Annotated in this window: 104 protein-coding genes and 2 pseudogenes (1 of these 106 running past the window's edge); 51 read left to right on the forward strand and 55 right to left on the reverse strand. The window is 73.3% G+C overall.

Translation table 11 applies throughout. From position 1 onward, the window contains the following. The first annotated feature begins 185 nt into the window (after positions 1-185). Both J2X68_RS32155 and J2X68_RS32160 read left to right on the forward strand, forming a co-directional pair. The gene (locus tag J2X68_RS32155) at positions 186-1,145 is read left to right on the forward strand and encodes an intradiol ring-cleavage dioxygenase (protein ID WP_310436127.1); all 960 of its coding nucleotides are present in this window, start codon (positions 186-188) and stop codon (positions 1,143-1,145) included. A gap of 180 nt (positions 1,146-1,325) precedes the next feature. Then, the gene (locus J2X68_RS32160) at positions 1,326-1,886 is read left to right on the forward strand and encodes a hypothetical protein (protein ID WP_310436128.1); all 561 of its coding nucleotides are present in this window, start codon (positions 1,326-1,328) and stop codon (positions 1,884-1,886) included. Positions 1,887-2,096: 210 nt separating this feature from the next. On the opposite strand, the gene J2X68_RS32165 is transcribed toward J2X68_RS32160, so the two are convergent. The 4 genes from J2X68_RS32165 to J2X68_RS32180 all read right to left on the reverse strand — a co-directional run bounded on the left by J2X68_RS32165 (position 2,097) and on the right by J2X68_RS32180 (position 5,483). Further along, complete coding sequence (locus tag J2X68_RS32165) at positions 2,097-2,888, reverse strand: ABC transporter permease (protein ID WP_310436129.1); 792 nt, start codon at positions 2,886-2,888, stop codon at positions 2,097-2,099. Next, positions 2,885-3,886 (reverse strand): ATP-binding cassette domain-containing protein, encoded by a 1,002-nt coding sequence (locus J2X68_RS32170; protein ID WP_310436130.1) that lies wholly within the window; start codon positions 3,884-3,886, stop codon positions 2,885-2,887. The genes J2X68_RS32165 and J2X68_RS32170 overlap by 4 nt, the downstream gene beginning before the upstream one ends. A 60-nt stretch (positions 3,887-3,946) precedes the next feature. Then, positions 3,947-4,795 (reverse strand): DUF4097 family beta strand repeat-containing protein, encoded by an 849-nt coding sequence (locus tag J2X68_RS32175; protein WP_310436131.1) that lies wholly within the window; start codon positions 4,793-4,795, stop codon positions 3,947-3,949. Positions 4,796-4,967: 172 nt separating this feature from the next. Continuing rightward, positions 4,968-5,483, reverse strand: coding sequence for a toxin-antitoxin system HicB family antitoxin (locus J2X68_RS32180; RefSeq protein WP_310436132.1), 516 nt, complete (start codon positions 5,481-5,483; stop codon positions 4,968-4,970). A 495-nt stretch (positions 5,484-5,978) separates the two neighbouring features. On the opposite strand from J2X68_RS32180, the gene J2X68_RS32185 reads away from it, so the two are divergent. After that, on the forward strand, positions 5,979-7,013 hold the full coding sequence (locus J2X68_RS32185; protein ID WP_310436133.1) for a dioxygenase: 1,035 nt from the start codon (positions 5,979-5,981) through the stop codon (positions 7,011-7,013). A gap of 36 nt (positions 7,014-7,049) precedes the next feature. Here J2X68_RS32185 and J2X68_RS32190 read toward each other — a convergent pair whose 3' ends face one another. Both J2X68_RS32190 and J2X68_RS32195 read right to left on the reverse strand, forming a co-directional pair. Then, positions 7,050-7,727: a nucleotidyl transferase AbiEii/AbiGii toxin family protein gene (locus tag J2X68_RS32190; protein ID WP_310436222.1), complete on the reverse strand. Its 678-nt coding sequence runs from the start codon at positions 7,725-7,727 to the stop codon at positions 7,050-7,052. A gap of 226 nt (positions 7,728-7,953) precedes the next feature. Continuing rightward, positions 7,954-8,319, reverse strand: coding sequence for a PH domain-containing protein (locus J2X68_RS32195; RefSeq protein ID WP_310436134.1), 366 nt, complete (start codon positions 8,317-8,319; stop codon positions 7,954-7,956). Positions 8,320-8,550: 231 nt separating this feature from the next. On the opposite strand from J2X68_RS32195, the gene J2X68_RS32200 reads away from it, so the two are divergent. Beyond that, positions 8,551-9,894 (forward strand): polysaccharide lyase family 1 protein, encoded by a 1,344-nt coding sequence (locus J2X68_RS32200; protein WP_310436135.1) that lies wholly within the window; start codon positions 8,551-8,553, stop codon positions 9,892-9,894. Positions 9,895-10,086: 192 nt separating this feature from the next. On the opposite strand, the gene J2X68_RS32205 is transcribed toward J2X68_RS32200, so the two are convergent. The 3 genes from J2X68_RS32205 to J2X68_RS32215 all read right to left on the reverse strand — a co-directional run bounded on the left by J2X68_RS32205 (position 10,087) and on the right by J2X68_RS32215 (position 14,490). Beyond that, positions 10,087-10,578 carry a hypothetical protein gene (locus J2X68_RS32205; protein WP_310436136.1) on the reverse strand — a complete coding sequence of 164 codons (492 nt, stop codon included), beginning with the start codon at positions 10,576-10,578 and terminating at the stop codon, positions 10,087-10,089. A gap of 139 nt (positions 10,579-10,717) precedes the next feature. Next, positions 10,718-12,334, reverse strand: a complete 1,617-nt coding sequence (gene metG, locus J2X68_RS32210; RefSeq protein WP_310436137.1) for a methionine--tRNA ligase — start codon at positions 12,332-12,334, stop codon at positions 10,718-10,720. 83 nt (positions 12,335-12,417) lie between these two features. Beyond that, positions 12,418-14,490, reverse strand: a complete 2,073-nt coding sequence (locus J2X68_RS32215; RefSeq protein WP_310436138.1) for a VWA domain-containing protein — start codon at positions 14,488-14,490, stop codon at positions 12,418-12,420. Positions 14,491-14,756: 266 nt separating this feature from the next. On the opposite strand from J2X68_RS32215, the gene J2X68_RS32220 reads away from it, so the two are divergent. Continuing rightward, positions 14,757-16,868 (forward strand): PhoX family protein, encoded by a 2,112-nt coding sequence (locus J2X68_RS32220; protein ID WP_310436139.1) that lies wholly within the window; start codon positions 14,757-14,759, stop codon positions 16,866-16,868. A 9-nt stretch (positions 16,869-16,877) separates the two neighbouring features. Here J2X68_RS32220 and J2X68_RS32225 read toward each other — a convergent pair whose 3' ends face one another. Both J2X68_RS32225 and J2X68_RS32230 read right to left on the reverse strand, forming a co-directional pair. After that, the gene (locus J2X68_RS32225) at positions 16,878-18,839 is read right to left on the reverse strand and encodes an FUSC family protein (RefSeq protein WP_310436140.1); all 1,962 of its coding nucleotides are present in this window, start codon (positions 18,837-18,839) and stop codon (positions 16,878-16,880) included. 436 nt (positions 18,840-19,275) lie between these two features. Beyond that, entirely contained in the window at positions 19,276-20,058 is a 783-nt protein-coding gene (locus tag J2X68_RS32230; RefSeq protein WP_310436141.1) for an alpha/beta hydrolase, read from the reverse strand. Positions 20,059-20,159: 101 nt separating this feature from the next. Between J2X68_RS32230 and J2X68_RS32235 the strand changes: the two genes are divergently transcribed. After that, entirely contained in the window at positions 20,160-21,539 is a 1,380-nt protein-coding gene (locus J2X68_RS32235; RefSeq protein ID WP_310436142.1) for a PLP-dependent aminotransferase family protein, read from the forward strand. Here J2X68_RS32235 and J2X68_RS32240 read toward each other — a convergent pair. Further along, positions 21,436-22,344 carry a hypothetical protein gene (locus tag J2X68_RS32240; RefSeq protein ID WP_310436143.1) on the reverse strand — a complete coding sequence of 303 codons (909 nt, stop codon included), beginning with the start codon at positions 22,342-22,344 and terminating at the stop codon, positions 21,436-21,438. The genes J2X68_RS32235 and J2X68_RS32240 overlap by 104 nt on opposite strands. A 154-nt stretch (positions 22,345-22,498) precedes the next feature. Between J2X68_RS32240 and J2X68_RS32245 the strand changes: the two genes are divergently transcribed. Next, positions 22,499-23,035, forward strand: coding sequence for an SH3 domain-containing protein (locus J2X68_RS32245; protein ID WP_310436144.1), 537 nt, complete (start codon positions 22,499-22,501; stop codon positions 23,033-23,035). An 85-nt stretch (positions 23,036-23,120) separates the two neighbouring features. Here J2X68_RS32245 and J2X68_RS32250 read toward each other — a convergent pair whose 3' ends face one another. Further along, positions 23,121-23,567 carry a hypothetical protein gene (locus J2X68_RS32250; protein ID WP_310436145.1) on the reverse strand — a complete coding sequence of 149 codons (447 nt, stop codon included), beginning with the start codon at positions 23,565-23,567 and terminating at the stop codon, positions 23,121-23,123. A 145-nt stretch (positions 23,568-23,712) separates the two neighbouring features. On the opposite strand from J2X68_RS32250, the gene J2X68_RS32255 reads away from it, so the two are divergent. From J2X68_RS32255 to J2X68_RS32280, 6 genes are all read left to right on the forward strand, one after another. After that, complete coding sequence (locus J2X68_RS32255; RefSeq protein ID WP_310436146.1) at positions 23,713-25,080, forward strand: PP2C family protein-serine/threonine phosphatase; 1,368 nt, start codon at positions 23,713-23,715, stop codon at positions 25,078-25,080. Positions 25,081-25,158: 78 nt separating this feature from the next. Continuing rightward, positions 25,159-26,775 carry a hypothetical protein gene (locus J2X68_RS32260; protein ID WP_310436147.1) on the forward strand — a complete coding sequence of 539 codons (1,617 nt, stop codon included), beginning with the start codon at positions 25,159-25,161 and terminating at the stop codon, positions 26,773-26,775. A 574-nt stretch (positions 26,776-27,349) separates the two neighbouring features. Continuing rightward, positions 27,350-28,693, forward strand: a complete 1,344-nt coding sequence (locus tag J2X68_RS32265; protein WP_310436148.1) for a helix-turn-helix domain-containing protein — start codon at positions 27,350-27,352, stop codon at positions 28,691-28,693. Positions 28,694-28,883: 190 nt separating this feature from the next. Beyond that, positions 28,884-29,891, forward strand: coding sequence for a permease (locus tag J2X68_RS32270; protein WP_310436149.1), 1,008 nt, complete (start codon positions 28,884-28,886; stop codon positions 29,889-29,891). Continuing rightward, positions 29,888-30,694: a TIGR03943 family putative permease subunit gene (locus tag J2X68_RS32275; protein WP_310436150.1), complete on the forward strand. Its 807-nt coding sequence runs from the start codon at positions 29,888-29,890 to the stop codon at positions 30,692-30,694. The genes J2X68_RS32270 and J2X68_RS32275 overlap by 4 nt, the downstream gene beginning before the upstream one ends. Before the next feature lie 86 nt (positions 30,695-30,780). Next, on the forward strand, positions 30,781-31,509 hold the full coding sequence (locus J2X68_RS32280) for a GAF and ANTAR domain-containing protein (protein ID WP_310436151.1): 729 nt from the start codon (positions 30,781-30,783) through the stop codon (positions 31,507-31,509). Positions 31,510-31,619: 110 nt separating this feature from the next. Here the strand turns inward: J2X68_RS32280 and J2X68_RS32285 are convergent, their stop codons facing one another. Beyond that, on the reverse strand, positions 31,620-32,405 hold the full coding sequence (locus J2X68_RS32285; RefSeq protein WP_310436152.1) for a hypothetical protein: 786 nt from the start codon (positions 32,403-32,405) through the stop codon (positions 31,620-31,622). Positions 32,406-32,745: 340 nt separating this feature from the next. On the opposite strand from J2X68_RS32285, the gene thrS reads away from it, so the two are divergent. Together thrS and J2X68_RS32295 are read left to right on the forward strand one after the other, a co-directional pair. Beyond that, positions 32,746-34,152, forward strand: a complete 1,407-nt coding sequence (thrS, locus tag J2X68_RS32290; RefSeq protein ID WP_310436153.1) for a threonine--tRNA ligase — start codon at positions 32,746-32,748, stop codon at positions 34,150-34,152. 57 nt (positions 34,153-34,209) lie between these two features. Beyond that, positions 34,210-35,169, forward strand: a complete 960-nt coding sequence (locus J2X68_RS32295; RefSeq protein ID WP_310436154.1) for a nucleoside hydrolase — start codon at positions 34,210-34,212, stop codon at positions 35,167-35,169. Between the two features lie 235 nt (positions 35,170-35,404). On the opposite strand, the gene J2X68_RS32300 is transcribed toward J2X68_RS32295, so the two are convergent. After that, positions 35,405-36,373, reverse strand: a complete 969-nt coding sequence (locus J2X68_RS32300; protein WP_310436155.1) for an LAETG motif-containing sortase-dependent surface protein — start codon at positions 36,371-36,373, stop codon at positions 35,405-35,407. Between the two features lie 268 nt (positions 36,374-36,641). Between J2X68_RS32300 and J2X68_RS32305 the strand changes: the two genes are divergently transcribed. Then, positions 36,642-38,288, forward strand: coding sequence for a glycoside hydrolase family 13 protein (locus tag J2X68_RS32305; RefSeq protein WP_310436156.1), 1,647 nt, complete (start codon positions 36,642-36,644; stop codon positions 38,286-38,288). Between the two features lie 13 nt (positions 38,289-38,301). On the opposite strand, the gene J2X68_RS32310 is transcribed toward J2X68_RS32305, so the two are convergent. Then, complete coding sequence (locus J2X68_RS32310) at positions 38,302-39,021, reverse strand: DUF4142 domain-containing protein (RefSeq protein ID WP_310436223.1); 720 nt, start codon at positions 39,019-39,021, stop codon at positions 38,302-38,304. A 219-nt stretch (positions 39,022-39,240) separates the two neighbouring features. Here J2X68_RS32310 and J2X68_RS32315 point away from each other — a divergent pair, with 219 nt between their 5' ends. Both J2X68_RS32315 and J2X68_RS32320 read left to right on the forward strand, forming a co-directional pair. Continuing rightward, a complete protein-coding gene (locus J2X68_RS32315; protein WP_310436224.1) occupies positions 39,241-39,912 on the forward strand; it encodes an O-methyltransferase in 672 nt (223 codons plus the stop codon). 16 nt (positions 39,913-39,928) lie between these two features. Beyond that, positions 39,929-40,552: pseudogene (locus J2X68_RS32320) on the forward strand (MOSC domain-containing protein); the annotation flags it as partial. Between the two features lie 8 nt (positions 40,553-40,560). Here J2X68_RS32320 and J2X68_RS32325 read toward each other — a convergent pair. Together J2X68_RS32325 and J2X68_RS32330 are read right to left on the reverse strand one after the other, a co-directional pair. After that, entirely contained in the window at positions 40,561-42,207 is a 1,647-nt protein-coding gene (locus J2X68_RS32325) for a carboxylesterase family protein (protein WP_310436157.1), read from the reverse strand. 201 nt (positions 42,208-42,408) lie between these two features. Next, positions 42,409-43,224 (reverse strand): alpha/beta hydrolase, encoded by an 816-nt coding sequence (locus J2X68_RS32330; RefSeq protein ID WP_310436158.1) that lies wholly within the window; start codon positions 43,222-43,224, stop codon positions 42,409-42,411. A 71-nt stretch (positions 43,225-43,295) separates the two neighbouring features. Between J2X68_RS32330 and J2X68_RS32335 the strand changes: the two genes are divergently transcribed. Then, entirely contained in the window at positions 43,296-43,790 is a 495-nt protein-coding gene (locus tag J2X68_RS32335; protein WP_310436159.1) for a MarR family transcriptional regulator, read from the forward strand. 81 nt (positions 43,791-43,871) lie between these two features. Here J2X68_RS32335 and J2X68_RS32340 read toward each other — a convergent pair whose 3' ends face one another. From J2X68_RS32340 to J2X68_RS32350, 3 genes are read right to left on the reverse strand one after another with little or no spacing between them, the layout of a single operon-like run. Beyond that, positions 43,872-44,117 carry a hypothetical protein gene (locus J2X68_RS32340; protein ID WP_310436160.1) on the reverse strand — a complete coding sequence of 82 codons (246 nt, stop codon included), beginning with the start codon at positions 44,115-44,117 and terminating at the stop codon, positions 43,872-43,874. 9 nt (positions 44,118-44,126) lie between these two features. Further along, positions 44,127-44,354 carry a DUF397 domain-containing protein gene (locus J2X68_RS32345; RefSeq protein WP_310436161.1) on the reverse strand — a complete coding sequence of 76 codons (228 nt, stop codon included), beginning with the start codon at positions 44,352-44,354 and terminating at the stop codon, positions 44,127-44,129. An 8-nt stretch (positions 44,355-44,362) separates the two neighbouring features. Continuing rightward, a complete protein-coding gene (locus J2X68_RS32350; RefSeq protein WP_310436162.1) occupies positions 44,363-45,199 on the reverse strand; it encodes a helix-turn-helix transcriptional regulator in 837 nt (278 codons plus the stop codon). 198 nt (positions 45,200-45,397) lie between these two features. Here J2X68_RS32350 and J2X68_RS32355 point away from each other — a divergent pair, with 198 nt between their 5' ends. From J2X68_RS32355 to J2X68_RS32380, 6 genes are all read left to right on the forward strand, one after another. Next, positions 45,398-45,817, forward strand: coding sequence for an ATP-binding protein (locus J2X68_RS32355; protein ID WP_310436163.1), 420 nt, complete (start codon positions 45,398-45,400; stop codon positions 45,815-45,817). A 148-nt stretch (positions 45,818-45,965) separates the two neighbouring features. Continuing rightward, complete coding sequence (locus J2X68_RS32360; protein ID WP_399041372.1) at positions 45,966-46,217, forward strand: hypothetical protein; 252 nt, start codon at positions 45,966-45,968, stop codon at positions 46,215-46,217. 121 nt (positions 46,218-46,338) lie between these two features. Continuing rightward, the gene (locus J2X68_RS32365) at positions 46,339-47,043 is read left to right on the forward strand and encodes a DUF6445 family protein (protein ID WP_310436164.1); all 705 of its coding nucleotides are present in this window, start codon (positions 46,339-46,341) and stop codon (positions 47,041-47,043) included. 237 nt (positions 47,044-47,280) lie between these two features. Beyond that, the gene (locus J2X68_RS32370) at positions 47,281-48,750 is read left to right on the forward strand and encodes an APC family permease (protein ID WP_310436165.1); all 1,470 of its coding nucleotides are present in this window, start codon (positions 47,281-47,283) and stop codon (positions 48,748-48,750) included. Beyond that, a complete protein-coding gene (locus J2X68_RS32375) occupies positions 48,747-49,184 on the forward strand; it encodes a hypothetical protein (protein ID WP_310436166.1) in 438 nt (145 codons plus the stop codon). Before J2X68_RS32370 ends, J2X68_RS32375 begins: the two co-directional genes overlap by 4 nt. A 5-nt stretch (positions 49,185-49,189) precedes the next feature. Then, the gene (locus tag J2X68_RS32380) at positions 49,190-50,575 is read left to right on the forward strand and encodes a dipeptidase (protein WP_310436167.1); all 1,386 of its coding nucleotides are present in this window, start codon (positions 49,190-49,192) and stop codon (positions 50,573-50,575) included. Here the strand turns inward: J2X68_RS32380 and J2X68_RS32385 are convergent. Both J2X68_RS32385 and J2X68_RS32390 read right to left on the reverse strand, forming a co-directional pair. Beyond that, on the reverse strand, positions 50,572-51,408 hold the full coding sequence (locus J2X68_RS32385; RefSeq protein ID WP_310436168.1) for a hypothetical protein: 837 nt from the start codon (positions 51,406-51,408) through the stop codon (positions 50,572-50,574). The genes J2X68_RS32380 and J2X68_RS32385 overlap by 4 nt on opposite strands. A 110-nt stretch (positions 51,409-51,518) precedes the next feature. Beyond that, positions 51,519-52,061: an FxLYD domain-containing protein gene (locus tag J2X68_RS32390; protein WP_310436169.1), complete on the reverse strand. Its 543-nt coding sequence runs from the start codon at positions 52,059-52,061 to the stop codon at positions 51,519-51,521. 164 nt (positions 52,062-52,225) lie between these two features. Here J2X68_RS32390 and J2X68_RS32395 point away from each other — a divergent pair, with 164 nt between their 5' ends. Continuing rightward, a complete protein-coding gene (locus J2X68_RS32395; RefSeq protein WP_310436170.1) occupies positions 52,226-52,714 on the forward strand; it encodes a hypothetical protein in 489 nt (162 codons plus the stop codon). Positions 52,715-52,752: 38 nt separating this feature from the next. On the opposite strand, the gene J2X68_RS32400 is transcribed toward J2X68_RS32395, so the two are convergent. The 3 genes from J2X68_RS32400 to J2X68_RS32410 form a co-directional block, all read right to left on the reverse strand. After that, positions 52,753-53,592, reverse strand: a complete 840-nt coding sequence (locus J2X68_RS32400) for a M23 family metallopeptidase (RefSeq protein WP_310436171.1) — start codon at positions 53,590-53,592, stop codon at positions 52,753-52,755. A gap of 62 nt (positions 53,593-53,654) precedes the next feature. After that, positions 53,655-54,647: a glycosyl hydrolase gene (locus J2X68_RS32405; RefSeq protein ID WP_310436172.1), complete on the reverse strand. Its 993-nt coding sequence runs from the start codon at positions 54,645-54,647 to the stop codon at positions 53,655-53,657. Positions 54,648-54,736: 89 nt separating this feature from the next. After that, positions 54,737-55,180: a GNAT family N-acetyltransferase gene (locus J2X68_RS32410; RefSeq protein WP_310436173.1), complete on the reverse strand. Its 444-nt coding sequence runs from the start codon at positions 55,178-55,180 to the stop codon at positions 54,737-54,739. Between the two features lie 294 nt (positions 55,181-55,474). Between J2X68_RS32410 and J2X68_RS32415 the strand changes: the two genes are divergently transcribed. The 5 genes from J2X68_RS32415 to J2X68_RS32435 all read left to right on the forward strand — a co-directional run bounded on the left by J2X68_RS32415 (position 55,475) and on the right by J2X68_RS32435 (position 62,962). Next, a complete protein-coding gene (locus tag J2X68_RS32415; RefSeq protein WP_310436225.1) occupies positions 55,475-57,553 on the forward strand; it encodes a TerD family protein in 2,079 nt (692 codons plus the stop codon). Positions 57,554-57,808: 255 nt separating this feature from the next. After that, on the forward strand, positions 57,809-59,590 hold the full coding sequence (locus J2X68_RS32420) for a lysyl oxidase family protein (protein ID WP_310436174.1): 1,782 nt from the start codon (positions 57,809-57,811) through the stop codon (positions 59,588-59,590). Positions 59,591-59,975: 385 nt separating this feature from the next. Next, entirely contained in the window at positions 59,976-61,289 is a 1,314-nt protein-coding gene (locus tag J2X68_RS32425) for an LCP family protein (RefSeq protein ID WP_310436226.1), read from the forward strand. 351 nt (positions 61,290-61,640) lie between these two features. Next, positions 61,641-62,009, forward strand: a complete 369-nt coding sequence (locus J2X68_RS32430) for a DoxX family protein (RefSeq protein ID WP_310436175.1) — start codon at positions 61,641-61,643, stop codon at positions 62,007-62,009. 29 nt (positions 62,010-62,038) lie between these two features. Next, on the forward strand, positions 62,039-62,962 hold the full coding sequence (locus J2X68_RS32435) for an RNA polymerase sigma-70 factor (RefSeq protein ID WP_310436176.1): 924 nt from the start codon (positions 62,039-62,041) through the stop codon (positions 62,960-62,962). A 222-nt stretch (positions 62,963-63,184) separates the two neighbouring features. Here J2X68_RS32435 and J2X68_RS32440 read toward each other — a convergent pair whose 3' ends face one another. The 8 genes from J2X68_RS32440 to J2X68_RS32475 all read right to left on the reverse strand — a co-directional run bounded on the left by J2X68_RS32440 (position 63,185) and on the right by J2X68_RS32475 (position 72,547). After that, positions 63,185-64,954, reverse strand: coding sequence for an NADase-type glycan-binding domain-containing protein (locus J2X68_RS32440; RefSeq protein ID WP_310436177.1), 1,770 nt, complete (start codon positions 64,952-64,954; stop codon positions 63,185-63,187). Next, positions 64,951-65,508, reverse strand: a complete 558-nt coding sequence (locus tag J2X68_RS32445) for a phage tail protein (protein WP_310436178.1) — start codon at positions 65,506-65,508, stop codon at positions 64,951-64,953. Before J2X68_RS32445 ends, J2X68_RS32440 begins: the two co-directional genes overlap by 4 nt. Positions 65,509-65,539: 31 nt before the next feature. Further along, complete coding sequence (locus tag J2X68_RS32450) at positions 65,540-67,498, reverse strand: putative baseplate assembly protein (RefSeq protein WP_310436179.1); 1,959 nt, start codon at positions 67,496-67,498, stop codon at positions 65,540-65,542. Continuing rightward, a complete protein-coding gene (locus tag J2X68_RS32455; protein WP_020132881.1) occupies positions 67,498-67,941 on the reverse strand; it encodes a GPW/gp25 family protein in 444 nt (147 codons plus the stop codon). Before J2X68_RS32455 ends, J2X68_RS32450 begins: the two co-directional genes overlap by 1 nt. 49 nt (positions 67,942-67,990) lie before the next feature. Continuing rightward, positions 67,991-69,892, reverse strand: a complete 1,902-nt coding sequence (locus tag J2X68_RS32460) for a VgrG-related protein (protein WP_310436180.1) — start codon at positions 69,890-69,892, stop codon at positions 67,991-67,993. Next, on the reverse strand, positions 69,892-70,617 hold the full coding sequence (locus tag J2X68_RS32465; protein WP_310436181.1) for a LysM peptidoglycan-binding domain-containing protein: 726 nt from the start codon (positions 70,615-70,617) through the stop codon (positions 69,892-69,894). Before J2X68_RS32465 ends, J2X68_RS32460 begins: the two co-directional genes overlap by 1 nt. Before the next feature lie 49 nt (positions 70,618-70,666). Then, positions 70,667-71,092, reverse strand: coding sequence for a phage tail protein (locus J2X68_RS32470; protein ID WP_020132884.1), 426 nt, complete (start codon positions 71,090-71,092; stop codon positions 70,667-70,669). A gap of 69 nt (positions 71,093-71,161) precedes the next feature. Then, on the reverse strand, positions 71,162-72,547 hold the full coding sequence (locus J2X68_RS32475) for a hypothetical protein (protein WP_310436182.1): 1,386 nt from the start codon (positions 72,545-72,547) through the stop codon (positions 71,162-71,164). Positions 72,548-74,462: 1,915 nt separating this feature from the next. Between J2X68_RS32475 and J2X68_RS32480 the strand changes: the two genes are divergently transcribed. After that, the gene (locus tag J2X68_RS32480; RefSeq protein WP_310436183.1) at positions 74,463-75,179 is read left to right on the forward strand and encodes a hypothetical protein; all 717 of its coding nucleotides are present in this window, start codon (positions 74,463-74,465) and stop codon (positions 75,177-75,179) included. Here the strand turns inward: J2X68_RS32480 and J2X68_RS32485 are convergent. From J2X68_RS32485 to J2X68_RS32500, 4 genes are all read right to left on the reverse strand, one after another. Further along, the gene (locus J2X68_RS32485; protein ID WP_020132885.1) at positions 75,128-75,286 is read right to left on the reverse strand and encodes a DUF6760 family protein; all 159 of its coding nucleotides are present in this window, start codon (positions 75,284-75,286) and stop codon (positions 75,128-75,130) included. The two genes, J2X68_RS32480 and J2X68_RS32485, sit on opposite strands and share 52 nt — an antisense overlap. Continuing rightward, complete coding sequence (locus J2X68_RS32490; protein ID WP_057606179.1) at positions 75,283-75,807, reverse strand: hypothetical protein; 525 nt, start codon at positions 75,805-75,807, stop codon at positions 75,283-75,285. The genes J2X68_RS32485 and J2X68_RS32490 overlap by 4 nt, the downstream gene beginning before the upstream one ends. Then, positions 75,807-76,250, reverse strand: a complete 444-nt coding sequence (locus J2X68_RS32495) for a phage tail protein (RefSeq protein ID WP_020132887.1) — start codon at positions 76,248-76,250, stop codon at positions 75,807-75,809. The genes J2X68_RS32490 and J2X68_RS32495 overlap by 1 nt, the downstream gene beginning before the upstream one ends. Before the next feature lie 61 nt (positions 76,251-76,311). Next, positions 76,312-77,904 (reverse strand): phage tail sheath subtilisin-like domain-containing protein, encoded by a 1,593-nt coding sequence (locus J2X68_RS32500; RefSeq protein WP_310436184.1) that lies wholly within the window; start codon positions 77,902-77,904, stop codon positions 76,312-76,314. A gap of 313 nt (positions 77,905-78,217) precedes the next feature. On the opposite strand from J2X68_RS32500, the gene J2X68_RS32505 reads away from it, so the two are divergent. Next, on the forward strand, positions 78,218-79,630 hold the full coding sequence (locus tag J2X68_RS32505; RefSeq protein ID WP_310436185.1) for a hydrolase: 1,413 nt from the start codon (positions 78,218-78,220) through the stop codon (positions 79,628-79,630). Between the two features lie 118 nt (positions 79,631-79,748). Next, a complete protein-coding gene (locus J2X68_RS32510; protein WP_310436186.1) occupies positions 79,749-81,128 on the forward strand; it encodes a ricin-type beta-trefoil lectin domain protein in 1,380 nt (459 codons plus the stop codon). Positions 81,129-81,153: 25 nt separating this feature from the next. On the opposite strand, the gene J2X68_RS32515 is transcribed toward J2X68_RS32510, so the two are convergent. The 3 genes from J2X68_RS32515 to J2X68_RS32525 all read right to left on the reverse strand — a co-directional run bounded on the left by J2X68_RS32515 (position 81,154) and on the right by J2X68_RS32525 (position 84,921). Next, the gene (locus J2X68_RS32515; protein ID WP_310436227.1) at positions 81,154-83,133 is read right to left on the reverse strand and encodes an ATP-binding protein; all 1,980 of its coding nucleotides are present in this window, start codon (positions 83,131-83,133) and stop codon (positions 81,154-81,156) included. A gap of 263 nt (positions 83,134-83,396) precedes the next feature. Then, positions 83,397-84,071, reverse strand: a complete 675-nt coding sequence (locus tag J2X68_RS32520; RefSeq protein WP_310436187.1) for a DUF4255 domain-containing protein — start codon at positions 84,069-84,071, stop codon at positions 83,397-83,399. Between the two features lie 139 nt (positions 84,072-84,210). Continuing rightward, on the reverse strand, positions 84,211-84,921 hold the full coding sequence (locus tag J2X68_RS32525; protein ID WP_399041382.1) for a LuxR C-terminal-related transcriptional regulator: 711 nt from the start codon (positions 84,919-84,921) through the stop codon (positions 84,211-84,213). Between the two features lie 297 nt (positions 84,922-85,218). Between J2X68_RS32525 and J2X68_RS32530 the strand changes: the two genes are divergently transcribed. From J2X68_RS32530 to J2X68_RS32545, 4 genes are all read left to right on the forward strand, one after another. Further along, on the forward strand, positions 85,219-88,242 hold the full coding sequence (locus J2X68_RS32530; RefSeq protein WP_310436188.1) for an AAA family ATPase: 3,024 nt from the start codon (positions 85,219-85,221) through the stop codon (positions 88,240-88,242). A gap of 52 nt (positions 88,243-88,294) precedes the next feature. Continuing rightward, positions 88,295-88,636, forward strand: coding sequence for a VOC family protein (locus J2X68_RS32535; RefSeq protein ID WP_310436189.1), 342 nt, complete (start codon positions 88,295-88,297; stop codon positions 88,634-88,636). 200 nt (positions 88,637-88,836) lie between these two features. Continuing rightward, positions 88,837-89,190 carry a hypothetical protein gene (locus J2X68_RS32540; protein ID WP_310436190.1) on the forward strand — a complete coding sequence of 118 codons (354 nt, stop codon included), beginning with the start codon at positions 88,837-88,839 and terminating at the stop codon, positions 89,188-89,190. Between the two features lie 95 nt (positions 89,191-89,285). Next, entirely contained in the window at positions 89,286-89,498 is a 213-nt protein-coding gene (locus J2X68_RS32545; protein ID WP_310436191.1) for a DUF4287 domain-containing protein, read from the forward strand. Positions 89,499-89,523: 25 nt separating this feature from the next. On the opposite strand, the gene J2X68_RS32550 is transcribed toward J2X68_RS32545, so the two are convergent. Together J2X68_RS32550 and J2X68_RS32555 are read right to left on the reverse strand one after the other, a co-directional pair. Next, positions 89,524-91,032, reverse strand: a complete 1,509-nt coding sequence (locus tag J2X68_RS32550; RefSeq protein ID WP_310436192.1) for a DEAD/DEAH box helicase — start codon at positions 91,030-91,032, stop codon at positions 89,524-89,526. A gap of 130 nt (positions 91,033-91,162) precedes the next feature. Beyond that, complete coding sequence (locus tag J2X68_RS32555; protein ID WP_020133270.1) at positions 91,163-91,366, reverse strand: cold-shock protein; 204 nt, start codon at positions 91,364-91,366, stop codon at positions 91,163-91,165. A gap of 348 nt (positions 91,367-91,714) precedes the next feature. Here J2X68_RS32555 and J2X68_RS32560 point away from each other — a divergent pair, with 348 nt between their 5' ends. Together J2X68_RS32560 and J2X68_RS32565 are read left to right on the forward strand one after the other, a co-directional pair. Next, a complete protein-coding gene (locus tag J2X68_RS32560; protein WP_310436193.1) occupies positions 91,715-92,029 on the forward strand; it encodes an SCO0607 family lipoprotein in 315 nt (104 codons plus the stop codon). Positions 92,030-92,051: 22 nt separating this feature from the next. Continuing rightward, the gene (locus tag J2X68_RS32565; protein ID WP_310436194.1) at positions 92,052-92,414 is read left to right on the forward strand and encodes a DUF952 domain-containing protein; all 363 of its coding nucleotides are present in this window, start codon (positions 92,052-92,054) and stop codon (positions 92,412-92,414) included. A 132-nt stretch (positions 92,415-92,546) separates the two neighbouring features. On the opposite strand, the gene J2X68_RS32570 is transcribed toward J2X68_RS32565, so the two are convergent. After that, positions 92,547-93,002 (reverse strand): tellurite resistance TerB family protein, encoded by a 456-nt coding sequence (locus J2X68_RS32570; RefSeq protein ID WP_057606168.1) that lies wholly within the window; start codon positions 93,000-93,002, stop codon positions 92,547-92,549. Between the two features lie 269 nt (positions 93,003-93,271). Further along, positions 93,272-93,556, reverse strand: a pseudogene (locus J2X68_RS32575) (ABC transporter ATP-binding protein); the annotation flags it as partial. A gap of 74 nt (positions 93,557-93,630) precedes the next feature. Between J2X68_RS32575 and J2X68_RS32580 the strand changes: the two are divergent. The 3 genes from J2X68_RS32580 (at position 93,631) to J2X68_RS32590 (ending at position 96,326) form a co-directional block, all read left to right on the forward strand. After that, positions 93,631-93,873 carry a hypothetical protein gene (locus J2X68_RS32580; RefSeq protein ID WP_310436195.1) on the forward strand — a complete coding sequence of 81 codons (243 nt, stop codon included), beginning with the start codon at positions 93,631-93,633 and terminating at the stop codon, positions 93,871-93,873. 48 nt (positions 93,874-93,921) lie between these two features. Next, positions 93,922-94,407 carry a hypothetical protein gene (locus tag J2X68_RS32585; protein WP_310436196.1) on the forward strand — a complete coding sequence of 162 codons (486 nt, stop codon included), beginning with the start codon at positions 93,922-93,924 and terminating at the stop codon, positions 94,405-94,407. Between the two features lie 335 nt (positions 94,408-94,742). Further along, positions 94,743-96,326, forward strand: coding sequence for a carbohydrate-binding protein (locus tag J2X68_RS32590; RefSeq protein WP_310436197.1), 1,584 nt, complete (start codon positions 94,743-94,745; stop codon positions 96,324-96,326). Positions 96,327-96,498: 172 nt separating this feature from the next. Here J2X68_RS32590 and J2X68_RS32595 read toward each other — a convergent pair whose 3' ends face one another. Then, on the reverse strand, positions 96,499-96,957 hold the full coding sequence (locus J2X68_RS32595; protein ID WP_310436198.1) for a TIGR03618 family F420-dependent PPOX class oxidoreductase: 459 nt from the start codon (positions 96,955-96,957) through the stop codon (positions 96,499-96,501). A 382-nt stretch (positions 96,958-97,339) separates the two neighbouring features. Here J2X68_RS32595 and J2X68_RS32600 point away from each other — a divergent pair, with 382 nt between their 5' ends. Further along, the gene (locus tag J2X68_RS32600; protein ID WP_310436199.1) at positions 97,340-97,477 is read left to right on the forward strand and encodes a hypothetical protein; all 138 of its coding nucleotides are present in this window, start codon (positions 97,340-97,342) and stop codon (positions 97,475-97,477) included. A gap of 78 nt (positions 97,478-97,555) precedes the next feature. On the opposite strand, the gene J2X68_RS32605 is transcribed toward J2X68_RS32600, so the two are convergent. After that, positions 97,556-98,215 (reverse strand): TetR/AcrR family transcriptional regulator, encoded by a 660-nt coding sequence (locus J2X68_RS32605; RefSeq protein WP_310436200.1) that lies wholly within the window; start codon positions 98,213-98,215, stop codon positions 97,556-97,558. 159 nt (positions 98,216-98,374) lie between these two features. On the opposite strand from J2X68_RS32605, the gene J2X68_RS32610 reads away from it, so the two are divergent. The 4 genes from J2X68_RS32610 to J2X68_RS32625 all read left to right on the forward strand — a co-directional run bounded on the left by J2X68_RS32610 (position 98,375) and on the right by J2X68_RS32625 (position 102,147). Beyond that, the gene (locus J2X68_RS32610) at positions 98,375-99,406 is read left to right on the forward strand and encodes a medium chain dehydrogenase/reductase family protein (RefSeq protein WP_310436201.1); all 1,032 of its coding nucleotides are present in this window, start codon (positions 98,375-98,377) and stop codon (positions 99,404-99,406) included. 209 nt (positions 99,407-99,615) lie between these two features. Further along, positions 99,616-100,275, forward strand: coding sequence for an SRPBCC family protein (locus J2X68_RS32615; RefSeq protein ID WP_310436202.1), 660 nt, complete (start codon positions 99,616-99,618; stop codon positions 100,273-100,275). A 118-nt stretch (positions 100,276-100,393) separates the two neighbouring features. Further along, positions 100,394-101,053, forward strand: coding sequence for a sigma-70 family RNA polymerase sigma factor (locus J2X68_RS32620; protein ID WP_310436203.1), 660 nt, complete (start codon positions 100,394-100,396; stop codon positions 101,051-101,053). Then, the gene (locus J2X68_RS32625) at positions 101,050-102,147 is read left to right on the forward strand and encodes a CU044_5270 family protein (protein WP_310436204.1); all 1,098 of its coding nucleotides are present in this window, start codon (positions 101,050-101,052) and stop codon (positions 102,145-102,147) included. Before J2X68_RS32620 ends, J2X68_RS32625 begins: the two co-directional genes overlap by 4 nt. A gap of 362 nt (positions 102,148-102,509) precedes the next feature. Here J2X68_RS32625 and J2X68_RS32630 read toward each other — a convergent pair whose 3' ends face one another. The 7 genes from J2X68_RS32630 to J2X68_RS32660 form a co-directional block, all read right to left on the reverse strand. Next, positions 102,510-102,848 (reverse strand): MerR family transcriptional regulator, encoded by a 339-nt coding sequence (locus J2X68_RS32630; RefSeq protein ID WP_310436205.1) that lies wholly within the window; start codon positions 102,846-102,848, stop codon positions 102,510-102,512. 451 nt (positions 102,849-103,299) lie between these two features. After that, complete coding sequence (locus tag J2X68_RS32635; RefSeq protein WP_310436206.1) at positions 103,300-103,611, reverse strand: SCO5918 family protein; 312 nt, start codon at positions 103,609-103,611, stop codon at positions 103,300-103,302. Positions 103,612-103,617: 6 nt separating this feature from the next. Further along, positions 103,618-103,830, reverse strand: a complete 213-nt coding sequence (locus J2X68_RS32640; protein WP_310436207.1) for a CBS domain-containing protein — start codon at positions 103,828-103,830, stop codon at positions 103,618-103,620. A 145-nt stretch (positions 103,831-103,975) separates the two neighbouring features. Further along, a complete protein-coding gene (locus J2X68_RS32645; RefSeq protein WP_310436208.1) occupies positions 103,976-105,484 on the reverse strand; it encodes a DEAD/DEAH box helicase in 1,509 nt (502 codons plus the stop codon). 218 nt (positions 105,485-105,702) lie between these two features. Next, positions 105,703-105,906 (reverse strand): cold-shock protein, encoded by a 204-nt coding sequence (locus J2X68_RS32650; protein ID WP_020133169.1) that lies wholly within the window; start codon positions 105,904-105,906, stop codon positions 105,703-105,705. Positions 105,907-106,211: 305 nt separating this feature from the next. Beyond that, positions 106,212-107,198 (reverse strand): polysaccharide deacetylase family protein, encoded by a 987-nt coding sequence (locus tag J2X68_RS32655; RefSeq protein ID WP_310436209.1) that lies wholly within the window; start codon positions 107,196-107,198, stop codon positions 106,212-106,214. 36 nt (positions 107,199-107,234) lie between these two features. Continuing rightward, positions 107,235-108,218: a glycoside hydrolase family 11 protein gene (locus J2X68_RS32660; protein ID WP_399041392.1), complete on the reverse strand. Its 984-nt coding sequence runs from the start codon at positions 108,216-108,218 to the stop codon at positions 107,235-107,237. 385 nt (positions 108,219-108,603) lie between these two features. Here J2X68_RS32660 and J2X68_RS32665 point away from each other — a divergent pair, with 385 nt between their 5' ends. The 3 genes from J2X68_RS32665 to J2X68_RS32675 all read left to right on the forward strand — a co-directional run bounded on the left by J2X68_RS32665 (position 108,604) and on the right by J2X68_RS32675 (position 111,702). Further along, on the forward strand, positions 108,604-109,911 hold the full coding sequence (locus J2X68_RS32665) for a histidine kinase (protein ID WP_310436210.1): 1,308 nt from the start codon (positions 108,604-108,606) through the stop codon (positions 109,909-109,911). After that, complete coding sequence (locus tag J2X68_RS32670) at positions 109,908-110,615, forward strand: response regulator transcription factor (protein ID WP_310436211.1); 708 nt, start codon at positions 109,908-109,910, stop codon at positions 110,613-110,615. Before J2X68_RS32665 ends, J2X68_RS32670 begins: the two co-directional genes overlap by 4 nt. Before the next feature lie 133 nt (positions 110,616-110,748). Next, positions 110,749-111,702: a type II CAAX endopeptidase family protein gene (locus J2X68_RS32675; RefSeq protein WP_310436212.1), complete on the forward strand. Its 954-nt coding sequence runs from the start codon at positions 110,749-110,751 to the stop codon at positions 111,700-111,702. A 102-nt stretch (positions 111,703-111,804) separates the two neighbouring features. On the opposite strand, the gene J2X68_RS32680 is transcribed toward J2X68_RS32675, so the two are convergent. Continuing rightward, positions 111,805-112,013, reverse strand: partial view of an ATP-binding cassette domain-containing protein gene (locus J2X68_RS32680; protein WP_310436213.1) — the final stretch only. 568 nt of this gene lie beyond the right edge of the window; only the last 209 of its 777 coding nucleotides appear in the window; its start codon lies beyond the right edge, outside the window — the gene reads right to left on this strand; it ends in the stop codon at positions 111,805-111,807.

Consider the following 112,013-nt stretch of genomic DNA (forward strand, 5'->3'; position numbering starts at 1 on the left):
CCGCCCCCGGGCGGCCCCCCCCCCCCCCCACACGCCGGGGGGGGCGCCGCACCCCGCCCCCCGCGGGCGCACCCCCGCTTTGGCCCCCCCACCCCCCGGGGGCCCCGCCCCACTTCCGGTTTCCCCGGTAACTGACAGCCCTTCCTTATGCTCCTGACAGGTTTCGCCCCTAGCGTCCCGGCCTCATGACGGAGCCTCAGAAATCACACAGCGAACAGGACTTATCGCGTCGTAAGGTCGTGGCCGTGGCCGCGGGCGGCATCGCCGCGGCGGGCCTGGGCGGCACCGCCTTCGCGGCGAGCGCCGCCGACGGGCGCGGCGGACCGGCGCGCGCCGACGCCGACGGGGAGGTCTGTTACCGCCTGACCTCGGAGACGGTCGAGGGCCCCTACTACATCGACGCCGACAAGATCCGCCGTGACGTCACGGAGGACCGGGCGGGCATCCCGCTCCTCCTCGGCCTGAAGGTGATCGACTCGGAGACGTGCAGACCGGTCCGGGACGCGGCCGTCGACATCTGGCACTGCGACGCGGCGGGCGTGTACTCGGGTTACGAGGACCAGGGCAACGGCGGCGGTGGCGGCGGTCCCGCCCCCACCGGCGAGCCCCCGACGGGAGCGCCCACCGGGGCGCCCCCGGGAGGCGGGCACGCGGAGCCCACGGACGACAGCCGGTACCTGCGGGGCACCTGGCGGACGGACCGGCACGGTCAGGTGACCTTCCGGACGGTCTTCCCGGGCTGGTACCGGGGCCGGTGCGTCCACATCCACGTCAAGGTGCATGTGGACGGCGAGTGGACGGACGCCGGTTACGAGGGCGGGCACACCTGCCACACCGGCCAGTTCTTCTTCGACGAGGAGTCCGTGCTCGCCTCGGCGGTGGTCGAGCCGTACGCGAGCAACACCGCCGAGCGCACCACCCTCACCGAGGACACGATCTACGACCAGAGCGGCGCCCAGGGCGGTCTGCTGAAGCTGCGCTACGACAAGCGGGACATCGCGCGGGGCGTCCACGGGTCGCTCACGGTCGGCGTGGACCCGGAGGCGACCGAGGACGGCCAGGGCTCGCCGCCGCAGCCGAGCACGTCGGCGTCGGCGTCCGGTTCCGGTTCGGCGACGGCTTCGCCCACGGCCTCCGACAGCTGACGGACTCCGCGAGGGCCACGCCCCCCGACCCGTATACCGGGAGGCGTGGCCCTCTTCGTGCGCGCCGCTCCTGGACACCTCACCGGAGCCGCACAGGGTGTCCGAGGGGGGAGCACAGCGGCACGTCGTCTCATGGGGTTACGCCGGCACGGGCCGACGAGGCGAGGGAGGAAGCCACCCATGGGATCCACGGGATTCGTGATCACGCTGTCGGTGCTGCTGATCGCCGGCGCGGTGGCCGGGGTGGCGGCCCGGCACCGCGCGGGTCGCACCCGGCGTCCGTCCGGTCGGCCGGGACGCCCGGGCCGGTTCGGCGGTCCCGGCAGGACCGGTCGGTCCGGTGCGGCGGGCCCCTCCGGACTGTCCGACCTGGATGCGGAGGTGGAGGCGAACCACTGGCTGATCCGGCTGGGCGGCGGCCTCGTGCCGCCGGACGTGCGGGCCTGGGCGGGTGCGGAGGAAGCGGCGGGCCGGGCGCTGACCGGCGCGGCGGAGTGCCATCGCGCGGCGCGGGACCGGCTGTCCGTGGCCCGTACGGTGCGGGAGTACGAGGAGGTCACGCGGGTGGCGAAGGAAGGGTTGGAGCATCTCCGGGCGGCGCGTGCGGCGCTGGGGCAGCCGGCTTCGGTCCCGCGTGCGGCCGTGCCGGGGCGACCGTCCGGGGCCGGGGGCGTGCCCGTCCTCCCCGGTGCGGTCCGCGTCCCTGCGGTCGGCGGCGCCTGCGCGGTCACCTCGCGCTGAGGGGCCTTCGCCGTGTCCCGCCGCGCCCTCCGCCGGCGGTGCCGCGCGTGAACGGCTGCGGGGCGGCGCACGCCGACGTGGTGTCGAGTGCGCCGCCCCGCGGCGGGACGAGCCGGGGAAGCGGGCCGGGTGAGCCGCCGACCGGTCCGGTCCTGCCGCCCTTCCGTCTTCCTGCCGCCCCTGCCTCTTGCCGTCCTGCTTCCTGCCGTCCTACTTCGCGTCGCGGTCGAACAGCGACCTGGACCAGAAGTAGCCGAGGACGGCGAGGCCGAGGCACCAGGCGACGGCCAGCCAGCCGTTGTGGCCGATCTCGCTGCCGAGCAGCAGTCCGCGCAGGGTCTCGATGGCCGGGGTGAAGGGCTGGTACTCGGCGATCGGCTGGAACCAGCCCGGCATGGAGTCGACGGGCACGAAGGCGCTGGAGATGAGCGGCAGGAAGATCAGCGGCATGGCGTTGTTGCCGGCCGCCTCGGCGTTCGGGCTGGACAGGCCCATGCCGACGGCGATCCAGGTGAGGGCGGTGGCGAAGAGCACGAGCAGTCCGAAGGCCGCGAGCCACTCCAGGGCCGTGGCGTCGGTGGACCGGAACCCGATGGCCACCCCGACGGCCCCGGCGAGGGCCACGCTCATCACGCACTGGATCACGCTGCCGGCGACGTGTCCGAAGAGCACCGAGCCGCGGTGGATCGCCATGGTCCGGAACCGGGCGATGATCCCCTCGTTCATGTCCATGGAGACGGAGACCGCGGTGCCGATCGTGGTGGAGCCGATGGTCATCAGCAGCAGCCCCGGCACGAGGTAGGCGATGTACGCGGACCGGTCCGCCCCGCCGTCCCCGATGCCGGCGCTCATCGCGTCGCCGAAGACGTAGACGAAGAGCAGCAGCAGCATCACCGGCGTCAGCAGCAGGTTCAGGGTCATCGACGGATAGCGCCGGGCGTGCAGGAGGTTGCGGCGCAGCATCGTGGACGAGTCGCGCACGGCGAGGGAGAGGGAACTCATCGGACGTTCTCCTTGGGCTGGGCGGGGAGGGTGGTGTCGCCGGTGAGGGCGAAGAAGACGTCGTCGAGGTCGGGGGTGTGCACGGTCAGTTCGTCGGCCTCGATGCCGGCGGTGTCCAGCCGGTCGAGGACCGAGCGCAGGTCGCGCTGGCTGCCGTCGCTGGGGATCTGCAGCGCGAGGGCCTCGTCGTCGTGGGCGGCGCCGGGCAGTGCGGAGGCGGCGCCGCGGTAGGCGGCCGGGTCGGTGAACCGGAGCCGGACGTGCCCGCCGGGGATGAGCCGCTTGAGTTCCTCGGCGCTGCCCTCGGCGGCGATCCTGCCGTCGTTCAGGACGGCGATACGGTCGGCGAGTTCGTCGGCCTCCTCCAGGTACTGGGTGGTGAGGAAGACGCTCACGCCGTCGGAGACCAGCTCGCGGATGATCTGCCACATGGTGTGCCGCGAGCGCGGGTCGAGACCGGTGGTCGGCTCGTCGAGGAAGATGATCCGCGGGCCGCCGACCAGCGTCATGGCGATGTCCAGGCGGCGTTTCATGCCGCCGGAGTAGGTGGAGGCGGGCTTCTTCGCGGCCTCGACCAGGTCGAAGCGCTCCAGCAGCCCGGCCACGACCCGGCGCCCCTCGGCCCGGGACAGGTGGTGCAGGTCGGCCATCAGCAGCAGGTTCTCCTCGCCGGTGATCAGCCCGTCCACGGCGGAGAACTGACCCGTGACACCGATCGCCGCACGCACCGCCTGCGGATCGCCGGCGAGATCGTGGCCCGCGACCTGGGCCTGTCCGCCGTCGGCGGTGAGGAGCGTGGACAGGATCTTGACGACGGTGGTCTTCCCGGCGCCGTTCGGCCCGAGCAGCGCGAACACGGACCCGGCCGGGATGCGCAGATCGATGCCGTCGAGGACGGTCTTGTCGCCGAAGGACTTGCGCAGGCCGAGGGCGGAGACGGCGATCGGCGACGGGTGACCGTGCCGCAGAGTGGGCGTGGGCATGACAGGAGAAGGCATGGGGCCCTCCGTTCGAAGGCTGGAGTGGGTGGGGGGCGGGGCAGGCCGGGAAGGCGGTGCTCAGGCCTTGGTGCGGCGGACGTGGATGTTGCCGAACCGGGTGCGGGCGCGGATCTTCACGGTGTCCTCGGTCTTCTCCGGGGACTCGGAGGCGGTGAGCGTGTTGCGTACCTGGCCGGAGTCGGAGCTGACGTCGAGCCAGGCGGCGGTGCCCTCGCGGATGCCGACCTCGATGGAGCCGTAGGAGGTCTCCAACTGGGCGGTGCCGCGGACCACTTCGCTCACCCTCAGGGTGCCGTGGGCGGTGGTGGCGGTGACCGAGTCCTCGGCGCGCGTGATGTCGATGTCACCGTTGGCGCCGCTGACGCGCAGTTCGCCGGTCACGGCGCCGACGGTCGTGCTGCCGTGCGAGTTCTTCAGCACGGCGGGGCCGTCGACGAAGCCGACGCGCATGCTGCCGGAGCTGGAGGTGATCTCGGCGGGGCCCTCGACGCGGTCCACCGTGATGGTGCCGTGCGACGCGGTCAGCTCCAGCGGGCCCGTGGTGTCGAGGCGCACGTCGCCGGCCGAGTTCTTCACGCGGACCTCGCCGAGCCGGCCCTCGCCGATCACCTCGGCCCAGGCGCCGGTCGTGTCGATGCGTGAGCCCGCGGGCAGGTCGACGGTGACGTCCACGGTGCCGGTGCGGCCGAGGCCGAACAGCGTGGGCTTGGGTGTCCTGATGGTCAGCACACCGCTCGCGTACGTGACCTCCGTCTGGGCCGCCGCCCGGGTGTCCAGGTCCTTCTCCGCGTCGCGGGGCCGCACCTCGACGACGGTGTCGGGGCGGTCGCTCGCGGTGAACTGGAGCGAACCGGCGTCCACGCGGGCGGTGACCGAGATCGGTTCGGGGGTCTCGAAAGAAGGCATGGCTGTCCCGTCCTCTTGGGTCTTCAGGGTGTCCCCGCTGGTGGGGGCATGGTCTGGGTGAGGTGGTGCGGGTGCGGGTGCGGTGCTGTGGTCCTGGGGTCCTGGGGTCCTGGGGTCCTGGGGTGCAGGGGTGCAGGGGTGCAGGGGTGCTGTGGAGCGGGTGGGAGCGGGGTCAGCGCACCCAGCCCGTGAAGCTCTGTCCGAGGGTCTGGGTCTTCTCCGTGGTGCGCGGCGGCCGGGTGCCGCCGTCGACCGCGGCCGACACGGCGCGCACGAGCCACGCGTTGACCGACAGACCCTCGCGGGCCGCGGCTTCCTCGGCGCGGGCCTTGAGGTGGGCCGGCAGGCGCAGGTTGACGCGGGCGGTGCCGCCCTCGTCGCCCTCGGCCGGGGCCTTGAAAGGTTCGGCCGGAGCGACCGGCTCCGTGAGGGCGCCGCTGTCGCCGGGCGGGAGGGACACCACGAAGTGGGGGTCGAGCCCGCGCAGCCGTACGTCGACCGAGCCGGGGGCGAGATCGCGGGTGATCTCGTCCGTGGCGGCGGAGAGCACGTGGAGCATGGTCAGCCTGGTCGCCGACTCCAGGGGGGCGGTGAGCCTCTCCGCCAGCTCGCGGGCTTCGTCACCGCCGGCTTCGGCGGCCACCGCGAGTTCGCGGCGGAGGGTGTCGACATACGGGGTGAGGTCCATGACGCCATCATGGCACCACGATGGCACCATGCGCAAGCCGCGAGGTGCCACTTGTGTGGTGTCGCCTTGATGCACTCCTCTGACCTGCGGAAATGGGGTGACATCACAGCGGACGGCCGTGGTGCCATGCGTGTTCTGGCGCAACGGATGGCGCCGAGTGGCGCCTAGTGGCACCGAGTGGCGCCGGATGGTGTCAGATGGCACCTCGTGGCACCTCGTGCGGGAGCGGCGCCGGGGATGCCGGGTGATGCCAGGTGGTCTGGCGGTGGTGGCGGCGGCGATGGCGGTGGGGGTGCGGCGGCGCCGCGGTGCGTCGCCGCACGGCTCGGCGCGCGCGTATGTGTCACCGGAGAGTGTGAGTAAGGTAAGGCTCACCGATCCCTCTATCACAAGCAGGCCGAATACAGACCCCTGTACCGGCGCATTTTGCCTGTCCGTGGAATTCCACAGGCCGTTCCCACGCCCCTGACAGCCCCGCCTCCTACCTTCGCGGCCATGACGGGAAACTCAGGAAACACAGACAACACAGCCGGTGCCGAGTTCGACGGGCAAGGTCCTCGGCACAAGCGTGATCTGACCCGCCGCAAGGTGGTCGTCGCCGGTGCGGGCGCGGCCGTCGCCGTCGGGGCGGGCGGCGCGCTCGCCGCCGGCGCCTTCGCCGGGGAGAAGAGCGGGAACAAGACGGCGGCCGCCGCCTCCGCGAGTGCCGGAGAGGTCTGCTACAAGCTCACCTCCGAGACCACCGAAGGCCCGTACTACATCGACGCGGACAAGATCCGCCAGGACATCACCGAGGACAAGGAGGGCATCCCGCTCACCCTCGCCCTCAAGGTGATCGACTCCGAGACCTGCAAGCCGATCGCGAACGCCGCCGTCGACGTCTGGCACTGCGACGCCCTCGGCATCTACTCCGGTTACGAGAGCCTGTCCACCGGTGGCGGCGGCGCGCCGACCGACGCGCCCTCCGGCACCCCGACCGGTACGCCGACCGACGTGCCGACCGGTACCCCGACCGGCGAGCCGCCGGCCGGTGGCGGCGGTGGCGGCGGGCACTCGGAGCCCACGGACGACGAGCGCTACCTGCGGGGCACCTGGAAGACCGACCGGCAGGGACGCGTCACCTTCAAGACGATCTTCCCGGGCTGGTACCGCGGCCGCACGGTCCACATCCACACCAAGGTGCACGTCAACGGCGAGTGGACCGACGCCGGTTACGAGGGTGGCAACACCTGCCACACCGGCCAGTTCTTCTTCGACGAGGAGTCCGTGCTCGCCTCGGCCGAGGTGGACCCCTACTCCACCAGCACCACCGAGCGCACCACGCTCACCGAGGACACGATCTACGACCAGAGCGGCACCCCGGGCGGCCTGCTCAAGCTGAAGTACAACAAGAAGAACATCGCCAAGGGCGTCGTGGCGTCGATCACGATGGGCGTCGAACCCGACGCCACCCACGAGGGCACCGACGACGCGGTCCAGCCGGGCGCGTCCGCGACGGCGTCGGCCGAGACGTCGGCTTCCGCCGGCTGACGCGGCAGGGGTGTCCCCGGCATCCGTGGCCTCCGGTCACTCGTCCGGTGACGCCCCCTCCTCCAGCAGCCGCTCCGCGATGTCCGTCGACCAGCTCTGCGCCCAGGCGCGCAGATCCGTGAGCTGGTCCTCGGTCAGGCCGTACGCCGTGAACGCGGAGTCCGGGTAGTGGTCCGTGCCCGTCAGCCGGGTCTGGAGGGTGGGCAGGTCGAAGTCGTCCCGGGCATGGCGGCGGGCCAGTTCCTCCAGTTCGGGATGGGTGAAGCGGGACGACGCCGCCCGCGCGTCGATCAGGTCGACGGCCAGACCGCGGTCGTAGAGCGCCCGGATCTTCGTGCCCACCGCGTCCGGAAGAGCGAGCGCCGGACCGTACGGGGTCGGGACGGGCGGGCTCCAGAAGGTCTCCTTGTGCAGGGCCAACCGGAGGACCGTGTCCGTGGTGGGGTCCGGCACGGCCAGGTGCGCGGACAGCGGGTCCGTGTCCCGGACCGTCACCCCGTGGCCGCGCCGGGAGCCGAGCGCCGCGCCCAGCTCCTCGGCCAGCCGGGGCATCGGCTGCGCGCTCTCGGTCGCCAAGTCCACGTTCGCGTGCGGCCGTTGGAGCAGCTCGTGCGCCTGGAGCGCGTAGCCGCCGGCCAGGGCCCAGGGGGCGCCGGAGGCGGCCGCGTCGAAGACCTCGGCGAGGAGCCGGAGGTGGGGTTCGAGAAGGTCCACCGGGTAGTCGTACCAGGTGCGGTGACCGTCGTGCGGGTCCGGCGGGCGCGGCGGCGCCACCGGCGACACGCGCTCCCGCCCTCCGCCGCCTCCGGCCCCGGACCACCCGACCCCTCCTGTGCCCGCCGGGCGGGACCGGGTGCTGCCGGGCGGGACCGGGCTCTGTCGGGCGGGGCCGGCCGAGAGCGCCGTGCCGACACGGCCGCGGGCTGCCGTCGGACGAGCGCTACTTCGCCACGTACTGCGTGAGGATCGCCTGCACCTCGTAGATGTCCACACCCTTGGTGAACGTCTTCTGGATCGGCACGGACGAGCCGGACACCCAGATCTTCAGCTCGGCGTCCAGGTCGAAGGTGCCGGCGGTCTCCACCGCGAAGTGCGTGATGCTGCGGTACGGAATGGAGTGGTACTCCGTCTTCTTGCCGGTGATCCCCTGCTTGTCGACGAGGATCAGCCGGCGGTCCGTGAACAGGATGGTGTCCCGGATCAGCAGGAAGGCGGCCTGGACCTGCTCGCCCTGGCCCAGCAGACGGGCGTATTCCTGCTGTGCCTGCGCCGGGTCGATCGGGTGCGCGTTGCCGAAGAGTGCCATACGGATTCCCCCAGTTGACGATGGCGTCGAGCCCTGTGCGGTGATCCCTCCCCGGAGGGAGGATTTCGTCCCCGATCCGCACCTTAAGGCGGTGGTGGGGCCATCGTGAAGGAGTTCGATCGAGTGGCGGAGGCGGCTCCGGGAAAAAAAAGATCTTTCGGCACGGCAACTCTTCGCGCCGCGGCGACCACTGACAGGACGTAAGCCCGCTCCTCCCCGTAAGGATCCCCCGTGGCAGCTCCCTCCCACCGCCGGTCCCTCCGCTCGCGCCGCGTCCTCGTCGTCTCCGCCGCCGCCGTGGCCGCGGCCGTCGGCGCCGGTGTCGTCGTGATGAACGCGAACGCCGGGACCGTCGACCTGTACCACCAGACGCTCACCGCGAAGGACGGCTGGGCCTCCTCCGGCACGGGCACCACCGGTGGTGCCGAGGCGGACGCCGCGCACACCTTCACCGTCTCCACCCGCGCCCAGCTGGTGAAGGCGCTGGGTTCCGCCTCCGACACCACGCCGCGGATCATCAAGGTCAAGGGCACGATCGACGCCAACACCGACGACGCGGGCAAGAAGCTGACCTGCGCCGACTACGCGTCGGGCACCGGCTACTCGCTCGCGGCGTACCTGAAGGCGTACGACCCCTCCTCCTACGGCACCTCGAAGCTGCCCTCCGGGACCCAGGAGAAGGCGCGCGCCGCCGCGCAGACCAAGCAGGCGAAGAACATCGTCTTCAAGGTCCCCGCCAACACCAGCGTCGTGGGCGTGCCGGGCACCGGCGCCGGGATCTCCGGCGGCATGCTCCAGATCCAGAACGTCGACAACGTCGTCGTGCGCAACCTGACCTTCGCCGCCACCGAGGACTGCTTCCCGCAGTGGGACCCGACCGACGGCGACGACGGCAACTGGAACTCCAACTACGACTCCGTCACCCTGCGCGGCGCGACCCACGTGTGGGCCGACCACAACACGTTCACCGACGCGCCCCACCTGGACAGCGCCAACCCGCAGTACTTCGGCCGCGAGTACCAGATCCACGACGGCGCCCTGGACATCACCAAGAGCTCGGACCTGGTGACCGTCTCGCGCAACCAGTTCACCAACCACGACAAGACGATGCTGATCGGCAGCAGCGACAGCGAGCCCGGCGGCAAGCTGCGGGTGTCGATCCACCACAACATCTGGAAGGGCATCGTCCAGCGCGCCCCGCTGGCCCGGGTCGGCCAGGTGCACATCTACAACAACTACTACGACGTCACGACCCTCAACGGCTACGCGACGCAGTACAGCATCAACAGCCGCGCCAAGGCCCAGGTCGTCGCCGAGAACAACTACTGGAAGGTCCCGACCGGCGGAAAGGTCGCCAAGCTCCTCAGCGGCGACGGAACCGGCGCGGTCAAGGGCTCGGGCAACCTCGTCAACGGCACCGTCACCGACCTCGTCGCCGCGTACAACGCCGCCTCGTCCAAGGACCTGAAGACCACGGTCAACTGGACTCCGGCCCTCACCTCGGGCCTCGAGACGTCGGCGAAGAACCTGCCCACGACCCTGGGAACGACCACGGGCGCGAGCGTCCTGAAGTAACACCCCCTGACACGCGAGGGCCGGGTGACCACGAGCCCCCGGCCCTCGCGTCCCCAGCGGTGCCGTGCGAGCCGCGTGACGTGGTGTCGCCGAGGCCGGACCGGACCCGCGTCGGCAGTCGTGTCGTCGCCGCCCCCACCCCGCTGACCGAGGGCCCGTACGGCGGACACGACCGGACGGGGCTGCACCGGCTCAGGTGTCGTACGTGCCGTCCCACGGCTCGGCGAAGGCCAGGCGGTCCGGGTACAGCTCCGCCCAGGTCTCGGTGGCGCCGTCCTCGTCCTTGTCCTCGCGGATCACCAGGCCGAACAGCACGCCCTCGTGGGTGAGCCGGAAGGGGCGGACCGCGATGTCCGTGTAGGAGCGGCGGGGCAGGCTGCGCAGCAGGGTGGCCAGGCGGACGCGGGCCCTGGTGAGGACCGAGTCGTCGCCGTGCGGGTCGCGCTGCTGCTCGGCCCAGGTGCCGGCACACCAGATGTCCGAGTCGCGGTAATTGCCGTCCGCGTCGAAGGTGTGCAGCACGGTGTAGAGGCGTTTGTGCTCTTCCCAGCCGTCGTCGAGACGGAACCCTTCGGGGAAGGCGTACGTGACCGACGCGAGGAACTGGCCGTCCGCGTACCGTCCGATGGACTCGGTGCGGTGCCTCGGCTCGTACGCGATCGGGATGACGTGGGGAACTGCCATGGCGGAAACCATACGGCTTGGCGGGAACATGCCCGAGCCGGGGGAACCTCTTCGACCGCTCGGCCGCCCCGTCCGGCCGGGTCCGGGAAACCGCTCGTTCCCGGACCCGTGACGGAGCCGCCGACGGGTGGCCGACGCGCTACGCGGTCGGCTTCTCCTCCAGGCGCGGGAAGAGGACCGCGCCCTTGGTGACCGTCGTGCCGGCCGGGAGGATGCCCCAGGTGCCGGCCTCCTGCACCCGCTGGTCGGCGAGGGCGCCCAGGACCGCCTCGGCGCCCAGCGAGTCCCACAGCTTCTGGGAGGTGTCCGGCATGACCGGGTTCAGCAGCACGGCGACGGCGCGCAGGGACTCCGCGGCGGTGTACAGGATGGTCGCCAGACGGGCCCGGCCCTCGGCCGAGTCGTCCTTGGCGACCTTCCACGGCTCCTGCTCCGTGATGTAGCCGTTGACCTGCTTGACGAAGTCGAAGACGGCCAGGATGCCGCCCTGGAAGTCCAGCTCCTCGCCGATCTTCCGGTCGGCCACCGCGACCGCGGTCGCCAGGCCCTCGTGCAGCGCCTTCTCGGCCTCGCTGTCGGCGCCGGCCGCGGGCAGGACGCCGCCGAAGTACTTGCCGACCATCGCGGCCACCCGGGAGGCGAGGTTGCCGTAGTCGTTCGCCAGCTCGCTCGTGTAGCGGGCGGAGAAGTCCTCCCACGAGAACGAGCCGTCCTGGCCGAAGGCGATGGCGCGCAGGAAGTACCAGCGGTACGCGTCCACGCCGAAGTGCGAGGTCAGGTCCTGCGGCTTGATGCCGGTCAGGTTCGACTTCGACATCTTCTCGCCGCCGACCATCAGCCAGCCGTTCGCGGCGATCTTCCCGGGCAGCGGGAGGCCCTGCGCCATCAGCATCGCGGGCCAGATCACCGCGTGGAAGCGGAGGATGTCCTTGCCGACCAGGTGGACGTCGGCCGGGAAGGTGGCCTCGAACTTCTCCTGGTTCTCGTTGTAACCGACCGCCGTGGCGTAGTTCAGCAGCGCGTCGACCCACACGTAGATCACGTGCTTCTGGTCCCACGGGATCGGGATGCCCCAGTCGAAGGTGGAGCGCGAGATGGAGAGGTCCTGGAGGCCCTGCCGGACGAAGTTCACGACCTCGTTGCGCGCGGACTCGGGCTGGATGAAGCCCGGGTTCTCCTCGTAGAGGGCGAGGAGCTTGTCGCCGTACGCGCTCAGCTTGAAGAAGTAGTTCTCCTCGCTGAGGATCTCCACCGGCTTCTTGTGGATCGGGCACAGCTTCTGACCTGCGAACTCACCCTCGCCGTCGAGCAGCTCGCCCGGGAGCTTGTACTCCTCGCAGCCGACGCAGTACGGGCCTTCGTAGCCGCCCTTGTAGATCTCGCCCTTGTCGAACAGGTCCTGCACGAACTCCTGGACGCGGTCGGTGTGCCGCTTCTGCGTGGTGCGGATGAAGTCGTCGTTCGCGATCTCCAGGTGCTCCCAGAGGGGGCGCCAGGCCTCGTCGACGAGCTTGTCGGCCCACTGCTGCGGGCTGACGCCGTTCGCCTCCGCGGTACGCATGATCTTCTGACCGTGCTCGTCCGTGCCGGTGAGGTACCACACCTTCTCGCCGCGCTGGCGGTGCCAGCGGGTGAGCACGTCGCCTGCGACGGTCGTATAGGCGTGGCCCAGGTGAGGAGCGTCGTTGACGTAGTAAATGGGGGTGGAGACGTAGAACGCCTTGCCACCCTGCTTCTCGGTTCCAGTGGCCGCCATGCCCGAAATCCTACTGGGCCCGCGAAGATCCACTCACATGCGTTTCGGGGGGTGGACGTGTCGCTCCACCCCCCGATCGGGGCCTACGGGCGCCAGCCGGCCAGTACGCCCTCGTAGAGCTCGGCGTCCGTCAGCTCGCGCGGGGCCGGGCCCGCGTGGAAGAAGGACGTGTTGGGGGTCTTCAGCTTGCGCAGGTAGTCGAAGGCCTTGTTGTCGTGCTCGCCGAACGCGACGAAGGAGAAGAAGACGCCGGGGTGGCTCTTCGCCGCCTCCGTGAGGGACTGGGTGGCCGGGGTCTTCGCGTCCGGGGCGCCGTCCGTCTGGAAGACCACCAGGGCGGGGGCGCCGGCGGCTTCCTTCTCGTGGTGGGCGAGGACGGCTTCGACGGCCGCGTGGTAGCTGGTGCGGCCCATGCGGCCGAGCCCTGCGTGCAGGTCGTCGATCTTGTTCTCGTGGTCGGCGAGGGTCAGCTCGCCGGTGCCGTCCAGTTCCGTGGAGAAGAAGACGACGTGGACCTTGGCCTCGGGGTCCAGGTGGGTGGCGAGGGCGAGGGTCTGCTCGGCGAGGGCCTGGGCGGAGCCGTCCTTGTAGTACGGGCGCATGCTCGCGGAGCGGTCCAGCACGAGGTAGAGCTTCCCGCGGGTGCCGGTGAGGCCGGCCGCCTCCAGGGCGGCGGCGGCCGCGTCGTGGGCGGTGGCGAGGCCGGCGGGGAGAGGCGTCGCGGACCCTGCGGGCTCTGCGGCCCCCGCGGGTGCCTCGGCCGTGGCCTTGTCCTCGTCCTCGGATGCGCCTTCCGCGGTCGCGGCCACGGCGGGCTCGGCGACGGCGACCGGCTCGGCCTCGGCCTCGGTCCCGGCCTCGGCTCCGCTTTCGGCCGAGTCGTTCCCACCCGCACCGTCCGTGCGGCTTTCGTCGTCGGCCGCGACTGGCCCCTGCGGGGCGTCCTCACCGCCGGCGGCCGCGGGCTCGGCCCCGGGAGCGGCCGCGGTGGCCGCGACCTGCTCGGGCTCCGCCTCCGGGGTCGTCTCGGCGGCCGTGTCCGCCGCGGACTCGTCCACGACGGGCTCCGCCACCGGCTCCGGGTCGGCCGCGGTCGGCTCCTCGGCGGGGGCACTGACCTCGGCGTCGGTCTCGGCTGCGGCCTCGGCGTCAGCCTCGGTCTCGTTCTCGGCCTCGGCGGTCGGTTCTTCCGCGACCGGCTCGGCCTCGGCCTGGGCGTCGGCCTCGTCCTTGGTTTCGGTGGTCGGTTCTTCCGCGACCGGCTCCGCCTCGGCCTCCGCGACCGGCTCCGCCTCGGCCTCCGCGACCGGCTCCGCCTCCGGCTCGGCCGTGGACTCCTCGGCCGTCTCGGTGGTCGGCGTGGGCTCCTCGGCCTCGGCCGTCGGCTCGTCCGCCTCGGCCTTCGCCGGTGCCTCGGCCTGCGGCTGCACCGATGTCTCGGTCTTCGCCTCGGCCTCGGCGGCCTCCGCCGTGGCCTCGGACACCTCGGCCTGGGCTCTCGTCGCGGTCTCGGCCTTCGCCGCGGCCTCGACCGGCTCCGCCTCGGCCGCAGTCTCCGCGGCGGGCTCCACCGGCTCACCCTCAGCCTCAGCCTCCGTCGCCCCGGCCTCCGCCTCGACCGGCTCCGCCTCGGCCGTCGTCTCGTCCGCGTCAGCCTTGGCGGGCGCCTCGGCAGCCGTCTCGGCCGCCTCGGTCTCCGTCCTCGCCTCAGCCTCGGCGGGGGCCTCGGCCTCGACCGGCTCGGCCTCGGCGAGCGTCTCAGGCTCGGCCTTCGGCTCTGCCTCCGCGAGCGGCTCGGCCCGCTCCGGGGGCGGTGCGGGGAGGTCCTCCGTCGACTGGGTCGGCTTGGGGACCGAGACGTTGTCGAAGGCCGCCGAGACGAGGTCGTGCTCGTCCTGGGATGCCGGGCGGGGTTCCGGGACCTGGGCCGTGGGGGTGGCCCTCGGGGTGGGTTCGGGGGAGGGGGAAGGGACCGTCGGTTCGGGCGCCGGGGTCGGCGCGGACGCCGACGTGGGGGCAGCCCCGGTCGACTCGTGGTCCCGCTCCTCGGAGGCGGTCTGTTCCTGCGAAGGAACCTGTTCCGCACCCTCTGCCTCGGCGGCCCGCTCTTTGCGTGACCGTCCGAACGCGTTCCGCAGGAGAGTGAGAATGCCCATGTGCGCAACCCTTCGCGTGAGTTGAAGCCCGTCAATCCCTGGCCAGGACGGACACGTAAGGTTAACGGCCGCGGATGGTGATCTTGGGCAGGGGTGAGTGTAAGGAATCCAGGTGTGTCAATACCGCCTCGGCACCCCCTCCGCGCAAGTCCAACACCCTTGTGGCTGCCCCGGATTCACTCTCCGTTCATCCCACGGCAGCGCCTCCGCACATACGTGCCCCTAACGTCACGAGCACACCAAGGGCACGCAAGGGGAGATTAAAGGTGCGCAAGCTTCTGCCGCTGATCGGAACGCCGTCCCAGTCCCATCCCGGCGGACGCTCCGCCATGACCTGCCGCTTCCGGTGCGGCGACGCCTGCTTCCACGAGGTGCCCAACACCAGCGACAACGCCTACGTCGGCGAGGTCATCGCGGGAGCGATCGGCCGCCGCGCGATGGTGCGCGCCGCCGCGGTCGTCACCGTCGCGGCCGCCGCCGGCGCCGCGGGGGTGGCCGGCGCACTGCCCGCCGCGGCCGCGCCCGGCGACATATCCGGAAACGGCTCCGGGAATTCCGGGGGCGGGAATTCCGCGAATTCCGGGAAACCGGGCGGCAAGGCCGCACGCGGGCTGCGCTACAGCTCCGTCGCTCCCAACACCGCCGACGCCGTCACCGTTCCGGACGGGTACGGACAGAACGTGGTCATCCGCTGGGGCGAGCCGATCCTGCGCGGCGCTCCCGCCTTCGATCCGGACAAGCAGACCGCCGCCGCCCAGGCCGGACAGTTCGGTTACAACAACGACTTCCTGGCGTTGCTGCCCATTCCGGGCGAGTGCGACCGGCAGCTGCTCGTCGCCAACCACGAGTACACCGACGAAGTGCTCATGTTCCGTGGCTACGATCCCGCCAACCCGACCCGGCAGCAGGTCGAGGTCGCCTGGGCGGCGCACGGGCTCGGCGTGGTCGTCGTGCAGGAGGACCGCAGGACCGGCAAGCTGACCGCGGTGCCCCGCCATCACCTCAACCGGCGCGTCACGGCCACCACCGAGTTCCGGCTCACCGGGCCCGCCGCCGGCTCCCACCTGCTGAAGACCACCGCCGACCCGACCGGCACGAAGGTGCTCGGCACGCTCAACAACTGCTCCGGCGGCACCACCCCGTGGGGCACCACGCTGCACGGCGAGGAGAACTTCAACCAGTACTTCGCCAACAGCGGCCGCGCCACCGACAAGCGGTACGGGATCGGGACCGGCGCGACCGAGCGCAAGTGGGAGCGGTTCGACAAGCGCTTCGACGTCGCCCAGGAGCCGAACGAGGTGCACCGCTTCGGGTACGTCGTCGAGCTCGACCCGTACGACCCGGCCTCCACGCCCCGCAAGCACACCGCCCTCGGCCGGTTCAAGCACGAGGCGGCGACCGTGCGGCTGACCGAGGACGGGCGGCCGGTCGTCTACTCCGGGGACGACGAGCGGTTCGACTACTTCTACAAGTTCGTCGGCAGCAAGCGTATGAAGAAGGGGTCGAGCCGGGCCGTCCGCGAGCACAACCTGTCGCTGCTCGACGAGGGCACGCTCTACGTCGCCAGGCTCACCGGCGACTCCCCCGCGATCGAGATCGACGGCACCGGCAAGCTGCCCGCCGACGGGGAGTTCGACGGGAGCGGCGAGTGGATCCCGCTCGCCACCGCCACCGCCCGGGGCTCCGTGTCCCACGTCGAGGGGATGAGCGCCGAGGAGGTCTTCGTCTTCACCCGTCTCGCCGGTGACAAGGTCGGCGCGACGAAGATGGACCGCCCCGAGGACATCCAGCCCTCGCCCGTCACGGGCAAGGTGTACGTCGCCCTCACCAACAACACCAACCGCGGTGTCGGCGCGAACGCCAAGGCCGACGAGGCCAACCCGCGCAACGCCAACAAGCACGGGCACATCCTGGAGCTGACCGAGCGGCTGGGCCGTCCCGAGAGCACCGCGTTCGCCTGGTCGCTGTTCCTCGTCGCCGGTGACCCCGACGACCCGGCGACCTACTTCGCGGGCTTCCCGAAGGACGACGTCAGCCCCATCTCCTGCCCGGACAACGTGGCCTTCGACCCCTACGGCAACCTGTGGATCTCCACCGACGGCAGCCAGCTCGGCTCGCACGACGGGCTGTTCGGCGTGGCGACGCGCGGGGCGCGGCGCGGTGAGCTGAAGCAGTTCCTGACGGTGCCGACGGGCGCGGAGACCTGCGGTCCGATCGTCCAGGAGCGGCGGGTGCTCGTCGCCGTGCAGCACCCGGGCGAGGTCGACGGCGCGACGGTGGAGACGCCGGCGAGCACCTGGCCGGACGGCGCCGGGAAGATCGTCCGCCCGGCGGTCGTGGCCGTGTGGCGCAAGGACGGCGGGGACATCGGCGTCTAGTCGCCTCGGCTAGCCGCGCCGGTCGTCCGCGTGCGGCGAGGCGATCGCCCTCGCCGCCGCGACCTCCTGGCGCAGCGGCTCCAGGACGCTGCCGGGCGGGCCGGTCAGGTCGGTGCGCACGGGGTACAGCACATCCGTGTCGCGCAGGCCGTCGGCCAGTTCCCGCAACTGGAGCGTGACATGACCGACCTCGCGCGACGACGGCGGTCCGGCTCCGTGTTTCACCCGGACCCGGGCCGCCGTCGTCGCGTCCACGATGCGTTCCACCGCGACGACCAGCGGCCACCAGGCCGCCGCCCGGCGTCCGGTGGGCGGGGGCTCGGTCAGGGCGCGCTGGAACTCCGTGCGGATGACGGACAGGTCGCGGTAGAGACGGCGGCGCATCCGGGCGCGTGCGGCGGGGTCGACGGCCGGGCCGAAGGCCGCGTCGACGTAGCGGGCCGTGTCGGCGACGGCGTCCGCCAGCCGGTCGCCGACCCTGGTGTGCCAGCTCTCCGGCCACAGCAGGTAGCCCGCCACGAGCGCGATGCCGCAGCCGATCAGCGAGTCCAGCAGGCGGGGGAGCAGCAGGGCCGTGCCCTGGTGGTTGAGGACGTCCGACAGCAGCAGGATCACCGGGGTGATCGCCGCGGTCTGGTAGCCGTACCCGCGGGGGGTCAGGGCCGGGATCAGCGAGGCGAGCAGCAGCATCGTCGGCACGTCCCAGTAGCCGCGCGGCACCTGGGACAGGACCGCCGCCGCGACCACCAGGCCGGCCACGGTGCCGAGGGCGCGCAGCAGCGCCCGTGAGAACACCGAGCCGAAGTCGGGCTTCATCACGAAGGTGATCGTCAGGGCCACCCAGTAGGAGCGCGGCACCGGGACGATGGAGACCAGCACCTGGGCGAGACCGATGCACAGGGCCAGCCGCAGGCCGTAGCGCCAGGACGCGGCGGAGAGGGCGACGTCGCGGGTGGCGCGGGCGGCACGGACCCGCAGGGCGGCCGGACGGCCGAGCCGGTCGTCGGCGCCGCGGGGATCGGGGTCGGGGGCGGCCACCACCTCGGCGGCGTGCCGCAGGGCGTGGTCGACGGCGCGGGCGGTCTCGGAGCCGGGCTCGGGCAGCCGGAGCCCTATCGGCCCGGTGAAGCCGGTCTCCACGGCCCGCGCGAGATGGAGTACGGCCTCGGGGACCTCCGGCGGGAGCGGGCGGCCGTCCAGATGGGCCGCGGGGGCCGCCTCCACCACCGGGGTGATGGCGTTCAGCTCGGCGACCAGCACGGTCAGGTCGGCGCTGCGGCCGTGCTGGCCGGTCCGGCGGGCGAGGACGAGGTCGTAGGACTGGTTGAGGGACTGGGTGACGGTGTGCCGGGCGTCCTCGTACGCCCCGGGGACCCGGCTGCCGCAGGCGGCCAGCAGATCGGCGACCGCGCGATAGGCGGCGGCGACCGCCGTGCGTTCCGGCACCCCGGAGCGCAGCGGCCAGGCCAGCAGGGCGAGGAGCAGCACGAGCAGCCCGCCGCCGGTCATCAGGAGCGGCGCGAGCCACCACTCCCCCGGCATCGACAGCCCGGCTCCCACCACGGAGTTGAGCAGGAGCAGCAGCCCGGACACGGACGCCACGGCCCCGATCGTCGAGATCATCCCGGAGACCAGTGCCACACCGGTGACGACGGCCACCGCGAGCCACCCGCGCCCGTACACGAGGGATCCCAGGGTGACGCCGACCGCCCCGAAGAGCTGCGGGATCGCGATGTTCATGATCCGCATGCGGTAGGCGTCGGCGGTGTCGCCGATGACACCGGACAGGGCGCCCATCGAGGCGAGCGCGCCGTACGCGGGGTGCCCCGCGGCGAGGCCGATCAGCAGCGGCAGCGTCATGGCGAGCGCGGCGCGGGCGACGGCGGGCCGGTTGACGGCGGACTGCTGGGAGCGGAGGTTCCGGACCAGCCAGTCGGGAGGGATGAGGCCGATGGGGAACTCGCGGGACATGCGCTCATTATGGGCACCCCGCCCCGGGCGCCCCGCCCCCGCACCCCACCCCGCACCCCACCCCGGCCGGTCGCCCCCGGCCGCCGCCCCCGGGCCGTCAGCGCTGGTGGAGACGTTCGACGTCAGCCCCGCAGCCGCGCGAGTACCGGCCCGTCCGGCTGCTCCGCCGTCCCGTACGGCGTGGCGCACCGGGCGATCAGCCCGAGCGCGACCGTCCCCAGAGCGTCCCGGCCGGCGGGCGGTTGAGCAGCGAGAGGGCGACGGCGGCCCCGGCGGGCACGGTCAGCCTCGGCAGGAAGGCGAGCAGCTGCGGTACGGGGGTACGGCGCCGGCGTCGGCGATCCGGCAGCCGACGACCACGCCCACCCCGGCCGGCAGCAGCCCGGCGCACCGGGCGCCGAGGAGTCGTCCGCGCTCGGCCTCGTCCCGGCGACGGCTACGCCCCGGTCCTCGCCAGGAACTCCGCGAGCACCCGGTTGAACTCGTCCGCCCGCTCCAGGTTGGGCAGGTGGGCCGCGCCCTCGACGATCCGCAGCTCGGAGTGCGGGAGCGCCGCGTGCATCGCCTCCGCGTCCGACACCGGGGTGTACTCGTCGTCCGCGCCGACCACGACCAGGGCGGGGACGGCGACGCGGGTCAGCAGGGGCCGGTAGTCGGGGCGTTCGGCCCGGCCCCGCAGTGCGGCGGCGGCGCCCTCGGGAGACGTCGACGTCATCATCCGGTGGACGTGGGCCTTCACCTCGGGGGCCGCGTACGGGGCGACCATCTTCTCCAGGACCTCGTCGGCGTAGCCCCGCATGCCCTCCGCGAGCAGGCGGTCGGCCATCTCGTTGCGTGCCCGCCTGCCGCCGGGGGGCTCCGGGGCCGGGAAGGTGTCGGCGAGGACCAGGCCGCGGACGCGGTCGGGGAACTGCCGGCAGAGGTCCATCGCGATCTGGCCGCCCATCGACAGCCCGGCCAGCACGAACGTGTCCACCTTCAGTTCGTCCAGGAGGGCCGCGATGTCCCCGGCGAAGTCGGCGAGCGGCGTGATGCCGGGGACCACCGGGGACGCGCCGTAGCCGCGCAGGTCGGGGGCGATCACGCGGCGGGTGGCGGAGAACGCCTCGATCTGCGGGGCCCACATGGTGCGGTCGAAGGGGTGGCCGTGGACGAGGACGAGGGGGAGCGCCGGGGGCGTATCCGTGCCTTTGTCCTCGTATGCGAGGAAGGGTGCCATGGGGCCGACAGTAGGGCGGGCCGACTTCTCGGTGCAATAAGATCTTTGCCCTCGGTGCAATCCGGATCGGGGCACGGACGACGGAAGGGTCCCGGGACCTCATGGCCGACTTCCGGCGCATCGCCGACCGCATCGCCGCGGACATCTCCGACGGGCGGCTCCGCCCCGGCCAACAGCTGCCCCCGCAACGGTGGTTCGCCCGACGGCACCGCATCGCGCCCTCGACGGCCGGACGGGTCTACGGCGAACTCGTGCGGCGCGGACTCGTGGTGGGCGAGGTGGGGCGGGGGACCTTCGTGCGGGCCGTGCCGGCCGTCGCCCAGGGACGGGCGCTCATCGAGAAGGCCACCTCGGCGCCCGTCAACCTCGAACTCAACTACCCCTCGGCGGAAGGCCAGTCGGAGCTCGTCGCGGCCTCCCTCGCGCCGCTGCTGCGGGCCGACGTGCTGACGGACGCCCTGCGTCCGGGGGCCGCCGACGGGACCGCGGCCGCCCGCGAGAGTGCCGCCCGGCTCCTCGCGCTGCCCGGCTGGCGGCCGGACCCCGCCCGGTTGCTGTTCACCGGCAACGCCCGGCAGGCCATCGCCGCCGCCCTCGCGTCCCTGGTCAGGCCGGGCGGCCGGGTCGGGGTGGAGGAACTCACCTATCCGCTGGTCAAGGAGATCGCCGGACGGCTGGGGCTGGTGCTCGTCCCGCTCGCGGGCGATGCGGAAGGGGTGCGGCCGGACGCCCTCGCCGCCGTCCACCGTGCCACTCCGCTCTCCGCCCTCTACCTCCAGCCGACGCTCCACAACCCGACGTCCTCGACCATGAGCGAGCGGCGGCGGCGCGAACTGGGCGCTCTCGTCGACGAGTGGGGGCTGCCGGTCGTCGAGGACCGCATCTGGTCCTTCCTGTGTCCGGACGCCGCCGCCTTCGCCGCGCACGCCCCCGGGCTCACGCACGTCGTCGACGGGCTGTCCAAGCGGGTCGCGCCGGGACTGACCGTCGGCTTCCTCGTCGTACCGGAGGGACGGACGGAGGCCGTGGGCGCGGCGGTGCGTTCCGGTGGGTGGAGCGCGGGCCGGTTCGCGCTGGAGGCGGCCGTGCGGTGGACGCGGGACGGGGTGGTGCGGCGGCTCGTCGAGGCGAAGCGGGCGGACGCCGCCCGCCGGCAGGCGATCCTCGCCGAGCACCTCACCGGGCGGCTCGCCGAACGCCTCGGCGCGGAGCGCGCGGCGAGCACGGTACGGACCGATCCGCGCGCCTGCTTCGCCTGGTGGGAGCTGCCCGCGCCCTGGCGGGCCGACACCTTCACGGCCGCCGCCGCCGCGCACGGCATCGCGGTGACCCCGGGGACCGCCTTCGCCGTCGACCCGCACCGCACCCCGGACGCGGTCAGGCTCGGACTCGCGTCGGCTCCGGAGGCGGAGCTGGCACGGGCGCTGCGCACACTCGCCGCCGTCGCAGCAGCCGGGCCGCCGGGGAGCGCCGGCGGATGAGCCAGGTCGCCGCCGCCACCGTCAGGCCCAGCGCGAGCAGCAGCCAGGAGGCCGTCCGCAGGGTCGCGGTGAGGGCGTCGTACACCGCGCCCGCGGCCGGGCGGTGGGACGCGTCGGGGAGGTCGGAGAGGGTCAGACGGCGGGCGATCGCGACGGCGAGACCCAGCAGCGCGCCGCCCAGGGCGATGCCGAGCGCGGTCGCCGTGACCGCCCGGCGGCGGGAGACCGCCACGGAGACACCGGCGATCGCGAACACGACGGCTGCCAGGGGCAGCCAGAATCCGGCGAGGTCGAGCACGTGATAGCCCTTCCGGAGAGCGGCCAGTCCGGCCGGCGGGAGGAGTGCGACACGGGTGTGCTCCACCGGCACACGGTCGGCGAACGGCATGTGGTCGGCGGTCAGTTGCCGCTTCAGCGGAGCGGTGACGGCCGCGATGTCCACGGTCACCGGGCGGGCGTCGCGATCGGCGCTCTCGTCGTTCAGCGCGCTCATCACGGCCGTGTGGGCCGCCTCGTTGCCCGCGTCCCAGGCCGTGCGGTAGGCGCGGGTGGCGGTGAAGGAGCGGACCGCGTCCCGCAGGAAGAGCGGGTTCATCCCCGCCTCGCGTGCCACTCCGTCACCCACCGTGTCCGCGACGGCGTTCCGTACGGCGGGGTCGGAGGCGAGCGGCGCCATCGTGGCGACGTAGCCGCGGGTGTCGGTGAGGCCGTACGCCGCCCAGGCCGCGACCGCGCCGAGCGGCACGAGCAGGCAGGAGAGCGCGACGAGGACGGCCGAGAGGGCGGTCCGCAGGCTACGGGACACCCCTCCAGGCAACGGGGTCCGGGCCGGGAACGCGAGCCCATGACGGCCGTCCGGGTGGCGTCCGGAGCCGTGCCGACGACGGCCTGGCGACGCCCTCCGGTGGAGGGTTCACCCGAACGGGTGTTTCCTGGTTCTGGGGAGAAGGAGGTCGATCATGCGCACCACTTTGGCCCTGCGGACTCTGGCCGCGGCCCTCCTCGCCGGTGGCACCCTCGCCGGCGCGGCACTGGGAACCACCGCGGCGGCAGCCCCTTCGACCAGCGGCGACGACGGGAACGGCTCGATCCGGGGCACCGTCGTCTCCCGCTCCGACCTGAGTGTGCGACAGGAACCCACCACCCGCTCGCCCGTCGTCGCGACGCTCGCGCCCGGCAGCCACGACCGTGTGCAGTGCAAGGTCAAGGGCCAGAGCGTCAACGGCGACCCGGACTGGTACTGGCTCTTCGGCGCCCAGGGCTGGGCGAGCGCCGTCTTCGTGGACACCGGCGGCGCACGGGTGCCCGACTGCGCCGACCCGTGCCCGCGCTGGAAGGACGGCGACTGGACCAACTGGGACGACCCGTTCACCAACAGCTCGTTCGGCGTCTCGGCCTCCGGGACGTTCAGCTTCTCCGGCTCCTGGAGCTTCAGTGCCACCGGCACCACAGGAACCTCGTCGGGTGACTGGGAGTGGGTCCCGGTCGGCCGGTGAGTGGAGGGATGAGGGAAGGCACGGGCCCCGGCGTACAACGCCGGGGCCCGTGTGCGTCCTGGGGCGGACGCTGTCGTCGGGCGGATCAGCGGATACGGTGTCCCGCCGCGTCCTCCTGCGTGTAGAAGCGGTAGAACAGCGTGATGAAGACGCCTGCCGAGACCGCGAGGGACATCCCCACGGAGCGCAGGATGCTCGCGCCCGTCTCGCTGTAGAGGAAGCCGAAGGCGCAGCCCGCGAACGCCGTCCACAGCAGGGCGTGCAGCTCGCGCCGCATGTGCGGGGCCAGGGCGTGGATGCCCATCCACAGGGCCGCGAACACGATCGCGCTCACGAAGCCGAGCAGGAGGTTCCAGCCGGTGATGGGGCCTCCGGAGCGGTTGTTGGCCGCGACCCAGTAGCCGTAGACGAGCCCCAGCGCCACGGGTGTCGTCCACTCCGCGGCCCGGTGGGCCCGTTCGCTCAGGACGTCGGGTGTCCGGGACCGTGCCGACGGTGTCCGTACACCTGACGCGGGTGCCGCATGAGCCATGAGAGCACTCCTCTCTCCTCGCCCCCCGCCTTCCAGGGCACACCTGGCCGGGGGCGGTGGCAAGTCGGGTGCGCGGGATTCCCGCGCCGGGTCCGTCCGCCGGTTCCCGGATGCGGGCGCCGCGCCGCCGTGCTTCGCTGACCTCATGGAGTCCGGCGGTCACGGCCTGCTCGACCGCTATCCGCGGGCCCGGCGACGGGACGTCCTCCAGCGGCATCAGCTGCTCCAGATCCGGGGCCGCAGCGTCACCTGGCTCGTGCCGCTGGTGGTGCTCGTCGCCATCACCTACGCCGACTTCAACACCACCGGCGAGTTCCGCATCGTCTCCTGGTGCGTGTTCGTCGCCGCCATCGCCGCCGCGCTGTGCGGGGTGTGGACGACGGCGCTCTTCGCGGCGCTCGCCCTGCTCACCTACGCCACCAGCGACGCCGCCTGGCCGTCCGAGTACCGGGAGGGCCCGGCCGACTTCGTGCTGGTGCTCGTCGGCGGCGCGCTGTCGGTGCTCGCCGCGGCGGTCCGGGTGCGCGGCGAGCGGCGGATGGTGCACATGATGCACATCGCCGAGACGACCCGCCGCACGGTGCTGCGCCCGCTGCCGCCGCGCTGGGGCGGCCTCGACCACGCGGCGGTCTACCTGGCCGCCGACGCGGAGGCCCGGGTGGGCGGCGATTTCTACGACATCCAGCCCGGCCCGCACGGCACCCGGGTCCTCCTCGGCGACGTGCAGGGCAAGGGGCTGGGCGCGGTGGAGGCGGCCGCCGCACTGCTGGGCACCTTCCGCGAGGCCGCGTACCACGAGGCGGATCTGGCGACGGTGGCCGGCCGGCTGGAGACCCGGATGCGACGGCACCGTGCGCACACCGCGGCGCTCGGCCGGGCGGACGGCGACCGGTTCGCCACGGCCCTGCTGATCGGTTTCCCCGGCCACGGAAATGGCGTGGGCGGGCCGGACGGGACGACCGGGAAGAGTGAGACGGACGGGGCGGACGGGTCCGACAGGTCGGAAGGGGCGGACGGGGCCGACAGGTCGGCCGCAGCGGAGCAGGGCGTGGTCGAGATCGTCGGGTTCGGGCACGAGCCGGCGCTCGCGGTCGGCGGGGCGGAGGGCGTACGGACCCTGCCGAACGGCGAGGGCCTCCCCCTCGGCCTCGGTGAGCTCGTCGCGCGGAACGCGGGACCCCCGCCCGTGCTGCGGGTGGCCGTGAGCCCCGGCGAGACGCTGCTGCTGGTCACCGACGGGGTGACCGAGGCGCGGGACGGCGCCGGTGAGTTCTATCCGCTGGCCGAGGAGATCGCGGCCGGCCTCGCCCGGGACCCGCGGACGGCCGAGCCGGGCCGGCTGGTGGCCTTCGTACGGGACGGCACGCTGCGGCACTGCCGCGGGCGTCTCGCCGACGACACGACGGTCTTCGCGGTGCGGCCCCTGACACCTGTGACGCCCGGGGCGCCTGTGCCGCCCCTGCCGCCGTGGCCGCCCGACGAAGGCCCCGTAGAGGGACGTTTGCAGGCCTGAGGCTCCCCTGTGCACCCGCAGCGGTTACGGTGCTGACGTACGTGATCGACAGGGGAGGGGACCATGCGGGAGGGGACCATGCCCGGAACCGTGCTGCTGCTCGCGGCCTCGCCCATGGGCAAGGGATGTCTGGTGGACGCGGCCTCCGTGCTCCCCGTCCTCGCCGCCGTACCGCCTCCCGTGCTGGCCGGCACCGACACCGCGAACGTCGTCGAACTGGCCGATCCGCTGGACCCGCAGGCCGTCCTCACCCGGCTGCGGGCCGCCGCGGTGGCCCCCGGGCCGCTCACCCTGTTCGTCGCCGGTCAGCTCCAGCTCGACCGCCGTCAACGGCTCCCCCACCTGGCGCTCGCCCGTACGACGCCCCCGACCGTGCGGTACACGGCGTTCCCGTGGCACTGGTTCCGGGAGGAGCTGCGGCTGCGGGCGCCCGGTTCCACGACCGTGGTGCTGGATCTGCGCGCGGACCCGGAGACCTGGGACTGGCTGCGGGCGAACACCCTGGACTGCGGGCCCGCGGTCACCGTCTACGGGCGGATCGCGCCGCCGCCGGGCCGCCGGGCCGTCGCCGTGCCGTCCTACATGCGGGCGGTCGCGACGATACTGCGCAGCGGAGGCCGTCCGGCGCTCGACCGGCTGCACCAGGCGGCGCTGGCCCGCATCGCCACCGACGGCGAGGTGGGCGACCTGGTGCTCACCCCGTGGCACACCCCCACCGCCCCGGCCACGCCGACCACCGCAGTCACCCCTTTCACCCCCGTCGAATCCCCCGCCCAGCCCGCCCCGCTCCCACCCGCGGCCCCCGGCCCCCTTGCGGCCCCCGGCCCCCTTGCGGTCCCTGGCGGGCCTGCGGTTCCCGGCGTGCTCGCCGTGGCCGGTGGGCCGGTGGTCTCGGGTGCCCGGCTCGCTTCGCTCGCCCCGGCCGGCTTCAGCGTGCCTGCCGGGTCCGGCGAAGCCGTCGGCTCGGGCGCCCCGCTCGCGTCGGTCGCTCGGGGGACTTCCGGCGTGCCGACCGGGTCGGGCGGGCCCGTGGCCTCGGGGGCGCTTCCCGCCCGGGCCGTGTCCGACGCTTCCGGTGTCTCAGCGGTCACCGGAGATCCCGGCATCTCGGCCCTGCCCGCGCCTCGCGGCGAATCCGCCGCCCCGGACGAGACCAGCGGCTCCGCTTCCCCCGACGTGACCGCCGCCCCCGCCGCGACCGCTTCCCCCGACGTGACCGCCGCTCCCGAAGCGACCGCCGCTCCCGCCACGCCCATGACTCCCGGCCTGCCCGCCGACCCCCATGCCGCCATCTCCACCGCCGTGCGGGCCGGGCGGCACGGTGATGCCGATGCTCTCGCGGCCCGCCTGGAGCAGGCGGCGGCCGTTTCGTGCGGGGTCGGGTCCGAGGAGGCGCTGCACTGGGGTGAGGTGCGGGCGGATCTGGCGATGTTCGCGGGGGACGCCGAGCGCAGTTGCCGGACCTGGATGGCGGTCGCCGTCGCTCGGCTGGAGGCCGGGCAGCCGGTCGACGCGCCCGCCGTGGAGGCGGCGGTCGACCGTGCGCACCACCAGTGGGGGCGGATCCCCGAGGTGCGGCGGGCTCGCGCCCTGGGCCCCGCGATCGCGCAGCTGCGCGGCCGGGTACCGGGCCGTCGCGAGGGCGCGCTGGACCATGTCCGGCAGCAGTTGCGGCAGCTCCAGACGCAGGGCTGAGCCGCCGGGAAGGAAGCGGCGCGGATCGCGACGCCGTTCCGGGGGCGGAGGTGCGGGCGAAAGCCCTGGGGCGGGTCCCCGGGGAGGGCGTCCGAGGCGGCTGCCCGGGGAGGCGTCCGAGGCAGACGCCTGAGGCAGACGCCCGAGAAGGAAGCCCTGGGCGGATGCCCGAGAAGGAAGCCCTCGGTGGATGCCCGAGAAGGAAGCCCTCGGTGGAAGTCCAGGGAGGGCGGAAGTCCGGGGAGGACGCGCCGCCGTACGTCCTAGCGGCCTTCCGCGGTCTCGTGCCGGGCCGCCGGGGAGGGGGAGGCCGGGCCCGCGTCGTCCGTCGCTCTGGCGGGACCCGCGTTGGCCGCGGTGATCAGGGCCGTCACGGCCAGGACCGCCGCGGCGACGGCCCTGACAAAGGGCGCGGAAGGTCGTGCGGATGTGCGTCCGGGCACGGCTACCTCGCAACGTCTGCGACTGCGAAACTCACGTCAGCCAGCTATTAAGCATGCTTAACTCGCCGTTTAACCTAGGGGCTGAGATAGTCCAACGGCAAGAGGCACAGGGGTAGTTGGGGGAGCCGGGCGTGGGAGAGCGGGACGAGCCGGAGGTCGTCGGTCGGCGAGTACAGCGGCTGCGGGTCGAACGGGGCCTGACACAGCGGCAGTTGGCCGAGCCGACGTACACCCCGGCCTATGTCTCGACGTTGGAGGCCGGCCGGGTGCGGCCCTCCGACGAGGCGCTCAAGCACATCGCCGAGCGGCTCGGCGTCGACTTCGAGGAGCTGGCGACCGGCCGGCCCGCCCGCCTCGTCACCGACCTGCGGCTGCGTCTCACCGAGGCTCAGCGGGCGCTGGCCACCGGGGCGGCCGAGGAGGCGGCCCTCCAGTACACCGCGCTGCTCGCGGAGGCGCAGGAGCACGGGCTGGCAGAGGAGCAGGCCACCGCGCTGCTCGGCCTCGGGGAGTGCGGGATCGACACGGGGGACCTGGACACGGCCCTGCGCTGCTTCGAGCGCGCCGAGGCCGCCCTCGCGCACGCACCGCTCCCCGCCCGCGTCCCCGCCCTGCGCGGCCGGGCCGTCGCCCACTACCTCACCGGTGAACTCCGCTACGCCGTCTACCTGCTCGAGTCGACCCTCGACGAGCTGAACCGGGGCGGTCTGCACGATCCCGACGCGCTGCTCCTGCTCTACGCCTCCGTCATCGGCCCGTACATGGACATGGGAGCCCAGGCCCGCGCCGCGCAGGCCGCCGAGTTCGCCCTCGCCCTCGCGCCCCAGGTCGGCGACCCCGCGCTGGTCGCCCGGATGCACCGGTCCGTCGCCCGCACCCTGCTCGCCGAGGGCCGCCTCGCGGAGGCGGACGCCTCGCTGGCCAAGGCGTCCGAGCTCTACCGTCAGCTCCAGCTCCGCACCGAGCTCGCCAACTGTCACTGGATGCGCGGCTACGTCTCCGCGCAGAACGGCGAACTGGAGCGGGCCGAGGACGAGTTGAAGCAGGCCCAGGCCATGCTCTCGGCGCAGCGCGCCGCCCTCTACAGCAGTCAGGTCGCCGTCGAGCTGGCCGACGTCCTGCACCGGCGGGGCAAGTCGGAGGAGGCCGCCGCGCTGCTGCACACCGTCCTCGGGGAGCTGTCGCCCGAGCGCGGCGCCGTGCATTCCGCGGGGGCGCACCGGCTGCTCGGGATCATCGCCGAGGACGCGCGGGACACGGAGGCGGCGGAGGAGCACTACGTGCGCGCGCTCAGCCTGCTGGAGCGGGCGGGGGCGGCGGGGGATCTCGCCGACCTGTGCCGGATGCTGGGGGATCTGCTGCGCCGTACGGGCCGGGTGGAGGCGGCGCTGGACGCGTACCGGACGGGGCTCGGGCACCGGACGGCGCCCGGGACCACGACGCTGGGGCCGGCCCCCGCGCAGCCGCCCCTGTAGGCGCGAGCCCTCGCCCGGGAAAGCCGTGGTCCCGGCCGTCGCCGGGGGAAAGCCGTGGTTCCGGCCGTCGCCCGGGCGAGCCGCCGTCACCGGTGGTCGCCGCCTTCGCCCGGGAGAGCCTCGGGCAGTCACAGCGTTCTCCTGGGAAAGCGGACGGTCGGGCACAGGCGTCGCCGTTAGTTTGCGGGGCGTGGAGAATCAACGGACTGTGGCCGACGGCCTGCGGGTCGTCGTGCGCGCGTCCGTGTACGCCGTGCTCGGCGGCGCCGCGCTCGCCGCCATCGCGACGGTCGTGTCCGTTCTCGGGCCGACGCTCGCGCTCGACCTCTACACCCCGCCGGTGGCCGCCTGGTGGACGGTGTTCACCGCCGTCGCCGTCCAGGGAGTGCCCTTCCTCCTGCTGGGCACGGTCGTCTCGGCGGCGATCGGCGCGTTCGTGCCGGACCGGGTGTTCCAACGGGTCCTGCCGCGCAACCCCGCGCTCGCCGTGCCGGTGGCCGGGCTCGCCGGGGTCGTGCTGCCCGGCTGCGAGTGCGCTTCCGTGCCGGTGGCGGGGAGCCTGATGCGGCGCGGGGTCGCCCCGGCGGCCGCCCTCGCCTTCCTGCTGTCCGCGCCCGCGATCAACCCGGTCGTGCTCGTCGCGACCTCCATCGCCTTCCCGGGCCGGCCGGAGATGGTCCTGGCCCGGCTGCTCGCCTCGCTCGGCACCGCCGTGGTGATGGGCTGGCTGTGGGTGCGGTTCGGGAAGGAGAAGTGGCTGCGGCTGCCGGGGCGCGGCGCCCCCTCGGCCCACACCACCGGCGTCCGCGCCTTCCTCACCGGCCTGCAGCACGACTTCCTGCACGCGGGCGGCTTCCTGGTGCTGGGCGCGGCGGCCGCGGCGACCTTCAACATCGCCGTCCCGCGCTCGGTCCTCGACGTCTTCACCGGGTCGCCCTGGCTCGCGGTGGCGCTGCTGGCGGTCCTGGCCGTCGTGCTGTGCGTGTGCAGCGAGGCCGACGCCTTCGTAGCCGCTTCCCTGAGCGCCTTCCCGTCCACCGCGCAGCTGGCCTTCATGGTGGTGGGCCCGATGGTGGACCTGAAACTGCTCGCCCTCCAGGCGGGCACCTTCGGCCGGTCCTTCGCCGTGCGGTTCGCGTCGGCGACCTGGGTGGTGGCCGTGGCCGCCGGCGTCCTCGTGGGGTGGTGGCTGCTGTGAGGCGGTACGGACCGGCGGCGCTGCTCCTCCTGACGGGTGGCGCGGTCCTGCGCATCACCCTCTTCGGCGACCTGTACCTGCGGTATGTGCAGGCGGGCCTGCGGCCGTACCTGATCGTGTCCGGGGTCGCCCTGGTGCTGCTGGGCGCCGTGACGGCGATCCTGCGCCACCGCCCGCACGGGGACGCCGACGACGGGCACGGGGACGACGAGGACACCCCTCACGACGGCGTCCCGCACGACGGCGTCCCGCACGAGGACGACGACGGCTTCACCGGTCACGAGGGGCATTCCCACGGTCCCGCCGGGCCCCGCGTCGCCTGGCTGCTCGCCCTCCCCGCCCTCGCCCTCCTCCTCTTCCCGCCCCCGGCCCTCGGCTCCTACAGCGCCGGCCGCGAGGCCGCCCAGCGGGCCGCGCAGGGCGTCGGGGCCTTCCCGGCGCTCCCGGCGGGGAACCCCGTCGAGCTGACGGTCGCCGAGTTCAGCTCGCGCGCGATCTACGACAGCGGACGCTCGCTGAAGGGCCGTACCGTCCGCCTGACCGGCTTCGTCACCCACGGCGACGACGGCGCCTGGTACGTCACCCGCCTCCTCGTGACCTGCTGCGCCGCCGACGCGACCACCGGCAAGGTCGAGATCCGGGACGCGGACGACGACGTCCTGCCCGCCGACACCTGGGTCACCGTCACCGGCACCTGGCGTCCGAAGGGAAAGCTGGGCTCCGACGCGGCCTGGCCGCCGGCCCTGGACGCCACCACGGTCACGCAGGTGGAACAGCCCGCGGATCCGTACGAGAAGGCGTAGCCGAGGCGGGTTCTGCCGTTGAGCGGGGGGTACCCGGCGTGCCACGAGAGGTGGGCCGAGCCCTTCGCCCGAGGTGATGGCAGGTGATGACCATGGGCCGCCGGGACCGGGAGCGGGTCGCCGAGGTCATCGCCGAGGAGATGCGGGGCGCCGGTCCGCGGGAGGTGCCGCAGCGGCTGTGCGACGCCGTGCTACGGCTGCTGCCGGTGAGCGGGGCGAGCGTGTCACTGCGCGGCGACGGCATTCCGGTGCCGCTGAGCGCGAGCGGCGAGCGGGCCGCCCATGTGATGGAGATGCAGGTCAGCCTGGGGGACGGGCCCTGCTTCGAGGCGGCCGACACCGGTGCGGTGGTCGCCGCCCCGGACCTGATGTCGATCCGGGACGCCTCCCGCTGGCCGGTGTTCGCCCAGCAGGTCGCGGCCCTCGGGGTGCGGTCGGTGTACGCGCTGCCGCTGGGCCACCCGGCGGTGTGCGTGGGCACCCTGGATCTCTACCGGGACGTGCCCGGCGAGCTCGCCGCCGAGGAGGTCCGCACGGCGCGGGTGGTGGCCGAGCTCGTGACGGACGCGCTGGTGGCGCTCCCGAGGGCCGGGTCGGACGACCCGGACGACGTCGGCCGCTGGCTCAGCCCGCTGGCCACCGATCACGACGACGTGTACCGGGCCGTCGGGATGGTGATGGCCCAGCTCGGCGTCGCCGCGGACGAGGCGCTGTCGCTGCTGCGCGGCCACGCCTTCGCGCGGAGCCGCACGGTGCTGGACCTGTCCCACGAGGTGGTCGCCCTGCGGACGCGCTTCGACGACCCGCTCCTGTGAACCGCCGGGCACCCGCACCGGGCAGGTGAGGAGCGGCACCGCAGGTGAGGAGCAGCACCACCCGTCCCCCTGCCCGGCGCTCCACCTCGTGCCCGGACCCGTACCGTCGCCTAGACCTGCACCTTCCCCTGCTGTCTGACGTCCGCCAGCCGCCGGACGCCGAGCTGGACGGCGGCCTGGGTCGCCGCGTTCGGCGCGTCGTTCAGGCCGCCGTTGGTGAGGGCGAAGGAGTCCTGGCCGACCCGGACGGCGGCGACGTCCAGGGTGAGGGCGGTCGGGTCGCCGCCGGGGTTGTCCTCGGCCGTCGCCCAGATCGTCAGGGTCACGCGCAGGCCCTGACGGACGTCGCCCACCTCCGGCAGCGGCAGCTCGGAGACCTGTGCGTCCAGCACGGTGTCGCCGGTCGCCTTGGCGGCGAACCGGGCGCACTTCTGCGGCAGCGTCTTCAGCCAGGTCAGTCTGGCGTCGACCTCCGCCGGACGGCCGCCGCTGAGCTGGTAGCGCAGCTGGGCGCCGGCGTCCGGGTCGTCGAGTCCGACGACCGCGCGGGCGGGGGCGCCGAGCAGCTCGTCGGCGTAGAGGGCGTCGAGGAGCTTCTGGCAGTCGGGGGTGGAGGTGGTCGCCTTGAGCATGCCGTCGCGCCAGGTGGCGGCGCCGCGGGTCGGGGTCCAGGGCGCGCCGAGATCGGTGTCGGTGATGAGGGCGGCGCGCGCCTGCGCCTCGGTGAGGACGGGCGAGGTGGTGGGCGCGGTGGGCTTGGCCGACGACCGCTCGACCGTCGGGGTGGCCGGGGCGGCGGTCGGCGGGTGCTCCAGACCGAGGGTGGCGCAGCCGCTGGTGAGGGTGGCGGCGGTGACGAGGAGGAGCGTGGAGGCGAGGACGGTGGGACGGGCCATCGGGGGGTGCCTCCAGGAGTGCGCGCGGATGCCTCCTCTCACGGCAACACCGGTGCCCCGGGCCGACCAGCGCGGCGGGCCGTACGGGTTAACGGCGTTGGTGCGGGCGGGTGGTGGGGCCGTGTCGCGGGCGGGGGCCCGCGCGGGAAAACGGATCGCGACGGGCGGGATCGCGTTGCTACGGTCGCCGGTATGCAGCGCGCCCAGCCGTCCCTCACGACGACGCCGGACCCCGTCCCGGCGCGCTGATCCACGGACTGGAAGTCCGAAGCCCCGGGGCGAGTGCCCCGGGGCTTCGCCGTGCCCCGGCCCTCGCCCCGCCCCGAGCGAGGGAGCCCCCGTGAACGACCCGATCCAGAACCAGAACCCGGCCCAGGCCCACCACCCTGCCCCCGCCCGGTCCCATACCCAGGACCCGGACCAGGACCAGGCCGATGCCCAGGCCCGGCACCGGGCCGATGCCGGGAGCCAGGACCAGGCCGATGCCCAGGCCCCGGTCCGAGAACGGGGCTCGGAGCAGGGGGACGGGCACGGCCGTGACCACCGGAGGCTGGGCCGCGAGCTCGGCCTCTTCGACACCGACCCCCTGATGGGCGCGGGCCTGCCGTACTGGCTGCCGGACGGCGCGATCGTGCGCCACACCCTGGAGGAGTACGTACGGCAGGCCGAGCGCGCCGCCGGCTACCGGCACGTGTACTCGCCGGTCCTCGGCAAGCGCGAGCTGTACGAGATCTCGGGTCACTGGGACCACTACAGCGAGGACATGTTCCCGCCGATGGAACTGGGGGCCGAGCAGGTCGTGCTGCGCCCCAGCCTGTGCCCCCACCACGCGCTCATCTACCGCTCCCGCTCCCGCAGCTACCGCGAACTACCGCTCCGCATCGCCGAGTTGGGAGGAATGTACCGTTCCGAGCCGTCCGGTGTGCTCGGTGGCCTGACCCGGGTACGGGCCATCCAGCTCAACGACGCCCATGTCTTCTGCACCCTGGAGCAGGCCGTCGAGGAGGCCGGGTCAGCCCTGGAACTCATCGGCCGGGCCTACGCGGACCTGGGGATCCGCCCGGCCCGGTACCGGCTCTCGCTGCCGGGCGAGGGCGGCAAGTACGTCGCCGACCCGGAGCTGTGGCGGCGTGCCACCGACCTGCTCCGGGAGGTCCTGCGGCAGGCGGACGTCGCCTACGAGGCCGTCGAGGGCGAGGCCGCCTTCTACGGTCCGAAGATCGACGTGCAGATCACCGACCGCGCGGGCCGCGAGGCGACCCTGTCCACCGTCCAGATCGACTTCCACCAGCCCGAACGCTTCGACCTGCACTACATCGGCGCCGACGGGGCGAAGCACCGGCCGGTGATGGTGCACCGCAGTGTCATCGGCAGCGTGGAGCGGGCCGTGGCGCATCTCCTCGAGGAACACGGCGGCGCGTTCCCCGTGTGGCTGGCGCCGGTCCAGCTGGTCGTGCTGCCGGTGGCGCAAGCGCAGGAGGAGCAGGCGGCGGAGCTGGTGCGGCGGGCGGTGGCGGCCGGGCTCCGCGCCGAACTCGCCGGGCCGGACCGGGGCAGCCTGGGGGCCCGGGTCCGGGCGGCGCGGCTGGTGCCGTACCAGGCGGTGATCGGGGAGCGGGAGGCGCGGGGCGACCTGGCCGCCGTCCGGCTGCGCGACGGCCGCCGCCCCGGGGCGCTGGCCGCCGGCGAACTGGTCCGCCTGATCGGGCAGCGGGTGGCGGCGCGCGGCACCGGGCTGTGGGTGTGATCGCCCCCGCATAGGGTCGGGGACGACGGCGAACGCGGTGCGGAAGGAGTCCCGAAGGTGACCGAGCAGCCCATCCCCGTGATCATCGACTGCGACACGGGTGTCGACGACGCCCTCGCCCTGCTGTTCGCCGTCCGCCATCCCGGCCTGGACGTGCGGGCGGTGACGTGCGTGGCCGGGAACACGGACGTGGACGGCGTGGTCCGCAACACGCTGACCGTGCTGGAGTACGCGGGCGCCGGGGACATCCCGGTCGCCCGGGGCGCCGAGCGGCCGCTGATCGAACCGGTCCGCACGGCGGGGCATGTGCACGGGCAGGACGGCATGGGCGACCTGGGTCTGCCCGCCCCGACCCGCAGGCCGGTCGACGTGGACGCGGTCACGCTGCTGCGCCGGGAGATCCTCGCCTCCCCGCGCCCGGTCACGCTCGTCCCCACCGCCCCGCTGACGAACATCGCCCTGCTGCTGCGCACCCACCCCGAGGTGACCCGCAACATCGAGCGGATCGTGTTCATGGGGGGCGCGGTGACGACCGGGAACGCCACGCCGGTCGCGGAGTTCAACGTGTGGCACGACCCGGAGGCGGCCGCGATCCTGCTCACGGCGGGCGTGCCGATGACCATGTACGGGCTGGACGTCTTCAAGCGGGTCCTGGTGCCGGCGGCGGACGTGGCGCGGCTGCGGGCGAGCACGGAGCCCCGGCTCCGGCTGGCCGGCGAGCTGCTCGCCCACCGCGACCCGGCCACCTCCGGGGACCCCACGCCCACCGGCGGCCTCGGCGACGCGGGCGCGGTCTGCGCGGTGGCCGATCCGGCGGGCCTGACCACGGAACTCCTCCCGGTGGAGGTCTCGCTGGCCCCCGGCCCGGCCCGCGGCCAGACGGTCGTCGACCGCCGCCCCCGCCCGGGTGAGTCCGAGATCCACGAGGGCGTACGCGAACAGACCCTCGTGGACGTGGGGTTGGACGTGGACGTGGAGCGCTACGTGAAGCTGTGGCTGACCGCGGTGGAAGGCTGACCCACCGGGTCCCAGGGCCCCCTCGCACTTCCCGGGCCCCGTCGCGCTTCCCGGCCCGTCGGACTCCCCGACCCCCCGATGGAGACGGACCGCGGGCCCGAGGACATCCCCCGGGCCCGCGTCACATCGACCGAATCAGCCGCTCAGCAGCTCAGCCACAGAGCCGCTCAGCCGAGCAGGCCGCTCAGCCGTGCAGCCCGCTCAGCCGGGCGCGCAGCTCGGTCGGCAAGCCGTCTCAGCCGCGCAGCGCCTTGCGGCGTCGCGTGGCGACGACCATCGCCGCGCCGCCCGCCAGCAGCGCGGCCGCGCCGCCCGCGATGAGCGGGGTGTTGCCGTCAGCGCCGGTCTCGGCGAGGTCACCGCCGCCGCCGTTCGGCGTCGGGGCCGGGGCGCTCGTCGACTCGGAGGCGGACGGCGTGGGCGTGCTCGACTCCGACTCCGGCGCGGACGGCGACGCGGACGTGCTCTCGGACGCCGACGCGGAAGGCTCCGACGGCTTCGACGGCTCCGACGGGGTGGAGGCGGACGGCGACGGCGACGATCCGCCGCCGGCCGGCGGGGACGACGGCGGCTGCTCGGTGACCGTGCAGTCCTTCGTGCCGCCGTTCCAGGCAGCGATCAGCTTGTCCTTGATGACCGGACGGTCCGGCCCCTTGGGCAGGTCCCCGTGGACGAAGCCGTCCTTCGCGTCGAGGTCGCCGTCGAACTTGACCGCGCCCCGGTAGAGGTCGATCTGCGCGAAGCAGCCCGCGTCGGGCACCGCGATGTCGAGGGTGTCGGTCTGGCCGGGCTTGACCGTCACGGTGTCGAAGTCGAGGAAGACCTGCTCGCCGGAGGTGCCGAAGCTGGAGCCGTGGGCGAGGTAGGAGGCGAGGGAGGCGGTGCACGTGGACGCGTCACCGGCCGCGCGGACCTTGACGTGGATCTTGCCGTCCTCGCTCGGCTTGAGGTTCTGGTCGTCGACCCGGACGGAGTCGAAGAAGTGCGCGCCGTCGAGGGAGAACTGGCAGCGGTCGGTGCCCGTCTCGGTGCCCGCGCCCGTCCCCGGCTGGTACTGGCCGCCGGACTTCCAGCCGTCGCCACCGGGCGTGCCGGTACCGGCGAAGGCGACGGAGGCGGCGGCGACGGAGGCGGCGCACAGGGTGAGCGAAGCGGCGCCCGTCCCCAGCAGGCGGCGCACGGTGACACGTCTCGCTATGGACATGCGTATCCCATTCTTGGCGAGTGCCAGGACTGATCGGCCAGAGCGGAATGGCCGGGGCTGATTGGTCAGATCAGAAGAAGAAACACCAGGCCCTCCGGTCACAGGGGCCACAGCGTGGGCCCATCGTCGTGCGGACCACAGACCGCTGTCAACCTGCGTCAAACCTTGGGGAGTTCAAGCTTCCGTCACATCTCCCTCACGTGCGGAATGATCCACTCCGAACGGCTCGCACGTTCACTTTCCGGGCAACATGGACAGACATGGGCTCATGACCGACTTCTCCTCGCACCGCGCCGACTGGTGGCGCCAGGCCGTCGTCTACCAGGTCTATCCGCGCAGCTTCGCCGACGCCGACGGCGACGGGCTCGGGGACCTGCGCGGCGTCACCGACCGGCTGCCCCACCTGGCCGGCCTCGGCGTGGACGCCCTCTGGCTCTCCCCCTTCTACCCCTCCGAGCTGGCCGACGGCGGCTACGACGTCGCCGATCACCGGGACGTGGACCCGCGCCTGGGGTCCCTGGCCGACTTCGACGCGCTGGCCGCCGAGGCCCACCGCCTCGGTCTGAAGGTGATCGTCGACCTGGTCCCCAACCACACCTCCCACCGGCACCGGTGGTTCGAGGAGGCGCTGGCCGCCGGCCCCGGCTCCCCGGCCCGCGAGCGCTACGTCTTCCGCGACGGACGCGGCCCGGGCGGTGAACTCCCGCCCACCGACTGGCAGTCGGTCTTCGGCGGCAGCGCCTGGCAGCGTGTGCCCGACGGCCAGTGGTACCTGCACCTGTTCGCGCGGGAGCAGCCCGACCTCAACTGGGACCACGAGGAGGTCCGCGAGGACTTCCGCACCACCCTGCGCTTCTGGTCCGACCGGGGTGTCGACGGCTTCCGCGTGGACGTGGCCCACGCCCTCGCCAAGGACCTCGCCGAACCCCTGCGCGACCTGGGCGCACCGGAACTCGTGGGCGAGGACGCCCTCGCCCACCTGCCCCCCGGCACCCACCCCTTCTACGACCGCGACGAGGTCCACGAGATCTACCGCGACTGGCGCCGCGTCCTCGACTCCTACAGCCCGCCCCGCACGGCCGTCGCCGAGGCCTGGGTCCCGGGCGCCCGCCGCGCCCTCTACGCCCGCCCCGAGGAACTGAACCAGGCGTTCAACTTCGAGTATCTGCAGGCGAGCTGGGACGCCGAGGAGATCCGTACGGTCGTCACCGACTCCCTGGCCACCGCCCGCGCCGTCGGCGCCTCGGCCACCTGGGTCCTCTCCAACCACGACGTCCTGCGCCACGCCTCACGCCTCATGCTGCCGCCGGGCACGGACGACAACGCCTGGCTCCTCTCCGGCGGCCACGCCCCGCGCGTCGACGAGGCGGCCGGTCTGCGGCGGGCCCGCGCGGCGACGCTGCTGATGCTGGCGCTGCCGGGGTCGTCGTACGTCTACCAGGGGGAGGAGCTGGGCCTGCCCGAGGTCGCCGACCTGCCCGTGGAGGTGCTCCAGGACCCGCTCTGGGAACAGACCGGCCGCGTCCGCAAGGGCCGCGACGGCTGCCGGGTGCCGCTGCCGTGGACGACGACGGGCGCGTCCTACGGCTTCGGCGCGGCCGGGGCCTGGCTGCCGCAGCCGCCGTACTTCGCGCGGCACGCCGTCGAGGCCCAGGAGGGCGTGCAGGGCTCCACCCTGGAGCTCTACCGCACCGCCCTGCGCCTGCGCCGCAAACTGCTCGACGGCGAGGAGCTCACCTGGCGGCAGGACACCCCGCCGGGCGTGCTGGCCTTCGCCCGCCACGACGGCTGGCGGTGCGTGACCAACCTGTCGGACGCGCCGGTTCCGCTGCCGCCGGGCGAGGTGCTGCTGAGCAGCGTGCCCCTCGACGGCGACGGGCGGCTGGGCCCGGACACGACGGTGTGGCTGGCCTAGAAACCGTGTGCGGCTAGCCGCCGGACACGGCGCCGCCGATGTCCACCGGGGTGGCCGTGGCGGTCGGCGGCGGGGTGAGCACGACGAGCGGCTGGCCGGCGGGCGGGACCGGCGGGGTCATGTCCGACTTGGGCAGCTTCGGCGGCGTGGTCTGGGTGAACAGCGTGGTGTCGAAGTCGACCAGACCGGTCTGCTCCATCACCGTGATGTGGTCCAGGACGGTGTCGTTGGCCTGGTCGGCCAGCGCGCGCACCAGCGTGTTCTTCGTCGTCGAGCGGACCTTCGCCACCGTGTTGAAGATCGAACCGTGCGTCATGCGCAGGATGTTGGCGAAGTCGACGTCGAACTGCTTGCCCTGGTCCGCCTTCAGCGTGTTGACGAACCCCTCCTGCTGCGGACTGGCCACGTTGGGCAGCGTGATGTTCAGCATCGGCGCGATCTTGCGGCACGTGGTGTCCAGCGCCGCGTGCCCGTCGATCAGGTGGTTGCTGGCGGTGATGACGCCCTTGCTCTGCCCCTTCTGCAGCCCGATCTGCCCGACCGGGTACTCCCACAGACCGGCCGCGCGCACCGCCACGACGAAGGCGCGGTCGCCTTCCGTCAGGGGGCCCCACTGGGTGTTGGCGATGATCCGGTCGGTCGAGGTCGACACGGTGTCAAGTCCGAGCATCGATGGGTAGGCCAGCGCGCTGAGTGTCAGCGTCAGCGCGCCTCCGACGAACAGGGTTCCCATCATGTTTCGCGAAATTGGCACCGTGCCTCCTGCCCGGTCGGGGATTCCGCCGATGTGTCGATGTGCTGTGCCCGGTGGGGGGCGGACGCACAGGAGTACGGACGCGGGACCGTTCTTGCTCAACGTTCCGGGTGAAAAGTTGATGGACTCGGCAGGTGGACCGGGGTAAGTTCCCATAGGGAACGCACTCGGACCGTGCAGGACTGACGAAGGGAACCCCTGGTGCAGCGGACCTGGACCGCCGTCGACGACTACTTCAACGGCCTGCTGGTGGAGGAGGACGAGGCGCTGCGGGCGGCCGGTGAGGGCAGCGAGGCGGCGGGCCTGCCGCCGCACCAGGTGGCGCCCAACCAGGGCAAGTTGCTGCACCTGATCGCCCGCGTCCAGGGCGCCCGCAGCATCCTGGAGATCGGCACGCTCGGCGGCTACAGCACCCTCTGGCTCGCCCGCGCCCTGCCCGAGGGCGGCCGCCTGGTGACGCTGGAGGCGGACGAACGGCACGCGGAGGTGGCGGCGGCGAACATCGCGGGCGCCGGCCTGGACCAGGTGGTGGACCTGCGGGTGGGCAAGGCGTCGGACACCCTGCCCGCGCTGGCCGCCGAGCTCGGTGGCGCGCGCTTCGACCTGGTCTTCATCGACGCGGACAAGCCGTCCAACCCGCTCTACCTGGAGTGGGCCCTGCGGCTGACCCGCCCCGGCAGCGTCATCGTCGGCGACAACGTGGTGCGCGACGGCGCGGTCACCGACGCCGACAGCACGGACCCCCGCGTCCAGGGAGTCCGGAAGTTCACCGAACTGGTCGCGGAACACCCGAAGTTGACCGCGACAGCCGTGCAGACCGTGGGCGGGAAAGGGTACGACGGTTTCGTACTGGCCCTGGTGACGGACTGACGAGAGGGCGTGGGGGATGACGGTCGCGCGATTGGTCGGCATCACGTACTACCCGGTGAAGGGATGCGCGGGCACGGAGCTTTCGGAGGCGGTGCTGACGAGCACCGGCCTGCCGCACGACCGCGCGTACGCGATCACCGACGAGAAGGGTGAGCCGCGCTGGCAGTGGGGCGACCCGAGGCTGGCCCTGATCACCCCGGAGCCGACCGAGGACGGGCTGACGCTGCGGGCGCCCGGCCGGGAGCCGGTGCGGGCGGACGGCGCGGACGTGCACGCCTGGCTCACCGACGTACTGGGCGCCCCGAGCACCCTGGTCCGGTCCCCGGACGGCAACGGCGGCCGCCTGCACGTGGTCTCCCGGGCCGGCCTGGACGCCCTGAACCACCGGATCACCGCCCGCGGCGCCACCCCCGTGCCGATGGACCGCTTCCGGCCCAACCTGGTCGTGGACGGCTGGGACACCCCGCACACGGAGGACGGCGCCGCCCGCCTGGCCATCGCCGGCGCCGAGCTTGCCTTCACCGAGGACACGATCCGCTGTGCGATCACGATGGTCGACCAGCGCACCGGCCGCCGCGCGGGTCCGGAACCCCTGCGCACCCTCGCGGACTACCGCAGGGCGGACGGCGGCGGAGTGGCGTTCGGCGCCTACTTCGCGGTGCGGCGGGCGGGGAGGGTGTCGGTCGGCGACGCGGTGACGGTGACCTCGGGTGCGGGTGCGGGTGCGGGTGCGGGTGCGGGTGCGGACGCCGGTCCGGGGGCGGGTGGCGGGGCGGGCGGCGGCGCGGCTTCCAGTGGGACGTCCCGCCACAGCGCGCGCACGGCGGAGGCGCCGTCGTCGGACAGGTGATCGTCCGGCACGGCCCAGACCTGGACGGTCGTGCCGTCGGCGGTGACGGGCGGCCAGCCGGGGTCGCCGCAGGCGGCGAAGTCGGCCCAGGCCCGGAGCATGCGCCGGGACAGGGCCCGGTCCTGCGCGTCGGGGGCGCCGCCGATGAGGAAGTCGGCGCCCGTCGCGTCCAGGTTGCCGAACGCGAAGGGGATGTCGGCGGTGTGCCAGGGCCGGGCCGTGCCACCGGGACGCGGACGCCGGCGGGCGAACCGTGACAGGAACGCCCGGCCGCCGGCCCGCGCGTGGTGCTCGGCGAGCCGGTTGCCGTACTCGCCGAACACCGCGTCGCCGAAGATCGCCAGATAGCGGTCCAGCACCGGAGCGCCGGGCATCAGCGCGCGGTACCCGGCGAGCAGCCGGGCGGGCAGGGCGAGGGCGTCGGCGAAGGCCGCCAGCTCCTGCTCCGAGGTGATCTCCCGGACCGCGCCGACCTCGTGCAGGAACCAGTACTCCTCCAGGGTGTGGCACACCAGGAGGTCCACCTCGCGGGCGGTGCCGGAGGCGAGTGCGCGGAGCGGATCCACGGGCAGCACCTCGCCGTCGATCACGGGCTGGAAGACGACCGGGTCGAAGGCCTGCACCGCCGTCACGGGGTCTTCCTCGCACCGCCGGGCGACCTCGTCGGCGGCGGCCACCAGGGCCTGCGGTGGCGCGGAGAGCAGCCCGGGGCCCGTCGCGGCCACCCCGGCCTCGGCCGCGATCCTCGACGTGATCGCGGCGGCGGCCTCGACGCCGAAGAAGCCGAGCGGCACGCTGTGGGCGACGGCCCTGCGGAACAGTCCGCGCGCCTCCTCCATGGCCATCAGACAGACGGCCGAACCCGCTCCGGCCGAGTGCCCGGCGACCGTGACATTGCCGGGGTCGCCGCCGAACGCGGGGATGTTCTCCCGGACCCAGCGCAGCGCGGCCACCTGGTCGAGCAGCCCGCGGTTGTCGGGGAAGCCCGGCACATGGCCGAATCCCTCGAAGCCGACCCGGTAGTTGCAGCTGACCATGACCAGTCCGGCCCGGGCGAGCGCGGCGCCGTCGAAGTCGGGCTGGGCGGAGGAGCCGAAGGTGTAGGCGCCGCCGTGGATCCAGAACAGCACCGGCAGCGGGCCGTCGTCCGACGGCGGCACCCACACGTTGACGGTGAGCACCTCCTCGTCCCCGGGCCGCCAGACCGGCGCCCCGGGCAGCTCCGCGGACTGCGGCGCGACGGGGCCGAACGCCGTGCAGTCACGCGACCCGCTCCAGCCTGCGGCGGGCCGGGGCGCACGGAAGCGGTGCGCGCCGAAGGGCGCGGCGGCGTACGGGATGCCGAGCACGGCGGTGACGCCGTCGGGCGACCGGCTGCCGCGGACGGCGCCGCCGGCCGTCCGGAACCGGGTCTCTGCCCGCGACGTCCTCGACTGTTCCCCCATGGTCCGGGAGCCTGCCACTCGGGGCCCGCCCGATCCACCGGATAACCGCCGGGCCCGCGGCCGCCCCGGGACCGTCCCCGGGACCTCCGCCGCGCCCACCCCGGAACCGGCGGCGGGCGCGGGCTTTCGGAACCGTCCCCCGGACCCCTGCCGAACGGCCCCTCGAAGCGCCCCCGGCCGCTGCCGCCGCCTCCCGGCCGGTCAGAGGGTGCGCAGGAAGTCCGCGACGGCAGCGGTGAACTCCTCGGGCTTCTCCATGTTGGAGTAGTGCGCGGTGCCCTCGATCAGCACGGACCGGCCGTTGCGGACGCCGTCGGCCAGGCGCTGTGCCGCGGCGATCGCGTCGGGGGTGTCCAGGGCGCCGTTCACCGTGAGCACGGGGACGTCGATCTTCGGCACCCGGGACCAGGTGTCGGTCACCCGGACGAGCTGGTCCCGCTCGCCGGGCGTGTGCTTGGACAGGGTGTTCAGGGCCATCTCGCGCAGCCGGCGCGGGATGGCCGGGTCCACCTCGTCGAGAGTGCGGTGCGGCCCGGGCACATAGCTCAGGAACGCCTTCAGCCAGCCCTCGATGTCACCGGCGGCCAGGGCGCGGGCCAACTCGGCCTGGATCGCCCGGTGCCAGGGGTCGGAGTCCTGGAACTCACCGGTCGACGCGCCGCTCACGACGGCCGCCCGGACCAGCTCCGGGTGTTCGAGCAGGGTGTCGCTGACGATCACGCCGCCCATCGAGACGCCGACCAGCACCGCCGGGCCCGCGTCGAGGTGGCGCAGCAGCGCGGCGACGTCGTCGGTCCAGCGGAAGGGCCGGGTCGCGTTGGCGGAGGCGCCGTGGCCCCGGACGTCCGGGGCGACCACCCGGTGGGTGGAGGCGAGCGCGGGGATCACCGCGTCGAAGACCCGGTGATCGACGAATCCCGAGTGGACGAGGACGACGAGCTCTCCAGCGCCTGCCTCACGGTAGGCGAGGTCCCCGTCGGCGGAGGCGAAGTACTTCATGTCCGAAGCAGCAGTCATGACAACCAAGGTGTCATCTTGCTCGGTTTTTGGCAACCAAGGTGTCATGTATCCGGGTGCATCATGTGGGGGTGAACGACACCGACCCGACTCTCCCCGCCGGCGCGCCGCTCCCGCCCGACGAACTCGGCCGACGCCTCACCGAGGTCTTCGACCTGGTGGGCCCCCTCTACCGCCGCGCCCTGCGCAAGGTCGAACAGGGCGAGGCCGTCGAGGGGGCCTCCGTCGGAGTGCGCTCCGTGCTCGATCTGCTGCGCCGCAAAGGAGACATGACGGTCCCGCAACTGAGCCGGATCCAGGCGCTGAGCCGGCAGTTCGTGCAGCGCATGGTCAACGAGGCGGCGGCGCACGGGTGGGTGGAGATCGTGCCCAACCCGGCGCACCAGCGCTCGTCCCTGATCAGGATCACCGGGGAGGGCCGGAGTCTGATCGCCGCCGTCCTGGACCGTGAGCACACGCTGAACCGCGAGGTCGGGGGCGAGCTGACCGACGCCGAGGTGCGGGCCTGCGTGCGGGTGCTGACGGAGATGCTGAGGACGTTCGACCACGTCGAGGTCGACGACTGAGGGGCCCCCGCGGCACGCGCTCCCGCGTTCCCCTGGTGTGCCCCCGCGTCCCCTCGCGTCCGTCCGCGCCCCCGGGCGTTTCTAGATGCCCTCGATGCGCTTCATGCCCTCCATGGCCTTCTCCTGGCGCCGGGTCTGGAGGGCGCGCCTGATCGTGTGGATGCGGACGGCGGTGAACACGGCGACGGCGGTCCCGAGGGCGGCCCCGATCCACTCGCGGTCCCGGATGGCGGCGTAGAAGAGGAGGACGCTGAAGGGGACGCCGACGACGACGAGCAGGGGCTCGCGCACCCAGAACGGGAGGGCGCGCACGATGAGACCGATCATCCGGTCACTTCAGCAGGCGCGGCCCGTGCGGGCTGTGATGGAGGCCACAATTCCGGGAGTTCCTGTGTGTATGGCATGCAGAAACCGGGCGAGCGGGACCGCGCCGGTGGTGAGGACGGCGCCGGGGGCGTCCGACTCGCGGAGGTGGAGCGCGGCGGGGGTCGAGGCGACCTCGACGCAGTCGTTGCCGTCGCCGCCACCGGAGAAGGAGGACTTCTGCCAATTGTCGGGGGTCATGCTGCGCCTCACAGTTCCTCGGCAAGTCTGTGGATGAAGTCACGCGACCTGGCAGGTTCGAGCGACACTGCCTCCACAGTATGGAAGAGCGCCCGGAACGCGCTGAGTTGGGACTCGTGGTCGATGAAGACCGTGCCGTGCGGGGCGTCGCGGACCACCGTGTCCAGTTTCGGGACGGCACCGCCGACGTAGGTCATGGAACTACCGGCCCGGGAGAAGCCGTCCAGGTCGAAGGGGATGACGCGCAGGGTGATGTGGTCCGCCTCGGAAAGCTCGACGAGACGCATGAGTTGAGCCCGCGAGTCCTTGCGGTCGCTGACCCTCATGCGGAGCGCCGACTCATGGATGACCACCTTGTACGGGACGGCGATCTCCTGGCGCGCCATGCGGTGGCGGACACGCAACTCGAGCTCTCCGGGTGTGAGCTCGGGCAACCGGGACGAGAAGACGGCGCGAGCGTAGTTCTCCGTCTGCAGCAGGCCCGGCACGTACAGGACGGCCACCTCGTCCCGGTACCTCGCGTGGTGGTCCAGCTCGGACAGGTCCAGGAACGACGTGGGCAGCAGTCCGCGGTACTCCTCCCACCAACCCCGTGTCCGTTCGGTTGCCATGACGACCAGCGCGTCGACGAACTCGCTGTTCGTGCAGGCGTAGTGGGAAGCGAGTCGACGCAGTCGCTCCTCGCTCACGCCCGTGGCGCCGGACTCGATCTGGCTGATCTGGACGTTGCTCACGCCGAGGAGGGCGGCCGCCTGGCGGGCGGAGAGTCCCGCCGCTTCGCGGAGCCTGCGCAGTTCCACCGACAGGCGCATCTGACGTGCTGTTGGTTCGCGCCTGGTCGTCATCGACACCCCTTGTTCAACCCGCGTGCACGTGCGCCCCGTTCGGGGTCAGATTACGCGATCGGCTTGCCGCACCGAAATATTAAGGTCTACGGTCGGTGACGTACCGCGCACTCTGCGGAAGCGCACCGCTCCGTCCTGCCAGGACGGCTGAGGCATGCCACCGCGCGCTCATTCCACCCCCACCCGTGGAGCTGACCCATGCCCGAAGCCGCCCCGGAACCCGATTCCTGGGAGTACTCCCTCTACATCCCCGGCGACCCCAGAGCCGTGACCGTCTGCCGCCGCACCCTGCGCCTGATCCTCACGTTGCACGGCCTGATCCACCTGGTCGACACCGCGGAACTGCTCGCCTCGGAGCTGGTCTCCAACGCCGTACTGCACACCAAGGGCCCCGCTTGTCTGCGGCTCCGCTTCCGGGACGGGGTCCTGCAGATCGGCGCGTGGGACGCGGACCCCGAGCCGCCCGAGCCGCCGGGACGGCTGGAGGACCTGGCCGCCGCCGAGAACGGGCGCGGCATGGCCCTCGTCCGGGCCTGCTCCGACCTCTGGCACTGGCAGCCGCTGTCGCGCATGGGGCATCGCGGCAAGCTCGTGTGGTGCGAACTGAACGCGGCGTAGCTCGTTGATCACGTCGGACAGAAAGGAGGGCCGATGGTCGGCTCGTCGCACGAGGCGCTGCACCGGATCTTCCAGCGCTGCGGCGCTCGTGCAGTTCGTCGACTCATGCCTGACAGACCCTCAGGCGCAACAGGTGTGGAGGGACCTCATGACCGCGATGCAGTATTTCTGGCGACACCCCCTCGCGCAGGAGGTACGCGAAGAAGGGCGCGAAGAAGGGCGGGTCGCGGAACGGGCCGATATGACCCTTCGCATTCTGGAATGGCGTGGCATCTCCGTGCCGGACGCCGTCCGTGAGCGAGTCGAGTCCTGCACCGATCTCGACCAGCTCACCATCTGGTCGCAGCGCGCCGTCCACGCCACCGCCGCCGACGATCTGTTCGCCGATCCGAACGGATGACACCCAGGCCTCCTCCATTGGTGAACCGTTGACCGGCTCGATGAAACGTTGACCACTTCGCGGAGGAGTGCGGACGAACGGAAGGGCGAGTCGTGAGGATCACTCGACCTACATTCGCCGCATGTCCATGCCACAGCGGCCCCACCAGCCCGCGAGGGCTGCCGCCACGCTTCCCGTGCTCCCCTACCGCAAGCCCACCGAAGGCCGTGACTACTGGATCGTCGACGACGTCTTCCCCGAGGCCGACGTCACCGCGATCCGTGAGCGCTGTCTCGCCAAGGACGACTGGGTCAAGGGCTACCCGTACACCGACGAGAGCTGGCCGGGGCTGCGCACCATGCCCGGTCTCGAACCCGGTGAACTCGGCCGGGTGGAGCGGCTGGTGAGGAAGGCGACGGGGGCCGGGAAGCTGTGGGTGCAGCGGGCGCCCGGCGGCGGGACCCTCAACCACAACTGCGTCCAGGTGGTGGGGGAGGGCGAGAGCACGCCCCGGCCGCACTCCGACTCGCGGGCACTGTGCCGGTACGCGGCCGTGCTGTACCTCAACCCGGCGGTCCCCAAGGACTGCGGGACCAGCTTCTACCGGCAGTCGTTGCCCGGCGGACGGCTCGGCGGCAACGTCGTCCAGGCTCCGCACCACAACCTCGTCGAGGCGCTCGGCACCCGGTTCGTCGCGCCGGACGCCTTCGAGGAGGACGTACGGGTCCCCCACAAGCGCAACCGGCTGCTCCTGTACCACGCCAACCTCGTGCACAGTGCGTCCGGTTACTCCGGTACGACGCTGGAGGACAAGCGGATGACGGCCGTCTTCTTCTGGATGGCCTGAGCCGCCGATCGGACGCAGCAGGTCGGACGCAGCCGGTCAGACGACGTCGTCGCGCCGGCCGGCCAGCGCCGCGCCGGTCACCGGGCCGACCGCACCCAGCGTGCGTCCGCGCGGATCCGGCCGCACTCCGGGTCGCCGTACGGCACGCCCCGTCACCTGAACGGCCTACCCGCCCTGCGCGCCGCCCCCGGCCACCACAGGCTGGCGGGAGACCGGACCGCACCGCAGGGAGGGCGCATGGCCTCGATGGACGTACCCGCCGGTCGGCAACCGTCGGCCGCGGCGGAGAAGACCCGGGCGAGAGTGGTCGACGCGCCACGGCTGACCTGGCTCACCCTGGCCCTGATGACGACGGCCTCCGTCGCCAGTCTGCGTGCCGCCCCCACGATGGCCGTCTACGGCCTGGCCTGCGTGTTCCTCTACCTCGTACCGGCGATCGTGTTCCTGCTGCCGACCGCGCTGGTGTCGGCGGAACTCGCCTCGGGCTGGAACGGCGGCGTGTACCGCTGGGTGAGCGAGGGCCTGTCCAAGCCGCTCGGCTTCCTCGCCGTGTGGTGCCAGTTCGCGATGACGATCTTCTACTACCCGAGCCTGCTGGCCTTCGTGGCGAGCACCCTCGCGTACATCATCGATCCGTCCCTCGCCTCCAGCGGCCTCTACACGGCGATCGTAATCATGGTCCTGTACTGGACGGGCGTGTGGGTCTCCTCGCGCGGCACCAAGGCCCTGGCCGGGCTGTCCAGCTGGGGCCTGGTCATCGGCACCCTCGTCCCCGGCACGATCCTCGTCGTCCTCGGCATGGTCTTCCTCGCCCAGGGCAACCCCTCCGCCGCGCCCATGACGGCGAGTCACCTGCTGCCGGAGTGGACCGGCCTGGCCAGCCTGGTGCTGATCGTGAACAACTTCCTGTCGTACTCCGGCATGGAGATGAACGCCGTCCACGTGTCCTCGCTGAAGAATCCGGCGAAGGAGTACCCGAAGTCGATGTTCCTGGCCATGGGCCTGGTGCTGCTGATCTTCATCCTGCCCGCGCTGGCCATCAGCTGGGTCGTCCCGGCCGACCAGACCAGCCTGACCGCCGGGGTGATGCAGGCCTTCGACTCCTTCTTCTCGTACTTCCACATCGGCTGGATGACGCCGATCGCGGCGGTCATGCTGATCTCCGCGTCGCTGGCCGGGATGCTGACCTGGCTCGCCGGACCGTCCAAGGGCCTGCTGGAGATCTCCCGCAGCGAGGGCTATCTGCCGCCGTTCCTGCAGCGGCTCAACCGGTTCGGCGTCCAGCAGAACATCCTGGTGACGCAGGGCGTCGTGACCACGGTGATCGCGCTCGGGTACGCGTTCATCCCGAACGTCTCCAGCGTGTACTGGATCTTCTCGACGATCACCACGCAGGTGTATCTCATCGTCTACCTGCTGATGTTCGTCGCGGCGATGCGCCTGCGGAGGAACCAGCCCGACCATCCGCGCGGCTACCGCGTCCCCGCCCTCAACGTGCTGTGCACCGTCGGTCTGCTGGCCTCGGCCGCGGCCATGGTCATCGGCTTCGTGCCGCCCTCGCAGTTCGGCGGCGGCAGCGTGTGGTCGTACGTCCTCATCATCGGCTGCGGCCTGGGCATCCTCGGCCTGCTGATCCCCTGGGCCTTCCTGAAGTTCCGCAAGCCGGACTGGAAGACGGAGGCCGCGCGCGAGGAGGCGGCGTCATGAGTCCCACCCGGTTCGCTTCCGAGCACAAGTGGATCTACGTCGGCGCGATCGTCGTGCTGCTGGCGTTCGTCGTGATCGGCCTCGTCAACTACGAGACCGTCAGGAAGACCAACAAGGCCACGGACAAGGCGAACCAGCTCGCCGACGCGGCCGTCGACGCGGGATACCCGCGCCCCGACACCGACACCATCGTCCGCGCCCTGGGCACCGACGGGGGCATCGTCTGCGAGAACCCCGGCGGCGCCCTGAAGTCGGCGCTGTGGAAGATCAACGTCTCCAACGGCGCCGCGTTCGTCGGCCAGCGGCCGGTCGTCGGCGACACCAGGGCGCTGCGGGCCGAGGCGAAGATCATCGAGATCTACTGCCCGCAGAAGCTCGACGACTTCCAGGACCGGCTGGACGACCTGGAGACCGACGACACGGTGAGGCGGTGACGACGATGACCTCTTCCGCATCCGAAGCGACCGGACTGGCCGCGCGCATCGCCGCGTTGATGCCCCGGGCGAAGGCCGACCTCGCCGAGCTCGTCGCCATCCCCTCCGTCGCCGACCCCCGCCAGTACCCGCCCGAGGAGTGCACGCGGGCCGCGCAGTGGGTCGCCGACGCCTTCACCCGGGCGGGTCTGCGGGACGTCCACCTCGCCGAGACGCCGGACGGCAGCCACGCCGTCCTCGGCCACCGCCCGCCCCCGCCCGGCGCGCCCACCGTCCTGCTGTACTGCCACTACGACGTGCAGCCCCCGCTCGACGACACCGCCTGGAACAGTCCGCCGTTCACGCTCACCGAGCGGGCGGACGGCCGCTGGTACGGGCGCGGCACCGCCGACTGCAAGGGCAACATCGTCATGCACCTCACCGCGCTGCGCGCACTCGGCGAGGACGTGCCGGTCGGGCTGAAGTTCGTCGCGGAGGGCTCCGAGGAGCAGGGCACCGGCGGACTGGAGGCGTACGTCGGCCGGCACCCGGAGCAGTTCCTGGCCGACGCCCTGCTGGTGTGCGACACCGGCAACGCGGAGGTCGGCACCGGGACCGCGACCGTCACCCTGCGCGGCCTCGCCAACCTCGTCGTCACCGTCCGCACCCTGGAGGGCGAGGTGCACTCCGGCATGTTCGGCGGCCCGGCTCCCGACGCCCTCGCGGCACTGATCCAGATGCTCTCCACCCTGCGCGACCCGGTCACCGGTTCGACCCGCGTCAACGGCTTGGTCTGTGACGGGACATGGGAGGGCGCCGGCTACCCCGAGGACCGGTTCCGCGCCGACGCCGGTGTGCTGGACGGCGTATCGCTCACCGGCACCGGCACGGTCGCCGACCGGCTGTGGGCGCGGCCCGCCGTCACCGTCCTCGGCATCGACTGCCCGCCGGTCGTCGGCTCCGCGGCCGCCGTCCCGGCCACCGCCCGCGCCCGGGTGAGCCTGCGCGTCCCGCCCGGCACGGACGCGGACGCCGCCCGCGAGGCACTCAAGCGGCATCTCACCGAGGCCGCTCCCTGGGGCGCGAAGGTCACCGTGGAGCCGGAGGGCACCGGATCGCCCTTCCGCGCCGCGACCGACGGCCCCGCGTACACCGCCCTCGGGACGGCCGTGCGGGAGGTCTACGGCAAACCCCTCGCCTTTCTCGGCCAGGGCGGATCCATCCCCCTGTGCAACGTCCTCGCCTCCGCCTTCCCGCGCGCCGAGATCATCCTCATGGGCGTGGAGGAACCCCGCTGCCTCATCCACGCCCCCGACGAGAGCGTCGACCCGTCCGAGATCGAGCACATGGCCCACGTGGAGGCGCTGTTCCTGAGGGAGTTCGCACGCGCGAGGAGCGCGCGGAGCCGCTAGCCCGGCCGCCGCCTCCGGTGCCGGCGCCACAGCCACACCGCTCCCGTGCCCAGAGACGCGGCGGTCAGGACGAGGGTCAGGACCGGCCAGTTGCCGCCCGCGATGCGCAGGTCGGAGGCGAGCACGCCCACGGCCAGGGCCGCAGGCACCAGCAGGGACAGCAGGGCGCGGCCCGCGCCGGCGAGGGCGGCCGGGTCGGGGCGGCGCCGGGTCCGGGGCGGGGACGCGTCGTCGTCCGCCCCGGCCTGCGGGAAGTAGAAGCGGACGGCGCGGTCGTTGAGCCGGGTGGTGGCGCGGTCGTAGGAGTCGGCCATGTAGGGCAGCCAGACGAGCGGGGCGGCCATGCCGACGACGATCACGGCGGCGAGCAGCAGCCAGCGCGCCGCGCGCACCGACCGGCGGGGCGGACCGCCGGGGCCGGTGGGCGTCAGGAGGCCGAGCAGCCGGGCCATGCGCAGCGTGAGGGTCCACAGGGCGGCCGCGCGGCCGCGACGGCCGGTCGAGCCGGGCGGGCCCGGGCGGCCGGGGTGGTCGGGGCGGTCGGCGGTATGGGCCGCCAGGCCCGCGCGGGCAGCGGGGACGTCGGCGTACACGCCCTGCAGGACCAGGAGTTCCGCCGCGCGGTCCCGCTCCGTCGGGTTCCGGCCGGTCAGCGCGGCCAGTTCCAGGATCGTGCGGGCCTGGCGGAGCAGGGCGGCGCAGAACGCGACCGGGATGAGCACGAGGAACGGGCCGCCCACGAACGCGCCCTCGGTGACCGTGGCGCGGCGGCCCCGGGAGAGCACCCGCGCCCGGGTCGGAGGGGGTTCGGTCGCGGTCGTGCGGTACGCCACCGGACCGAGGTGGCGTACCGCGAACAGGGCCAGATGTTCGGGGAGACGGTGCGGGTCGGTGACGATCTCCCGCAGCAGCAGGCCCGCGACGGACGTCTCCGCGGTCCGCGTCAGTACCGCACCGCCCGGGCCACCACCGCCTTCACCTGGCCGGACAGGGTGCGGTTGCTGTGGGCCGTCTCCTTGCCGGTCTTGCCGGCGGCGACGTCGGAGACGGTGGTGACGACCGTGTCGAGCCGGTTGCCGGAGGCGTCGGTGAAGTCGATCTGGACGGCGAAGGACTTCGACGCGTCGGTGGTGTTGGAGACGGTGACCTCGACGGTGGCCCGGCCGTCCTTGTCGGTGCCCGGGGTGCCGAGTCCCACGTCGGACTTCACGTCGACGCCGTCCTTGATCTCGCCCAGCTCGCGGCCCGCCTCCGCGGTCGCCGAGGCGAGCGCGGACGCCGCCCCGGTGGCGAGGTCGGAGGCGAAGTCCGAGGCGAGGGAGGACGCGGCCGCGGTGGCTTCCCTGCCCAGCGACTCGGCCGCCGAGGCGGCCTTGCTGGCCGCGGACGACACCGACGAGGGGGTGTCGTCGTCCGAGCAGCCGGTGAGCACGGTGGCGCAGCAGATCGCCGCCGCCGTCAGCAGCACGCCCTTGGTGCGTGGCATCTTGTCTCCTCCTGAGAGGTCCTGCGGGCCTGCCTCCAGTGAAGGCGCGGTCCCGTCCGTCCGCATGCCGGGTCACCCGTACGGCGCACCCCCGTGGTGGCGGTCCCCGTCCGGACGGAGGGTCGGTGCAGTGCAGGACACCGACACAGAGACGGGGTGGCGCCATGAGCGACCAGTCGCACTCCCAGCCGTCGCAAGGGCCCCGGGTGTGGGACCCGTCCCACCAGGGCACCGGCTCGCCGGGCCCGGTCTCGCCCCCGCCGACGGGAGGTGGGCTGGTCACCGGCGGGGTGGTCTTCGGCGGGGTGCTCATGTTCGTGAGCGGCTTCCTCGCCGTGTTCCAGGGCATCGCCGCGATCGCCGAGAACGACGTGTACACCCGGATCGCCGAGTACGCCTACGAGATGAACCTCACCGCCTGGGGCTGGGTGCTGGTGATCGTGGGCGTCGTGGCCGTGCTGACCGGCTACGGGCTGCTCAGCGGTGGCGAGTGGGCCGGGTGGGCCCGGATCAGCGGCATCGCGCTGGCCTCCCTGAGCCTCATCCTCCAGTTCCTGTTCCTGCCGTACGCGCCGTTCTGGGCGGTCATCCAGATCGCCATCGACGTGTTCGTGATCTGGGCGCTGTCCGCCTACCGCCCCCGGCAGGCGTAGTCCGTCCGTCCCCGGTCGCACCCGGCCGCCGCCCGCGGTCAGGGCAGCGCGGGCGCGCCGGTCACCTCGACGTCCTTGCGGCGCAGCCAGGGCAGGGGCGGCACGGCCGATCCGGCGTACGGGGTGATCCGCACCTCGAAGTGCAGATGCGGGCCGGTGACGTTGCCGGTCGCGCCGGCCAGGCCGATGCGCTGACCGGCCGTCACGCGACCGCCCTTGCGCACGTCGATGCGCGACAGGTGGGCGTACTGGGTGAAGTAGCCGTCGCGGTGGCGGATCACGACCTGGTTGCCGAAGCCGTCGCCGCAGGTCGTGGCGCGGACGGTGCCGGAGCCGACGGCGTACACGGGGGTGCCGGAGTCCACGGCGAAGTCCTGGCCGGTGTGCCGGTGGGCCCAGCGGGAGCCCTTGGCGGCGTAGCCCGCGGAGAGCCAGTAGCGGCGGGTCGGGGCCGTCCAGGAGTGCGCGCGCCGCTCCGGCGGGCGGCTCCGGTCGCCGAACGGACAGCGGCTGCCCTGCCCGGACGGGTCGACGGCGACCGGGTCGCCGGAGCTCCGTCCGCCGGCCCACAGCAGGTCCCACAGTCCGGCGCGGACCGCCTTGCGGCGCCGCTCGGCGTCCTTGACCTCCGAGGGAGAGGCGTCGGACTCGCGCAGCCGGTCGACCCGCTCGCGAGCCCGCTCGTGCGCGCGGACGGCACGCGCGGCCTCCTTGCGGAACCCGTCGCTGCGGAATCCGTCGCCGTGGGCCCCGTCGCTCCTGGCTCCCGCGGGCACGGCGGCGAGCGCGAGCAGCAGGAGGGCGAACAGGGCGGCCCCGGTCGCGCCACGGAGGCGCGCCCGCGTGCGTGGGCGGCGCGCGTGGTGATCTCGTCCCATCTTGGGATCATCGGACCGGTGGGGCGGCCGACGGCGGCACGCGGCCCGCGTGGCGGCCGGGTTCAGCCGAACGGCCCCCCGACCAGCGACCGGTAGACGGCCGACGACCGCGGATTGCCGGAGCACCGCCACACACCGTGCGGGCAGTAGTCGCTGATGGTCTGGTACAGCGGCCGGTGCTCGGCGAACCAGGTCAGCATGCCCCGCACGTACTCCGGGTTGTCCCCGTTGCGGTAGAGCCCCCACTCGGGATACGAGACCGGCTTGCCGTGCGCCCGCGCGAACCGCACGTGCGCGGCGAGGCCGTACGGCTCGGCGACCTGTTCCTCGAAGGACATGCCGTGCGGCTGGTCGTAGGCGTCCATGCCGATGACGTCGACGTACCGGTCCCCGGGATAGCACTCGTTCCAGGGGACGGCGTCCGGCCCGCGGCTGGGCGTGAACTCGAACCGGAACCGCTGCCCGCCGTCCACCGACCGCACGGCGTCGACGATCCGCGCCCAGTACCGCTTCCAGGCCTCCGGGTCGGGCCCGCACCGGTGGGTGTAGGTGATGCCGTTCATCTCCCACCCGACCACCAGCACCGCATCGGGCACCCCGAGCGCCACGAGCCGCCGGGCGAGCACCCGGAAGTGCTCGTCGTACTCCCCGCGCGCCCCCGCGCGCAGCTCGTCCCGCACGACCTGGTCGGGCACGTGCTCCTCGGTGCGCTCGAGCATCGGCACGTTGAGCACGAACATCCGGTCGGCGCGCTCGCGCCGCCACCGCGCCCAGTACTCCAGATACCCCGGCGCCCCCTCGATGTTGCTCCACCGGTCGCCCGGCAGATACGCGTGCCCGACCCGGGGAGTTGCCGCCCCGAGCCATCCGTCGAGCGCCGCGATCCGCCGCACACCGGCGTCGTCGTACCCGACGTACGCCCCGAAGGCCCCCGGCGGCGCGCCGACCCCCCGCCCGACGGGCACGGAGGCGGGCCCGGCGACCAGGGCACAGGCGACGAGGAGCGCGGTCAGCGGCGCCCGGACGGCACGAGGGGAGCGAAGGAAGCGGAACACCGGCTCATGATGAAGCCGCCCGCGCCTCCCCGCCCCGAACCCGCCGAGGAACCACCCGGACCGGGGACGGCGCCGGGGTGTGGGGGGTGTCAGGGGCGGGGTGCGCGCACCAGGACCACGTCCACGGCGTCCTCGTACTCGAAGGTGAAGCCGTGCCGTTCGTAGAGACGGCGGGCCGAACTGCCTTGGAGGACGTCGACGCGCAGCCGGAGCGCCGACCGATCGGCCGTCCCGACCAGGTCCCGCAGGACGGCGGTCCCGATACCGCGCCCCTGGGCGTGCGGCGCGAGATAGAAGTGCTCCAGCCAGTGCGCTTCGTCCGCCGGACGCAGGGCCACGCACCCGGCGAGGACGCCGTCGAGCTCGATGATACGTGTGTGCGCGGGCACGAACCCGTCGCGCAGCCGCTGCCGCACCCGGTGCTCGTCGTAGCGCCCGAGCCGCTCCAGATCGGCCCGCATCGCCACCGCCCGCACCTCCGCCACGGCCTCGACGTCCTCCGCCGTGGCCGGCCGGGTCACCCAGTCCGCCATACGGCAGATGCTACGACCGAGACCCGCAACCCGCCCCGACCCCACCGCCGGCCATCGACCGCCGTACGCGAAGGCCGACGCACGTGCCCCCACCCGTGCCGCTTCCCGATGAACGCGGACACTCCCTCCCCGTTCGCCGGCTCCCGCTCCGCACGGCTTCAGCCTCTCCGGCCGCCCCGAGCGGATTTCCGGCGGATCGACCCGAGATCCACCCTCCTGGCACTAGAGTCTCACCGTGCGTCACATGTGGCGCGCGTCACATCGGTGTGGTCGCTAGGGGGGCTAGTGCACGAGATGGTCAAGGGTGCCAACGTGGGGTTGGCGGCTCTGAGCGAGAACACGGACTCGGTGGTCGTGAGCCTGGGGTGGGCCAGTTCGACCGGCGAAGGCGACGCGGATGTCTCCGTACTTCTGCTCGACGAGAAGGGGAAGGTGCGCAGCGACGCCGACTTCTACTTCTACAACCACCCGGTCGCCCCGGACGGCAGCGTGCAACTGCTGGGCAAAGTGCCCTCGGGCGAGGGCAGTGAGGACCGGATCGGGTTCGACCTGACAGCGATCCCGGCCGAGGTGGAGCGGATCGTCGTCGCCGCCAGCCGGTACGAGGGCGCCCGCTTCGGTGAACTGGAGGACCTGCGGGTCACGGTGGCCGACGGAGCGGGGGAGGACTTGTTGCGGTTCGCCATCGAGGACGCCGGCTCGGTGAGCGCGTTCATCTTCGGTGAGCTGTACCGGCGTGGGGACGAGTGGAAGTTCCGCGCGGTCGGGCAGGGATATGACACCGGTCTGGCCGGCCTTGCGATGGACTTCGGCGTCGACATCGACGACGACGCCGACGAGACGGACGCCACCCACGCCGAAGCCTTGTCCGCCCTCGGCGGCGAGTCCGACACCGATCCCGCCTCCGAACCCGTTCCTGCCTCCGCGTCCGGCGTCGCTGTCTCGGGCCCGTCCGTCTCGGGTGGGGCCGACGGTTCCGCCCCGGTCGCCCCCAACGTCGAGGTCACCCAGTTCACGCCCGAACCGCTCCCGGCCGTGCCCGCCCCCCGCCGAGCGGCCGACGACGCCGAGCCGGACAGGGCCACCGCGCGGCCCCGCACCGCCAAGAAGAAGATCACCCTGCCGAAGACGCCGAGGAAGTCCCTGGCGGAGAACGAGTCGTGGAGGGGCGCTCGGCTCTTCCCGGTCTCCGCGCTCAAGAACGACCGGGACCGGGAGACCCGCGCGACCTCGGTACTGCTGTCGGTGATGGCGCAGGTCCCGGAGTTCGGGCGGCGGCTCACAGCCGCCTTCGGTGCACCGGCGGGCCGCATGGAGACCTTCACCGAGGTGTCCCTGCCGCACGGCGACACCCCGCGGCGTCCCGACGGCGTCATCCGCGTCGAGCGCGCCGGCAAGTTGTGGACGGCGCTGGTCGAGACCAAGACCAATGGCAACGCACTGCGCCCCGAGCAGGTGCAGGCCTACATGGACATCGCCACGCGGCGGGGCTACGAGGCCGTGATCACCATCTCCAACGACGTCGCGCTGGAAGGCAGGCCGCTCGTCGACGTCAAGATCGACGGCAGGCGCAAGCACAAGGTGGCCCTCCGTCATCTGTCCTGGGCCGAGGTGGCCCACCAGGCGCAATTGCTCATCCGGCACGAGGGCGTCGGTAACAGCGCGCACGCCTGGCTGCTCCAGGAACTCCTGCATTACCTCCAGCACGACAACTCCGGCTGCCACGGCTTCCAGAACATGGGCGCGGCCTGGGTCCCCGTGCGCAAGGGCATCGACGACGAGACGCTGTGCCCCGGTGACGTGCGGGCCCTGGAGGTCGTCGAGAGCTGGGAGCGGCTCATCCGGCAGGTCTGTCTGGGTCTCGGCGGTGAGCTCGGGCAGAAGGTGTTGCCCGTTCAGCGCGCCCGGCGGGGGGCCGACCCCGGCGCCCGCCGCGCGCGCATGGCCGACGAACTGTGCGCGGAGGGGAAGGTGCAGGCGGAACTACGGATCGAGGGCATGTCCGGGGTGCTGGCAGTCGGCGCGGACCTGCGCACCGGCAGGCTGCGTACGTCCGTGGAGGTCCCCGTCCCCGACCAGGGCTACCCGCTGACCTGGGTCAAGCGGCTCCTCCGGCGCCTGGCGGAAGCGCCGGCGGACCTGCACGTGGAGGCCCTGGTCGAGGACGGACCGGGCGGGCCGCGGGGCACTCTGGAGCGGCTCCGCCCGGAGCCGGCGGACCTGCTGCCCAAGAACGGGGCGCGGATCACCGGATTCCGGCTCACCCTCGTCAAGGGCATGGGCAGCGGTCGCGGCAACGCCGAGTCCGGATTCATCCGCAGCGTCGACGACGCCGTACAGCGCTTCCACTCCACTGTCGTGGTTCATCTCTGACACCCGGCGCCGTGCCGTTCCGCGGACGGGGCGGGGGTGGTCGTGCGGGTGGGGTGCCGTCGTCGCCGGGCCGCGGGATCTGCCTGGGTTCTTCGGCTGATTCGCAGCAACAGGCAACCCCGGCAGGTCATTTGGGGCTCTCACAGGGTGCTCACAGTTCCGGCCGGGGCGCGTGGGGTGCGTCTGCAGTGCCGGTCGGGTCGTGGGCTGTCCAGTCCGATGCCACTGACCATGGCACTCGCAGACGAGGAACCGATGACCAGATCGCATCACCGCAAGGGCCTCAAGCGCGCGGCGTTCGCCGCCGGGGCCGCGCTCACCGTCGTGGCCGCCGTCGCCGGGTCCGCTCCCGGCGCGGGGGCCGCGCCCGCGAGCCCGGCCGGGACGCCGAAGCTCAAGCTCGTCGCCGCGTCCAAGGCCGTGACCGCCGAGCGGTACGAGGGGAACTCCGGGGTCTACCTCGACCTCGGCACGTACGTCACCGTCGACAACGCTCCGCTGGAGCTGAAGGTGACCCGTAAGTCGTACAAGGACCCGATCGTCGCCCAGCAGATCCTGCGCAACGGGACGAAGGTGACGACGAAGACGCTGCCCGCCGGGCTCGTCAAGGACTTCGGCGGCCTCCCGGACTTCCTGGAGGTCTCCATCAAGAACGCGGCCGGGGTGGAGGTGCAGAAGAGCAAGAGCACCTTCTGCCTCAACAACGCCTCCGGCCGGCTGCGTCCGGACGCCCCGGCCACCTCGCACTATCCGGAGAGCTGCTCCACCAACCCCTTCACGCTCGGCTCGGTGTGGGGTGTGGAGAAGGGCTGGGCGGCCAACACCTCCGCCTTCGACTACGACCGGCCGGTCGACCTGGCCGCGGGCGAGTACACCGTCAAGGTGGGAGTCGCGAAGAAGTACCGCGACCTGTTCGGCATCCCCGACGACCGCCCGACCATCGCGCTGACCGTCCGGGAGGTCAGCGACGGCGAGGGCGGCGGCGCGGGCGAGGGCGGCGGCGCGGGCCTCACCTCCCACGGTGCCGCCGCCGGCGGCCACGGCGCGTCGCACGACATGGCGGGCATGCACGGGTCGGCGGGCATGCAGGGCATGCAGGGCATGCAGGGCATGCAGGGCATGCAGGGCATGCAGGGCATGGCCGGCACGGGGGGCGGTCATCACTACGGACCCCGTGGCGCCGACGCTCCCACGCCCTCCGCGCTCTCGCACGCCCTGGAGGCCCGCGGCCTCGCCCACCACCTGGGCGACGGCGCCGGTCACACCGACGGCTCCCGGATCGCGCCCGCGCTGAAGTCCGCCGCCGCGCGGCCCACCGGGCGCGCGGGCGTGCCGGCCAACGTGCCCAAGCCGGACCTGCGTTCGCTGCCGGCCTGGGACATCGCGGTCACCGACGGCGAGGACGGCGACGTGGCGGGCAAGGACTACCTCGCCTTCAGCGCCAACGTCTGGAACGCCGGCCCCGCACCGCTCGTCGTGGACGGCTTCCGCAAGCCGGGCGCGGACCTGATGGACTCGTACCAGTACTTCTACGACGCCAAGGGCAAGCAGGTCGGCTACGCGCCCGCCGGAACCATGGAGTGGGACCCGCGCGTCGGCCACGAGCACTGGCACTTCACCGACTTCGCCAGCTACCGGCTGCTGGCCGCCGACCAGAAGGAGATCGTCAAGAGCGGCAAGGAGGCGTTCTGCCTCGCCAACACCGACGCCATCGACTACACGGTGAAGAACGCCAACTGGCACCCGTACAACACCGATCTGTCGACCGCCTGCGGTCAGCAGAACTCGATCTCCGTGCGGGAGGTCCTCGACGTGGGCTCCGGTGACACGTACACCCAGTACCGTCCCGGCCAGTCCTTCGACATCACCGGCCTGCCGAACGGCACCTACTACATCCAGGTCATCGCCAACCCGGCGCACCGCCTCCAGGAGACCGACACCAAGAACAACGTCTCCCTGCGCAAGGTCGTCCTGGGCGGCACCGAGGGAGCCCGCACGGTCTCGGTCCCGCCGGTCGACCTGATCAACGCGCCGTAGTCCACAGGGGCGTCGGCGACGCCAGGGCAGGAGGGCCGGCGGTGTGCCTCCCTCCTGCCCCACCCCCGGGCGGCGGCGGTCGGGCCGCCTGCCCCCGGGGGCAACCCTCGGGTGGCTCTGTGAGTCTCCTGAGTCATCTGTGCTTTTCAGACGTATTCCTGCACGCGTGTAGGGTTCCGACGTTCGGCGGCGACCACGCCGACGATCCGAGCACGGTGTACGGGGTGAAACAGCCGAGACGGAGGAGCGAGCGCCGGTGAGCGGGACGAGGAGGCGTGGGCGTACTCCGCTGGAGGCGGCCGGCCGCGGCGGCAGGGGCAGGACGGCCGGACCCGGTGGCGGGACGGGCGGACCCGGCCGGACGCGGCTCACCAGGCGCGGGCGGATCGTCGCGTGGGGCGCGGGCGTCACGTCCGTCGTCGTGCTCGCGGTGGGCGGGGTCGGCGCCTGGGTCTACAACGACCTGAACAACAACATCAACTCCGCCGACGTGGACGACAAGCTGGGCGAGAACCGGCCCGAGAACCTCAGCCCCGGTTCCAAGAACATCATGATCGTCGGATCCGACAGCCGCGACGGCGCCAACGCCAAGTACGGCAAGGACCTGACCACCATGCAGTCCGACACGCTGATGGTGCTGCACATCCCGGCCGACCGTAAGTGGGCCTCGGTCGTGTCCTTCCCCCGCGACTCGTGGGTGCAGATACCCAGTTGTGAGAAGGGGGACGGCACCTCGTCCTCGCCCCACCACTACAAGATCAACGAGGCCTTCGCGCTCGGCGGCAGCAACGGCAAGGTCGGCGAGGCCGCCGCGTGCAGCATCAAGACCGTCGAGGCCAACACCGGGCTGCGCATCGACCACTTCATGTCGGTCGACTTCTCCGGCTTCAAGGGCATGGTCGACGCGCTGGGGGGCATCGAGGTCTGCCCGAAGCAGGCCATCCACGACGAGAAGTCCCACCTGGACCTGGAGGCCGGCTGCCAGACCGTCAAGGGCGAGAAGGCGCTCGGCTACGTCCGGGTCCGCTACAGCGTGGGCGACGGGTCCGACATCGGACGCATCGGGCGCCAGCAGGAGTTCATGGACGCCCTGGCCAAGAAGGCCAAGTCCAAGCTCACCAGCCCCGACGCCATGTACGGCTTCCTCCAGTCGATCACCAAGTCGCTCACCACCGACCCCGACATGGCGGGCATCAAGCCGCTGTACGGGCTCGCCGACGAGCTCAAGGGCATCCCGAGCGACCGGCTGAGCTTCCTCACCGTGCCCAACTACGGCCGTGAGGCGGACCAGCCGACCGACAAGGCCAACGTGGTCTGGCAGTACCCGCAGGCCGCCGACCTGTTCACCTCCCTGGCCAAGGACAAGGAGGTCACCAAGCCGCAGTTGGAGGCGGCCAAGAAGAACGTGGTGTACGCCTCCAGCGTGCGGGTCCAGGTGCTCAACGGCACCGGCGTCTCCGGACGCGCGGCCGCCGTCGCGGAGAAGCTGAAGGACGCCGGATACACCGTCACCGGCACGGGCAACGCCCCCGGGACGGTGACCAGGACGACCGTCACCTATCCGACGGGCCTCGACGCCCAGGCCGCCGTCCTCGCCTCCCGGCTGCCCGGCCGGAAGGCCACCGCCGACGCCTCGGCCGCCCCGGGCGTCGTCACCCTGGTCGTGGGGCCCGAGTTGAAGGTCGGCGACGTCGCCTGACGGGCCGTCCGGCCTGACGATGTACATGGTCAAGAGCACCCCGGAGATGGGGTAAGCTTGATCTTGAGCCGGTCACCGGAAACAAAAACGGTGAACGAACTCTTGCGTTGGTCGTCTAAGGAAAGACGCCCCGCTTCCTGCGGGGAAATGCAGGTGCAAGGCCTGCCCGGCGCTCCAGTTCGATCGAGTCCCATCCCGTGTCACACGGGGTGGGACTCGTTCGTTTTCCGGGTGCGCCCCGCGATGCGGTCCGCTCACGCCCTTGTCCGCCGGGTGGGGATGTCACAGGCGGAGGCGCTGTTTCGTCCCAGGAGGTGCGGGAAGAACCGAGCCTCGATCAAGGAGTGGACGATGGACCTCGCGCTGTGGATCGCCGCCGGACTGCTGGCCGCGGTCGCTCTGGCCGGTGGCCTCACCAAGACGTTCGTGCCCAAGGAGACGCTGGCCGCCGCGCACGGCGGGGGGTGGACCGCGGGCGTCGGCGTCGCGTTCGTCAAGACGCTCGGCATCCTGGAACTGCTGGCCGCGGCGGGCCTGATCCTGCCCGCCGCGCTCGGCATCGCGCCGATTCTGGTGCCGGTGACCGCCGCCTGCTGGATCGTGCTGATGGTCGGCGCGATGATGACCCACGGCCGCCTCGGCGAGACCGGGTTGGTGCTGCTGAACCTGGTCTATCTCGCCTGCGCGGCGTTCGTCGCGTGGGGCCGCTCCGGCCTCTGACCGCCCGGGTGACCAACGGAGGAGCCGGCATGGGCAGGACCGAGGAGTTCCAGGGGCTGCGGCCGCTGCTGTTCTCGATCGCCTACCGGATCCTCGGCAGCGTCGTGGAGGCCGAGGACGTCGTCCAGGAGGCCTGGCTGCGCTTCGAGGCCTCTGCGACCCCGCCCAGGTCGCCCAAGGCCTTCCTCTCGGCCGTGGTGACCCGTCTGTCGATCGACGTGCTGCGCTCGGCCCGCGTCCGGCGCGAGGAGTACGTCGGCCAGTGGCTCCCCGAGCCGCTGATCGACGACCCCTACGAGGACCCGGCGCGGTCGGCGGAGCTGGCGGACTCGGTGTCGGTGGCGGCCCTGCTGCTGCTCGAACGGCTCAGCCCGCTCGAACGGGCGGTCTTCGTGCTGCGGGAGGTGTTCGCGTTCGGCTTCCCCGAGGTCGCGGTGGCCGTGGGGCGGTCGGAGTCGGCGTGCCGCCAGCTCCTGGTGCGGGCCCGGCGGCACATGGCCGAGGGCCGGCCCCGTTTCGCGGCGGACCGCAGGGAGCGGGAGGAACTGGCGTCCGGGTTCTTCGACGCCCTCCGCGAAGGCGATGTCGCGGGCCTGCAGAAGCTGCTCGCCGCCGACGTGACGATGGTCGGCGACGGCGGCGGCAAGGCCCCGCAGCTGGCCAGGGCCGTCAGCGGCGCCCAGAACGTGGCCCGGGTGCTCGCCACCGCCGCCGTGCTGGTGGCCCGCGTCGACGTGACCTTCGAGCCGCACGAGATCAACGGCCAGCCCGGCGCGATCTTCCGGGACCGGGACGGCAGGGTGCTCCACACCATGGCGCTCGACGTGCTCGACGGGCGGATCCGGGCGGTCCGGCTGGTGGTCAACCCCGACAAGCTCGGGCACCTGGGCCCGGTGGCGGACGCCTGGGCGGTCGACCGTGCGGCGAGGAGGGCGCGTCGCCCCTCGCGGTGAAGGGTGAGGCGCGGCGCGCCGGACCGCCCCGGTCGGCGGGGGCCGGGGGTCGGCACGGGCCGGGGGCCGCCCCGGTCGGCAAGGGCCTGCGGGGTCGGCACCGTACGCGCCGCCCGGCGTGGCCGGTGCCGCGCGCCAGGACACGCCCGAAGGGAAGGGCCCTGGCCGCCCGGGAGGGGAGTCTCCCGGCCGACCAGGGCCCTGAAGTGCCAGGTCAGGCCGTCACGTGGAGTTCGCGCTCGACCGGCCGAAGAACTCGATCTCGGCTATCGAGACCTGCTTGCTCGCGGAGGCCATGTACGACGACTCGATGGTGAAGCGGACCTTGGTGACGTCACCCACGCGGAACGCGCGCCGCTGACCGCCCGAGCTCTGGTCCAGGACGATCTCCCGGGTCGTCGTCTTCCCGTCCTTCAGGGTGATCGTCGCCTTGATGCGGTGCGGCAGGGCCGACTTGCTGAGCTGGTCGGGGCGGACCGACGTGCCCGAGGTGATGATCAGGTCCAGCAGGCGGGTCGGCTCGTCGAAGCGGGCCTCGATCCACTCCCCCTCGCCCGACTGCGAGACGCCGGGTCCCCACCAGCTGTTGTTGATCTTGTCGAAGGCCAGCTCCGGCTTGTGCCCCGGGTAGGAGCGGGATGCCGCGAACGAGTCCGGGGCGACCGGCGCGCGCTTGGCGAAGTGGTCGCGGGTGGCCTGGATCGCCGCCGGCGTGTTCACCCCCGCGATGATCAGGAGGGTGAGGACGACGGCCGCCACCACCCAGCTGAGGACGCGGTCGAACGTGCGGCGCAGACGCGGGCGGTCGCCGGCCCAGGGGGTCGCGCCGTTGCGGTTGAACAGGCGGCGCCACCAGGGGAGGCGGGTCGAGGAGCGGTCCTCCAGCGTCATCGGCATCGCGCAGCGGACGCAGAAGTGCCGGTCGGGATTGTTGGGGGTGGCGCACCAGGGGCACGCGACGCCGTACTGCTCGCCCTGGACCGGGCCGGGCGCGCGTACCTGCGGCCGGTCCGCGACCGGCCGGCCCGGCAGCACCGGCGCCACGGACGGGGGCGCGGCGGGGCGTGGCTCCGCGTCGGCGACGGGCACCAGGAGGGAGCGGGCCCGGGCGGCCATCGTGTCGCCGAGGGCGGGAGCGGGGGCGGCGGCCGGTACCGGTGCGGTGGGGGCGGTCGCGTCGGGCTGGGCGTGCGCGGGGGCCGGTGCGGTGCCCGACGGAGCGGCGGCGCCGTCCTCCGGCGGGATGACCGGCAGGGGAGTTTCCGTGGTGTCCTCGTCGTCCGGGTCGTAGTCGTCGTCGGCGGCGGCCGGGGTGGCGGCCTGGGTGGGGGCCTGGGTGGGGGCCTGGCCCGTGGGTTCAGGGGTGGCGTGGGGCGCGGCGTGCGGCGCGGGGGGCGCCGACGCGTTCGCCACCGCCGTACCGGAGCCGGCGGAGGGAGCGGGGGCGGCCGCGGGAGGGGCGGCGGGCGCGGGGGCGGGCGCGGGCGCGGCGGGGGCGGGAGCCGTCCGGGAGACGGCACCGGCCTGCGGCGCCGCGGCGCCCGACGGCTCCCGCGTGCCCTCCGCGGAGCGGTACCCGGCCCCTGAGCCGCCGCTCACGGCCCCGGAGTCGGCGCCGGTGACCGTCCCGGGCCCGGACGCCGCGCCGGAGCCCGAGCCGTATGCGGACCCGGAGCCCGACCCGGTTCCGGTTCCGGCTCCGTGAGCGGAAGCCGTAGCGGCCCCGTGAGCCGCCCCCGTCCCGGAGGCGGAGCCGTGGGCCGAGCCCGCCCCGGCCCCGTCGCCCGTCGCGGACCCGGCATCCGGCCCGGGGACCGACCCCGAGCCCGACCCGGACCCCGAGCCCGGCGCGGACCCCGAGCCCGACCCGGTGCCCGCGCCGGTGCGGGCCGAGGGGCGGTCCGTCCAGCTCAGTACGGCGCCGCAGGCGTCGCAGAACGACTGGCCGGGCTCGGCCCGCGTGCCGCACTCGGCGCAGTTCAGGGTGGTCATCTCTCCGGGGTCCTTTCGGCGGCGGTCACCTTGACCGTGTACGGCATGTGGGCGGGGCGGGCGGCGGCCACGAGGGTGTCCAGGCGGTGCTCGTCCGCCGGACCGGGGTCGGGCAGCCGGATCGTGACGTGCAGGTGCGGCCGGGGTTCGCCGGGGACCGGGCCGAGCGGCCGGGCGCTCCACTCGGCGCCGCCGCTCTCGGAGATCTCCGGCTCCACGCCGAAGGCCAGCCGGACCGTCTCCGACAGGCCGCGCCGGGTGCCGCGCACCCGGTGCAGGTACGCGGCCGCCGCGACCGCGGCCCGCAGCCTCGGTTCGGGTTCCGTGCCGTCGGTCTCCGCGCCGACCCAGCCCGCCAGCCAGCGGGTGAAGTCGACCGGGGCCAGGGCCGGGTCGAAGTAGGCGGGCAGGCAGTCGAGGACGTTGAGGATGGGGGCCATCACCTCGTCCAGGCCCCCGACGAAGCGCTGTGCCAGGTCGTCGTCGGCGAAGACGGCCGGGAGCATCGCGCCGATCGGGACGGAGGAGCCGAGTCCGTCCACCGAGCCTCTCAACGTGCCGTTCCCTTCCGTGCGTCCGGGCCGCTCATGCGCCGTCCCCGATCACGCGCACCCGGTGGTCGTAGGAGAACACCAGGGCGGGGGCGGCCAGGTCGATGCGGTCGGTCGCCTCGCCGCGCTTGCCCGTCAGCGGGTCGGCGGGGTGCAGCATGACCTGGTCGACCAGCTCCACTCCCGGGACGCGTTGGAGGACGGCGAAGACCTCGCCCGACTGCACCGGGCGGCCGAAGGGCCAGCCCTTGCCGTCCGCGCCGCCGGTCAGCGGGTCGAGGTGGCGGTAGAGGGCGTCGTGGGCCTGGCGGCGGACGCGGTCCGTGTCGACGCCCCGGAAGGCGTGCACCGTCGCCACCACCGTCACGCCCTGGTAGTACGGCGGGCCGACGGCCAGTCGGGTGCCGATCAGGCGGCGTTCGTCGAGGTGGCGGGTGATGCGGTCCAGCAGGGAGTCGCCGGGCACCAGCTGCTCGAAGCGGAGGCGGCCGCCGGGGTCCGGTACGGCCTGCGGGACGACGAGCACCCGTACCGCGTAGGAGCCGTGCTCGTCGGGCTGTCCCTCCAGGCAGGTGATGCGGGCGGTCTCGGGGGCCGCGCGGCGGGCGAGTTCCTCGTAGTCGCGCAGGGTCACGGCCCGCTCCTGGGCGCGCAGGGTGATCGGCGCGCGCAGTTTCGCCTCCTCCACCGTCTCGCCGTCGACCCCGCCGCGCGCGGCCTCCCGGTTGACGACCTCCGAGACGTACGGGACGGAGGTGCGGAGCACCTGGACCGCGCCCCGGGCCACGTTGCCTGCGCGGCCGCCGCCCGTGCGGTAGCGGCGGGCCCGGATGACCGAGCCCTTGGGGGCGACGGCGCCGTACTGGCGGAGTTTGCCGTCGGGTTCGCGGACGGACGGGCCGAAGGCGATCTCGCCGGTGGCCGCGTCGAGGGTGACATGGCGGTCGTCGGGGCCGGAGGCGGCGAAGTGCGGGACGACCTGCCAGTCGGACCAGCCCTCGTGCTCTGCGGTCTGCAGCAGGAGCGGCGGGTCGTCGCCGACGACGGGCGCGTGCGCGAGGGCGAGATGCTGGCCGGGGAGGCCCGTGGACTCGCCGAGCGCCTCGTCGTAGACGGTCTCGGCGTGCACGGCGGGGGCGGTGCCGCCGACCGTGAACACCTCGGCGGACCGCACGGTCGGGGAGGTCGTGTAGAAGGGCTGGCCGGGGAGGGGCTCGGTGACGCGGCAGCGCAGCCAGCCGGCCTCCTGGCCGCCGGAGCGGGACAGGACGTGGCCGCCGGTGATGTGCAGGACGACCTCGCCGGGCCGGTTGAGGCCGCCGGTGCCGTCGCGGTCGATCTCGCACTCCTGCCAGCCGTCCTCGGTCCACGCCTCCCAGACCAGCGGGGGCTGGCGCGGGTCGACGCCGACGCCGTCGACGCGGCTGTCCAGTTCCAGGACCACTGCGCAGTGCGGGACGGCCGCGCTCAGGCCGAACAGCATGCAGTCGCCGGGCTGCGGCGCCTCGGCGAAGCAGAGCAGGTCCTTGCCCTCGGCGAGGTCGGTGGTCCTGTCGGTGACCGGCTCGCCCCGGTGCTGCACGACGAGATGACTCAACTGGCTCGGCACGACGGTGAGTTCGCGTTCCGTGGCGAAGACGACGGCCTCCTCGCTCTCCGTGCGGACCGTCGCCACCTCGGTGCCCACCGGCAGCAGCACCGGCTCGTCCTGCGGCGCGGACAGCCAGAAGGTGACCTCCGTGCGGGCGGCGGACGGCGGGAAGAGGCGGATGCCGACCAGGTCGAGGAAGGCGAGGTGGTTCTTGTCCGGGACGCGGTTGAGGCGGTAGACGATCTGGTCGGCCATGTGGGCGACCGTCTCGACGAGCGTCACGCCCGGGTCGGAGACGTTGTGGTCGGTCCACTCCGGTGCGCGCTGCTGGATGTAGCGCTTGGCGTCGTCGACGAACTGCTGGAAGCGGCGGTCGTCCAGGTTCGGGGAGGGCAGGGCCATCAGCGGTCGCTTTCGGAAGCCGTACCGGACGGACCGGGAAGACCCGGCTCGTCATGGGACGGAATGACGTAGAAGGGGAAGACGAGACTGCGCGGATTGTTCGTGCCGCGGATCGCGTACTGGACGTCGATGAAGAGCACGCCCTGTTCGGCGCCGGCGGTGACCTCGACGTCGGTGACCTCGATGCGCGGCTCCCAGCGGTCCAGGCTGGTGTACACCTCGTGCTGGATGCGTCCGGCCGTCGCCTCGTTGACCGGGGCGAAGACCAGGTCGTGGATGGCGCAGCCGTACTCCGGGCGCATCGGACGTTCGCCCGGCGCGGTGGCGAGGATCAGCCGGATGGCCTCCTCGATCTCGCGCTCCCCGCTGACCAGGGCGATGCCCCCGGTGGGGCCGATGCGGAGCGGGAACGCCCAGCCCGATCCGACGAATTGCTCGGCCATCAGAGGGCCACCTGCCTTTTCCTGATTCTCACGGCGTGCCGTCCGCGCGTCACGGCAGCGGGTACGGCTTGGCGTTGACCATGACCATGCCCTGGAGCATGAGGGTGGCGGCCCGGATGCCCACGTTGGCGGTGGAGTTGATCTGGACGGTGGCTCCCGCGCTGAACGTGGCGGCGCCGCCCGACTTGAGGTTGAGCAGCCCCGCCGCGTCGACCGACACCATGCCCGTCATCGACCTGATGTTGATCAGGTTGCCCCGCAGGGTGAGGGAGCCGCCGCTCCTGATGGCGATGTTGCGGCCGGCGGTGAGGGTGAGGTCGGTGCCCGCCTTGACGGACACCGAGCGGCTGCCCGTGATGCTGACGGCGCCCTTGCTGTCCACGGTGATCTCGGTCTGCGCCCGGTCCAGGTTGATGACGAGCTTGTCGTCGCCGCTGGTCAGCCGTACGCCCTGTTTGCCGCCGGTCCGCTGGCTGAGCAGGTCCACCCGGTTGCCCTCGCGGTCGGACAGGGTGTGCCGGGAGGCCCGCTGGCGGGCCCCGTCGTGCAGGGGCACGTCCTTGACGGGAGTCGGCTTGTCCCGGCCGTTGTACAGGCCGCCGATGACGTAGGGGTGGTCGAGGGCGCCCCGGTCGAAGCCGACCAGCACCTCGTCGCCGACGTCGAGCGGGAAGATCGAGCCGCCGCGCTTGCCGCCCCACTGCACCACGCGCGTCCAGTCGCTGACGTAGGCGTCGTCGAGCCAGGGGAACTGGAGCTTGACGCGGCCCTGCTTGAGCGGATCGCTGACGTCGGTGACCAGGGCGTTGGCGGTGCCGGGGAGGTTCAGGCCGTTGGAGGCGTTGCCGCCGCCGGAGGAGAGCCCGTACAGGGACCGCCACTGCCGTCCGCTGACCGTCACCCAGGCCTCGTAGTGCTTGCCGTCGCCGAAGACGTGCCGGACGGAGGTCGCGGTGTACTTGCCCTCGAAGGGAGCGCCGACGTCGGCGAGGGTGACGGGCAGCCCGGGCCGGAGCTTCGGGGTGCCGCGCGCGATGACCTCCAGCTCGGCGAAGGAGCCGGTGACGTCGTCGGCGAGGGCCTCGGCGGCGAACCGCACCTCCGACTGCCGGTCGTACGGCGTCTGCGCGTCGACCAGCTTGGCCGGCTTGAACTTGGCGGCGGCCTCACCGGGGGTCGTGCCGATGCTGATGCCCGGGTTGCTCGTGGCGGGCGCGGTCGCGGTGAGCTTCTTCTTCGTCGTCACGTCCCAGCCGCGCGCCTCGACGGTCGCGACCTGCTCGGCGGCGGTGACGGCGGCGCGCAGCCGGAGGATGTCGGTGCCGGCCTCCAGGACGAACGGGCTCTTGTCGCCGGGGGTGGACGTGGGCGGGGCGCCGGACGCGGGGTCGGGCTTGACGAACTGGAACTTGCCCTTGGCGTCCACCGACATGACCATCTCGTTCTCGTCGGCCAGCCGGGCGAGGAAGTCCCAGTCGGTGACGTTGGCCTGGCTGATGAACTCGTAGACGGTCTTGGTGGACTGGATCTTCCCGACCGGGACGCCGTCCTGGGCGGCCAGCTTGCGGGCGATGTCGGAGGCGCTCTGGTTGCGGTAGGCGGCGACGCGGCGCTGACGCATCAGACGGTGGCCGAAGTCGTAGCCGCGGATGACGGTGAAGGAGCCGGTGCCGTCGTAGTCGGCCTCCAGGCCGCACACCTCGCCGGTGAGGAGCGGGTCGGAGGCGCCCTTGCCGTCGGCGATCGGGGCGAGGACGACGGGAGTGCCGAACTTGACGCCCAGCTTGCCGAGGACCAGACGGCCGGGGTCGCGGAAGGTGAGCCGGAACGCGGCCGGCACCCCGAGGCCCTGGTCGACCCAGCCGTCGACGAGGAGCGGCGCGATGTCGACGGGCAGGGGGCCGCCGCCGAGGGTGACCTGGATGACGCTGGAGAACGCGGACTGGACCACTAGTGGCGCACCTCCTCGGTGGCCGGCAGGACCAGCTCGATGCCGGTCGGCAGACGGGAGGGGTCGTCGATGCCGTTGGCCTCGGCGATGGACCGCCACGCGGAGGCGTCGCCGTACTCGCGCCAGGCCAGCGACTGGAGGGAGTCACCGGCGACGACCCGGTGCACGCGCTGCGCGGTGAGGGCGCCGGAGGTCGGGTTCTGGCCCTTCGTCTTGCTCGGGATCTCGTGCAGGCGCACCTGGCAGGTGGCGCGGATCGGGACGCCGGTCGTGCCGAAGAGCGAGTACGTGACGTCGATGCTGCTCACGTAGGAGGTGAAGCGGGCCGTCGAGAACGAACCCCACTGGAAGACCACCCACGGCGGCGAGGGCTGCTTGGCGGCGATGCTCTTGGTGGTGACCTCGCAGCACTCCAGCAGCGACTCGACCTTCTTCAGGACGGTGTTGCTGCCGGGCTGGTCCGAGGTGTCGAGGAAGATCTCGACGGTCATCTCGCGGGGCTCGGGACCCATGAACTCCGGTACGGAGCCGTCCCGGACGGCCGCCGTGGGGGTGACCTTCCACTGGGCCCGGCGGCCGAGCTGGAGCTGCGCCGGGTTGAAGTCGAACCCGAAGGATTTGATCAGCCCGCCGGGGGTCGTGCTCGTGCCCACCGGCGGTTCGTGGATCGCGAGGGTGGCACGGACCAGGCTCTTGCCGGCGCCGCCTTTGCTTCCCTTGGCCATGGCTTGTACTCCCTGCCTCGTCCTGCTGGTCCCGGTCCCGTCCTGCCGCTCAGTCCGTGAAGCCGTGGTGGGTGATCTCCAGGACCTCGGTGGCCACGCCCGGGCTGTCCGGGCTGAGGGACGGCCCCTGCCAGCTGACCGGCAGCACGTCGATGAGCCCCCACCGGGCCACCTCCGAACCGTCCGCGCGCAGTGCCGCGATCTGCGCGGTCGGCCGGGTCACCCCCGTGGTGACCGACGAGATCCACTTGGCGACCTTGGTGGTGTCCGGGGTGAGCGGACGGGTCAGCCGGATCGTGGAGAACGTGACCCGGGAGGGCAGCTGCCAGACGAAGCCGTTGTTGCCGCCCTCCTGGCGGTGCTCGATCTCCACCTGGGACGAGAGCCCCTCACACCCGTTGAAGAAGCCGAGGCTCTCGCCGTCGATGGTCAGGGTGAAGAAGATGGTGGAGCCCGGGTCGAGATCGGAGGGCATCGGGGCCTGGCCTTTCCGGGAGAGGGGGAGTCGGGGGCGTCGGAGGAGTCGGAATCGGTGGCGCTGCGGTCAGTGGCGGGGGTCGCGGAGTCTGCCGATGCGTTCACGGTCGAGCCGCAGTTCGGTGCGGAGCAGCCGCGTGATGCGACCGGTCAGACGGTGCGTCAGCTCGTCGAGCTGGAAATCGGTGAGCGCGCGCGGATCGAAGCCGGGGTGCGCCTGCGGGTGAGCCGTGTCCGCCGCGCCCCGGTCGGCGCCGGGCGGGGGTCCGGCGGCGCCGCGGTGCGGCTTCGGCGGCGGCGGGAGGGGCGGCGCCGCGGCCCGTCGCTGGACCACCGGGGCGGCCGGCGGGGGAGCCGCGGGCAGCGTCCGCGGGGCGGTCGCCGGGACCGGCGGGGGGGCCGCCGTCGGGAAGGACGGGGCCTGGACCGGCGGCGCGAGGGGCGACGGTGGCGCGGCGGGGCGGACGGGCGCGGTGGCCGCCGGACCCGGGTCGGGCAGCGGCCGCCGCTGCACGACCGGCGCCAGCGGGGTCTGCGTGGCCTCGGCCGCCGCCGTGGGCGCGGACAGGGGCAGCAGGCCGGTGGTGGGGTACGGGCGCGCCACGGGCCCGCCCCCGGTCGCGCCGGGCGCGGTACGGCGCAACGGCACGGGCGCCGTGAGGGCCTGGCGCTGCACGGGCGCCGGGGACGCCGGGGACGCCGGGGACACCGACGGCAGGCCGGGACGGGCGACGGCGACGGGCGGCGCGGGGCGGTGGTGTCCGGCCGGCGCCGCGGGACGGACCGCGCCGGGCAGGGCGTCGGCGGGGGCGGCGAGGACGGTGCCGGGGGTTTGCGGGAGCGGGGCCGGGCGGGGCGTCGGCGTGCCGGTGCCGTGGGGGGACGGCGGTGTGGGCGACGGGAGTCCGGGGGCGCCGGGCGTCGCGGCGCTGCGCTGGACGGCGGGAGGGGTGAGCGGCGCCGAGGAGGTGCCGCCGGGAGCCGTGGCCGCGCGGGGGGCGTCGCCCCGGGGCCCGATCGGGATGCCGCCGGGCGCGTGCAGCGGCGCGGCGTCGGCGGGGCGGGTGGAGAGGGGGGCGCCCAGCGCGGGGCGTGCGGCCGCGGGGCGCGCGGGCTGCGCGGCCTCGGTGACCGGCACGGCGGCCCGCTGGACGGGGGCGCCGAGCGGGGTGGAGCGCCGGGCCGGCGCGGGCGGTGCGGGCGGTACGGGGTGCGCGCCCGGGGCGTCGACGCCGTGCGCGGACGCGGCGGCGGGGCGCGTGCCGACCGGGGCCGCGGTCGCGGACGGCACCGGTGCCGCCGCGGGAAGGCCGAGCGGCGTCGCCGGACCCGGACGGCCCGGGGGAAGACTCGTCGGGGCGCCGAGCCCCGCCCGGCGCCGCGGGGCGGTCGCGCCGGAGGCGGCCCGCTGGACGCTCGTCGCGGACGGGGAGGCGGAGGCGGGCGCGGGCATGGAGGCAGGGGTGGCCGTGGGCGCGGAACCTGTCGCGGGCCCCGGGCGCTCGGCGGCGGCACGCGCGGGAAGCGCCGGACCGGTGCGCACCGGCGCCGAACCGCTCACGCCGCCCGGAGCGGACGTGGCGGGGAGCGCGGGCGGGGTGACCGGAACAGGGGCCGAAGCGGCACGCTGCACGCCGGTGGACGCCGTGGGACGGCCGGTGGGCGTCGGCAACGGCGTGGGTGCGTGCGCGTGTGCGGTCGCCGGCCGGGACGGTGTCGAGGCGGGGGCCGGTGTCGTCGCGACGCGCTGCACGCCCGGGGCCGGTGCGGGGCCACCGGCGGCGGAAGCAGACGCGGGACCGGGGGCCGGGGCGGAGCCCGAGCCGGGCGCGGCGCCGGGAGACGAGGCCGGTGCCGTCGCGGCGCGCTGCACGCCCGGGTCCGGCGCGCGGCCGACGCCGGGCGAGGACGCGGCGGGACCGGCCTCCGGGGCGGGGACCGCACCGGAGGCGGCGCTCGGGCCGGTGGCGGCGCTCGGGCCGGTGCCGGTCCTGGATGCGGCGCCGGAGGCCGAAGCAGCCGCCGTCGTGGCGGGTCGGACGCCGGGCGTCGAGGCGCGGCCGCCGTCACGCGGGGTCGCGGAGGAGGCCGGGGCCGGACTCGGAGCCGCCACGGCCCGCTGCACGGCGGGAGACGACGTACGGCCACCGGAGGCCGGGCCGGAAGGCGCGGGCGAACCGGCACCGGCGTGCGGGCCGGAGCCCGGCGCGGAACCGGAGTCTCGCGCCGGGCCGGAAGCGGCGGCGGGTGCGGCGGGGCCGGAAGCGGGAGTGGCGGCCGGGCCCGGGGAGGCCACGGCACCGGAGCCGGGCACGCGTCCGGCACCGGCATCGGCACCGGAGCGGGAAGCGGGGCCGGGACCCGAACTGCGGGCGGCCGACGACCCGGTGGGGCCATCGGCGGAGGGAGTGGAGCGCGCGTCGGCGGCGAGGCGTCTGCTCACGGTGACCGGCGCGGCCGGGGCGGAGCGCGGCGCGGGCGGGCCGGGCGAAGGCGTCGCCGACGGGCCACGCTCCGTTCCGCCCGGTCGAGGCGCCGCCGGGCCGCTGCCCGGGGAGCGCGTGCCGGTGCCTGCGGGGGCCGCACCGGGAGAGGAGACGGGCGCGGTACGCGCCGCAGCGGCACGCTGCACGCTGGGACCGGCGCCCGCCGCGGAGGACCCGGCGGAGCCGGTCGGCCGAGCCGTCGCCTGCCCCGACCCACTTGCCGGACCCGAGCCCGCAACCGGACCGGGACCCGCGACCGGACCGGGACCCGCGACCGGACCGGGACCTGAACCAGCCGACACGGCAGGCGACTTCGCCGACGGCGGCAGGGCCGAGCCGGTCCGCGCGGCGGGCGTGGCGCCGCCCACCGCCGACGGCCCGGGGACGGCCGCACCGGCGTCCCCCGCGCCCGGCACCGCGCGCTGTACCCGGACCGGGGCGCCACCGGCCGCCGGGCCCGCGTGCGAGCTCACCGCCCGCTGGAGTCCGACGGGCGGGAGGGAAGCCTTACGGGCCTCCCCCGCACCGGAGTTGCCTCCCGCAGCAGGGGCAGCAGGGGCAGCAGGGGCAGCCGGGGCGGCCGGGGCGGCAGGGGTGGCCGGGGCGGCCGGGGCGGCAGGGGTGGCCGCGGTGGCGGCTCGTCGCGGGCCCGGGGCGGGGTCCTTGCCGCCCGCCGGGCCTCCGCCGTCCGGGTCCGCACCCCGGCCGGACGGCCGAGCCGATCCGCCGTCGGCGGACGAGGCCGCCGCCGGAGCCGGGGCCGGGGAGGCGCACGCGGATGCCGGTCGCGCGGGCAGGCTGCGCCGCTGGACCGGCGCCGACACGGACCTCGTCAACGGGGCCGGGCCGCTCGACGGCACCGGGCCGGCCGGGGACACCCGGATGCCCCGCGCAGCGAAGGCGGCCGGAGCGGACGCCTCCGTCGGACGGGACGGCACCACGGGCGCCGCCGGGGCGGCCGGAGCCGCGGAAGCCGTCGGACGGGCAGCCGTAGCGGAGGCGGGAGCCGCCGGGCCGGACGGGCGCGCCGCCGCGGCACTCGTGCCACCGGAACCGGCCGCCGGGCCCGGACCGGCCGGAGCCGGACGGGGAGCGACCGCCGGGGACGCGGGGACGGCACGCTGCAGGGGCGTCGGCCGGGGCGGTGCGGCCGCCCGCTCGGGTTCGGCGACCGGCGGAGCCGCCCGCAGGCTGCTCATCAGGCCGCCCGGCGCCGCGTCCAGCACCGCGTGGAAGCCGGTGCCGGTGAAGGAGGGGTTCTGCCAGGTGGCCAGACGGCCGCCGAACCCGGCGTCGGCCACCCCCGACGGGCCCCCGGCCGCCGCGCGCTGGATGGGCGGAAGCGTCGGCCAGGCGGCCGCGACGACGGGCGGCGCCGGCGCGGCACCGGGCGCCGGAGCGCTGCTGCCGCCGGTCGCCGCCGGGCCGCCCGTCGCGGCCGGCGCACCGGTCGCCGGCGTGCCGGTGACGGTGGCGGGCGGTGCGCCCGGGCCGTCCCCGCGTCCCCCGCCGCGGCCGCCTCGGAACCGTTCCAGGAACCCCATGCCTCAGCCCTCCGCCCCGCCCCGGGTCACCAGGGACGCGATCTGGTCGGCGTAGCGGCGCCGGTCGTGGTGTTCCAGGTCCAGGATCTCGTCCTGGCCCCAGTGGAAGTGGTAGGCGACGTACGCGATCTCCTCGTGCAGCCGGTCGGTCGCGTACGTCACGATTCCCCCAGGCGGCTCCCGCCGAGTTCCACCTCGAAGGGCTCCGAGCAGTGGGGGCACTGCACCGAGGCGCGGGTGTGCCCCTCGGCGTTGACCTGGCGGTAGAAGTCCTGGAGGAACGCCAGGTCGGAGGCGAACATGTTCTCCACGACGCCGTCGTGGACCAGCGGGAGGCTGCCGAGCCGGGTGATGACCCGGCCCAGCAGCACCACCGACAGGTACGCCGGGTTCTCCTGGACGCGGATGTCGCGGAGCGGGACCAGTTCGTCCCGCGCCGTCGCCAGCCGCATCACGCCGTCGCGGTGGACGGTGCCCGCCTCGTCGACGTACCCGCGCGGCAGCTCGAAGGGGAACTCCGTCTGGAGCCGGTACGGCGCGGGGGCCGGGGCGGCGGCCGCGCCCGGCGCGGAGAACGCGGACGCGGCGCCGGACAGGGACTCGGACTCGGGCACGGCGGTGGCCGGGAGCGCCTCCTGCGGCTCCCCGCCCGCCGCCGCTGCCCGGACAGCCGTGCGCCGCATTACTCGATGACCAGTTCTTCGAACGTGATCGTCACGGTCTCGGTCAGCGCGGAGGCCTCGCCGGCCTTCACCGAGCTGGTGTCGATCTTGCTGCACCAGGCGTTGCGCATGTTGTACCGCTTGACCGGGTTGTTCTGGTAGTCCATCACCATGATCGTGGCGTTCTTGCGGGCGGTGCCCATCACGCCGTTGATCGACTCGGTGATCCACTGGTTGAACGCCGCGGACTGGGTCATGCCGCGCACGACCGTGCAGGTGCCCGCCTTCTTGACGCCGGGCAGCTTCTTGGTGACGGGCTTGCCCTGCGCGGAGACCTGCTGGTACTCGATGACGTCCTGTTCGAGGCTGAGGCCGCTGACCTCGGCGAGGTACTCGACCATCACACCGTCGATCTGGAGACCGAAATTGTGTGAAGTAAGGGCGTCACCCGGCTGGAGACTCATCTGGCTTTCCTTCTAAAAGTGGTGAGGAGGGCGGTACGAGGACGGAGGGCCTGCTCCGGGCCTACTCCTCCAGCTCTCCGTTGCCGCTGGAGAACTGGGCCAGCCGGAAGATCACGAACTCGGCGGGCTTGACCGGCGCGATGCCGATCTCGCAGATCACACGGCCCAGGTCGACCGACTCCGGCGGGTTGGACTCCTCGTCACACTTGACGTAGAAGGCCTCCTCGGGACGGGCGCCGAACAGCGCGCCCCCGCGCCACTCGTTCACGAGGAACGCCGAGACGTTGCGCCGGATCCGGGCCCACAGGGCGTGGTCGTTCGGCTCGAACACCACCCACTGGGTGCCGATCAGGATCGACTCCTCCAGGTAGTTGAAGTACCGGCGGACGTTCAGGTAGCGCCAGGCCGGGTCGGAGGAGAGGGTGCGGGCGCCCCAGATGCGGATGCCGCGGCCCGGGAACGCCCGGATGCAGTTCACGCCGATCGGGTTCAGCAGGTCCTGCTCGCCACGGGTGATCTGGATCTCCAGGTCCACCGCGCCGCGCACGACCTCGTTCGCGGGAGCCTTGTGGACACCGCGCTCGGAGTCGTTGCGGGCCCACACGCCGGCCACGTGACCGCTCGGCGGGATCAGCCGGGCCTTGCCGGCGGACGGGTCGAAGGACTTGATCCACGGGTAGTACAGGGCCGCGTACTTGGAGTCGTAACCGGCCGTCTCCTGGCGCCACACCCGGATCTGACGGGCGTTCAGACCCGGCGGCGGGTCGATGATGGCGACGCGGTCGCCCATCAGCTCGCAGTGCGCGATCAGGCCCAGCTGGACGGCCTTGACCGACTCCAGGTCGATCGCGCCGCGCTGGTAGGCGGCCATCAGGTCGGGCACCGCGACCATGGACACCTCGTCGACGGCCTCCAGGCCGCCGAAGCCGGTGCGGTCGGAGCTGTCGCCCAGGTACTGCGCGGGGCCGACGGGCTGCGCGGTCTCGACCGCGTCGGTCGGCGCGGCGGCCGGCGGAGCGGCCAGCGCGACCGTCTGGTTCTCCGGGCGGGCCAGCTGCGCGGCGGGCGCGGCCTCGGCCACGGTGATGAGCTTGGAGCGCTCCTTGACCTGGGTGACGACGTAGGAGCGGTTGCCCTTCTTCGCCGACACGTCGAAGGACTCGACGGCCTTGTCGCCGTCCTTGACGATCAGCTTGAAGCGCTCGGCGGGGCCTTCGCCCTCCGCGTCCGCGACCTCCACGCTCAGCGGGCCGCCGTTCTCGCCCGGGGCCACGGCCGTCACCGTGAACGTGCCGAGCTGCTTCGGCTCACCGGCCGGCAGGGCGGCCGGAGCGGAGCCCGGACCGGTCACCGCGGCGGGCGACTTGGCGTCTCCGGCGGCACCCGCCGAGGAACCGCCGACGCGGACGACGTACGCCGCCGAGCCGCCGTTGTTGAAGAACCCGTAGACGGAGTGCGCCAGGTAGTAGCCGTCGGTGAAGTCACCGAAGGCGGCCACGTACTGGGTCCAGTTGGTCACCAGGGTCGGCTCGTTGAGGGGGCCGGTCGGGGCGAGCCCGACGAAGGCCGCCACCGAGGTGCCCACCCCTTCGATCGGGCGGGAGCCGCTGGCCACCTCCTCGACGTATACGCCGGGCGACAGGTAGGACGGCATGCTGTGCTCTCCTCGGGGTACGCGTCAGGACGTCTTTCACCGTCACGCGCGAAGCGCGTCTCTCGAAACGGCTTCCGGTGCAGGGTCCGGGGCACGGCTGTTGCCCTCGGGGGCAGTGCGGGCCGCCGGGACCCGTCCGGGCCCTCCTCCCCGCCGCCGGTACGGCGGCGGCCCCGGTGGGAGCGCGGCGGCGGCGCCGGGGGCGGCGCCGGGCCGCGGGGTCCCCTCGGGCAGCCGCTTGCGGCCCGGCAGGGCAAGCACCCTGCCCCGTCGCCTCTGACCCCGCCCGCCGCCCTCCCCGTAGCGTCGGCGCGTGAGCCTGTGGACTTCCCTCGAACCCGCCTCCGTCACCGTCGACCCCGGCAGCCGGGCGACCGTCCGGCTGCGGGTGCGCAACACCGGTGACGTCGTCGACGAGTACCGCTTCGAGCCGGTCGGCCCGACCGCGCCCTGGACGGCGGTGGAGCCGCAGACGCTGCGGTTGTACCCGGGCACGACGGGCACGGTCGAGCTGACCTTCGCCCCGCCGCGCACCCCGGACGCGACGGCCGGACCCAACCCCTACGCGGTGCGCATCACGCCGACCGAGCATCCGGAGGCGGTGACCGTCCCCGAGGGGAACCTGACGATCACGCCGTTCACCGAGATGCGGGCCGAACTGGTGCCGCCGACGGTGAAGGGACGCTTCCGCGGGCGGCCGCGCCTGGCGATCGACAACATCGGCAACACCAAGCTCACCGCCTCGCTGAGCGGCAGCGACAACGGCGACCGGCTCTCGTACGAGCTCCAGCCCGCCAATGTGCAGGTCGAGCCGGGCCGGGCGGTGTTCGTGAACACGACGCTGCGCCCACGTCAGATCATCTGGTTCGGCTCGAAGGAGGAGCAGCGCTACAGCCTCGCGGTGCGCCGCTCGGGCGCGCAGGCGCTGGAGGTGGAGGGCACCTTCGTGCAGCGCGGGTTCCTGCCGCGCTGGCTGGCCACCGCGCTGAGCCTGACGGTGGCCCTCGCGATCGCGTTCGTGATGATCTGGCTGGCGTACAAGCCGCAGGTCAACACCAGCGCCAACGAGAAGCTCGCGGAGGCCGGCGTCAGCACCCTTGCGCCCAGCCCCTCGGCCACACCCAGCGCCCCGGCCCTGGTGCCCACCCCGACCGCCCCCGCCGTGGTCGAGGCGCCCGCCACCAGCCAGGCCCCGGCCGACGGCGGCGGGAGCGGCGGGGGCGGCGGCACCGAGTCGAAGGCCCCCGTGAAGCCCAAGCAGGAGACCGCGGCCGTCGCCGTGAACAAGCTCGCGGCGCGCAGCGACGGGCGGCACATCTGCTACCGGGCCTACGTGGCGGACAAGGGCTGGCAGGACCCGGTCTGCGACGGCGCGATCGCCGGTACGACCGGCAAGGACCTGCCCATCAAGGCCCTCAACATCGCCACGGCGAGGACCGGCGGTGTCACGGGCAACGCCGCCCATGTGGTCGGCGGCTGGCTGACCGGCGACAAGTGGTCCAAGGCCGGCGACGGCGTCGACATGTACATGGGCTCCAGCAAGCCGGCGGTCGCGGCGATGGAGGGCTACACGATCAAGACGATCGAGGGCTCCGTCTGCCAGAACCCGCACATCAAGGACCGGGGCTGGCTGGGGAGCGGCTGCACCAAGGACGGCGACTGGATCTACGGCGGCAGCCCCATGGAGCAGAAGCTCCAGCTGGAGGCCGTCCGCTTCACGGTCTGACACGCGTGACACCCGGTCCGGAACCGGGTGGACGGGCACGGCCGCTCGGCCCTTTCGGGCAGCGGTCGTGCCCCAGGGCTTCCTGACGGGCCCCCGTCCCGCGTCGTAGCGTCGACAGGTGACTCTGTGGACCTCTCTGGAACCGGCCGCTGCGACCGTGGACCCCGGCGGCACTACGACCGTACGGCTGCGGGTGCGCAACACCGGTGACGTCGTCGACGAGTACCGCTTCGAGGCGGTCGGCGCGGTGGCGCCCTGGACGGCGGTGGAGCCGCAGACGCTGCGGTTGTACCCGGGCACGACGGGCACGGTCGAGCTGACCTTCGCCCCGCCGCGCACCCCGGACGCGACGGCCGGACCCAACCCCTACGCGGTGCGCATCACCCCGACCGAGCATCCGGAGGCGGTGACCGTCCCCGAGGGGAACCTGACGATCACACCGTTCACCGAGATGCGGGCCGAACTGGTGCCGCCGACCGTGAAGGGACGCTTCCGCGGGCGGCCGCGCCTCGCGATCGACAACATCGGCAACACCCGTCTGACGGCGTCCGTCGCGGGCGCCGACATGGGCGACCACCTCGGCTACGAGTTCCGGCCGGCCAGTGTGCAGATCGAGCCGGGCCGGGCGGTGTTCGTCGACACGACGCTGCGCCCCCGTCAGATCATCTGGTTCGGCTCGAAGGAACAGCGGCCGTACGCGCTGAGCGTGCAGCGGTCCGGGGCCGTGCCGTTCTCGGTGGACGGCACGTTCGTGCAGCGCGGGTTCCTGCCGCGCTGGCTGGCCACCGCGCTGAGCCTGACGGTGGCCCTCGCGATCGCGTTCGTGATGATCTGGCTGGCGTACAAGCCGCAGGTCAACACCAGCGCCAGCGAGAAGCTCGCGGAGGCCGGCAGCACCGCGCTGCCCAGCCCGTCCGTCTCCGCGCCGTCGGCGCCGAAGGTGGACGCCTCCGCCGCACCGCTGCCCGAGCAGCAGACGTCCTCCGCCCCGGCCGAGGAGGAGGACGGCAGCGGCGGTTCCACGTCCGGCGGCTCCTCGGGGTCGGACAGCGGCGGCGGGAGCGGGTCCAGCGGTTCCGGTGACACGCAGACGGCGGCCCCGGTGCCCGGCGCCGTGATCATCGGCCAGGGCTCGGACCGGTGCATCGACATCACCGGCGCCCAGAACGGCAAGGGCAAGGACGGCACCCCGCTCCAGCTGTGGGACTGCGCCGGGTCGGCCAATCAGAAGTGGGTGTTCAAGAGCGACGGCACCGTGCGCGCGCTCGGCCTGTGCATGGACGTCGCCTGGGGGTCGAAGGACGACGGCGCGGTCATCCAGGTGGCCAACTGCTCCGGCAACCCCGCCCAGCAGTGGGTGCTGAGCCAGTACGGCGACCTCGTCAACCCGCAGGCCGACAAGTGCATCGACGCCAAGGACAACGGCACCGGCAACGGCACGAAGCTTCAGCTGTGGACGTGCTCGGGGACGCCCAACCAGAAGTGGCGCGCCCAGTAGGCGGCGGCCGACGGGGCGCTCCGGCCTACCAGTTGGCCTCGCCCGGGACCAGACGGCCCGCCTTGCGGTACTCGCGGCGGGCCCCCTCCAGCAGGTCGCCGTCGCCGACCGGCTCGTCGCGTCCCGCGGCGAGGTAGGCGGCGGTGACGACCGCGCTGCGGATCGAACCGCCGGCCAGCTCGAAGTCCCTGGCCAGCGGCGCGGGATCGACGCCGGCGGCGCACGGCACGTGGCCCAGCCCGTGCCGCCACAGCGCGAGCCGCTGCCCGGCGTCCGGGAACGGGAAGTCGACCACCAGGTCCAGGCGCCGGGTGAACGCATCGTCGATGTTGGCGCGCAGGTTGGTGGTGAGCAGCGCGATGCCGTCGAAGGACTCCAGCCGCTGAAGCAGGTAGGCGCTCTCCATGTTGGCGTACTTGTCGTGCGCGTCCTTCACCTCCGACCGCTTCCCGAAGACGGCGTCGGCCTCGTCGAAGAGCAGCACGGCGTCGGTGCGGTCGGCCTCGGAGAAGATGCGCTCCAGGTTCTTCTCGGTCTCGCCGACGTACTTGTCGACGACCGAGGAGAGCTGCACGACGTAGAGGTCGAGGCCGAGTTCGGCGGCGACCACCTCGGCGGACAGCGTCTTGCCGGTGCCGGACTCGCCCGCGAACAGTCCGAGCACCCCTCGGCCGCGCCCGCCGCCGGCGCTGAGCCGCCAGTCGCCGAGCACCCGGTCGCGGTGCCGGGCGCGCAGCGCGAGCTCGTGCAGCTGGGTCAGCGGCCGCTCGGGCAGCACGAGGTCCTGCCAGCCGACGTCCGGCCGGATCCGCCGCGCGTGCCGCTCGAGGCCGGACGCCGACTGCTGCCGCGCGGCCAGCCGCACATGGTCGGCGGTGAGCGGCCCGCCCTCGAAGGCGGCCAGGACGGAGGCGGCCCGCGCGGCCCGGGCGACCCGCTCGCCGCCGAGGCGGTAGGGGGCGACGGTGGCGGCGAGGTCGAAGCCGGGGGCGGCGTCGGGGGTGCCGGCGGAGTCCAGCGCGGCCGCCCAGGCGGCCGTCCCGCCGGCCCGGCGGCGCGGAGCGTCCAGGACCAGCGGATCGTGGGTGGACCAGTGCGGGTCGTAGGGGCGCGGGTCCGTGACGAGGACGGTGACGTCCGCCGCGTCGGTCAGCGCGCCGATCAGATGCCCCGGCTGGTCCGGCAGCCCGGACAGCACGACCGCCCGGCCGCCGAGCCGTGCCTCGCGCAGCAGGCCGGGCACGCGGTCCTCGGGCCCGGTGAAGCGGAGGGCGCCGACGCCGGCGGCGCGCAGGGCGGAGGTGATCGCGGCGAGGCCGTCGCCCTCGCGGTGCTCGCGCAGATAGGCGGTGAGCGGGCCGCCCTCCCGTATCCGGTGCGCCAGCAGCCGGACGAAGTCCGCGTCGTCCGCGGGCAGCTCCGGGGGCAGCGGGTGCAGGTGCCCGTGCAGGGCGGCGTCCGGGGTGTCGTCGCCCAGCAGGTGGGCGAGCAGCCGGTCCGGCACGCGCAACGAGCGCGACAGGAAGGGCCGTTCGGGTTCCTCCACGTCCAGCAGCCCGTACGCCCGCAGCGGCGCCGCGGAGTGGAAGCGGGCGCGGGCCGCGGCCCGGTGGGCGGGGATCCCGCACAGCTCCAGGGCGAGGCCCACGGTGGCCCGCCGCCTGCTCACGTCGTCGTTGAGGTAGCCGTAGAGCGGTTCGAAGGCGCGGTCCAGGTCGGGCGCGAGGGCGACGAGCAGGATCGCGGCGTCCAACTCGGTGAGTCGGAGCCGGGCGGCGAGGGCGCTGAGCGAGTCGGCCGGGTCCGGGTCCGGGGTCGCGGCGTCGGCGCGCACGGCGGCCGGGCCGCCCCCGAGCAGGTGACGCACCGCCTCCTCGGAGAGGTAGAGGCCGCGCAGCGGATCGGCGGCCGTCGGATCGACGGCGGCCCGCCGGTCGACCAGCGCCCCGACCCGATCGCGCAGCGCCCCGAGCCGCACGAGCAAGGCGGCGGCCCCGCCCCGCAGATCGGGCCCGCTGTGCTCCGCGCACTCCCCGTCGCCACCCGGGACGCCCTCGCCACCCAGGGCAGCGGCGCCGAGGGTGTCGGCGTCGGCCGGGTCGGTGCCGGGCGCGAGGGTGCCGGTGTCGGCCGCGGACGGTCCGGGGTCCCGGTGTGCGCCGTGGCCCGAGGGGCCGGACGGGGGCGTACCGCCGTCGGTCACGACCGGGTCCTGGGCGGGCGCCGGTGTCGAGGCGGATGCCGTGGGCGCCCCCGTGTACGCGCCGTTCACCGCTGGTCCGGGTGGCGGGCGCCGGCCTCGCGGGCGGCGCGGGCCGCCGCCACCTGGTGGGGCCGGTGGGCGCGCTCGCCGGACTCCGGCGGGTCGCCGTCCATCCCGCGCAGGCGGACCGCCGCGCCCTCGGTGACCGGCGGCCCCGCGTCGTACTCCGGGTAGGCCGGGAAGGGCGCCGTGACCACCAGGTCCAGCGACGGCTTCAGCTCACCGCCCAGGGCGGACCAGATCTCGGCGAGGGAACGCGACTCGGTCTGGATGCCGGCCACCGTCACCGGCATCGACAGCCCCAACGCGCCGAGCGCGCCCGGGAGCTCCTCGGCCGGCAGCATCTCGCGCGGCAGCAGCGTCGCCAACACGGCAGACAGCAACCGGTGTTCGTCCTGCGGGGTGCGCGTCCATGCGGTGACCAGGTACGACAGCCGGAACCAGCGCGGCGGTTGGCGGCGCTTCACGACGACGTCCCGCTCGTCCCGCACGGCCATCTGGCCGCGCTGGCGACGGGTCACGTCCTCGCGGATGTCGTACAAGTAGGTGTTGATCACAGGGGCGTTGCGCCGGGCCGCCCAGTCCCGGGTCGGCGCCTCGAAGGAGACGTCGATCCCGGACCCCGCGAGCGCGCCGCCCCCGAGCAGCCCTTTGAGGACCTCGTCCACCTCGTGGATCACCGTCGTGCTCCTCAACTTGCCGTGCCACACCCACTGTCCGACGATCGTGCCCCGGACGGGCCCCGATCCGCAGGAGCGACGGGGTCGGCGGCCGGGCAGGGCATCCTGCCCGCGTGTCCGCCTTCGATTGCCCGTTCGGTCAGATGTAGCCTTCCCGTAGGGCATATGCCACAGCGTGCGCCCGGTTGCGCAGATGCAACCGCGTCGTGAGTCCGTGCATGACGTTCTTGACGGTTCGTTCGGAGTAGGACAGCTTGCTGGCGATCTCTCCGGTGTCCAGGCCCTCGGCGACCAGCCGCAGGACGTCCACCTCCCGCGGCGCGAGCCCCAGGGAGGGGGCGCCGGGCCGGCCCGCCGCTCCGCGGTGCAGCGTGCCCACCTGGCTGATGAGCCTGCCGAGCAGGTCGGCGGGCAGGTCGCCGTCGCCGCGGTGGGCCGCCAGCACCGCCTGCACCAGCCGGTGCGCGGTGGCCTCGCGGCGCCAGACGATGGCCCCGACCCCGCACTCGATGACGTCCAGGAGTTCTGTCTCGCGGATCGTGCCCACGACGAGCACCGCCCGGGCCCCCTCGCTGCGCACGATCCGCCGCAGCCGGCCCAGCGCCCCCTCGTCGAGGGTGTCCTCGATCAGCAGCGCCACCGTGCCGGCCGCGGCCGAGACCTCCTCGCGGACCTCGACCTCGGGCCGCCCGCGCAACTGGCTGACCGCGCCCTCGCGGGAGATCGGGTCCGGTGCCTGGACGGCCACGGGGATCCGCCGTCGGGTGCCGACGGCGATGCCGGGAACGCCGACGCCTGTCGCGGCGATGCCCGCGGCACCGGTCTCTGGTGTCCGTGGTGAGCTGAGCAACCGTTTCCCCCAAGTTCACGGGCCCGCCGTCCGAAAGGGCTCGGTGACGGGTGGGTACGGTCCAGACTTCTGTGACCTCCGGGGCGCGCGCAATCGTGGAGCACCACGAGGCGGACCACGAGAGCAAGCCCCCCACCACCACGATTCACCTGCATCGTCGCAGGTCAGAGCTTCTTCGGTCGGTGCGCGCCAGGGCACCGTGAGCCTCGCCACAAGGGCCGCACGGACCCGTACCGAACCACACGACCTCTACGTGTACATGGACAAGTCCGATGTGCCCGACAGCAGGAGGCAGGGATGACCGGACCGTTGCGGGAACGCGAGGACGCGCACGCGCTGCTCACGGCGGAGGCGGAGCGGGCCCGAGCGGGCGCGGGCCGTCTCGTCGTGCTGCGCGGGGCCACGGGCACCGGCCGGTCCGCCGTCCTGGAGGCCGCCGCCGCGCACGCCGCCCACCTGGGCCTGCGGGTGCTGCGCGCCCGCTGCTCGCCCGACGACAGCGCGCTGCCGTTCTCCTCGGTGCTCCATCTCCTCGGCTCCGTGCCGGAGTTCGCTGACGTCGGGCCGGGCGACGACGACCGGGGAAGCGCGGCCCGGCTGTGGCGGTTGCTGCGTTCCTACGCGGACGAGACGCCGCTCATGGTGGCCGTGGACGACGTCCACCTCGCCGACGAGGCCTCGCGCCGCTGGTTCGTGGAGGCGGCCCGGCGGATCGACCGATTACCGGTACTCATGGTGGCCACCGAGCGCAGTCAGTACGACATCGACCCGCGGCCCGCCGGTCTCACACACTCCCTGTCCCCGTCCGTGGTCCGCACGCACACCCTCGCCCCGCTCACCGACGACGCCTCGGCCGACCTGGTCCGGGCCGCCTTCCCGACCGCCTCGGACCGGTGGACGGCGGACTGTGTGCGGGCCGGCGCGGGCAGTCCGCTGCTTCTGCACGCCCTGCTCGACGACCTCGACGGCGCCCCGCCGCCTACGGCCGTCCCGAGGACGTGCGCCGCGCTGTACCCGGGTTCCTACCCGGCGGCCGTCTCCTGGTGGCTGGACAGCGCGGGCCCGGCGACGGCGGAGGTGGCCCGGACCCTCGCGGCCCTGGAACAGGCGGAACGCTCGGATCGCACGGGTCGCCAACCGGGTGATCAGGCCGACCGGATCGCCCGGCGTGACCGGCCCGACCGGGGCGAGACCGCCGGAGCGGCCGACGGCGCCGGGCGCGCGGAGGGCTCCGTCACCCGCAACGCCGTCCCCGGTCCCTTCTTCGTCCCGGTCCCCGGCCCCGCCCCCTTCCTCGACGCCCCGCACGCGGCCCTGACCGCCGCCGACCCCACCGACCCCACCACCACGACGGAGTGCGCCACCGCCGCCACCGAGACCGCCACCGAGACCGCCGCCGAAGCCGCCACCGACACCCTGGCCGCCCTCGTCGCCGACGCCTCCGGCGCCGACCCGGCCCGGGTCTCCGGGTGGTTCACCGCGATGACGCGGCTCGGCGTGCTGCGCCCGGACCCGGCCGGCCGGCCCCGCTACGCGCACCCGCTCCTGCGGGACGCCGTCCTCGGCGGCTGGTCCACCGCCCGCCGTCAGGACGCGCACCAGGCGGTCGCCCAGGCGATGCTGCGCCGCGGCGATCACCTCGACGCCGTGGCCCGGCAGTTGCTGGGCAGCGCGCCCGCCGGTCTGTCCTGGGCGCTGCGCGTACTGCGCGACGCCGCCACCGTGGCCGCGCGCGACGCCCGCCGCGGCGACGCCGTCCGCTACCTGCGCCGGGCCCTCCAGGAACCGCTGCCCGACGACCTGCGGCAGCGGCTGCTCACCGAACTCGGCTCGCTGGAGTACGCCTCCGCGGACACCCCGGCGGGCATCCCCCGGCTGGCCGAGGCGCTCGACCTGCCCGCCGCACCCCGCGACCAGGTCCGTACGGCCATCGCGCTGGGCACCGCGCTGGTGGGCCGGGGCGAGGTCCGTACGGCGGTGGAGGTGCTGCGCCGGCTGGAGGGCCGGCTGGTCGGCCACCCCGACCTGGCGCGTGCCCTCCAGACCGCGTCCGCGCTGCTCTCGGACCAGGACCAGACGGTCCGCCGGGAGGCCTACCGCTGGCTCACCGACACCGCGGAACGCTCCCCGGAACTCGTCGGTGCGTCCGGGCAGGCCCTGCTCGTGCGGTACGCGGCGACCGCGGGCGACCTCCCGGCGCAGGAGGCGATGCGGCGGCTGCGCACCCTCCTGACGGAACCCGCCGACCCCCTCGCCGAGCCGTTCCTGCTGGGGACGGCCGCGGCGGTGGCCCAGTGGGCCGACGAACTCGACGAGGCGGAACGCCTGGTGGAGCGCGGGCTGGCCGGCCAGCGTCCGACCCTGCTGCACCCGATGGAACAGGCCCTGCTGGACACCAGGTGGGACATCGCGGCGGCGCGGGGCGCGTACGGCGCGCTGCTCGACGCCCTTCCCGGCAGGGCCCGTGGCCGGCGCACCGGCGGCGGCCCGGTCAACGCCGACGCGCACACCCTGCTCGCGCTGGTCGAGACGGGCCGCACGCAGGAGGCGCGCCGGCTGGCCGACACCTTCGACCTCCGCGACACCTCCGACTCCTGGGAGCTGAACCGGTTCCTGTACGCGCGGGGCGTGCTGCGGTTCACCGAGGGCGATGTCGCCGGCGCCCTGCACGACTTCCTGGAGTGCGGCCGGCGTCAGTCCGCCCGCGCCGTCCTCAGCCCGGTCGTCACGCCGTGGCGGACGGCGGCCGCGGAGTGCCGGCTGGCGCTGGGCAACCCCCAGGAGGCGCTGGCCCTGGCGACCGAGGAACTGCGGCTGGCCCGGGTGTGGAACACCCCGCGCACGACCGGACGGGCGCTGCGGGTCCTGGGCCGGGCGACCCGGGGCAGGCGGGGGCTGGAACTGGGCGCGGAGGCGGTGGCCGTCCTGCGGGACTCCCCGGCCGAGGCGGAACTCGTCGCCTCCCTCCTCGCCCACGGCCGGCAGCTGACCGCCGCCGGTGAACGCGGGCGGGGCCGCGACCATCTGCGGGAGGGCGCCGAACGCGCCGAACGGCTCGGCAGCGTCCGCCTGCTGACCTACGCCGAAGAGGCCCTCCGCACCGCCGGAGGCCGCCGCACCACGCCCGCCCACACCGGCTCCGGAGCCCTCACCGGCAGCGAGCGGCGCATCGCGGAACTCGCGGCGGAAGGCCGCACCAACACCGAGATAGCGGAGCTCCTGCACGTCGCCCGCCGTACCGTGGAAACCCACCTGACCAGCGCGTACCGCAAGTTGGGTATACGGCGCCGGGGCGAGTTGCGGGGTGTGCTGGACGACTGAGGCGGCTGCGCGGCGCCGGGTCGTCGCGGGCCGCCGGACCTACGATGAGGACATGGCCGTCGACCTCTTCGCAGGGATCCCCGTCAACGACTACGCAGCGGCCCTCGCCTGGTACGAGCGGCTGCTCGGCGCCCCGCCTGCGTTCTTCCCGAACGACACGGAGGCCGTCTGGGAACTCGGCGAACACCGCTACCTGTACATCGAGCACCGCCCGGGCCACGGGGGCCACGCCCTGCACACCCTCTTCGTCGACGACCTGGACGCCCGGATCGAGGCGGTCGCCCGCCGGGGCCTGGCCCCGACCCAGCGGGAGACCTACTCCAACGGCGTGCGCAAGGTCACCTTCCACGACCCGGACGGCAACGAGATCGGCTTCGGCGGACCCCCCGTCTGACCGCCGCCCGCCCCCGGCTCGACGGCCCCCGCTCCCGGCCGACCGCTCACCACCCCCGCCCGGCGCACGCACCGCGAGGCCGGGCCCGGTCCCGTTGTCCGATGTGCGGCGCGGCGCGAAGGGGCCGATGTGACAGGCCTGTGACCGGAGGAGTGGCTTCCGCCACAGCCCGCCCGGCCCCGCCCTGGTGGGGTGGCCGGATGCGTACCGCACCGTCCGTCCTGCGCGGCTGCCTGCCGCCGCTCCTGGTACACCTGCTGATCGGCCTCCCGACGGCCGTCACCGTGCTGTGCGCGCGCTGGTACCTCAGCCACGGGCACTGCACCCAGGAGGACCTCGGCCGCCGCGACCTGGACCACTGCACGTACGACCAGATCGAGAACAGCGGCTTCGTGCTGATCGGGCTCGTCCTGTCCGCGGCGTTCGTCGCGCTGCTGCTCGTCCTCTTCGACGGCCTGCGGCCCCTCGCGAAGGGCCGCCCGTTCACACCCCGGCTGCTGACCCTCCCCGCGATCCTGCTGCCCTACGCCCTGTACGCCGCCGGCGGCGGGTGAGCGCGGGGGCCGCTCCGCGCGACGGCCGCAGGAGCGTGACACGGATCACGGCGGCCGTGCCGATCACTTCTCGCGGCGCGGCCGGTCGTACGGACATGACCGAAACAGTGAAGGGCCCCGCGAGTTACTTCCCGTCGATCGAGAAGAAGTACGGACGTCCGATCGCCGAGTGGAAGGCCCTGATCCGGGCCTCGCCGCTCACCCGGCACATGGAACTCGTCTCCTGGCTGAAGACCGAGCACGGGCTGGGACACGGCCACGCCAACGCGCTGGTCGCCCACACGCGGGCGGAGGACGACGGCGCGTGAGCCCCCGCCGGCCCCCGGCCCGGGCTCAGCGGCCGTTCGCGGTGTTGCCGTTGCCCTTGGCGGGGGAGCGGCGACGGCCCTGAGAGGTGGGTCGTCCGCCCTGGGCCGCGGGACGACCGCCGCCCTGGGCCGCAGGACGGCCACGGCGCGAGCGCGCGGTGGACGCCGAACGCGCGGGCCGCTCCTCGGCGGGCGGCGGGGTGAGGACGACGGGCACGCCGGACGGCGCCTGCGCACCGGTGATGCGGCTCAGCTCGGCCTCGCCGGAACGCACCCGGGTGGTCCGCGGGGTGATGCCGGCGTCCGCCATCAGACGCGTCATCTCCCGGCGCTGGTGCGGCAGGACCAGCGTGACGACGGTGCCGGACTCCCCGGCGCGTGCCGTACGGCCGCCGCGGTGGAGGTAGTCCTTGTGGTCCGCGGGCGGGTCGACGTTGACGACGAGGTCGAGGTTGTCGACGTGGATGCCGCGGGCCGCGACGTTGGTCGCCACCAGCACCGTGACGTGACCGTCCTTGAACTGGGCCAGCGTCCGGGTGCGCTGGTTCTGGGACTTGCCGCCGTGCAGGGACGCGGCGCGCACCCCGACCGCCAGCAGCTTCTTCGCCAGCCGGTCCGCGGCGTGCTTGGTGTCCAGGAACATGATCACGCGACCGTCGCGGGCGGCGATCTCCGTCGTCGTGGCGTGCTTGTCCTCGTCCTCCACGTGCAGCAGGTGGTGCTCCATCGTGGTGACGGCGCCCGCCGACGGGTCGACCGAGTGCACGACGGGGTCGTGCAGGTAGTTGCGCACCAGCCGGTCGACGTTGCGGTCCAGGGTCGCCGAGAACAGCATCCGCTGGCCGTCGGGAAGCACCTGGTCGAGCAGCTGCGTCACCTGCGGCATGAAGCCCATGTCGGCCATCTGGTCGGCCTCGTCGAGGACCGTGATGGCGACCCGGTCCAGTCGGCAGTCGCCCCGGTCGATGAGGTCCTTGAGGCGGCCGGGCGTGGCCACGACCACCTCGGCGCCGCCGCGCAGAGCGCTCGCCTGCCGGCCGATCGACAGACCGCCGACCACCGTGGCGAGCCGCAGCCGCAGCGCGCGGGCATAGGGGGTGAGGGCGTCGTTGACCTGCTGGGCCAGTTCCCGGGTGGGAACGAGGACCAGGGCCAGCGGCTGCCGGGGCTCGGCCCGCTGCCCGGCCGTGCGGGCCAGCAGCGCGAGGCCGAAGGCGAGGGTCTTGCCGGAACCCGTGCGGCCACGGCCCAGGACGTCCCGGCCGGCCAGCGAGTTCGGCAGCGTCGCGGCCTGGATCGGGAACGGGGTGGTCACGCCCTCGGCGCCGAGGGCGGACAGCAGCCGCTCGGGCATGTCGAGCTCGGCGAACGACTCGACCGCCGGCAGTCCCGGCGTGAGGGTCACGGGCAGCGCGAATTCACCGCCGGACGCGGCGGGACGACTCCCGCGTCCACTCCGCCCGGGCTTGGCCGAACGGGAGGGGGCGCCCTGGCGCCGGTCCGTACGGGAGCGGACGGAGCTGTTGCGGTTCATCCGATACCTTCCTCGAAAGGGCAAAATGCCATGGGCCGGGGCCCGCACTCAGGAGTGCGGGCCCCGGCCACTTGTCCGCGTGATGCGCAGCCGATCGCGTCAGCGTCAGCGTCAGGCGGCGTCAGGCGGTTCAGGCGGGCTGGATGTTCTCCGCCTGCGGGCCCTTCTGGCCCTGAGTGACGTCGAAGGTAACCTTCTGGCCTTCCTGAAGCTCACGGAAGCCGGACGTGGCGATGTTCGAGTAGTGGGCGAACACGTCAGCGCCGCCACCGTCCTGCTCGATGAAGCCGAAGCCCTTTTCCGAGTTGAACCACTTCACGGTGCCAGATGCCATGTTGAATCTCCCTATGGGGCAATGCCCGGACTCCGCACCTTGCGGACCCGGGTGCGGCAGGAACGGGAAAGCCCCAAAAAACAAAAAGAGTGCCCGTCGACGGAAGGTCGAAGAGCACTCAAAAGCCTCTGGTAACCGAAACTGCCACTTTTATCACGGTAGCACAGGTCCGGATGAGCGGCCGGGGACCGACAGCTCGCCGCTCGGCAGTGTCGAGTACGCCGTCCCCGGCGGATGAGTATCCGTACTCAAGAGCCCCGGCCCCTCCGCTCGGCAGGCTGATCGCATCACCGGTACGGCCGTCGGGCCGACCGGCCGCCGATCCGTGCAGAGGAGCCGACCGTGCGTATGACCAGGAGTCGAGTGGGAGCGGGCCGCGCCCTGGCGGGCGCCGCGGTGGCGGCCGCCGTGGCGGTCATGACGCTGACCGGCTGCTCCTTCCGGATCGAGGAGGCGAGCTGTGGCGGCGGCGAGTACCCGGTGCTGGCGGTGAACAGCAGCGGCAGCGACTGCGTGCCGGACGACGAGGAGCCCGCGCAGGGCTGGGCCCGCTATCCGGAGGGCAAGGTCCCCGAGAAGGTCGGCGACCAGTGGGACACCTACTGGAGCACCCACACCCTCGACGAGAACGGCAAGATCATCGACCTCCCCGAGGGCGGGTGAACGCCCGCTGTATAACGGGGTGATGATTTATCACGTCGTACCGCTCGACGACTGGAACACCGACCCCGAGCGGCCCTACGCGCCCGCGTCGCTCGCGCGGGACGGGTTCGTGCACTGCTCGCCCGACGAGCGGACCACGCTCGCCGTCGTCAACGCGTTCTACCGGACCGGCCCGCGGCCGCTGCTGGCGCTCCTGCTCGACGAGGAGCGGCTCACCGCGCCCTGCGCGTGGGAGGCCGCCGCGCCCGCGCCGCCGCCCGGGGTCCCCGAAGGCACCCTGTTCCCGCACGTGTTCGGGCCGATCGAGCGGGACGCCGTGACCCGCGTCCTGGAGGTCCGCTGGGACGAGAACGGCACCGCGACCGGCCTGACGGACGCCGGCTGACGGACGCCGGTTCCGCCGCCCGTCGAGCGCCGGGGCCCGGAAGCCGTCCGTCGCGTCCCCGCCCCGCAGTGGCCGGGGAGCGACGGTTCGGGAGCCGGCGGCCTCCGGGCCCGGCGCCGGTTCCCTACCCGCTCAGAGGTCGAACTCGTGCGGCGGCAGGTCCAGGGTGAAGCACGCCTCCCGTACGACGGCCTGCTCGGTCTTGTCGAAGTCGCCGTCGGCGCCGCCGATCACGATGCCGATCTGGATCACGGCCCGTGCCTCGGCGGGCTTCTTCTTCGCCTTGGCGATCTCCTGGAGCACGCTGACCTTGCCGAAGTCGAAGTCGGCGGTCAGCTTGTTCAGGTTGTCGTCGAAGCGCCGCTGAAGGTCCGTGGCGTCGAAGTTCTGCAGCACCTCGTTGGAGGCGATCAGCTGCGCCACCCGGCGCCGCTCCGCGGGGTCGATGGTGCCGTCCGCGGCCGCGACCAGGGCGCACATGGCCATGCTCGCGTCGCGGAAGGCGCCGCTCTTGAGGTCGTTCTTCTTCGACACGAGCTGGGTCTGCATCGTCGACGCGGACTCCTTGATGCGGTCCCACAGGGCCATGAGAACTCCAGAAGGTAGGTCGGGGCGGAGGAGATGACTGCGCAAGATCTACAGCAACGTAGAAACTCACGGCCGCCCCGATAAGTTCCCCGAACCCCTTGAACCCCTCGGTCCCCTTGAGTCCCTCGGTTCTTTGAGCCCCTCGGTCCCCTCGAACGCTCAGTCCCCCTGGGCTGCCGGGTCCCCCGTGCCCCGGGTCCCCCGTGCCCCGGGGCCGGTCGCCGCGCAGGGTGGTGCACCCCCCTCTCGTACCGGTACGGCGGTCGGGCCGCGGCGGCGGACGCGACGGCGTGGGCGACCTGCGCGCGCAGGTCGGCGAATCCGCGGGACTCGCGCGGTGCGTCGGCGTCCGCGCCGGTGCGCGGCAGGGTGATCGGCAGGTCCAGGGCGACGGTTCCCGGGCTCTCCGTCGGCACGACGGTGCGCGAGCCGAGGAACACCGCCTCGTCCGCCGAGTGGGTCACGAAGCCCGTGGTCCGGCCGGTAGGGGCGGTCACCCGCCGGACGTCGTCCCGGAGGCGCTCGCGGGTCGGCGCGTCCAGCGCGGCGAAGGGGCGTCAGGGCCGGTCAGCTGAGGCAGATCAGACCCAGCAGGCAGACGTCCGAGGGCGAGGTCCCCGCAGGCGCGGTGCCCGTCGACGAGGACGACGAAGAGCCCGAGGACGACGAAGAGTTCGACGACGAGGACGAAGAGGACGAGGACGAGGAGGACGAGGAGGACGAGCCGCCGCCCGCGGAGTTCGCGTTCGAGGTCGACGATTCCGTGCCGCCGGTCGCGGTGGAACCGGACGACTGCTGCCCGGTGCCGTTTGAGCCGTTCGTGTCCGTGGCGCCGGCCGCGGCGGTGGGCGCCGTGGCCGTTCCGTCGTAGGACGAGGTTCCGGTTCGCTGCCGGGGGACCGACGGCACCGCGGCGGGGGTGGAGGCCGCCGAGTCCGGGTGGGTGTTCGCCGACGACCGCGCGGGAGCGCCGGGCGAGGGCGAGGTCCGGCGCGCGTCGGAGCGGGTCACCGTCGGACGGGTGTGTTCCAGGGTCGGCTCCTCGCCGCCCGCCGTCGTCGGGGTCTCCGGCACCGTGGCCGCCTGTGCCTGGTCGCCGGTCTGGCGGTCCAGCGCGGTGAAGGTGAGCCCGCCTCCGACGAGGGCGACGGCCGTCGCGACCACGGCACGGCGCTGGTTCTTCTTCCAACGGGCCAGCTGCCGCCGCCGGGCCGCCCGCCCTTGCGGCGCGTACGCGGCGGACGGCGCGTGCTCGGGGCCGGGCGCCGGGACGGCCGGGGCCGCCGTGTCCGCGCAGGGGGCGGCGGGCGGCGTCGGCCTCGGTGTGGGCTTCGGCGCGGACATCGCGACCGGGGCGGGAGCGATGCCGCGGTCGACCCTGACGGGTGCGATGTCGGGAGCGTAGGCGCCGCATCCAGGGCACACCAGGGCGCCGTTGAGGTGCCGGCGACACGTGGAGCAGTAGTCCATCTGCGGTCTTCCCAGATCTTCCTGCGCGGGGTCCGATGGCCGGCAACGCTAACGACTCGTTCGAGGGACTGTGTGCAGTCTGTGTGACGCTCCTGCACGGATCCCTTGAGGGGATGGAGCGCACCCCGTCACACGCATCGCCGTCGTACATACATGTGAACGAAAAACAGGTACGCGTACCTTGACGCCCCCGTGCCCCGCCCCTAACTTCCCGGAGAAAGCGCTTTCTGGTTCGGCCGACCGCACTCGTTCCGTTCCTGGAGATGAATCATGCAGCTGAGATCCGTCATGGCCGGCGTCAGCCTGGTGGCCGGAGCGCTCGTCGCGCTGTCCGGCACCACGGCCCAGGCGGCCACCACCACCCGCTACGAGGCGGAGACCTCCCCGGCGGTCTGCTCCGGCACCGTCGACTCCGACTGGGCCGGCTACTCCGGCAGCGGATTCTGCAACGGCACCAACGCGACCAGCGGATACGCCCAGTTCACCGTGAACGCGGCCACGGCCGGCACGGCGACGCTGGCCGTCCGCTTCGCCAACGGCACCACCGCGGCCCGCCCGGCCTCGCTGGTCGTCAACGGGACGGCCGTCCAGACGCCGTCCTTCGAGGCCACCGGAGCCTGGTCGACCTGGGTGACCAAGTCGCTCACCGTGTCCCTGAACGCGGGCAGCAACACCGTCCGGCTCACCCCGACCGCCGCGGCCGGCCTGCCCAACGTCGACTACCTGGAGGCGACGACCGCCGACAGCACCACGCCCCCCGCCGGCGGCGCGCTCTACGTCTCCCCGAGCGGCACGGACGGCGCGGCCGGCACCCAGTCGGCCCCCACCACCCTCACCTCGGCGATCAGCCGGGTCACCGCGGGCGGCACGATCTACCTGCGCGGCGGGACGTACGCCCCGTCCTCGACGGTCACCGTCCCGGCGACCAGCAACGGCACGGCGGGCGCGCCGACCACGCTGTCGGCCTACCCGGGCGAGACGCCGGTCCTCGACTTCTCCGCGCAGAGCGAGAGTTCGTCGAACCGCGGGCTCCAGCTGTTCGGCTCGTACTGGCACGTCAACGGCATCGTCGTCGAGCACGCCGGTGACAACGGGATCTACGTCGGCGGCAGCCACAACGTCATCGAGCGCACGGTCACCCGCTACAACCACGACACCGGGCTCCAGCTCGGCCGGATCGCCTCCAGCACCCCCGCCGCGCAGTGGCCGTCCGACAACCTGATCCTCTCCGCCGAGTCGCACGACAACGCCGACTCCGACGGCGAGGACGCCGACGGCTTCGCCGCGAAGCTCACCACCGGGACCGGGAACGTCTTCCGCTACGCCGTCTCGCACCACAACATCGACGACGGCTGGGACCTCTACACCAAGACGGACACCGGCGCCATCGGCCCGGTGACCATCGAGGACTCCCTCTCCTACGCCAACGGCACCCTCTCCGACGGCACCGTGAACACCAACGGCGACCGCAACGGCTACAAGCTCGGCGGCGACGACATCGCCGTCGACCACGTCGTCCGGCGCAGCATCGCCTACCGCAACGGCCATCACGGGTTCACGTACAACAGCAACCCGGGCTCCATGGCCGTGTCGAACAACCTGAGCATCGACAACGCCGAACGCAACTACTCGTGGGACGCGGGGACCTCGGTGTTCCGCACCAACACGTCCTGCCGGTACGGCGTCAGCGGCTCCAACGACAAGACCGTGGGTGACGCCGACAGCACCAACCAGTTCTGGACCGGCGCCAACGGCTCCCGGTGCGCCTCCTCCTACGGCGGCGCGCTCGCCTGGTCCTTCGCCTCGAACGGCCGGCTGGTGGTGACACTGGGCGGCACCAGGGTGACGCTCTAGCGATCCGGCCGGCACGGGTGCGGGGGGCCTCCCCTCGCACCCACCCGCGATGCCCGGCCGTGCCCGGCGGTTCCGGCCGCGACCCGCTCGCTCCCACGGGCGGCGCCGTACGTCAGGCCGACCGCGCCCGGCCGTTCCGGCGTGCCCAGCTGTTCCTGCGTGCCCGGCCGTTCTACCCGTCGATGTCGAGCGCCGTCCCGTACAGCCGGTCCACCTTCAGCCGGACGACCACGCGGCGCTCGGCGACCAGCTGCTCCAGGAACTCGTCCTCGTCCTCGGGCCGCGCCTGCGCCGGGATCATCCCGAGCAGCTCCCGCCCGACGGCGTCACCGGGGACGGTCGTCACCTCGGAGATCCCGGCCTCGCCCTCGGCGACGGCGAACGACCACACGTCGTCGCCCGGCACGTGCAGGGCGGCATGCGGGTCACGGCGCAGGTGCTGGACCTTGACGCGGTCGGCGGTCGTCGAGAACCGCGCGATCCGGGCGTCGGCGTCCCAGCTGTAGGCCATCGTGGTCAGGTGCGGGTGGCCGGTACGCCGGACAGTGGCGAGCGTGCCGAACCGCTGTCGCCCGAGCAGCTCGGAGAGCGCTTCGTCGGACAGCGTGCGAGGTGCGGGACGTTGAGTCATGCCGTCACCAACTCCTTTGGAACCGGAAGTATTTCATCCGGCCCGCCGACTTACGGGATTCCCCTGGAGACCCACCCGACGGCCGACCCGCCCGCTGACGTGGGCGAGGCCCTGCGCGTAGGGTCCGGGCGAGGGCTACGTGATCGGCGGGGGCGGGTATGTCGGGACAGTTGTTCACTCTGATCGGCGTGCTCGTCGGCGCGGCGGCCTCGTACGCCGGAGGAGCCCTGATGGAACGGGCCCGATGGCGGCGTCAGCTCACCACACGGTGGGACGAGCACCGCCTGGACTGCTATCTCCGCTATGCCGACGCGGTGAAGCGGTTCACGTCGCTGGCGGACAGTTCGTCAGGGACCTGCGTCCGGGCACGCCCGAGGACTGGATGAAGGCGTTCCGTGAATTCCAGGAGAAGCGCGACGAGTTCTACGTCGCCGCTCGCGAGAGCCTGGGTGTGCACGCGAAGTTCCGGCTGCGTTCGGAGGATCCCCCGGTGCTCGCCACCGATCCCCGCCGGACGTAGACCGTCCGCGCGCGGGTGACACCGCCGCCGTCCGCGCTGGGGCGGGTGGCGCGTGCGGCGGCTCGGCGTGTGGCGGCGTCAGTTCGGCCGGGGGCCGGTCAGGGTGTCGAGTTCGGCGGTGAAGAGCAGGGCGGGGTCGAAGCCCATTCCGGTGAAGTGGCCCGCCAGTTCCAGGGACAGGACGCCGTGCAGGCGGGTCCAGCAGGTCAGGGCCCGGTGGAGGGCGGTGGGCGGGGCGGAGTGGCCGTCCGTCCACCGGTCGCCGAGACCTTCGAGGCGGGCGGTGAGCGGGGCCGGCGGACCGTCGGCGGGCAGGTCGGCGCAGGCGTCGAGCAGGGCCGTCATGATCTCGGACGCGATCGTGGTGACGTCGTCGGGCGCGTGGTAGCCCGGGACGGGCGTGCCGTACACCAGGAAGTACCGCTGGGGATCCGCCAGGGCCCAGTCGCGCAGCGTGTGCGCCAGTCCGGTCAGGTCGCCGCCCGCCGCCGAGGTGGCGCGGAACGCGTCGGCGAGGCTCCGGTAGGCGTCCCGGACGAGCGCGGTGATCAGCTCGTCGCGGCCGGCGAAGTACCGGTACAGCGCGGGTCCGCTCATCCCCATCTGCTTGGCGATCGCGTTGAGGGAGAGCGCGGACGCGCCCGCCGTGGCGATCTGCTCCCACGCGCGCTCCTTGATCTCCGCACGCACCTGGGCGCGATAGCGCTCGCGCGGGGTCGTCGCACCCGTCTCCGCCATGGCCTGACGCCACCTCTCCGCTCGCTCGCGCACCCGCTTCCGCGAATACGGGCCCAAGATCTAGTTAGAGGCTATCACGAACATTATTGACACTCCCTCCCGCTCTGCGTTACAACTTCTAACGAACGCAAGCGCAAGTAACACTCACTGGAGGTCGTCATGCACGCCGAGGGACTCGTCGAGGTCGTCCTGCCGGGCAAGGTCGAGCCGGAAGGGCTGCGGATCCGGCACGGAGCCGTCCCCGCCCCGGGCCCCGGCCAGGTGCTGATCCGGATGGAGGCGACCGGGGTCTCCTTCGCCGAACAGCAGATGCGCCGCGGCCGCTACTACGACCAGCCGCCGTTCCCCTTCGTCCCCGGCTACGACCTGGTCGGCACGGTGCTGACGACCGGCGAGGGCGTCGCGGCCGGTCTGGCCGGGACCCGGGTGGCCGCCCTGCTCAAGGTCGGCGGCTGGGCCAGTCACGTCCTCGTCGACGCCGCCGACGTGGTGCCGGTGCCCGCCGGGATCGACGCGGCGGAGGCGGAGACCCTGGTGGTCAACGGCATCACCGCCTGGCAGATGCTGCACCGCAAGGCACGGGTCCGCGCGGGCGGCACCGTCGTCGTGCACGGCGCCAACGGCGGCGTCGGCTCGGTGCTGGTCCAGCTGGCCCGGGCCGCCGGCGTGCGGGTGATCGGCACGGCGTCCACCCGGCACCACGACGCCCTGCGGGACCAGGGAGTCACCCCGGTCGACTACCGCACGGACGACCTGGCCGCCCGGATCCGCGCACTCGCCCCGGGCGGTGTGGACGCCGTCTTCGACCACGTCGGCGGCCGGGGCATCGTCGACTCCTGGCGCCTCCTCGCCCCCGGCGGCACGCTCGTCTCCTACGGCACCGCCTCCACGCGGGACGACGAGGGGTCCAGGCAGTGGCCCGTGCTGAAGCTGCTCGGCCGGCTGTGGCTCTGGAACGCGCTGCCCAACCGCCGCCGCGCCTGCTTCTACAACGTCTGGGCCGGCCGCGCCCTGGCCAAGAACCGCTTCCGGGCCCGCCTGCGCAACGACCTCACCGAGCTCTTCGCCGCCCTCCGGCGCGGTGACGTGACACCCCGGATAGCGGCCCGCCTCCCGCTCACCGACGTCGCCGCCGCCCTCCGGCTGGCCGAGTCCGGAACGGCCGCGGGCAAGGTCGTCCTCCACCCGTAGCCGCCGTGCCCCTGGGCGGGCTGCACCGGTGGGCGTCCCCGCCCGAGACGCCTGTCACCGGCAGGCCGGGCGTTCGCGCCCGCACCCCGTGCCTGCACCCTGTACCCGCACTTCGCGCCCGCACCTCGCACCCGCGCTCGCCCCGCGCCCGACGCCCCACCCGGCCACCTGTCACCAGGCCACCAGGCCACCAGAGCAAGGGGAACTTCATGCCCGGCACCAGGATGCTGACGTCCGCGCTTCCGCTCGCCCTCGCCGTCGTCGGCACCCTCGCGACCTCCGTGCCCGCCGCGCAGGCCGCGCCCGTCCGGACCACGCCCGCACCCGCCGTCGGCGCTCACCACGGCCACCACGGCCACGCGTCGCGGTGCCGGGGGCAGGGCGTGGACGCCTCCGCCCGTATCCGCTACCGATCCGATGTGGTGATCAAGGCGCCGCTCAGCACCGTCTGGAAGCTCCAGACCGACGTCGAACGCTGGCCGTCCTGGCAGGGGCCCGTCCTCACCGCCGGACGTCTCGACCCCGGCCGGCTCGGGAAAGGCTCGCGGTTCCGCTGGACGACCCCCGCCCCCGCCACGCCCACCACTCCGGCCACCACCCTGGAGATCACCTCCACGGTCCGGCAACTCCGGAGCGAGGCCTGCGTCCTGTGGAGCGGACCCGCGATCGGCCAGGGCCTGCGGATCGACGAGGGCGTCCATCTGTGGACCTTCACCGAGGTCGAGGGCGGCGTCCGCGTCCACACCGAGGAGACCTGGACCGGCGCCCAGGTGGAAGCCGACGTCCCCACCGCGACCGCGGCACTCGGCGCGGGCCTCGAAGCCTGGCTGCACGACCTGAGGACCGCCGCCGAGCACCGCCGGAGGTGACCGCGCCCGCGTGCGAACCTCTGACCCAAGACCCGGCACGAGCCGCCGGGGCGAGTGTGGCGCAGGTCACGGGAAGTCGGTGTCGAGTGCCGGACAGCTCATTGAGGTGAGCACTCATATGCGTACCCGGGTACGGGCCGGGGAGTCGAGCGCGTTCGCGGAGTTGTTCGACGACTACGCCCGCGCCGTCTACAACCACGCCTTCCGGTTGACCGCCGACTGGTCGACGGCCGAGGACGTGATGGCCGCGACCTTCATGGAGGCGTGGCGGCTGCGCGACCGGGTCGACCCCGAGGGCGGCTCCCTGCGGCCCTGGCTGCTGGGCATCGCCACCAACACCGCCCGCAACCAGTACCGCAGCAACCGGCGGTACCGGGCGGCGGCCGGCGCCGCCGCGGCGGCCGAACTGTCCGTGCCCGACCACGCCGACGAGGTCGCCGACCGGATCGACGACCGGCGACGGCTCGCGACGGCCCTCACCGCCCTGGCCGGCCTGCGCAGACCGGAGCGCGAGGTCGTGGCGCTCTGTCTGGGGGAGGGACTGGACTACGAGGCCGCGGCCGAAGCCCTGGGGATCCCGGTCGGCACCGTCGCCTCCCGTCTGTCCCGGGCCCGCAGAAAACTGCGGGCGCTCGCCGCGGACGAACCGGCCCACCGCCCGCCGCCCGACCGGACGCCCGGAAAAGTCCGCGGAAATCGGGAAGGCGGCCGCCCCGGTCGACAGGTAAAAGGCGATCACGCACACGTGGTCCGGCCCGCGCAGGGAGGAAACCGATGAACGCGAACACGTCCCGGCAGAGTCCGGCCGAGGGGCCGGAGAGCACAGAGCTCTTCGCCCGGACGGCGCGTGACCTGCCGACGGGCCGTCACCAGTTCCACAAGGAGCGTCTGATGGCCCAGATCCACGAAGCACGACGGGAAGAGCGCACGACGGCGGCCGCCCCGGGCGGCGTCCGGCGGTCGCGGCTGCCGCGCCCGGCGATCACCCTGCCCGTGCTGGCCGCCGCCCTGGCCGGGGTGGTCGTCCTCGGTGTGGCGAACACCGGGGGCGGCGGCGTCAGGGACGGCGGTGTCGCCACCGGACCGGCCCTGACCACGACCGTCGGCGTCGCCACCACCAAGGGCCTGCCGCAGCTGCTCGACCAGATCTCGCTGGCGGCGGCCGAGGACGACCACCCGGTGGTGCGGCCCGGTCAGTACATCTACATCGAGTCCAAGTCGGCCGACACCTTCCTGAAGACCGTCGGCGACAAGACCAGCCTGGCCAGTCACCAGCTGCACACCCGTCAGCGGTGGGACTCCCCGGACGGCACCGAGGGCTGGCTGATCGACCCCGCCGTCAACGACAGCCCCGAGGGCGAGACCCTGAGCCTCCCCGACGAGCGGGGCGAGACCCCGAAGGCGCGCCTCGGAGCGCCGTCCTACGACTACCTGACCAAGCTGACCACCGACCCCGACGAGCTGCTCGCCAAGATCTACAAGGAGACCGAGGGCCAGGGGAACACCCCGGACCAGGAGGCCTTCACCACCATCGGTGACCTGCTCACCGAGAGCTATCCGCCGGCGGAGCTGTACTCGGCGCTGTTCAAGGCCGCCGCGAGGATCCCCGGGGTCGTGGTCGTGAACGACGCCGTGGACGCGGTCGGCCGGCACGGGGTGGCGGTGGCCCGGCTGGACGAGACCAGCGGGCAGCGCGAAGAGTGGATCTTCGACACGAAGAGCCACGTCTTCCTCGGCGAGCGCACGGTCCAGGTGAAGCGGCTGACCGGGACGGACGCCCTGATCAAGCCCGGCACGGTCACCTACACCAGCGCCATCCTCAAGCGGGCGATCGTCGACGGCATCAAGCAGACGCCGTCCCAGGCAGGCTGAGCCCGGGCGGCCCAGCGGGCCGGGCCGTTCGCCACGGCGGCTCGGCGACGCCTTGGCCCTCCCTGTCGGTCCGGCGCTCGGCTCGGGCCCGCCGGCGTGGGCGGCCGTGGTGGCCGCCGTCGGCGGCTCGGACAGGTCGACGGCTCGGACGGATCGACGGCTCGGGCGGGTCGGCGGCGGGTGTCGCCCGCCGGCCGGTCGTCACCGCTCCGGCCCGACCGCGTGTTCCCGTACTGCCGGACGGCGTCGCGATGTCCGTCCCCGCCGTGGTGCCCGGCGCGCCGGTCGGCGCCACGGTCGGCGGCCGGTAGGCCCGCGCTCGCGCCGTGGCGTAACGGCCGGACCCGACGTTCCGGTTCCGCTCAGCTGGAGCTGTCGGACGCCCCGTTCGCCGCGCGGCGGTACTCGGCGTTGATGCGCTGAGCCTCCTCGAGCTGGTCCTCGAGGATGACGATGCGGCACGCGGCCTCGATCGGGGTGCCCTTGTCGACGAGCTCGCGGGCGCGCGCGGCGATCCGGAGCTGGTAGCGGGAGTAGCGGCGGTGTCCCCCCTCCGAGCGGAGGGGAGTGATCAGCCGGGCCTCGCCGATGGCGCGGAGGAAGCCCGGAGTGGTGCCGAGCATCTCTGCGGCCCGGCCCATCGTGTATGCGGGATAGTCGTCGTCTTCGAGACGACCACCGAGCGGGGTATCTGCTGTCATTTCACCTCGTTGAGCAACGCGTCAGGGGGCCCTGGTGCCGTACGGCACCAGGGCCCCGAGGGAAATTCAACACCATCGGTCGGCTGTCCTGCTGGGCCGACCTGCTGATTGCGCTACCTGGGCCCTTCGTACGGGCGGGGGCGCGTGGATCGCGACTGCGTGACCGGGGACCACCTTCCAATCCATGGCCGTGCGGTACCCGGACCCGGAATCTTCCTCGGGCCGGGCGATCCTGATGGCGTATGCGTTTCCGTCCTTCCTCTGAACCGACCACTGGCTGGTCGTGCGTACGCGAGAAACGTTACCCAAGCCGCATGCCAATGTCTACGCTGACGAGAGTAGATTTCAGATCTTCGGTGGTGCAGATACCTCTCGTGGTCCCCCCACGCCGAGAGGGCCCCGCCGACGGGTGTCGGCAGGGCCCTCACAGGGTTCGCGGGTGTTCGGCCCGTCAGGCCTCCCAGGTCCCGGGAGCGCCGAGCTGCGCCGAGGCGCTCTGGAGCGGCGTCAGGGCCTGTACGGGGGCGGTGGGGTGCTCGTGGCAGGTGAAGCCGAGCCGGACCATGGCCCGGACGACCTCGCCGCTGGTGAAATCACGGCGGTCCTGGCGGGTGACGATCTCCCCCACCTGCTTGACGGGGTAGCGGCGGCGGCCGATGGTCACGGACTCACCCGTGACGGGCTCGGCCGTAATGCCCTTCATCGAGTCCATGACGCCGTCCTTGGTGAGGTCGAACGGGTAGCGGGCGATGACACAGCGCATGGTGCCTCACAGAGAGAAGGAGCAGGGCCTCGACGAGGGCCGGAGCGGCGCGTCGAGCACGTCCCGCAGGCGGAGCCGGTCCGTGTAGGCGGCCCCGGCGCGCAGTGCGGTCAGCCGGTCCCGGCCGACCGAGCCCGTGCACTGGTCGTCCGCGTCGCAGATCAGCAGATACTCGACCCGGGCGCCGGCCATGACGGACAGCGCCACCTCGACGGTCATGTCGTCACGGACGCGCGGCCCGGAGTGGTCGTGCCGCCGCCGTGTCCGTACCGGGTGCGTCGGTGCCGGGTGCGTCTGTACCGGTGTCACTGGTGCCTCCTGCGGGGATGGATGAGCCTTCCGGTCGCGTGGACCGGCTGCGGCGTCAGGCCGCCGGGTTGACGGCGGGCCGGTTCCGGCCCGGCCGCCCGCGGCGGCCCCGGGACGAGGAGGACCGGGACGAGGAGGAGGGGGACGAGGAGGAGGGGGACGAGGGCGACGCGGAGGACCCGGTGCGGCGACGGGGCGTGGCCGCGGCCGGCGCGGTGATGACGACCGGGACGCCGGAGGGCGTCCGGGCGCCCGTGACGCGGCTCAGCTCCGCCTCGCCCGAGCGGACCTGGGTGATCTGCGGGGTGATGCCGGCCGAGACCATCAGCCGGCTCATGCCGCGCCGCTGGTCGGGGGTCACCAGGGTCACGACGCTGCCGGACTCCCCGGCGCGTGCCGTACGGCCGCCGCGGTGCAGGTAGTCCTTGGGGTCGCTCGGCGGGTCGACGTTGACGACCAGGTCGAGGTTGTCGACGTGGATGCCGCGGGCCGCGACGTTGGTCGCCACCAGCACCGTGACGTGACCGTCCTTGAACTGGGCCAGCGTCCGGGTCCGCTGCGGCTGGGACCGGCCGCCGTGCAGGGCCGCGGCGCGCACGCCGTTGTGCAGCAGGTGCCTGGTCAGCTGGTCCACCGCGTGCTTGGTGTCCAGGAACATGATCACCCGGCCGTCGCGTGCCGCGATCTCGGTGGTCGTCTGCTGCTTGTCCGTGCCGTGCACGTGGAGGACGTGGTGCTCCATCGTGGTGACGGCGCCCGCGACCGGGTCGACGGAGTGCACCACCGGGTCGACCAGGTAGCGGCGGACCAGCAGGTCCACGTTGCGGTCGAGGGTGGCCGAGAAGAGCATCCGCTGGCCGTCGGGGCGCACCTGGTCGAGCAGCGCGGTGACCTGCGGCATGAAGCCCATGTCGGCCATCTGGTCGGCCTCGTCGAGGACGGTGATGTCGACGGCGTCCAGGTGGCAGGCGCCGCGGTCGATCAGGTCCTTGAGCCGGCCCGGTGTGGCCACGACGACCTCGGCGCCGCCGCGCAGCGCGCCTGCCTGCCTGCCGATCGACATCCCGCCGACCACGGTGGCCAGGCGCAGCCCCACGGAGCGGGCGTACGGCGCGAGCGCGTCGGTGACCTGCTGGGCGAGTTCGCGGGTGGGCACGAGGACCAGCGCGAGCGGCTGGCGCGGTTCGGCGCGCCGGCCGGCCGTACGGGCCAGCACCGCGAGACCGAAGGCGAGCGTCTTGCCCGAGCCGGTGCGGCCGCGGCCGAGCACGTCACGGCCCGCGAGTGAGTTCGGGAGGGTCGCCGCCTGGATCGGGAACGGTATGGCCACGCCCTCGTGACCCAGCGCGGCCAGCAGCCGCTCCGGCATGGCCAGCTCGGCGAACGACTCGACGGCGGGCAGCGCGGGGGTGATCGTCTTCGGCGGCGCGAACTCGCCCTGGGGCGAGATCCGTCGGCGTCCGCCGTCGTCGTTGCCGCGGCGCGGGGCGCCGGAGCGGTCGGGCCGGGAACGGTGGTCGGCGAAGCGGTCGTTCCTGCGGGTGTGCGTGCGTGCGTGGTTCAAAGGAACCTTCCTTGATGCGTCGGCGCGTATCAAGGAATTCCCGCGGCACAGGTGCGGCGCTGAGAATCGCGTGAACGGGCCAAAGGCGACGGCGTCGAATCGGGTCGACGGCGAAAATGCGCCGCGGGTTTTATCCGCGGAAAAGCAGCGAGCTGGGGCCCGCACCCCAAGGTGCGGGCCCCAGCTGCGAAATTATTGTGTCCGCGTCTGCGTGGGTGTCAGGCGGGGACGATGTTCTCGGCGGTCGGGCCCTTCTGGCCCTGCGCGATGTCGAAGGTCACCTTCTGACCCTCCTGAAGCTCGCGGAAGCCCTGGGCGGCGATGTTCGAGTAGTGGGCGAAGACGTCGGGGCCGCCGCCGTCCTGCTCGATGAAGCCGAAGCCCTTTTCCGCGTTGAACCACTTCACGGTGCCGGCAGCCATGTTGAATCTCCTTCGGGAACGGTGTCGGAATCCACCCTGTGCGGATCCCGGTCGCCGTGATGATCACCCCGTCGGAAAAACCTTCTGGAGACCACAACTGCAACTGCTAACGACAGTAGCATGCCGCGATCGACGGTGCGTGACCGATAATTACGCTCCGTCTGTCGGTCGAGAAATACTCATCGCGCTTCCCTTTCATTTCTCACTTTGCGACAACAGATAATGCTTCACGGGCGTCGCCGGGCCGTGGTGTGGCGCGGCGGCCGGGGTCGCCGCGCCACGGTGCGGGTGGTGGCGGGCCGGGGTCAGCTCGCGGTGCAGGAGACCGTCGGCCAGGTCCAGTTGCCGTTGGCCTGGACGGTGACGCCGAAGTTGTTGCCGCTGCCGTTGGGTTTGGCGGTGAGGACCTGGGCGCTGGGGTAGGAGGCGCTGATGTTCCAGGTGGAGAGGATCTTCGCCGGGGAGGGGACGTTCATCGTGACGGTCCAGTTGCTGGAGCCGGTGACCGCGACGTTGAGGTTGTAGCGGTCGCTCCACTGCTGGCCCGCGGACAGGGTCGCGGCGCAGCTACCGGTGCCACCGCCACCCCCGCCGCCGTTGTCGTCGGGCGCCACGGCGCGTCCGGTCTGCGGGGAGATCTTGCCGGCGCACAGGCCCCGCGCGGCGAGGCCCTGTGCGATGCGCGGGATCGCGGCGAGCGTGTTGGCGGGCCAGTCGTGCATGAGGATGACCTGGCCGTTGGTGAGCCGGCCCGCGGCCTGCACGATCGCGTCGGTGCTCGCGTTGTTCCAGTCCTGCGAGTCCACGTCCCAGATGATCTCGGTCAGGCCGTACTTGGCCTCGACCGCCTTCACCGTCGCGTTGGTCTCGCCGTACGGCGGGCGGAAGAGCACCGGAGTGCCGCCGCCCGCGCCGGCGACGGCCGACTGGGTCCGGGAGATCTCGGAGTCGATCTGGGACTGGCCGAGCTGGGTCAGATGCGGGTGGGTGTAGCTGTGGTTGCCGACCCACATGCCGGCGTTCACCTGGGCCCGGACCAGGGACGGGTTGGCGGCGGCGTACTGGCCCTGGTTGAACATCGTGGCCCGCAGGCCGTTCTGCGTGAGGGCGTTGAGCAGGGCCGTCGTGGTGCCGCCCGGGCCGTCGTCGAAGGTGAGCCCGACGTACCCGCCGCACGCGGCGGCCTGTGCGGGGGCGGCGGCCTGGACGGTGAGGGTGCAGGCGGCGGCCGTCGCGACGACGACCAGCCTCGTGACCAGTGCGCGTAAGGAGAGTTTCGGTCTGGTGCTCATAGGGGGTGGTCCTCCAGCGTGGGGCGGGTGCGGGGGTCAGCTCGCGGTGCAGGAGACCGTCGGCCAGGTCCAGTTGCCGTTGGCCTGGACGGTGACGCCGAAGTTGTTGCCGCTGCCGTTGGGTTTGGCGGTGAGGACCTGGGCGCTGGGGTAGGAGGCGCTGATGTTCCAGGTGGAGAGGATCTTCGCCGGGGAGGGGACGTTCATCGTGACGGTCCAGTTGCTGGAGCCGGTGACCGCGACGTTGAGGTTGTAGCGGTCGCTCCACTGCTGGCCCGCGGACAGGGTCGCGGCGCAGCTACCGGTGCCACCGCCACCGCCGGTGCCGCCGCCCGAACCGGCGCCGTCCACCGTGATGTTGGAGTTGCCGCTGCTCTGGTAGCCCTCGGTGGCGAGGATCATGTAGTAGCTGAAGCTGCCCAGGGTCATTCCGGCGCGGGCCCAGGCGTCGAAGTGGTTGCCGGTGGTGATGGTGCCGCCGGTCCTCTTGGACTGCCGGACGCTCCAGTACTGGTCGAAGGTCTTGGTGCCCTCGACGGACGGGGCGTTGTACCGCGTCGTCCTGTAGATGTCGTACGTGCCGCCGTCGCTGGTGACGGTGCCCATGTGCGTGCCGGTGGGCCGGTAGGTGCCCCAGTTGTCGACGATGTAGTACTCGACGAGCGGGTTCGAGGTCCAGCCGTAGAGGGCCAGGTAGGCGTTGCCGGACGGGTTGAAGGTGCCCGAGTAGGTGACGCTCCGGCGTCCGCCGTTGCTCCAGCCCTTGCCGGCGACGAAGTTACCGGTGTTGCTCCACGAGGTGCTGTAGTTGCCGCCGGAGCCCAGGTTCATGGAGACCGTGCCCTGCGAGTCGGTCCAGAACGAGTAGTAGTAGCCGTTGTCGGTCCCGGTCTGGTTCGTGGTGACGACGGTGTCGGCGTGCGCGGTGCCGGGCAGGGTGAGCGCGGCCACGGCGACCAGCAGCATGGTGCAGACACCGCTGATGAGCAGCCTGAGTCGCTGTGCGGGTGCGGTTTTCATGTGCGTGCTTCCTCCTCGTCCTCATACGGCCGATGACGGCGTCAGTGTTGGCCGGGGCACGACAACTGTCAATACTTTCGGTTTTCACTTCGAAACATTCGAAGCTGGCGTGTTGTGAGTGAGGGGCCATCGTCGCAGTTCGGCGGTCCTCTCGGCGCGAATGCTCCCCTTCACTGGAGCAAGATCGGTAAAGTCAAGATCAAATAACCAGGGCCATCTTCTTCGAATGTTTCGAAATTTCACCGAACCTTCCGGTGTCGCTGTGGTGCCGAGGGCGGGACGGCGAAGGCGCGGCGACGGCGCGGGAAGTGGCGCCGGAGACGGTGCCGAAGCGGCGCCTCGAAGCGGGGCCTGCGGGGCCCGGGCGGGGGCTAGGCTCGCCTCTGTGTTCGAGGCGACGGCGTCATCACGGTCATCACCGGCGGACGGCGTGCGTGCCGTCGTGGCGCGCTGGAGTGCGCGGGGCGTCCTGGTGCGGGACGGCGTCCTCACCATCGCCCTCGCGCCGGTGGTCTTCGCGCCGGTGACCGCCCCCGTCGGCGCGGAGTTCGGCGATCTGACGCAGCGTCCGTACGACGGCCCGGGCCTTCTGGTGGCGGCGTCCCTGTGGCTGCCGTTGGTGCTGCGGCGCCGGTGGCCCGGGGTGTGCCTCGCGCTGGTGGCGGGAGCGTGCGCGATCCATGAACTGGCGGGCTATCCGCAGACGTTCGCGAGTGTGGGCCTGTATGTCGCCCTGTACAGCGCGGGCGCCCACGGGGAGCGCGCGCGAGGCCTGCGCCTCGTCGTGTCGGCGGCCGTCGCGGCCGGACTGTTCGCGCTGTTCGCGCTCGGACTGCACGGCAGGGGCTCACCGCAGCGGGTCTCCGACTTCGTCCTCATGTACCTGGTGCTCGTGGCGTGCTGGGCCGTGGGCAGATCGGTGCGGGCCCGGCGGGCCGGGGAGGAGGAACGGCGGCGCATCGGTGCGCAGATGGCGACGGCGCGGGAACGGGCCCGTATCGCACGGGAGTTGCACGACGTGGTGACGCACCACGTCACCGCGATGGTGGTGCAGGCGGACGCGGCGCAGTACCTGCTCGCCGACGCGCCGGACCGGGTGGCCGTGGGGCTGGGTGCGATCAGTGACTCCGGCCGGCGCGCCCTGACCGATCTCCAGCACCTGCTGGGCGTACTGAAGGCCACCGACGACGGCCCCTACGGCCCGGCGCCCGGCCGCGCGGTCCCCGGCGAGCCGTCGCACGAGGCGGGCCGCGGGTCCGCGCCGGGCGATCTGGGCGCTCTGGTCGAGCAGGTCAGGGCGGCGGGCCAGCCGGTGGAGCTGACGGAGCGCGGAGAGCGACGGCCGCTGCCCTCGGCGCTGGAACTGGCCGTGTACCGCGTGGTGCAGGAGGCGCTCACCAACGCGCTCCGGCACGCGCCGGGCCACGGGACGCGCGTCCGGGTCCACCACGGGGAGGACGCGATCGAGGTCGAGGTGACCACCGGGGGAGCGCCCGCGAGGCCCGCGGAATCCGCGGGACCGGCCGTTGCCGCGCCCAGGCCGCTCGGCGGCGGAGGCGGCCACGGACTGGAGGGACTGCGCGAGCGGGTCGGCGTGTTCGGCGGCGAGCTGCACGCCGGCGCCCTGCCCGACGGCGGCTTCGCCGTCCGCGCCCGGATCCCCGCCCCCGCGCCTGCGGCGAGGCGGGCATGACCGGCGGCGGTACCGGCGCCGGAGCCGGAACACCGATCCGCGTCCTGGTGTGCGAGGACCAGGAGCTGGTGCGCACCGGCTACGTCACCATCTTCGGCGCGCAGCCCGACCTCGAGGTCGTCGGAGAGGCCGCCGACGGCCGTGCGGCGGTGGAGGCCGCGACCCGGCTGCGCCCGGACGTGGTGGTGATGGACATCCGGATGCCCCTCCTGGACGGGATCGAGGCGACCCGGCTGCTGGCCGGGCCCGGCGTCGCCGACCCGGTCAGGATCCTGGTGGTCACCACCTTCAACCTGGACGCGTACGTGTACGAGGCGCTGCGGGCCGGCGCGAGCGGCTTCCTGCTGAAGGACGCGCCGCCCCGGGACCTCGTGCAGGGGATCCGGACGATCGCCGCGGGCGAGTCGCTGCTGGCGCCGGCCGTCACCCGGCGGCTCGTCGGCAGGTTCGCCGACCGGATCCGTCCCGACGCCCGCGGGTCCGCCGTCCCGGAGGCGCTGTCGGCCCTCGCGCCCCGGGAGACCGAGGTGCTGAGACTCATCGCGGAGGGGCTGTCGAACGCCGAGATCGCCGACCGGCTGGTCCTCAGCCGCGAGACGGTCAAGACGTACGTCTCCCGCATCCTCACCAAGCTCGACCTGCGCGACCGCGTCCAGGCGGTGGTGCTCGCCCACCGGGTGGGCCTGGTCACCGTCCACGACTGAACGGGCCGTTGTCCCCCGGGAGAGCTACACGCGACTGTCCACCCCAGGGCGATGATCGAGGGCGCCCCGCGCTCGTAGCGTTCCTGCCGACGCGGCGGTCACCGGACCGCCGCCCGGCCGGGGAGGAAACGTCATGCCGCTCAAAGGCGCGCGCCCGCTGAGGAGCACGCTGAAGTACTTGCCGAACGGCTCCGAGGACCTGTTCTCGCAGGAGCCGTTCGCCGTCGCGCGGCGGGTGCGTCCGGCCGGGGTGCGGCTGGTGGCGATGGTGGCGCTGTTCGTGGTGGTGACGGCTTTCGCCGCCGGGACGAGGGCCGTGGCGGGGGACAACCCGGTCCTGTCCCTGCTGTTCGGCGCGGTCGTCGTGGTCCTCGCGCTGCTGAGCTACGCGGCGGTCGTACGGGCGCTGGAACAGCGTCCCGTGTCCGAACTGGACAGGACGACCGCCGTCTCCGGGCTGCGCACCGGAACGCTCGTCGGCCTCGGCCTGTTCAGCGCGACGCTCGCGGTCGTCGCCCTGTTCGGCGGGTACGGCACGCGGGGCGGGACCTCCGTGGGCGGGGTGGTGACCTACCTCGGGATGATGGCGGGCGTCGCCGTCACCGAGGAGCTCCTCTTCCGCGGCATCGTCTTCCGGCTGCTGGAGGAACTCACCGGCACCCGGGCCGCGTTGGCGGTCTCGGCGCTGCTGTTCGGCGCCCTGCACCTCTTCAACTCCGGCGCCACCGTGTGGGGCGCGCTGGCCATCGCCGTCGAGGGTGGCCTGCTGACCGGCGCCGCCTATGTCGCCACCCGCCGCCTCTGGCTCCCGATCGGCGTGCACTTCGGCTGGAACTTCGCCGAGAGCGGCCTCTTCGGCACCACGGTCTCCGGCAACGAGGACGCCCCGGCGGGCCTGGTGCACGGTGTGCTCTCGGGCCCCGACGCGCTCACCGGCGGCGGCTTCGGTCCGGAGGCCGGCCTCGCCGCGCTTCTCGTCTGCGCCGTCCCCACGGTGGTGTTCCTGCGTGCGGCCGCCCGGCGGGGACACCTCCTCCCCCGGCGCCGCTCCACCACCGCGGCCCCCACGACGCCCCCGGCCCCCTGAACGCCGGACGCCGCTCAGAGCCGTCCGCGCGACTCCGCGGAGCGCCGGGTCGGGGAGTCGGCGACCACCGCGGTGAACAGCACCCCGCCGATCATTTCCCCCTCAGGGCCACGCCTCCTCCGGACGGCTCGTCCGGTGCGCCACGGCGTTGTCCGACGCGCCGGTGATGGAGGAGATGATCTGTTCCTGGGAGGTGGTGTTCACGTCGAAGAAGCCGTTGTTTCGGCCGAGGCGCAGCACGGCCACGCGGTCGGCGACGGCCTTGATGTCCCCCATGTTGTGGCTGATGAGGAGCACTCCGAGGCCCTGGT

The organism is Streptomyces sp. 3330, from assembly GCF_031456635.1.
In the GTDB taxonomy this organism is placed as follows: Bacteria; Actinomycetota; Actinomycetes; order Streptomycetales; family Streptomycetaceae; genus Streptomyces.

Excerpts from the sequence above, each read along its gene's own strand:
- J2X68_RS32155 (WP_310436127.1), top strand. The coding sequence starts at position 186 with ATGACGGAGCCTCAGAAATCACACAGCGAACAGGACTTATCGCGTCGT.
- J2X68_RS32160 (WP_310436128.1), top strand. The coding sequence starts at position 1,326 with ATGGGATCCACGGGATTCGTGATCACGCTGTCGGTGCTGCTGATCGCC.
- J2X68_RS32165 (WP_310436129.1), bottom strand. The coding sequence starts at position 2,888 with ATGAGTTCCCTCTCCCTCGCCGTGCGCGACTCGTCCACGATGCTGCGC.
- J2X68_RS32170 (WP_310436130.1), bottom strand. The coding sequence starts at position 3,886 with ATGCCTTCTCCTGTCATGCCCACGCCCACTCTGCGGCACGGTCACCCG.
- J2X68_RS32175 (WP_310436131.1), bottom strand. The coding sequence starts at position 4,795 with ATGCCTTCTTTCGAGACCCCCGAACCGATCTCGGTCACCGCCCGCGTG.
- J2X68_RS32180 (WP_310436132.1), bottom strand. The coding sequence starts at position 5,483 with ATGGACCTCACCCCGTATGTCGACACCCTCCGCCGCGAACTCGCGGTG.
- J2X68_RS32185 (WP_310436133.1), top strand. The coding sequence starts at position 5,979 with ATGACGGGAAACTCAGGAAACACAGACAACACAGCCGGTGCCGAGTTC.
- J2X68_RS32195 (WP_310436134.1), bottom strand. The coding sequence starts at position 8,319 with ATGGCACTCTTCGGCAACGCGCACCCGATCGACCCGGCGCAGGCACAG.
- J2X68_RS32205 (WP_310436136.1), bottom strand. The coding sequence starts at position 10,578 with ATGGCAGTTCCCCACGTCATCCCGATCGCGTACGAGCCGAGGCACCGC.
- metG (WP_310436137.1), bottom strand. The coding sequence starts at position 12,334 with ATGGCGGCCACTGGAACCGAGAAGCAGGGTGGCAAGGCGTTCTACGTC.
- J2X68_RS32215 (WP_310436138.1), bottom strand. The coding sequence starts at position 14,490 with ATGGGCATTCTCACTCTCCTGCGGAACGCGTTCGGACGGTCACGCAAA.
- J2X68_RS32225 (WP_310436140.1), bottom strand. The coding sequence starts at position 18,839 with ATGTCCCGCGAGTTCCCCATCGGCCTCATCCCTCCCGACTGGCTGGTC.
- J2X68_RS32230 (WP_310436141.1), bottom strand. The coding sequence starts at position 20,058 with ATGGCACCCTTCCTCGCATACGAGGACAAAGGCACGGATACGCCCCCG.
- J2X68_RS32235 (WP_310436142.1), top strand. The coding sequence starts at position 20,160 with ATGGCCGACTTCCGGCGCATCGCCGACCGCATCGCCGCGGACATCTCC.
- J2X68_RS32245 (WP_310436144.1), top strand. The coding sequence starts at position 22,499 with ATGCGCACCACTTTGGCCCTGCGGACTCTGGCCGCGGCCCTCCTCGCC.
- J2X68_RS32250 (WP_310436145.1), bottom strand. The coding sequence starts at position 23,567 with ATGGCTCATGCGGCACCCGCGTCAGGTGTACGGACACCGTCGGCACGG.
- J2X68_RS32255 (WP_310436146.1), top strand. The coding sequence starts at position 23,713 with ATGGAGTCCGGCGGTCACGGCCTGCTCGACCGCTATCCGCGGGCCCGG.
- J2X68_RS32260 (WP_310436147.1), top strand. The coding sequence starts at position 25,159 with ATGCCCGGAACCGTGCTGCTGCTCGCGGCCTCGCCCATGGGCAAGGGA.
- J2X68_RS32280 (WP_310436151.1), top strand. The coding sequence starts at position 30,781 with ATGACCATGGGCCGCCGGGACCGGGAGCGGGTCGCCGAGGTCATCGCC.
- J2X68_RS32285 (WP_310436152.1), bottom strand. The coding sequence starts at position 32,405 with ATGGCCCGTCCCACCGTCCTCGCCTCCACGCTCCTCCTCGTCACCGCC.
- J2X68_RS32300 (WP_310436155.1), bottom strand. The coding sequence starts at position 36,373 with ATGTCCATAGCGAGACGTGTCACCGTGCGCCGCCTGCTGGGGACGGGC.
- J2X68_RS32305 (WP_310436156.1), top strand. The coding sequence starts at position 36,642 with ATGACCGACTTCTCCTCGCACCGCGCCGACTGGTGGCGCCAGGCCGTC.
- J2X68_RS32310 (WP_310436223.1), bottom strand. The coding sequence starts at position 39,021 with ATGGGAACCCTGTTCGTCGGAGGCGCGCTGACGCTGACACTCAGCGCG.
- J2X68_RS32325 (WP_310436157.1), bottom strand. The coding sequence starts at position 42,207 with ATGGGGGAACAGTCGAGGACGTCGCGGGCAGAGACCCGGTTCCGGACG.
- J2X68_RS32330 (WP_310436158.1), bottom strand. The coding sequence starts at position 43,224 with ATGACTGCTGCTTCGGACATGAAGTACTTCGCCTCCGCCGACGGGGAC.
- J2X68_RS32340 (WP_310436160.1), bottom strand. The coding sequence starts at position 44,117 with ATGATCGGTCTCATCGTGCGCGCCCTCCCGTTCTGGGTGCGCGAGCCC.
- J2X68_RS32345 (WP_310436161.1), bottom strand. The coding sequence starts at position 44,354 with ATGACCCCCGACAATTGGCAGAAGTCCTCCTTCTCCGGTGGCGGCGAC.
- J2X68_RS32350 (WP_310436162.1), bottom strand. The coding sequence starts at position 45,199 with ATGACGACCAGGCGCGAACCAACAGCACGTCAGATGCGCCTGTCGGTG.
- J2X68_RS32355 (WP_310436163.1), top strand. The coding sequence starts at position 45,398 with ATGCCCGAAGCCGCCCCGGAACCCGATTCCTGGGAGTACTCCCTCTAC.
- J2X68_RS32360 (WP_399041372.1), top strand. The coding sequence starts at position 45,966 with ATGACCGCGATGCAGTATTTCTGGCGACACCCCCTCGCGCAGGAGGTA.
- J2X68_RS32365 (WP_310436164.1), top strand. The coding sequence starts at position 46,339 with ATGTCCATGCCACAGCGGCCCCACCAGCCCGCGAGGGCTGCCGCCACG.
- J2X68_RS32370 (WP_310436165.1), top strand. The coding sequence starts at position 47,281 with ATGGCCTCGATGGACGTACCCGCCGGTCGGCAACCGTCGGCCGCGGCG.
- J2X68_RS32375 (WP_310436166.1), top strand. The coding sequence starts at position 48,747 with ATGAGTCCCACCCGGTTCGCTTCCGAGCACAAGTGGATCTACGTCGGC.
- J2X68_RS32380 (WP_310436167.1), top strand. The coding sequence starts at position 49,190 with ATGACCTCTTCCGCATCCGAAGCGACCGGACTGGCCGCGCGCATCGCC.
- J2X68_RS32390 (WP_310436169.1), bottom strand. The coding sequence starts at position 52,061 with ATGCCACGCACCAAGGGCGTGCTGCTGACGGCGGCGGCGATCTGCTGC.
- J2X68_RS32395 (WP_310436170.1), top strand. The coding sequence starts at position 52,226 with ATGAGCGACCAGTCGCACTCCCAGCCGTCGCAAGGGCCCCGGGTGTGG.
- J2X68_RS32400 (WP_310436171.1), bottom strand. The coding sequence starts at position 53,592 with ATGGGACGAGATCACCACGCGCGCCGCCCACGCACGCGGGCGCGCCTC.
- J2X68_RS32410 (WP_310436173.1), bottom strand. The coding sequence starts at position 55,180 with ATGGCGGACTGGGTGACCCGGCCGGCCACGGCGGAGGACGTCGAGGCC.
- J2X68_RS32415 (WP_310436225.1), top strand. The coding sequence starts at position 55,475 with ATGGTCAAGGGTGCCAACGTGGGGTTGGCGGCTCTGAGCGAGAACACG.
- J2X68_RS32420 (WP_310436174.1), top strand. The coding sequence starts at position 57,809 with ATGACCAGATCGCATCACCGCAAGGGCCTCAAGCGCGCGGCGTTCGCC.
- J2X68_RS32430 (WP_310436175.1), top strand. The coding sequence starts at position 61,641 with ATGGACCTCGCGCTGTGGATCGCCGCCGGACTGCTGGCCGCGGTCGCT.
- J2X68_RS32435 (WP_310436176.1), top strand. The coding sequence starts at position 62,039 with ATGGGCAGGACCGAGGAGTTCCAGGGGCTGCGGCCGCTGCTGTTCTCG.
- J2X68_RS32440 (WP_310436177.1), bottom strand. The coding sequence starts at position 64,954 with ATGACCACCCTGAACTGCGCCGAGTGCGGCACGCGGGCCGAGCCCGGC.
- J2X68_RS32450 (WP_310436179.1), bottom strand. The coding sequence starts at position 67,498 with ATGGCCCTGCCCTCCCCGAACCTGGACGACCGCCGCTTCCAGCAGTTC.
- J2X68_RS32455 (WP_020132881.1), bottom strand. The coding sequence starts at position 67,941 with ATGGCCGAGCAATTCGTCGGATCGGGCTGGGCGTTCCCGCTCCGCATC.
- J2X68_RS32465 (WP_310436181.1), bottom strand. The coding sequence starts at position 70,617 with ATGGCCAAGGGAAGCAAAGGCGGCGCCGGCAAGAGCCTGGTCCGTGCC.
- J2X68_RS32470 (WP_020132884.1), bottom strand. The coding sequence starts at position 71,092 with ATGCCCTCCGATCTCGACCCGGGCTCCACCATCTTCTTCACCCTGACC.
- J2X68_RS32475 (WP_310436182.1), bottom strand. The coding sequence starts at position 72,547 with ATGCCCGCGCCCGCCTCCGCCTCCCCGTCCGCGACGAGCGTCCAGCGG.
- J2X68_RS32480 (WP_310436183.1), top strand. The coding sequence starts at position 74,463 with ATGCCCCGCGCAGCGAAGGCGGCCGGAGCGGACGCCTCCGTCGGACGG.
- J2X68_RS32490 (WP_057606179.1), bottom strand. The coding sequence starts at position 75,807 with ATGCGGCGCACGGCTGTCCGGGCAGCGGCGGCGGGCGGGGAGCCGCAG.
- J2X68_RS32495 (WP_020132887.1), bottom strand. The coding sequence starts at position 76,250 with ATGAGTCTCCAGCCGGGTGACGCCCTTACTTCACACAATTTCGGTCTC.
- J2X68_RS32500 (WP_310436184.1), bottom strand. The coding sequence starts at position 77,904 with ATGCCGTCCTACCTGTCGCCCGGCGTATACGTCGAGGAGGTGGCCAGC.
- J2X68_RS32530 (WP_310436188.1), top strand. The coding sequence starts at position 85,219 with ATGACCGGACCGTTGCGGGAACGCGAGGACGCGCACGCGCTGCTCACG.
- J2X68_RS32535 (WP_310436189.1), top strand. The coding sequence starts at position 88,295 with ATGGCCGTCGACCTCTTCGCAGGGATCCCCGTCAACGACTACGCAGCG.
- J2X68_RS32540 (WP_310436190.1), top strand. The coding sequence starts at position 88,837 with ATGCGTACCGCACCGTCCGTCCTGCGCGGCTGCCTGCCGCCGCTCCTG.
- J2X68_RS32545 (WP_310436191.1), top strand. The coding sequence starts at position 89,286 with ATGACCGAAACAGTGAAGGGCCCCGCGAGTTACTTCCCGTCGATCGAG.
- J2X68_RS32550 (WP_310436192.1), bottom strand. The coding sequence starts at position 91,032 with ATGAACCGCAACAGCTCCGTCCGCTCCCGTACGGACCGGCGCCAGGGC.
- J2X68_RS32555 (WP_020133270.1), bottom strand. The coding sequence starts at position 91,366 with ATGGCATCTGGCACCGTGAAGTGGTTCAACTCGGAAAAGGGCTTCGGC.
- J2X68_RS32560 (WP_310436193.1), top strand. The coding sequence starts at position 91,715 with ATGACCAGGAGTCGAGTGGGAGCGGGCCGCGCCCTGGCGGGCGCCGCG.
- J2X68_RS32565 (WP_310436194.1), top strand. The coding sequence starts at position 92,052 with ATGATTTATCACGTCGTACCGCTCGACGACTGGAACACCGACCCCGAG.
- J2X68_RS32570 (WP_057606168.1), bottom strand. The coding sequence starts at position 93,002 with ATGGCCCTGTGGGACCGCATCAAGGAGTCCGCGTCGACGATGCAGACC.
- J2X68_RS32590 (WP_310436197.1), top strand. The coding sequence starts at position 94,743 with ATGCAGCTGAGATCCGTCATGGCCGGCGTCAGCCTGGTGGCCGGAGCG.
- J2X68_RS32595 (WP_310436198.1), bottom strand. The coding sequence starts at position 96,957 with ATGACTCAACGTCCCGCACCTCGCACGCTGTCCGACGAAGCGCTCTCC.
- J2X68_RS32600 (WP_310436199.1), top strand. The coding sequence starts at position 97,340 with ATGAAGGCGTTCCGTGAATTCCAGGAGAAGCGCGACGAGTTCTACGTC.
- J2X68_RS32605 (WP_310436200.1), bottom strand. The coding sequence starts at position 98,215 with ATGGCGGAGACGGGTGCGACGACCCCGCGCGAGCGCTATCGCGCCCAG.
- J2X68_RS32610 (WP_310436201.1), top strand. The coding sequence starts at position 98,375 with ATGCACGCCGAGGGACTCGTCGAGGTCGTCCTGCCGGGCAAGGTCGAG.
- J2X68_RS32615 (WP_310436202.1), top strand. The coding sequence starts at position 99,616 with ATGCCCGGCACCAGGATGCTGACGTCCGCGCTTCCGCTCGCCCTCGCC.
- J2X68_RS32620 (WP_310436203.1), top strand. The coding sequence starts at position 100,394 with ATGCGTACCCGGGTACGGGCCGGGGAGTCGAGCGCGTTCGCGGAGTTG.
- J2X68_RS32625 (WP_310436204.1), top strand. The coding sequence starts at position 101,050 with ATGAACGCGAACACGTCCCGGCAGAGTCCGGCCGAGGGGCCGGAGAGC.
- J2X68_RS32630 (WP_310436205.1), bottom strand. The coding sequence starts at position 102,848 with ATGACAGCAGATACCCCGCTCGGTGGTCGTCTCGAAGACGACGACTAT.
- J2X68_RS32635 (WP_310436206.1), bottom strand. The coding sequence starts at position 103,611 with ATGCGCTGTGTCATCGCCCGCTACCCGTTCGACCTCACCAAGGACGGC.
- J2X68_RS32640 (WP_310436207.1), bottom strand. The coding sequence starts at position 103,830 with ATGACCGTCGAGGTGGCGCTGTCCGTCATGGCCGGCGCCCGGGTCGAG.
- J2X68_RS32650 (WP_020133169.1), bottom strand. The coding sequence starts at position 105,906 with ATGGCTGCCGGCACCGTGAAGTGGTTCAACGCGGAAAAGGGCTTCGGC.
- J2X68_RS32655 (WP_310436209.1), bottom strand. The coding sequence starts at position 107,198 with ATGAGCACCAGACCGAAACTCTCCTTACGCGCACTGGTCACGAGGCTG.
- J2X68_RS32660 (WP_399041392.1), bottom strand. The coding sequence starts at position 108,218 with ATGAAAACCGCACCCGCACAGCGACTCAGGCTGCTCATCAGCGGTGTC.
- J2X68_RS32670 (WP_310436211.1), top strand. The coding sequence starts at position 109,908 with ATGACCGGCGGCGGTACCGGCGCCGGAGCCGGAACACCGATCCGCGTC.
- J2X68_RS32675 (WP_310436212.1), top strand. The coding sequence starts at position 110,749 with ATGCCGCTCAAAGGCGCGCGCCCGCTGAGGAGCACGCTGAAGTACTTG.